The sequence below is a fragment of the Collinsella sp. Sow4_D11 genome (assembly GCF_052116465.1).
In the GTDB taxonomy this organism is placed as follows: domain Bacteria; phylum Actinomycetota; class Coriobacteriia; order Coriobacteriales; family Coriobacteriaceae; genus Collinsella.
Genome location: NZ_JBQKLA010000008.1, coordinates 1 through 90,020, shown reverse-complemented (window position 1 = coordinate 90,020; position 90,020 = coordinate 1). Strand labels below are relative to the sequence as shown.

Sequence of the window (90,020 nt, the reverse complement as noted above, 5' to 3'; positions counted from 1 at the left end):
CCCCCCGCCCCCCCCCCCCCCCCCCCCCCCCCCCCCCCCCCCCCCCCCCCCCCCCCCCCCCCCCCCCCCCCCCCCCCCCCCCCCCCCCCCCCCCCCCCCCCCCCCCCCCCCGGCCTGTGGTGACTTGGCTGCACCGTGTACTGTCGAAGGGGCTTTGCGCGATGACTGGGGCTGAATAAAAAGTGAGCGTGGGATCTGCCGTTCGAATGAACGGCAGATCCCACGTTAATATTTCAGCCAACGTACGTCATGGCAATATCCGGTAGGTCCCCGGGTGCCCCGCGGCGGGCTGGGTTATTTAGCTGAGCGACTTTGCGTAGCAACCGGAGTGAAGATGAAAACACCGGGCCGCCGCAGAGCACCAACAGACCGCAGGGACGGGAGCGGCTATACTACTCTCAGTAGTTAAGGGTCGCGGATTGGCCGCGTCACCGCTCTCAACAGGAGGTCTTTATTTATGGCAGATCAGAAGCCGGTTGTCGGGATCATCATGGGCTCCAAGTCCGATCTGGGCGTTATGGAAGGCTGCACCGCCGAGCTCGAGGCGCTGGGCGTGCCCTATGAGCTCGTGATCGCAAGCGCGCACCGCACGCCGGCGAAGGTTCACGAGTGGGCTTCGACTGCTGCCGATCGCGGTATCAAGGTGATTATCGCCGCCGCCGGCAAGGCCGCTCACTTGGGCGGTGTCGTGGCTGCCTTTACGCCGCTGCCGGTTATCGGTGTTCCTATGAAGACGAGTGACCTGGGCGGCATGGATTCGCTGTTGTCGATGGTGCAAATGCCTTCGGGCGTGCCCGTAGCCTGTGTTGCCATCAACGGCGCCAAGAACGCCGCTATCTACGCCACACAGATTCTGGGCGCTTGCGACCCCGAGTATCGTACGGTCATTGAGAAAATGAAACAGGAGATGGCTGACGCGTAAGATCGCCACCATTCCTTTTGTGCCATAAGGAGAGTTATGTCCGACTATCAGGGAAAACGTTTTAGGTCCTCTCAAATCCCCGACCCTTCAAAGCCCGCTGACAGCCGTGCGCCTCAGCAGGGTCGGGCATCCTCTCCCCAGCATGCCCGTGCCCCACGCCCCGTGGTGCCGACAGGGCAGCGCCGCCAGCGCCAGAATACGCCTGCCGCATACCGTCCTTCGGCGTATAGCACGGCGAAATCGCCGCAGCGTACTACGCCACCGGCCCATAAGGACTCGGCGGGACATGTCCAACAGCCGCGCAAAAAACGTCGGTCGATTTTCCCTATCTTGCTCATCATTGTCGGAATCGGATTGATTGTTGCCGCAGCGGCTATCTACATCAATGCGCAAATTGGCTACAAACAGGCAAGCGACTCGTATGCAAAGATCGAGAAACAATATGTGAGCGATAAGGATGGCAGCGGCATCCCCGTCGTTGATTTTGATGCCCTTGCGCAGACGAACCCCGAGATTGTCGGCTGGATTTACGTTCCGGATACTACTATCAATTATCCGGTGGTTCAGGCCAACAATAACTCCAAGTACCTCAACACGTTGTTTGACGGTACATCCAACGCTTCCGGTGCAATTTTCCTGGACTGCGACGATACGGCCCCCGGTATGGTGGACCAGCAGACCACGATCTATGGCCATCATATGAACGACGGCTCGATGTTCAACATTATTTCGGACACAACCGACCAGGCAAAGTTCGATAGCATCGAGTATGTGTACTACATTACGCGCGACGGTACGTATAAGCTGAGACCGCTGGCGACCAAGGTGGTTGAGGATACGTATGCCAAGGCGCGCGCGACCAACTTTGAGGGCGACGACGGGCTGACGAATTATCTGTCCGAGATGCTCGATGGCGCCTCGGCCGTGGCAAGCGATGCGACCGACCGTGCTGCCTCGGCAACTAAGGTTGTAACGCTTGTGACCTGCCGCTCACTGTCATTTAGCAATACGCGCGCCGTCATGGTGCTCACACCGGTCGAGGAATAAGTGGTTCGAGAGTAGCTAATTTGGGACGGGGCTCTTTTAGCTACCCCAGTCACCTAACCCAGCAAAATCATTCTGCATGCCCGCGGTAGCTAAAAGAGCCCCGTCCCAAATTAGCTACTCGACGACGGAAAAAAGGAGAAGCGATGCTTGAAAGTGGCAAATTGATGCCTTCGGTCGATGCGTGGCTGCGCGAAGCCAAGGCCGACGCTTCGGCGCCGGCGTGTGGCATGTACCTGACGCACAATGGCGTGGTGCGTGCGACGCCTAAGTCCGAGGCGCGCGGTGTCGAGACCGATGGCGTGGCGCCGGGCCACAAGGTAGGCGGCGTGGTGTTTGGCTACGACGCCAGCAAGGTACAGGCTGCCATCGAAGCGACGCGCGCGATGCCCGGCATCGGCTATGTGCGCGTATGGCTGGCGAGCGGCGAGCTTGCCGTGGGCGACGACATCATGCTCGTGCTCATTGGCGGAGACATTCGCCCGCATGTGGTCGATGCCCTGCAGGCGCTCGTCGGCACTATCAAGAACGAGTGCGTGAGCGAGGTCGAGCGCGAAGCGTAACGCCTAGCCGGCAACCCGTGTACGTCTACAGCGAAAGCCCGCTGGCAGTTCATGTAGATCTGCCAGCGGGCTTTGGTGTGTTGGGGCTGTTTTGTGACGGCGCTCGCTACACGCGTGTGGCGTCCTTGGGGCTCATGGTCATGCTCTGGAAGCGATTTTCCATATACTTGTTATCGAAGTACTTTCCGTAGAACTGCGCAACGGGAATATCGCTGGCCGTGCCGTTGACACGCTGGTACCAGTAGTCGAGCGATTGCAGCGTCATGACGCCGTCGACCAGCATGATGATGGTAAAGATGACGGTGGCTGAGTAGCGACTCTTCCAGGGAATCATGTTAATGAGCTTGAGCAATCTGGGCAGCAGCAGCTTGATCCAGATGAGTCCGCCCAGACCCCACAGGCAGGCGAAGCCCGTGCAGGTGCGACCGCCCGTAAGCACGGCGAGCGGATCGGGCATGCCAAAGAGCTTCATGTGCGAGTAGCTCCACGAGACCACACCGAACGAGGTCTGCATAAACCAGCCCACAAAGACCTCAAAGCTTGCGCCAAGCAGGGCGCTCACCAAAAAGATAATGATGGGGTTCTTTTTGTAGAAGCGGTTGAGCACCATGGTCATGAGTACGGCGCCAAATCCGTAGATGGGGCTGAAGGGGCCAAATAGCATGCCGGCGCGGTTCTGGTAGACGCCTGGATCGTCGACCGTCATGTGCCAGATGTCCTCCAGGATCAGACCGAGCACGCAGCAGACAAAGAATACCCAGAACAGGTTGAAGTAGTTGAGCTTGATGTAGCCCTCGCCGGTCTCATCGCGGCCGAGCATGCCCTCGGCGGCGGCGTCGCGATCGAGCATCTCCTGCAAGCGGCGCTGCAGTTCGCGCTCCTGACGAAGCGTTGGGTCAACAGTGGCCGAAAGCGCGACGAGGATGCCGAGCTGGATGGCGGGGCGCAGCAAGAACGGCCCGATACCCTGGAGCATCACGTCGACCAAAAGCTCAACGACGGTAAGTGCGATAAGGATATAGGACAGGCGCGCGGCGTTGCGGCGCTGGTTCTTGATGAGGTCCAGGCCAAAGATGATCAAGATGACCGCGCTCGCCGCCGAGAGCATGATGCCGGCGACGATAAGGCCGACCGCGACGAGCGTGTTGTCGCCGAGCTTGGCGGCGGCGTTGCCGTTGATGAGCGCGGTGATGACCTGCCACATAAAGGCGCCGACCGAAGGGAGCGTGCCTACGCCGGACAGGATGCACAGGACGGCGTACACCTTAATGATGAGGGGAATCTTCTTGACCTCCGTGGCGCTGGGGACGCTGGGGTCGAGTTCGTTTCGATCCATACGGAACCTTTCTCGTTTTGTTGTAGGTTACAAGGATACGCCGCCGACCTGCTTAAAGACAGGACGAATGGCCCAATTGCAGCAATGTAAGCCCTAACGGTGGGCGAGACGCGTCGCGACGGAAACATACGGGACCGTTGGCCCCGAGGGCGGGTTGCCCGATAAAATGTTTGGCCGCAAAACGGATTATAAGCTCGGTGGGCTTTTAAAAACCGCTGTTCATGCGCGGGAGTGCTTGTCTTGCCGTGCGTATAATAGGGCAGGTAACGCCAAATAACGAGGCTCTGAGGGGATGCCATGTCTCAAGAAACCATCCGCGCGGCCGAGCGTGCTACGGGACGGGTGACGACCATGTCGACGTATGATCCGGACTCCGACCAGCTGCATGAGGAATGCGGCATCTTTGGTGTGTGGGCACCCGATCGCGACGTGGCTCGACTGACGTACTTTGGTCTGCGTGCGCTGCAGCATCGCGGCCAGGAATCGGCGGGAATCGCCGTGGGCGATGGCGGCACGGTTATGGTTCGCAAAGACCTGGGACTGCTCGATCGCGTGTTCTCCAACGCCGACCTGTCGACGCTCTCCGGCCAGTTGGCTGTGGGCCACGTGCGCTATGGCACCGCCGGCGCCAAGAGCTGGGAAGCCTCGCAGCCGCATCTTTCCACCATCAACAGCGTCATCATCGCGCTTGCGCACAACGGCACCCTGGTTAACACTGACGAGCTGCGCCGCCAGCTGATCGAGCTCGGCGTGCCGTTCCTCTCCAATTCGGATTCCGAGGTCGCGACCAAGCTCATTGGCTACTTTACCCAGTGTACGGGCCACCTGCGCGAGGGCATTCGCAAGACCATGGAGCTCGTGCGCGGCGGCTACGCCATGACGCTCATCAACGAGCAGGCACTCTACGCTTTCCGTGACCCGCATGGCATTCGTCCGCTGGTGCTGGGCAAGCTCGTGGACGAGGGCCTGGACCAGGCCGACGCCGCATCCGTTTCGCAGCTACCGTCGCAAGACGACGCCGCGAGGGTCGACGCTGCCGCTCATGTCACGCGCGCTGGCGGCTGGGTCGTTGCCTCCGAGACATGTGCACTCGATATCGTGGGCGCCGAGTATGTCCGTGATGTCCGTCCCGGCGAGATCTTGCGCATCAGTGCCGAGGGCCTGGTATCCGAGCAGGGTGTGCCCGCTGCCAAAGAGCCCGCTAACTGCATCTTTGAGCAGGTCTACTTTGCCCGCCCCGACTCCATCATGAATGGCAAGAGCGTCTACGCCTGCCGTTACGACATGGGTCGTCAGCTGGCACACGAGGAGCCCGTCGATGCCGACCTGGTCATCGGCGTGCCCGACTCCGGTCTGCCGCCTGCGGAGGGTTATTCGCGCGAGAGCGGCATTCCCTTTGGCGAGGGCCTCATCAAGAATCGCTATGTGGGCCGTACGTTTATCGAGCCCACGCAGGAGCTGCGTGCCATGGGCGTGCGCATGAAGCTCAATCCACTGCGCGACAATATCGAGGGCAAGCGCCTGGTCGTCATCGACGACTCCATCGTTCGCGGCACCACCATGGTGCAGCTCGTCAAGATGCTGCGCAACGCCGGCGCCAAGGAGATTCACATCCGCATCAACTCGCCCGAGGTCATCTGGCCGTGCTTCTACGGCATCGATACCGACGTGCAGTCGCAGCTCATCAGCGCTAACAAGACGGTCGATGAGATCTGCGAGTACATTGGCGCCGATTCGCTGGCCTTCCTTTCGGTCGAGGGCCTGCTGAAGGTCATGCCCAAGGGCGGCTACTGCGATGCGTGCTTTACCGGCCGTTATCCCGTGGCGATTCCCGAGAGCTTTGGCCGCGACAAGTTTATGGAGGGCTTTAAGCCCCGCAACCTGGATAAGCCGCTGCACTTTGGCGACGACGCCGTGGTCGAGAAATACGATGACCGCAGCTGGGAAGAGAAGCACGGCGAGGCCTAGAACCTGCCATTTAGGGACAGGTTCATTTTGGTAGGTTTTACCTGCTGTTTTGTTGATTTGGCGGCGCGCGTTGTTACCGTGTGCGCCAACTTGAGGGCAACTATGAGCACTGTTTGGCGTCTGTGTGTCAAACGGTAGTGGGAGAGGAAGGCTCAGATGAGCGACAGCAAGCATGTGACGTATGAGGATGCCGGCGTCGATACCGCCGAGGGCGGCCGCGCCGTCGACGCTATTAAGCAAATGGTTAAGGATACCAACCGTCCCGAGGTTATCGGCGGCATCGGTGGCTTTGGCGGCCTGTTCTCGGCCGCCGCACTTAAGGATATGGAAGACCCGATCCTGATCAGCGGTACCGACGGCGTGGGCACCAAGCTCGTCCTCGCCCAGATCATGGACCGTCACGAGACGGTGGGCCAGGACCTGGTCGCCATGTGCGTCAACGACATTTTGGCTTCGGGCGCCGAGCCGCTCTTCTTTTTGGACTATGTTGCCATCGGCCACATCGAGGCCGAGCACATGGCAAAGATCATCAAGGGCGTGGCCGATGGCTGCAAGCTCGCGGGCTGCGCGCTCGTGGGCGGCGAGATGGCCGAGCACCCGGGCGTCATGGCTCCCGCCGACTACGACCTCGCCGGCTTTACCGTGGGTGTCGTCGACCGTCCCAAGATGCTCGACCCCGCCAACGTCCGCCCCGGCGACGTGATTCTGGGCCTTCCCTCCACCGGCGTGCACTCCAACGGCTACTCGCTCGTGCGTAAGGTCATCGGTGTTGACGGCATCAAGCCGGGTACGCCCGAGGCCGCCGCTAAGGCCGAGGAGCTGAGCCGTCCGCTCGAGGAGCTCGGCGGCGCATCACTGGCAGACGCTCTGCTGGCCCCCACGCGCATCTACGTCAAGCCGATTCTTGAGCTGCTCCGCGGCGGCGCTCCGGTGCACGCCATCGCCCATATCACCGGCGGCGGCATCACCGAGAATCTTAACCGTGCGCTGGCCGACGACGTCGACGCCGTGGTCACCCGCAATGGCGCCGAGATGGGCTGGGACATTCCGCCCGTCATCACCTATGTTTCGCACCAGGCCGAGCTTACGCCCAACGAGGCATGCAAGACCTTCAACATGGGCGTCGGCCTGTGCCTGATTGTCGCTCCCGAAGATGAGGCCGCGGTAACCGATGCCCTGGTCGCGCTGGGCGAGAAGCCGTTCCGCGTGGGCGAATGCGTCGAGGGCTCCGGTAAGGTCGTGTACTCCGATGAGCGCTAACGAGCAGACGGCTGCCGCCGAGGGCCTGGGTTTTGCGCCCTATACCCGTCCGACCGGCACCGATACCACCGAGCCGCTCAAGATCGGCGTGCTCATCAGCGGTTCGGGCACCAACCTACAGGCGTTGATCGACCTGATCGCCGCCGGCAAGCTCAATGCTTCGATCGAGCTCGTGGTGTCGAGCCGTCCTTCGGCCAAGGGCCTGCAGCGTGCAGAGCGTGCGGGTATCCAGACGCTGACGCTCTCCAAGGATGTCTACGCCGACCCTATTGCCGCCGACGAGATTATTGCGCACGAGCTTCTCGAGCGCGGCTGCGAGTATGTGGTCATGGCTGGCTACATGCGCATGGTGCATACGCCGCTGCTGGCGGCGTTCCCCAACCGCGTTGTCAATCTGCATCCGGCGCTGCTGCCGAGCTTTACCGGTGCGCATGCGATCGACGATGCCTTTACGCGCGGCGTCAAGGTGACCGGTGTGACTGTGCATTTTGCCAACGAGATCTACGACAACGGTCCCATCATCGCCCAGCGCGCGCTGGCTGTTGAGGAAGGCTGGGATGTCGACACACTCGAGGAGCACATTCACGCGATCGAGCACGTGCTGTATCCCGAAGTCGTGCAGATGCTCGCTGACGGCCGCGTCCACGTGCTGGAGAGCGGTAAGGTGGCAATTGATCCGGCGCGCCATCGTGCGTAAAAGGATTCGCCTGGTTTTCCTTGCGACGTAAACTATCAAAAAGCTGATTGGGGCATATGGAATCACATGTGCCCCAATCAGCTTAATACCTCTTTGATTTTGGGCTTTGGATAACGTGACGGGCACCATTCCCATTCCAAGAAATCCGATAGGGCCTCGTCCGTGTGTGGGCGGGGCCCTTTTGCGTGGCCTTTTATGTTTGCTATACTGCTAGCAAGTAGAGAGGAGCCGCTATGGGTGCAGCAACGGTGCAGCTCAACACACGAATCGATCCTATGCTCAAGGCTGGTGGCGATGCGGTCCTGACACGCAATGGATTGGGGCCGAGCGATGCCGTTCGTGCGCTTTGGGCCTATCTTGTCGAGCATCAAGCGTTGCCGGGATTTATGGTGACGGATAAGCGCGAGGCGCCCCGCGCGGAGAGCCTGGCTGAGCAGGGGTGTGGCCTAGCTTTTTCATCGCTGGGGCTAAATGCTTCGGATTTTGCGCCAGTTGGATCATCTGCGGAAGACTGGGGTGCCGTACGAGATGATATGTATGACACGATGATTGCCGATATTGAGGCGAATTGTCGATGATCGAGGCAAAGCATCTCTTGGTAGATACGAACGTTTGGCTCGATTATTACCTGCAAGAGGGGGCGTTCGACGAAGCGAAGAGATTAGTTGAACTGGCCGAAGCGGGAAAGATTGACCTTCTGTACACGCCCACGACGGCAAAGGATGTGTTCTATATCCTGCCTCGGCGTCTAGCCCGGCGGAATGCGAATGGGATTAACGTGCCGTTTGCCTCGGCGTCATGGGCCTGCATCGAGCACATGATGCAGGTGGCAACTGCCTCTCCGCTTTCGTTGGCAGAGTGCGAGATGGCGCGTATGCTTGGCAAGCGCATGCCGGATCTCGAAGACAACCTCATCATCGCTTCGGGCGAGACGGCGGATATTGACTACGTGGTCACGAGCGACCGGCGCATGCTGGAGGCGATGCCCGAGGTGTGCTTGACGCCTGCCCGCGCACTCGAGATGATTGGGATCCTCGGCTAACCTTGCCTGTCTGGTTTCGCTATCATATGGGGCATTGTGAACCTCATGCAACTTTGGAGGACGGTATGGCGGATAACGCCGAGATGCTATTCGCGCCTGAGCTGGTGTTTTTTGATTGGGAGTGCGCGACGCCGGATGAGGTGTTTGCGCGGCTCGAGGGCGAGCTCGCTCCGCGCGGCTACATTGCGTCCGGTTGGCTCGATGCCGTCCGTACGCGCGAGGACATCTATCCCACGGGCCTCGCCATGCCGGCGGCCAATATTGCCATTCCGCATACCGATCCGGGGTTTGTGGCTAAGCCCTATATCGCGGTGGTGAAGCCCTCCGCGCCCGTGACGTTCAATGCTATGGCGGGCATGGGTGCCCCCGTGCCGGCGCAGATCATCATCAATCTGGGTATTGCCGAGCCGGGCGGCCAGGTCGAGGCCCTGCAAGCGCTTATGAATATCTTTATGGATGCCGACGCCGCAGCCGACGTGCTCGGTCAGACTTCGTCCCAGGGCATGGTCGACGCCATCCGCCGCCACTTCTAGGGCCGGCATTTGGGGAGTGTCCCTAACTGCCGGCAGAAAAGGAACGTCCCTAGCTGTCGGAGCTGTCCCCTTTGCACCAAAATGGTGCAGATTAACCTGTCTCCCATGCACCAGGTGTGCCGCGGGGCTGCGTTGTGACACAATGACGTTTGTTCGATTCGTTATGCGAAAGGCCAACTATGGCAAATAAGAAAAAGAACCCCGAGGTCGCGCCGACGTCCGAGCAACGGTCCCGCGCCGCCTCCAGCTCTCGCAAGAAGCAGCGCAAGACGTACGTGTCCAAGACCGTCAAGATCGTTCTGGTGGTTATCGGCGTGCTGGCAATGCTGCTTTCCGTCTCGGCCATGGCGTGCTCCGGTTTGATGTCGCAGACCGAGAACAATAACTCGGGTTACAAACTGACCGGCGGCGTGGCTGCTACCGTCAACGGAACCAACCTCACCGAGGACACCGTAACCAAGCAGATCATGAGCATGCGCACGTCCTACGGATATACCAAGGACAAGGATTGGGCGCAGTATCTGGTCAATAACGACCTGACGCCCAAGAAGTACCGCAAACAGCTCATCGATTCCTATACGCAGCAGATTCTGCTCCAGCAGGCGCAGAAGGAGAACGGCGTGACGGTTTCGGACGAGGAAGTAGAGAAGGCTTGGAAGGACGCCTGCAAGAGCGCGGGGGGCGCCAAGACCTTTAAGGAGACCCTTAAGACCTACGGCTATACCGAGGACACCTACAAGGACTCGCTCAAGGAGAGCCTGGCGCAGCAGAAGCTTAAGAATGCCGTTGCTCCCACCAGCAAGCCCAAGGACAACGAGATTGTCGATTACATTAACGAGAACCTGTCTAACTACAACGATGCCCGCCGCTCGTCGAACATCCTGATCAAGGTTGATTCCGACGCTTCCGACGAGGACAAGGCCGCCGCCAAGGCCAAGGCGCAGGAGTGCCTGGATAAGATCAACTCCGGCGAGCTGAGCTTTGAGGATGCCGTGAAGCAGTATTCCGACGACACCGGTTCCAAGGAGAAGAAGGGTGACGTGGGCTGGGATAAGCTCACCACCTTTGTCGACAGCTACCAGACGGCGCTCGAGGGCCTTAACAAGGGCGATGTGAGCGACGTGGTCGAGTCGACGTATGGCTACCACATCATCAAGTGCACCGACTACTTCCATGTCGATGGCCAGGTCGATGACATCAATCAGGTGCCCAAGGCTATTAAGAAGTACGTTTCCAATGTGGTGAAGACCCAGGCATCGGGCACGGCATACAACGAGTGGCTGGAGAAGTACACGAAGGATGCCGACATTACCGTCAACCCCATGCCCAAGGACGTGCCCTATAACGTGAGCCTGAAGGGCGTCACCAAGAGCTCGACCGACGATTCGTCGACGACTGAGTAATCAAGGGGCGGTGCTCGTGCGAGTGCCGCCCATGTTATTGAGGAGGATTTGCAGATGACCAACGAAGAGCTGCAGCAGGAAATGATTGCCGCCATGAAGGCCAAGGACAAGGTTCGCCTGTCTATCATTCGCCAGGTCAAGGCCGAGGTTAAGAACATCGAGGTCAACGAGCGCCGCGACGTGACCGAGGAAGACGTCAACAGCATGATCAAGCGTCTGATTAAGCAGACAAGCGAGACGTTGGAGATGTCCATCAAGGCCGGTACCGATCAAGATCGTACCGACAACCTAACCGAGCAGGTCAAGATTCTGGAGAGCCTGCTGCCCGCCCAGGTTTCGGGCGAGGAGCTCGAGACGCTGATTGAGCAGGTCATCGCCGAGCTGGGCGCCACATCCAAGAAGCAGATGGGCCAGGTTATGGGGGCGCTCGGCAAGGCCACCGGCGGCAACTTCGATAAGCCTGCAGCCGCCAAGATTGTCGGCGGCAAACTCGTGTAGGGCCGAGCGGTACATAGTTGGTGTTGAGGGGCGTGACCATTGCGGTCGCGCCCCCTTTTTTGTTGGCCGATGAAGGGCGCCTCCCTTGGCTGGTCATTGGGCGCTCATTGGGGACAGGCTTAAATGAGTGCCCTCTCATTGGGTACTCATTTAAGTCTGTCCCCAATGAGTGGGTTAAAGGTTGCGGGTTCTTTACGGGAATGTAGTGTGGGCTGCGGAAACGTGGTTCTTTCCGTAAAATAGAGCAATTCGTGTAAGCGCAGGGAAGGGATATTCATGGCAGACATGATCGAGATCAAGCATCTCAACAAGTACTTTGGCGACCTGCATGTGCTCAAAGATATCAACCTCACCGTCAAGCGCGGCGAGAAGCTCGTAATGATCGGGCCTTCCGGCTCGGGCAAGTCCACGCTCATCCGTTGCGTCGATTATCTGGAGGAGCCCACGTCGGGCGAGGTCATCATCGACGGTACGCCGCTCACCAAGAAGAATCATCTGGAGATGGCTCGCAAGTACAGCTCCATGGTGTTTCAGCAGTTCAACCTATATCCCAACATGACGGTGCTGGGCAACCTGACGCTCGCGCCCATCAAGCTGCAAAAGAAGAGTAAGGAGGAGGCGACCGAGATCGCCATCGCCGCGCTCAAGCGCGTCGGCATGGCGCATAAGGCCGGCGAGTATCCGCAGAACCTCTCGGGCGGTCAGCAGCAGCGCATCGCCATTGCCCGTGCCCTGTGCACCAAGCAGCCCATCATCCTGTTTGACGAGCCGACCTCGGCGCTCGACCCCGAGATGGTCCAGGAAGTCCTGGACGTTATGATTGAGCTCGCGCAGGAGGATATCACCATGATCTGCGTGACGCACGAGATGGGCTTTGCGCGCCAGGTGGCCGACCGCGTCATCTTTATGGAGGACGGCCGCATCCTAGAGGAGGGCACACCCGAGCACTTCTTCGATAACCCCGAGAACCCGCGCTGCCGCGAGTTTTTGTCCAAGATTCTGCACTAGGCGCGGTGATGGACATGACGGATATGACGAGGGCGGCCGTGTCGCGCCGCCACTTTTTGCAGCTGGCGGGCGCCGGTATGCTCGCGCTGACGGGGACCGCGCTTACCGGTTGCGACAACTCCACCGGCGGCGAGGGCTCCGACAAGGGGTCTAAGCTTGCGGCCATCAAGTCGCGTGGCCATCTGAATGCCGGCGTTAAGAAGGACGTTCCCGGCTACGGCTATTACGACACCGCCAAGGGCCGCTTTGAGGGCATGGAGGTCGATTTGTGCTACCAGATCGCCGCTGCCGTCTTTGGCGTGAGCTACAAGGAGGCCCGTGCCCAGGAGCTTGTCGAGTTTACCGACGTAACGCCCAAGACGCGCGGCCCACTGATCGATAACGGCCAGCTCGACGTGGTCGCGGCGACCTACACCATCACCGACGAGCGCAAGAAGAGCTGGGATTTCTCGACGCCGTACCGCACCGACTACGTGGGACTCATGGTCAAGAAGCGTTCGGGCTTTACCTCGATTGAGGACCTGGACGGCAAGGTCATTGGCGTGAGCCAGGGTGCCACCACGCAGGGCCTGATCGAGCAGATGATCAAGGACAACGGCTTTAGCTGCGAGCCCGAGTTTAGGGCCTTTAGCGGCTACCCCATCATTAAGAGTTCGCTCGATGCCGGCAATATCGACGTCTTTGCCATGGACCGCTCCACGCTGGCCGGTTACATGAACGAGACCGTCGAGCTGCTGCAACCCGAGGTCAAGTTTGGCGAGCAGGGCTACGGCGTGGCGACCAAGAAGGGCTGCGATCTTTCGGCCGTGGTCGATCAGGTGATATGCGATCGCCTGGCCGACGGCTGGCTCGACCAAGAGGTCAAGACCTGGGGTCTTGTATAGGCGCATCATCCAAGGAAGGAATCAAATGCTCGAAGGATTGTTTGACGCCGACCGCTGGTCGACGACATTCCAAAACATGGGGCCCTTCTGGGAGGGCTTTGGCGTGACGATGCAGGTGGTCGTTGCCGGTCTGCTGCTGTCGCTGGTGCTGGGCACGCTGCTGGGCGTGTTCTCTACCACTCGTTCTCGCGTTCTGCGCGCCATAAGCCGCGTGTACGTGGAGTTTTACCAGAACACCCCGCTGCCCGTGCAGGTGCTCTTTATGTACATGGCCGGTCCGCAGTTTTTGCAGGCCATAACCGGTGCCGACCAGCCGGTGCGTATCGCGCCGTTTGTGCTGGGCTTCTTGGGCGTGGGCCTGTATCACGCTGCCTACATTTCGGAGGTCATCCGTACCGGTATCGAGGCCGTTCCGCGTGGCCAGATGGAGGCGACCCAGAGCCAGGGCTTCACCCGTGCGCAGGCATACTGGTACATCGTGCTGCCCCAGACGTTCGAGATCATTCTGCCGCCTCTGTGTAACCAGGCACTCAACCTGGTCAAAAACACGTCGGTGCTGGCGCTTGTGGCCGGCGGCGACCTTATGTACCGTTCCGACAACTTTGTGAGTCTGTACGGGTACCTGCAGGGATACATCGTCTGCTGCCTTATGTACTTCATCATCTGCTTTCCGCTCGCCATGCTGGTGCAATGGCTCGAGCGCCGCTCCAAGGAGCGCCCGCGCGGCGTGAGCCTGGCCGAGCTGGGGCTTGACAACGTAGAGGAGGCCTAGCGCATGGAAATCTTCAACGCGACCAACCTGCTCTACATTTGGGGCGGCTTTGTTAAGACGATCGAGATCTCGGCGCTGTCGATCTTTTTCTCGCTCATCTTTGGCACGGTGCTGGCGCTCGTTAAAAGCTACGCGCCCCGTCCATTCCGTATTTTGGTGAGCGCCTATATCGAGCTGTTCCGTTGCACGCCAAACTTGCTGTGGATCCTGTTTATCTACTTTACGGTGCAGGGTTTGGACATTGTGATTTCGACCATCGCCTTTACGCTGTTTACCAGCGCTGTTATGGCCGAGATTGTGCGTGGCGGCCTCAACTCGATTCCGCGCGGCCAGTTTGAGGCGGCGCAGAGCCAGGGCTTTGGCTTCTTTGCCACCATGCGCTATATCATTCTACCGCAGACGTTTAAGACGATCATTCCGGCGCTGTTTAGCCAGTGCACGACCGTCATCAAGGACAGCTCGTATCTTTCGGGCATTAACGTGGCCGAGCTCATGTACACGGCAAACGTCGTGATGGCCCACGCGATCGACCTGTCGCAGGTGCTTATGCTCTACGGCCTGGTGTTTGCGATGTACTTTGTGCTCAACTTTGGTATCTCGCTGCTGGTGAGGGCATATCAACGTCGCATTGTGGCCGCATAGTCCTGCTTCCCCAAGCACGGCACCTTGCCCCTCAATCGTCGCTTGCGTACATTTAGTACGCGGCGCTCCTCTTTCGGGGCAATCTGCCGCACTTGGGAAACCAGGACGAAGGTGGGGGCAAAATGAATGTGACAAAGGGACTGTCCCTTTGTTACATAGAGAAAGGAATCGCGATGAGCGATCTGGAGAACAAGAAGAATCCTGTGGTCATTACCATCGCGCGCGACTTTGGCGCCGAGGGCCACGAGATTGGCCGCATGCTTGCCAACGAGTTGGGAATTCCGCTGTACGACAACGAGCTGCTGGTGCGTGCGTCGATGCGCGCGGGTGAGTCGCTCGATAAGATGGCCGCCTATGACGAGCGTCTGGCCGTAGAGAACATGGCGTTTCTGCCCGACCGCTACGATGCACGTTCGTACTCGGACAAGTTGTTCCAAAAGATGAGTCAGGTGATTTTGGACCTGGGCGAGACCGAGAGCTGCATTATCGAAGGCCGCCTGTCCGATTACCTGCTGCGTAACAACCCTAATCACATTGCCGTGTTGGTGACCGCACCCTTTGAGGACCGCGTCGAGATCGTGCGCAAGAAGCGTGGGCTCAACAAAAAGAAGGGCGCCAAGCTGGTCAAGCAGCAGCAGAAGGCACGCGAGGCGTTCTATAAGCGCTACAGCGCCGGAAAGTGGAAGATGACGAGCGGCAAGGATATCGTCGTCAACCGCGCCAAGCTGGGCCGCGAGGGCTGCAAAGACGTCATAGCCGCTGCCTACCGCTACAAGGTGGCTCAGCTCGAAGGCTAGCCGACCAAAAGCCACCGCAAAGGTGCCCGTTCCCTTTATGGTGATCGGGCGGCCGGCATAGAAAAAGTCCCCGCCGGGCGTGTGCCCGACGGGGACTTTGCCGTTTGGTGGTTAGCGCTGCAGGTGATTACTCACCCAGCAGGCTCTTGGTGATGGAAGCGGCGGCCTTCTTGCCGGCGCCCATCGCCAGAATGACCGTAGCGGCACCGGTAACGATGTCGCCGCCGGCCCAGATGCGGGGATCGGTGGTCTGGCCGGTCTCCTCGTCGGCGACGATGTAGCCCCACTTGTTGAGCTCCATCTTGCCGCCAATCTTGGCAGCGAAGGGGTTGGCGTTGGTACCGATAGCCGAGATCGCGACGTCGCAGGGGATCTCCTCGATGGCGCCCTCGATGGGCACCGGGCGACGACGGCCGGACTCGTCGGGCTCGCCGAGCTCCATCTTCTGGACCTTGACGGCGCACACGGAGCCGTCCTCGCCAGCGACAAACTCGAGCGGGGAGACGAGCGGCAGAACCTCGACGCCCTCGGCCTTAGCATGGTGCAGCTCAGCGCGACGGCAGGGCATCTCGTCCTCGGTACGACGGTAGGCGATGATGGCGTGCTCGGCGCCCAGGCGCTTGGCGGTACGGACAGCGTCCATAGCCACGTTGCCGCCGCCAAAGACGACGACGTTCTTGCCGTGCTTGGTGGGGGTGTCGTACTCGGGGAACTTGTTGGCCTTCATCAGGTTCACGCGGGTGAGGTACTCGTTAGCGAAGAAGACGTTGGGCAGGTTCTCGCCGGGGACGTTGAGGAACTTGGGCAGGCCAGCGCCGGTCGCCACGTAGATGGCGTCGAAGCCCTGCTCGAACAGCTCATCGGCCGTGGCCATGTTGCCCACGACGGAGTTGTACTCAAACTTGACGCCCATGTCCTCCAGACCGTCAATCTCGCGCTTGACGACTGCCTTGGGCAGACGGAACTCGGGGATGCCATAGACCAGCACGCCGCCGCCGGTAAAGAAGGCCTCAAAGACGGTGACGTCAAAGCCGTTACGGGCGAGCTCGCCGGCGCAGGTGATGCCGGACGGGCCGGAGCCGACGACGGCGACCTTCTTGCCGTTCTTGGGAGCCATCTTGGGCGTGGAAGCGAGCTCGGGGCGGTCACCCAGGAAGCGCTCGAGCTGGCCGATGGCCACGGGCTCGGACTTCTTACCACGGATGCACTTGCCCTCACACTGGTTCTCCTGCGGGCAGACGCGGCCGCAGATGGCGGGAAGCATGGAGTCCTCGCGGATGGTATCGAGGGCGCCGCCAAAGTCCTTCTCGCGGATTTGCTCGATAAAGCGGGGAATGTTGATGTTGACGGGGCAGCCCTCGACGCAGAACGGCTTCTTGCAGTTGAGGCAGCGCTCGGCCTCGGCCAGCGCCATCTCCTCGGTGAAGCCCTTGTCGACGGGGCGGAAGTCGCAGGCGCGCTCGGCAGCCGGCTCCTCGTTATCGGGGGTGCGGGGCGACTTCATATCGGCAACGAAACGACCGTTAACTAGTGGCATGCGCAGCTCTTTTCCTCATAGGCCTTGAGGGACTCGCCCTCTTCGGAACGGTAAGCGGCCTGGCGGGCACGAAGGTCATCCCAGTCGACCAGGGTGGCATCGAAGTCGGGGCCGTCGACGCAAGCGAACTTGGTCACGCCGCCCACCTCGACGCGGCAGCAGCCGCACATACCGGTGCCGTCAACCATGATGGGGTTGAGCGACGCGGTGATGGGGGTGTCGTACTTCTGGGCGGTGAGGGTCGAGAACTTCATCATCGGAACGGGGCCGACGCAGAAGACCTGGCTCACGGCCTTGTCCTGCAGCAGGCGCTCCAGCGGAGCGGTGACAACGCCCTGCTCGCCGTAGGAACCGTCGTCGGTGGTGATGTGGATGTGGTCCTCGTCGAGGAGCTCGCGGAACTGGTCCTCCATGAGCAGGAGGTCCTTGGTGCGAGCGCCCATGATGGCGTGCACCTCGTGGCCGGTCTCGACCAGGTGCTTGGCGACCGGGAAGGCAATTGCCAGGCCGACGCCGCCGCCAATGACGGCGCAGGGGCCCTCGGCCATCTCGGTGGGAACGCCCAGCGGGCCCACGACGTCGCGCAGCGACTCGCCGGCCTCGTAGGTGGAAAGCATCTCGGTGGTCTTGCCGATCACCATGAAGATGAACTCGACCCAGCCCTCGTCACCGTTCCAGCCGGCCAGAGTAAACGGGACACGCTCGCCCGTCTCGTTGGCGCGGACCATGAGGAACTGTCCAGCGTGCGCATGCTTGGCGATTGCAGGCGCCTCGATGCGGAACTTGAACACCTTCTCCGAGAACTGCGTCTTCTCCAGGATCTTATACATAGAACCCCTCTCTTGTTAGGGCAACCGAACCGTGCCTCCACGGAAATGGACGGCAGCCCGAATAAAACCGTACGCGCACAGGCGTTGTGCAGACATACGGTGCAAATTATACCCTCATGGACATGTTGCTTGCGTGTATCTTTGGCAGGCGGGAAAAGTGATCTAGCACAAAGAGACAGGTTTATTTTGGCGGGTTTTATCAGATAAAACGACAAAAGGGGCCGGCCTTGCACATCGGTGAGGCCGACCCCTTTTAGGGCGTTGGGTATGTATGGCGGCACAGGGTTTATTGCGATGCGGCCGCTGCGGCGTTTTCGCATATAAAACCTGCCATAATAAACATCCCTTTTTGGTAGGTTTTAGTGCTTGCCGTTGGCAGAGGCGGAGCCGTTGACGTGGTCGCGGGCATAGATTACGCCGTGCACAATCGCCAGGCCGGCGGCGTCGGCGGCGCGGGCGCAGGTGTCCTGGAAGTCCTCGGCCTCGCGGGCGCGCAGCTGCTTGAGCACGTAGTCGGCGACAGCCATCTTGCCGGGAGGGTTGCCGATGCCGGTGCGGATGCGGCTAAAGTCGCGGCTGCCCATCTTGTCGATGATGGAACGCAGGCCGTTGTGGCCGGCGTGGCCGCCGCCCACCTTGACGCGCACGTCGCCGGCGGGAATGTCGAGCTCATCGTGGATTACGAGCAGCTCTTCGGCCTTGATTTTGTACTCGCGGCAAAGCTTGGAGATGGGGCCGCCCGAGGTGTTCATGTACGACTGCGGCTTGACCAGCACAATCTGGCGCTTGCCGCCCTCTTCCTCTGGATCGTTGATGTTGATGAGCGCGACCTCGGCGCCGGCCTGGTTTTTCCAGTACGTGACGCCGGCCTGACGCGCCAGCTCGTCGATCGCCTTAAAGCCTGCGTTGTGGCGGGTCTCGGCATACTCATCGCCAGGGTTGCCAAGTCCGGCAACCATGCGAATCTTAAGCGGCTGTGCAGCTGCCATGTGCTTCCTTTCATCGATTTGTCGCCTGCTATGGTGAGCGACCCCGTTGCTGCTGTCAAATGGAGGGTGATTGAGGCTGCATGAGGGCGTTTGGAAAGTCGTCAGAAGCCGGGATGGACAGTTAGTTCAGATTTGTATAAACCAAGAGATCTTTGACTGCCAAAATCGGGGCCACGGAATTGTCACGGCGCTTTGGGGAGCACAATTTGCGCTATTTCAGATCTTTTGAGTCTTCAAATGAGGTGATTGGCGCCGGGATGGCGGCAAACCACCTCGACATTAGCCGTCTGTTTATACAAATCTGAACTAACTGTCCAGCCATGCTCGGTAACACTGGGTAAAAGCCTTTTAGACCGGCGCGAGGCCGATTCCGGCCCGCAGGGTGTTGAGCCAGGCGGCCTGACGCTTGCGATAACCCTTGATGCGGTAGCGGAATCGAACTCCCGCAAGTCGATGCATCGTCTGGGCGAAGGCTTCGAGTGCAACAAGGTCCTTCATTTGGTCGCGATTGATAACCAGGACGTGGATACCCATGGCCTTAAGGCCATTGTTGCGATTGCCATCGTGGATGCGAGCGTTTTGAAGCTCATGTCCAATTCCGTTGTATTCGTTGTCGACTCCGGCGGCTGGACAATATAAGTCGCAGATGGCGTAAGGGATGCCCGAGGACATGTTGATCGCAAGGGTGTCGAAATCGACTCGATAGTTGAGCAGCAGGCCTCCCATGGGCAGGCTGCAACACCCGAATCCGCCAAAGCGCATGGGTGCGCCCAGGACGGCGAACATCAATGATTCCGCTGGGGATGCGGATCCGGCCCGGGCGAGTTTGATAGCTGTGCGAAACGAGGCGTAGGAACTACTTTTGGCAAACCGTGCGACCGCCTCGAGCTCTTCGATGGTTGTGGCGGGCTCGCATTTGTAGTGTGCCTGTTCGTAGCGGGTTTCGGATTGCTTTTCGGGTGTCGGTTGATCGCCCTGGCAATCGAGATCGTCCATCGTTTCGAAGCTGTTGGCCTCGGGCCACGTGTCGTCGTAGGCGATGGGGTAAGTTGCTTCGGGCGGAAGTGAGTAGGTTCCGAGCAGTTCCATGAGAAGCATCAAGGTTTTGGCAACCGATTCATTTTTGGAACAAAGCATGGCCGTCATGGCGGGAGACGTTGCGTAGATGTCGGCTTCGATGTGCATGATCGCGCCCTGGGGGAGAGGGGCGGTGATGGTGTGCTGGAGGAGCCGTCCGTCGGGCCGTCTGTTGCTGCCGCTCGCAACAAAGAGGTCTAGACGCTCGGAGTCGTCTTCGCTCCAGGCGTCAAGTATTGCAAGGGCCGCAAAGTCTATGGCGTCCTTGTTGGGAACGCAATCTACGAGGGCTTGTGTCTGTTGCTCGTCATCGATGGCGTCCCAGGGAAGGGCGGAGTACGCCCGTCGAGCGCGGCGAATTGCGCGAAGGGCGGAGAGGTGTGAAATTACGGTTGTCATAGCTATAAGGTACTAAGCCGTTGGCGAAATGATATGGCCGTGTCGTTCTTTTCACTCAAAGGGGCGTCGCGCGCCGCGGGCGGTAACGACATCATACGGAATGCCTTGGAAAAGTGGAGAATGGAGTGATGGGTTGGCCTTGGAGGCATCTACTGAGATGGGTGCTGGACAGTTAATTCAGATTTGTACAAGGCGACCGGGGTGTATTGCCGTTGTTGAGGGACTCGGTGGGCAAAATGGGGCCAATGGCATGGTGAAGAGATCCATAGGTGGAGGAATCGAGCGGAATTATGCCGGCAAGAGAGTTTTCGACGCATTAAATGGCCCAAACGAATGCCACATTAATACAAATCTGAACTAACTGTCCAAGGCGGGTTGTCGAGGGGCAGAAAAAAGGGTCGGAAGCGAGCCTCCGACCCTTTAAAAACACCAAAGATGATGCGCTGCGCGCTGGATTACAGCGCGAAGTCGCCGCCGACGAGCGTGGAGACGGGCTCCTCGTGGTAAACGGCAGAGATGGCCTCGGCGAACTCCTCGGCGACCGAGATAGTCTTGATCTTGCCGCCAACCTCGACGGGGATGGCATCGGTGACGAGGCACTCGACGATGGGGGCGTCGTTCAGGCGCTCGATGGCCGGGCCCGAGAAGATGCCGTGGGTGGCGCACACGTAGATGTCGCCGGCACCCATGGCCTTGAGCTCCTTGACGTTGGCGCACAGGGTGCCAGCGGTGTCGATCATGTCGTCATTGATGATGCAGGTCTTGCCCTTGATGTCACCGATGATGCCCATGACCTCGGCGGCGTTGTGGCGCGGACGGCCCTTGTGGGCGATGGCGAGGCTGCAGCCGAGCATGTCGGAGAGCTTCTTGGCAGCTTTGGCGCGACCCACGTCGGGGGAGACGACAACCAGGTTGTCGGTGTCGAAGTGCATGTCGTTGTAGTACTGGCCAAACAGCGGCAGTGCAGACAGGTGGTTAACCGGGATATCGAAGAAGCCCTGAATCTGGCCCTGATGCAGGTCGAGGGTGATGATGCGGTTGACGCCAGCGCGCTCGAGCAGGTTGGCGACGAGGCGGGCGGTGATGGGCTCGCGCGGGCCGGCCTTGCGGTCCTGGCGGGCATAGCCGTAGTGGGTGATGACGGCGGTGATGGAGCGGGCGGATGCGCGCTTGGCAGCGTCGGTGGCGATGAGCAGCTCCATGAGCATGTCGTTGACGTTGCCGCCGGCCACGGACTGAATCAGGAAGACGTCGGCGCCGCGGACGGTCTCGTCGTAGCGGGCGTAAATCTCACCGTTGGCGAACTGCTTTAGCGTAAGGCCCGAAAGCTCGACCCCAAGGTACTCAGCGATCTTCTGAGCGAGGGGACGGTTGGAGGAACCGGAATACACGCGGATGGACTTGCGCATATTCTCCGACTTCTCGGGATCATTAATCGGCATTACCCTTCTCCTTTATATATCGAATGCCATATAGATGCCTTGTTGCATTGTAACCGCGCGGCGGGGTTTATCGGGTCTTGATAACGTCTTTACCGTCAACGGACACGAACCGACCACTCATCCGGTCGCGCAGGTCAGCATAGAAAAAGGAGCCATCCCCATGGGAACAGCTCCTTAGATGTTTGGTAAAACGTTATACCTCGTCGTCCTCGTGCAGACGGCGGCGATAATCGGCGGCCCAGCCCTCAATATTTAGCTGACGGGCGCGGCCCAGGCCGAGTGCGTCAGCCGGGACCGGCTCGGTGATGACGGAGCCGGCGGCCACGAGCGCGCCGTCGCCGATCTGGGCGGGCGCGACCATCATGGTATCGGAACCGATGAAGGCATCCTTGCCGATGACGGTCTTGTGCTTGTGCACGCCGTCGTAGTTGCAGGTGATGGAGCCCGCGCCCACGTTGACGCCGGAACCCATGGTGGTGTCGCCGATGTAGGACAGGTGCGGTACCTTGGAGCCCTCGCCGATCGTGGACTTCTTGATCTCCACGTGTGTGCCGGCCTTGGAGCCATCGAGCATGTGGGTGCCCGGGCGCAGGTAGGCGCGCGGGCCGCAGTCGACGCCGTTCTCGATGACAGCCTCGATGGCGATGGTCTCATCGATGGTGCAGCCGCTGCCAACGGTGGTGTCGGTGAGGCGGCTGTTGGGGCCGAGCTGGCACTCCTCGCCCACGGTGACGTGGCCGATCAGGTGCGTCTGCGGCCACACGACGGTGTCGCGGCCGATGACGGCGTCGGGGCCGATCCAGGCCTGCGTGGGGTCGATGAAGGTAACGCCCTCGGCCATCCAGTGCTCGTTGATGCGGTCGCGCGCGATAGCGGTGAGTTGCGCGAGCTGGATGCGGCTGTTGACGCCCAGGCCGTCGCGGTAGTCGTCGCAGTGGAAGATGGAGACTGCCTGGTCGTGGCCCTTGAGAATCTCGAGCATGTCGGGCAGGTAGTACTCGGACTGCGCGTTGTCGTTGCCGATCTCGCTGATGTGGGCGGCGAGCTGCGCGCCGTCGAAGGCGTAGCAGCCGGCGTTGCACTCGAGCAGCGTGGCGGCCTGCTCGGGCGTGCAGTCCTTCTGCTCGATGATGCGCTCGATCTGGCCGTCGGCGCCCAGCTTGATGCGGCCGTAGCCAAAGGGATCGGGCGGGGTCATGGTCATGACGGTGCAGGCGAGCTCGCCGGTAGCGACGGTCTTCGCGAACTTGGCGACGGTGTCGGCGGTGATGAGCGGCAGGTCGCCGTTGAGCACGACGACGGGGCCTTGCATGATGCCGCATGCCTCGAGCGCGACCTTTACGGCGTGGCCGGTGCCCAGGCGCTCGGTCTGTTCGACGCACTCGACCTTGGTGGCGCTGTTGGCGTAGGCGCCGTCGATAAGGGCGCGCATCTCGTCGGCGTGGCTGCCGATGACGACCACGACGCGGCTGCAGCCGGCCTTGATGGTGGCGTCGACGATCCACTGGACCATGGGCTTGCCCAGGATCTTGTGCGAAACCTTGCAGTGGTTCGACTTCATGCGGGTGCCCTCGCCGGCGGCGAGGATAATTGCGGTTGCGTCCATGTGATCTCCTGTTACGTTATAGAGACGTGTGTTTGGAAACGATACACGGCGCAATATGATACCGCAGGCATATGATGAGCGCGTAACGATTGGCGCATGGCGGCTGATGTCGGTGCCGCCGGCGTGACGTTTGCGCTGGTTGTGCATGGCGGCGGCACTGCGGCGTTGGCGTTTGAGCGAGGGGATGGGGGTGTCCGTGGATATCATGCGAGAGGAATCGGGCAACGAGCCCGTCGCGGCATTCTCGATGTCGCATCCGGCGGTGCCGGCGCTCTACATGGTGCTGACGCTGGGGCTCACCATGTTCTCGATGCAACCGGTGCTGCTTGCGCTGTCGCTTGCGGGCGGGCTGGCGTATGGGTTTGCGACGCGCGGCGTCGCACGCACGTTGGGGGCGCTTCGCTGGCAGCTGCCGGTGATTTTGATTATCGCGGTGCTCAACCCGTTATTTAGCGCTTCGGGCTCGACGGAACTGTTCCGTATTGGCATGCGTGCGGTGTATCTGGAGAGCATGGTATACGGCCTGTGCATGGGCGGGCTGTTTGTGGCGAGCGTGCTGTGGTTTGAGGCCGCGGCGTCGATGCTTAGCTACGACAGGGTGCTTGCGCTTTTGGGTAACACCGCGCCGGTGATCGCGCTCATGATCTCGATGTGTATGCGGCTTATCCCGCAGTTTTTGCGTCGCGGTCGCACGGTGCTGGCGGTGCAGGATGCAATTGAAGTGCCGGGCCGCGCGCCGGCCGACCCCGTGCGTTCGCGCCTACGGGCATCGAGCGTGTTGATGGGCTGGGGCATGGAAGATTCGCTGGAGCGTGCGGACGCCATGCGCTCCCGTGGGTGGGGCGCCGCGGCGCGTCGCACGACGTTCGCGCGGTATCGGCTGGCGCGCGGCGACGTTGCCGCGCTGGTTGGGCTTGCGCTGTTTGGCGTGGCCACGGCGGCAGTGGCGTGGACCGCGACGATGCGGTATTCGTTTTACCCGCAGCTTTCGGTGCCAGCGCCGTGGCCTGGCTATGTTGTATACGCGACCTGGATGGCGCTGCCCTGCGTGCTGCATGCGATTGACGAGAAGAGGTTTGGCTGATGGCTCGGTTGGACGGGAGCATCATGGCGGACGCGGTGTGCGGCTCGGATATGCCGGCGATTGAAGTGCGGGGCCTGCGCTTTGCCTACCCCGGGGCCGAAGTGCCGGTGTTCGAGGGGCTCGATTGGCGTGTTCCCCAAGGGACGTTTGCGTTGCTTGTCGGTGGTACCGGGTCGGGCAAGTCGACATTACTCTCGTTGCTCAAGCCCGAGATTTCGCCGGCGGGCGAATGCTCCGGCGAGCTGCGCATGCTGGGCGAAAGCGTTGCCGACATGGACGTTCGCGCGTCCGCGGAGCGCGTGGGCTATGTGTTTCAGGACCCCGAGAACCAGATTGTGTGCGAAACCGTGTGGCACGAGATGGCGTTTGGCCTGGAAAACTTAGGCATGTCGCGCGACGAGATGCGTCGTCGCGTGGCCGAGACCAGTTATTTCTTTGGGGTGGAGGATTGGCTCCACCGCGATACCGATACGCTTTCGGGCGGACGCAAGCAGCTGCTGTCGCTGGCAGCCGTGCTGGCGTTGCGCCCTCGCGTGCTGCTGCTCGACGAGCCCACGTCCCAACTGGATCCCGTTGCCGAGAAAAATTTTCTGCATGCGCTGTTTCGCGTGAATCGCGAGCTGGGCTGCACGGTTGTTGTGGCAACGCACCAGCCGCGCCCGATGCTCGAATACGCGACGTGCGCGTATCGGATTGAGGGCGGGCGCGTATGCGAGGTCGCTGACATCGCCTCCTTGGGGCATCGCGAAGAGCTGTTTTCTGGCGAGGTGCCAGGGTGGGGTGGCTCGCGGCGTGCAAAAAACGGAGTTTTCAGCAGCGCCAGTGGCCGGCCGGGCTATTTGGACCCGCGCGTGGGCGCTCCGGGCGCAAAAAAAAGACCGAAATCGGACAAATCGGCTGAATTTGAGGCGCAAATCCTGTCGCAAGACGACTCGGGGGCGCCGTCGTGCGCCGGTGGATGCCGAATACTCCCAAAAATGCACGCTGGGTCGGCTACCACCCTGGCAGGGGGCTGGTTTCGCTACGATCGAGCGTCCGGCTGGGTGCTGCGCGGGCTCGATGCGTCGTTTTCGGCAGGCGCGGTGCATGCTGTTGTGGGCGGTAACGGCTGCGGTAAGTCGACAATGCTTTCGGTGCTGGCCAAGACGGTCAAGTTGCAGCGTGGGCATATGGAGCGCGGGGCGGCTTCGGCGGCACTGCTGCCTCAGAATCCCAAGGCGCTGCTGGTTGCCGAGACGGTGCGCGAGGAGCTGATGGAATGGGCTTCGACCTGCGGATATGACGAGGCTATGGCGCGAGAGCGCGCGACGAGTCTGGGATTGTCCGGCTTGGATGGGCGCCATCCGTACGATCTTTCGGGCGGGCAGCGCCAGCTGCTTGCGTTGGCAAAGCTGCTGTTGATCGGCCCCGAGCTGCTATTGCTCGATGAGCCCACCAAGGGTCTGGACCTGGCCAGCCGTCGCATCATCGCCCGCGCCCTGCGCGACCATGCGGAGGCTGGCGGTACCGTCATCATGGCAACGCACGATCTGGATTTTGCCGAGCAGGTTGCCGATGACATTGCCATGATGTTCGACGGCGAGATTGCCTGCATGGAGCCGCCCGCCGACTTTTTTGCCGACAATGTGTTTTATAGGGCGTGATGGGATGGCGGATTATCGCGTCCTGCGCATACTCGCAAAACTGGAAATCCCGCTGCTGCTGGCGGTGCCGGCTGTAATGGCCGCAGCATTGTTGGCGGGCATTGAGCAGGCAGCGCTTGCCATGCTTGTCGTGGTGGCGCTGGTGCTCGCGCTGTTCTTTGCGGGTTACGAGGCATCTCGTCCGGGTTTGCGCCAGATTATGCCCTCGCTGGTTCTGGCGGCGTTGGCCGCGGCGGGGCGTATCTTGTTTGGCCCCATTCCCGACTTTAAACCGGTGAGCGCCATCGCCATTATCGCCGGGACGACGCTTGGTCGCCGCAATGGTTTTATGGTTGGCGCGCTGGCGGCGCTGACCAGCAATTTCTTTTTTGGGCAGGGCATGTGGACACCGTGGCAGATGTATGCCTGGGGGCTCGTGGGATACGTTGGCGGTGCGCTGGCGCATGCGGGTGCGTTCGACCGTGCCGATGGAACCGTGCGCATGCCGGCGCTGATGGCGTACGGCTTTGCGTCGGGCCTGCTCTATGGCGCCGTGATTAACGCCTACGACATCATCGGTTTTGTGCAACCGCTCACGTGGGCGGGCGCCGTGGCGCGTCTTGCCACGGCGGTACCGTTCGATATCACACACGGCCTTGCGACCTGCGTGTTCTTGGCCGCTCTCTACAAACCTTGGTGTCGTCGCATTAACCGTGTCGTCGTGAAATACGGGCTGTAGTGGCGGTTGCGCCGGGGCGAGAATCAATACTGTCGAAGTGCCATTTTAAAACTATGCCGGTTTACGGGGCTAGATTGGCACAGGCAGACCATACCGGCTTTTTTCGAAAATAGACGAGCCGTCTACCTGCGGTTTTATTTTGCTTGAATTGCGTTTGGTTGGCGATTTGCGATTCAGCCCCGTAAACCGGCATAGTTTTAAAATGGCCGGCTGATATGATGGGCGTCGTGGTCCTCAGAGAGCCAAATCGATCCGTTTTCTTCCGCCCCCAGACGTCCCCAGGGAATCAGTTGACGGCGCTTGCCACGAAACTGGCCCATCTACTACGTTTAGCTTGATACCCCCGACCATGACCGCGCTTTATGAAAAACCGCAGGCTTTCTACCTGCGGTTTTCTTTTTGCGTTGTTCGCCGTGGTTGAGGGTAGTGGCTTAAACGTAGTAGATGGGGCAGTTTCGTGGCGGGTGTGCCGCGTGGATTCCCTCGCGAGGTGAACATGATCCGTTTTGCTTCGTCCCCGAGGGGTCGGCTGGTGCTAGAGCTCTAGGGTGAGGGTGACGGGGCAGTGGTCGCTGCCAAAGATGTCGCCGCGGATGCCGGTGTCGCGCACGTTGCCGGCGATGGCGTCGCTCACCAGGAAGTAATCGATGCGCCAGCCCGCGTTGTTCTTGCGGGCATTAAAGCGGTAGCTCCACCAGCTGTAGACGCCCTCGACGTCGGGATTTGCCGCGCGCCAGGTATCGGTAAACCCGGCGTCGAGCAGCTCGGTAAACTTGCCGCGCTCCTCGTCCGAAAAGCCTGCGTTGCCGCGGTTGGACTTGGGGTTCTTAAGGTCGATCTCCTCGTGCGCCACGTTAAAGTCGCCGCAGGTCACCACGGGCTTGCCGGTCTCGCGCTCAAGCGCGCTCAAAAAGCCGCGATAGGCATCGTCCCAGGCCATGCGCACATCGATGCGCGCGAGCTCATTTTGGGCGTTGGGCGTATAGACGTCCACAAACCAAAACTTGTCGAACTCGAGCGCGCAGACGCGGCCCTCGGTCGCGGCCTGCGCCACGAGCTCGGCTGCCGCGCCCTCGCCGGCGTAAGGCAGCAGCGCATCGGCGCGCAGCACGCGCAGCGGTTCCTGGCGGCTAAAGACCGCAGTGCCCGAATAGCCTTTACGCTCGGCGTAGCTCCAGGTTTGGTGATAACCGGGCAGGTCGATATCAGCCTGGCCCTCCTGCAGCTTGGTCTCTTGCAGCGCCAGGATATCGACATTGAGCTCCTGTGCGATCTGGATAAAGCTCGGGTCCTTTTTGAGCACGGCGCGCAGACCGTTGACGTTCCACGAGGCGAAAGTGTAAGTCTGAGGCATGGTGTCCTTTCGACGGGGTTTGCAGGCTTAAGATTAGCGCAAAAGGGGCGGTGGTGGGCTCCGCGCGTGCTGACTCAAAGGCCGCATGCTGGGATGTCGCCCGACGCTGCCCGACCAACAAGGACGGAGGACTCATATGACGCAGGCGATATCGGATCCCAAGCGGGCCTCCGCCGCACTGGCGGAGCTGTTTGGTACTCACAAGCGTGTGGTCTTCTTTGGCGGCGCCGGTGTTTCCACGGCGAGTGGCATTCCCGATTTCCGCAGCGTGGACGGCCTATATCACCAACAGTTTGCCTACCCGCCCGAGACCATGCTCTCGCATAGCTTTTACGAGGCGCATCCGGCCGAGTTCTTCGACTTCTACCGCACCAAGATGATCACGCTTGGCGCCAAGCCCAACCGCTGCCACACCAAGCTGGCCGAGCTGGAGCGTGCCGGCAAGCTTGGTGCCGTGGTGACGCAAAACATCGACGGCCTGCATCAGATGGCAGGCTCGCAGCGCGTGTTCGAGCTGCACGGATCGGTCCATCGCAACATTTGCCAGTCGTGCGGCGCGGTCTATAGCGCCGAGTGGATTTGCGCCCGCGGGCACGAGGACGCCGCGGGTGTGCCCGTGTGCCCCGCGTGCGGCGGGCGCATTAAGCCCGATGTGGTGCTCTACGAGGAGCCGCTCGACGAGCATGTGCTGACCGACGCCGTTGCCGCCATTGCCGCGGCCGATGCCCTCATTGTGGGCGGGACCTCGCTCGTGGTGTATCCGGCGGCGGGCCTTACGCGATACTTTACCGGCGATACGCTGGCCATATGCAATCTTGCTCCCACCGATCAGGATGCAAATGCCGACCTGCTGATTTCTTGCGACATCGCTGCCGCGTTTGCGTTCTAGCCCGCGCGCGCGGATACAATAGAAAGACTAATTGCAAAGCGACCCCGCCGCCTGCGCCCGAGCGTGGCGGCGCGGGCATTTTAGGAGGATGTTCATGGCGAACGACAGCAAGACATGGCGGTGCGGAAAGTACGAGCTCAGCTTTGACCGTCCGCGCATCATGGGCGTCCTCAACGTGACGCCCGATTCTTTTAGCGACGGCGGTGAGCACTTTGACCAGGATGCCGCTATCGAGTACGGCCTGGCGATGCTCGATGCCGGCGCCGACATCATCGACGTGGGCGGCGAGTCCACGCGCCCCGGTTTTACCCCGGTCAACCCCGACGAGGAGGCTCGCCGCGTGCTGCCTGTTGTGCGTGCGTTGGCCAAAGAGGGCGCCATCGTCTCGATCGACACACGTCACGTGGCGGTTGCCAAGGCGGCCGTGCGCTGCGGCGCCTCGATCGTCAACGACGTGACGGGCTTCACCGACCCCAAGATGGTCGAGTTTGTCGCGACGAGCACCTGCGGCGTCATCGTGATGCACGCCGGCGAGGTCGCCGCGCCTGCTCGCACGCATGCAACGGTGCAGCTCGATACCTCTGCCGCGGCGTTTGTTGCCGAGAAGGCGCGCGAGGCGGCTGCCGAGGCCGCGCGCGAGGCCGAGAAGCCCGCCCGCCGTCGTCGTGGCAAGCTGCTGGGCGAGCCCAAGACGGAGGCCAAACTGCCGGGTGGCGTGGTGCAGCCCTCGCTGCCGTTTGGCGATCCGGAGCCAGCGCCCGAGCCAACGGGCGAGCAGAAGCAGGAGACGCCGGCCGCCGAGCAGGCTACCCCTGCCGCCGAGGCCGCCGCGACCCCTGAGCCCGCGCCGGAGCCCAGCGATCACTTGGCCGCCATGATGCGCCGCAGCGCCCGCCGCGAGGAGGCTTATGTGCCCACCTCGCAGCTCCGCCGCTTTACCCTGCCCGATTCGGCGCCCATCATGCGCCGCGTCATGGGTTTTCTGTCCGATCAGGCCCGCGCGCTCATCCACGCCGGCGTGTCACGCGACCGTATCTGCATCGATCCGGGTCCGGGTTTTGGCAAGACGGCCAACGAAGATATCGTCATCCAGCGCGAGACCGCCAAGATGGCGTCGCTGGGCTATCCGCTCATGTGCGCCGTGTCGCGCAAGCGCTTTGTGGGCGCCGTCTCGGGCGTGACCGAGGCCGCCGAGCGCGATGCCGCCACCTTTGGCGTGTGCCTGGGCGCTATCCAGGCCGGTGCCAACATCGTGCGCGTGCACGATGTCACCGGCTTTGCGCAGTTCCTGAACGGCTACTGGGCTGTTGCCAAGCCGCAGCCGCGTCGCGCGTTTGTGGCCGTGGGCTCCAACCTGGGGCATCGTTGCGACAACATCCGCGCCGCGCGCGACATGATCGCCGAGATTCCGCTCACCTGTGTGTCCAACTGCTCGCGCATCTACGAGAGCGAGCCGGCCTACGAGACGCGCCAGGACGCGTTTGCCAACGCTGTCATCGAGATCAAGACCGAGCTGGCGCCGCTGGTTCTGCTCGACGAGCTTATGAAGATCGAGGCCGAGCTGGGGCGCGACCGATCCAAGAAGGCCAAGGTCAACGGCCCACGCACCATCGACCTGGACCTGCTGTGGATGGATGGCGAGACCCATGGCGGCAAAAAGCTGCGCCTGCCGCATCCGCTCATTGGCGAACGCGACTTTGTGCTGGTGCCGCTTGAGGACCTGATGCACGACCCGGCGCGGTTCTTCCGCTACAACGGCGTCGAGGTCAAGGAGCCCGAGGATCGCGTGGGCCATATCGTGGGCGAATTGGGGCGTATGTAGATGATTGAGATGAACACTGTAGCCGTCGGTGCCGAGCTTGACGCCGCGCGCGACGCGGGTCGCGAGGGTGCGCCCGCGGGCTGGTGCGCTTGGAGCGTGGGCGAGGCGTCGTTGACGTTTTCGCTGGTCGTGCGCCCGGATGTGAATATGCACGCCTTCCATGGCCTGCCGTTTGTGGCGGCGATGGGCATGATGGACGCGCTCGCGGGAACGGCATCGACGTCGGGGCTGGGTCTTGCCGGTAAGGTGGGCATTCAGTGGCCGAGCGATATTGTGTGCGGCGCGCCCGCGTTTGAGACGTCGTTTGCACGCGTCGCCGTCAACGGTGGCGCCGGTGCCGCGGGTATGTTCGGTGCCGTGACGGTGGATATTGAGCGCGCGGCGCTGGGCGAACTTGGCGTGGATGTGACCGATGAAGCGCTGGTCGAAGCGCTGGCTACCGCCGTGTTGACCCGCGTGGACGCCTGGGCGGTTGTCGCCAACACGCCGCAGGGCGCCGCCGGCCCGCTGGCTCCCGTGCTGGGCGAGTACTTCGACATGGTGCCGCTGCTGGGCCGCCAGGTTGCGGCGGTGTCGCCCAACGGCTTGCCGCTTGCGGTCGGTGTGTTTGCGGGCCTGGACATCTGGGGTCGCGCGACCATCAAGACCGATTCCGGCGAGCAGGAGTTTCCGCCCGAGGCCGTACGGATTCGCGGGCTGTAACGCGAGATGTCCGCGCTCAAAGATAATGATGACAACAAGACCCTCCCCGGCAGAGTGAACTGCCTCTGCCGGGGAGGGTCTTTGCGCGACTACAGGGTGGCATCGCGGCCCTATTCCTCGAAACTGAAAATTTTTCGTTTTTGAGGAATAGGATTAAGGCAGCTCGGCCTTTCGCGAGGTATATTCGCTATAGAGCCTATTCCTCAAAACTGAAAAATTTTCGTTTTTGAGGAATAGAGATAAAGGACCGCGAGGAGGCCCCGATGAAACTCATCAATAGAGCGTCATATATGGACACGTTGACGAGTCTTATTGGCGTGCCGGATATCAAGGTCATCACGGGCATCCGCCGCAGCGGTAAATCAAAATTGCTCGAGGCCCTCCGCGATTACGTGGAGGCAAATCTGCCTAATTCGAATGTCATCCATATCAACTACAACCTCGATGAGTTCGAGAACCTGCTCGAGTATCACGCGTTGCTCGCTTATGTAAAAGATCATCGGGTGCCCGGCAAACAAAACTTTCTGCTTATCGATGAGGTTCAGATGTGCGACGGTTTTGAGCGTGCGATCAACAGCCTTCACGCATCCGAGCATTATGACATCTTCATTACCGGATCGAATGCCTTTTTGCTGTCGAGCGATCTGTCGACGCTCTTTACGGGGCGCACGTTCGAGATCGAGGTTTTCCCATTCTCGTTTGAGGAGTATCGTCTCTATGGCGACGAGGGCGAGGTCGACCGTGACTTCGATGAGTACGCGAGAACCGGCGGTATGTCTGGCTCTTACCCTTATCCACTGCAGGAGCAGCGCTATCAATATCTCTCCAACGTCTTTAAGACGCTCATTGTGAGAGATATCGTGCAGCGGCATAACGTGAGAAACGAATCGGCGCTGCTGCGCATTGCCGATTACATGATGGACAACGTTTCCAACATTACGTCGGCACGCAACATTACCGATGCATTAAATGCGGATGGACTAAAGATTACGAACAAGACGGTCGGTGCGTACATGGGGTACCTGTGCGATGCGTTTGCCTTCTATAAAGTTCGTCGATATGACATTCGCGGCAAGAAATACCTTAAGAGCGGCGAGAAGTATTACCTGGCAGACCACGCGTTCAAATACGCGCTGCTCGGTACACGTGATATGGATTGGGGGCGCGTATACGAGAACATAGTGGTAATCGAGCTGCTGCGCCGCGGATACGAGGTATACGTCGGCGTACTCTATAAAAAGGAAATTGACTTTGTAGCAATCAAGCGAAGCGAGAAGCTCTACATTCAGGTGAGCGACGACATCAGCTCGGATAAGACATTTGAACGCGAGATTTCGCCACTGCTGAGCATTGGCGATGCGTACCCCAAGATGATTCTCGCCCGCACGCATCACGAGGCCACGGACCGCGACGGAGTGCAGATCGTGGACCTGGCGAGGTGGCTGTGCGGCGAGGCGTAGCGTGCATCGAGCCTATTCCTCAAAACTGAAAATTTTTCGTTTTTGAGGAATAGAAAGGCTTTGAGCCTCTTAGAAAGCCATTGGGCGGCCTTTCCGGTGCGAGATTTGTGTCCGCGCCGTGCGAAATAATAGTTTATGTCCTAACGATGGGAGCAGACTATGGCTGACAAAGCAAATTCGGCGTGTCCACAGGCATGGAGGGTTGCAAAATCCCTATCCGAGAAAATACTCTCTCAAGGCAAGAACGGGGTTTGGTCGCCTGCGTGCGTCGCGAGCTTGTTGACGATTGTACGAAAGGGTGCCTCGGGCGCCACATGTCGGGAGCTCGACATGCTCCTGGGCGATGGCGACATGTTTAGCGAGCGTGATCCCTTCGGCATCGAGCTGGAGCGGAACTGGGGCTATGACGGTTATGATGCGAGCACGGCAACGGCAGCTTGGCTTTCCAGGTCCGCGAGCCCATCGGAGGCGTTTCTGCACGAGTGCGACAAATGCAGCGTGCATGTTTCAATCGATGACTTGGCCGATCCGCGCGTTAGCCAACGGGTGACCGATTGGGTAGCTGAACAAACTCACGGCCTGTTGTCGCCAAGCATCGAGTTATCACCAGTGGCTCTTGCCTGTCTTGTGAGCGCGCTTTACATGAAGGATGCATGGGCGGATCCGTTTGACAGCGAATCGACCAAAGTTGAGACCTTCCATGCAAAGAACGGCGATGTTCAAGCAGCGTTTATGCGTGGCAAGCGCGATTGTGCGGTGATCGTCGAGAACGGCAGGGTTGCCTTCTCGTTGCCGCTCAGCTCCGATGCCGGCGTGTGTTTTGTTCTTCCGAGCGGCGAGGATGATCATGTTGATGACGCGCTTGGGCTATTCGAGCGTCTGTCCCAAGGCGAGGGAGAATGGGGGCCCGTCGACCTGGGGATTCCTCGCTTTGAATGCGAGTCGACGCTCTCGGACGTCTGCTCGCTGCTAAAGGCCGCCGGCGTCTCTACGGCAACTGCGATGGAGCTTACACCTATGGTGGGGGTAGAGGGGACTCCAACGCAGATTGTCCATGGCGCGAAGTTCGCTGTCGATGAGAACGGCGTAGAGGCCGGCGCGTACACGGTGATGGTCGCTGTCACGGGCCTTCCGCCGGAGAACCCGCCAGAGCCGCGCAAGATAACGCTTGACAGGCCTTTCTATGCAGCGCTCGTGTCTCGCACCGGCGTACCGCTCTTTGTGGCAAGCGTCGCGCTGCCGTCGGTGGACGTGCAAGAAAGGTGAGGTTGAGGTTTGCGAAGGGGGGGCTGCTATGCCAAGGGTTGCCAACGTACTCTTTCCAGCTGACTATTTTGAAAAGATAGTTCCAGATGGGTTGATGCGTATCGAATATGAGTCTGCGCGTGCTGAGGGGCGTCTTGACATGGGGCTTTTCGATCTGGAACTGTTCGAGGAGCGTGGAGAGCTCGCGCTCTGCTTTTCTAGGCCATCGGGCTGATGCGGTGGTAATCAACCGCATGTTCACGGAGTTTATGGTCAAGGACTATGTAAAGTCGGTCAAAGGGACGAGGTTTCCCGTTAGCTTTCACACTCCCGTGAGCCAGGAGCGCATGGACGGGATTGTTAAAGAGTTCGTCAAGCTCCGCGGGGACCTTTTCACGGTCGGTATTGTCTGCAAAGAGTACGTTGATCTGGCCCGCTACGGTGGTGCAACGAATGAATGGAGAGCTTTCTATCTCGACGGGAATCTCCTCAACGTATGCCGGAATTCAAATCAGCCGACCAATGTTGCGAAGCCGCCCGAGGAGCTTGTACTGGCGTGCTCAAATCTTGGGAGCCCCTACTACACCGTGGACTTTGCGGAGCGAGTGGATGGAACCTGGATTGTGGTGGAGACCGGCGACGGGCAGGTGTCGGGCCTCGCTGCGGCGCAGGATCCGGTTATCTACTATCAAGTGCTTGCGGATGCCCTCGAAAGGCGGGATGCGGACGGAGGCCGGGCTTGTGCGTCTGGCATTCGGACCTAGTGCAACACTACGCCGTGTTTGCCGAGGGGGCGGCGTCGCGAAACGAAAGCGACGCTGTCGCATTTGTGTCGGTCTTTCTGTTTTGATGAAACGTAGTCCCTTGATCTGGCTCACGGAGGGGTTGGAGAACTAGAGTCACCTAGCCCGTGCGTCAGAGAAACTGAGGGGATAAGACAGTGCTCACGCTTGGCTCCGGTCCCTGTCTTACCCCAGCTCCTGCATGCGGCGGTAGATTTCGCAGATACCCTTAATGGTGAGCTGTCCATCGACCACGTCGAAGGCATCGGTCGAATCGGCGACGATGCCGGCGAGGCCTCCCGTGGCGATAACGGTGGCATCCTCGCGGCCCAGCTCGCGCTTCATGCGCGCGACCAGGCCTTCGGCCATAGCGGCGGTGCCCACCACGGCGCCGACCTTGATGCACTCCTCGGTATCGCGGCCGATGGCGTGCTCGGGCGCCTCGAGCGGCACGCTGGCGAGCTTGGCGGCGCGGGCGGCAAGTGCATCCATGGAGATGCGGATGCCCGGCGCGATCGCTCCGCCAATGTAATAGCCGTCCTCATCGATGACGTCGATATTGGTTGCGGTGCCAAAGTCCACCACGATTGCCGGCGCGCCGTAGAAAGTCTCAGCCGCAACGGCGTTGGCGACGCGATCGGCACCTACGGCCCGGGGACGTGCCGCGCGCAGCTTGGTCACGGCGGCCGTCTGCGGCCCAATGACGATGACGTCTGCGGCAATGCGGTCGGCCACGGCATGCCATTCGCGCGAGAGCTGCGGCACCACGCCCGCAAAGGCGATAGCGTCGACCGCGGCGAGCGAAAGGCCGTACATCTTAAAAAAACCCATCAGGCGCACATGGATCTCATCTGCGGTATAGGAGCGGTCGGTGGGCATGCGCCACGACTGCACCAGCTCGTCTCCGTCAAACAGGCCCATGGCCGTCTGCGTGTTTCCCATATCGATAGCGAGCAGCATGTCTACTCCCGGTTTCGGCATAAAAGGACGCGCACCATTGTATACGTGCTGTCGACGGCGCTCGGCTGCGATTCGTTTACGGTGATATGGGCTGAGGGGTTTTAAATATGAAGGAATTATGCTCTACGAGAGTTTCCTTGCCGTCCACCGAACGTCCGAGTAATATTCTTTCTTGCGCACATGAGGCGCCCAGACATTGCGGGGTGGAGCAGTCTGGTAGCTCGCCGGGCTCATAACCCGGAGGTCGTAGGTTCAAATCCTGCCCCCGCGACCAAGAACTTTTAGCAGCTCAGAGGCCTTGTTCTCTGGGCTGTTTTTCTTTGGATAAATAGCACGGCGAGCTAGTTGCTGAGCGGGCATTTTGGATCCCCCGTGTCAATCTCTGCGCCTTGGAGGTCGTTGGTTCGAATCCGGCCTCCACGATCAAAACTCCGGGTCAGACGCAGGAAAGCCTGGCAGCGCGAATAAACGAAAAGTACCATCATGCCGAGATGATCGGCATGATGGTACATCTTGGAAGTGATCTCGAGCGTTATCTTTAGGGAGGGTTCGAGATCACTTCCGCTTTCTTTAAATGACGAGCTGAGCGTTACGCAAGATTACTGAATAATTACATTTTCAGTAGTATAAGATGCCTGTGCGTATCGCTGAGCATTGGCAAACTGCGAAGTAGCAAGGCCATACATAATCGCAGCCTGCTCCTTATCGCCTTTCGCATTGGCGCAATCAGCCATAGTGGTGTAATTGCATCCCGTGTGCACCGCCTCAGCAGCCTTATTGTAATACTCCATGGACTCGTCATCCACTGAGCCCTTCTTATACAATTCAGCTCCTGCATTTCTTACCGCAATACGCGCGTCGACTTCTGCGCTCTTATTAGTGGCCTGCATGTTCTTTCCGAGAGTAAGCCTGTAGTAATTAGCTGTACCATAGGGAACGTCTGAACGGAATTTCTCGTCATGACCTCTCAAGACATACATTTCCTGATCAGTTGCATCAAAAATTGTCCTGAAAATCGTCTTGAATTCTATGTCATCGCCTTCTGGAGAGTGGAACTGATAGAAACCACCGAAGTCCCAATTTTCCTCACTCCATTTGCCCTCGTCATAGTAACGAATGCTTCCGAGTCCGTTCGCGAGCGTGAGTGGGGTAACGCTGCCGCTCTCGTCTTGCATAACCTTTTCTAGAGTATTGGCTCTTGGCACGCTATCCGGATATGCCTCATATGAATCATTCATCCAGAGCTCATCCTTGAAATGATTCGCTGCAATTAGATAGTCCGTCTCACCGTAGTCACCGGCTTTGCGCACTACATATGCATTATCTTTTTGCTCGATGAGATACGCATTTCCCTTGTTGTCGGAAACGTTGATGTTACCCGTGTGAATCCACTCAGTTTTCGTAAGCATTTTGACTGCTTCGTCTGCCGTATCGCACTTTGTGGCTGTGTACCAATAAGCAAACAAAGTATCGAGGAAGGTGCCTTCCCTATCGATTGTCTTAGCATCATCGCTTGGCGATGCCGTAGGTCCTCCGGCATAGGTAATAATAAGGCCCTTAGAGTTCATGAACGCATTTCCCTGCAATCCACCTGATGCAATGACTGCATTGCCATGTTTCGGATAAGAAACCATGCTCGAGAACATTGCGGCGGGTGTTGTGCTGACTGCATCAAGATTAGCGGCTCCAAGATGATGACCATCCTGAGTCATACTTCCCCAAGCAGATACATTCATACATGTTTTTGAACGCTCTGGATCATTTGAGCTCTCTGGATCAAAATGCATCATGAGGTCATAGTTAAGAACAGATGAGCCCATAACTGCAACTACTGCATCTTCCTTTGAGACTCCTGCCCCCTCAGCTACTCCCGACAAGAAATTAAATACAGATGGATCATCCTCTTCATAATGTTTCAGAATCTTACCCATAGCTTCGTTATATGCGGCATCGTCTGCCTCTGCATAAATTGAAGCCATTACAGCTGTCCAGTTACTTTCTAACTGATCCTTTTGCTGTAAGCCATACTGCTTTCCCATGTCAAACCAGGAGCCATTTACATACACAACTTCTTGCGCATTTCCTGCGTTGACGGTTGCATCGAACTTCCCGTCAAACTCTTCGTTTTCAGAAGTTGATCCGGCATTTGCCAGCGTGCCGTCTGATGACCCACCTTGCGTATTGTTTGCAGAGCATCCTGGGCCTGCCACCATGCTTAAACATAAGCTGGCGCAACACAATACGCAGGCTATCTTTCTTCTCATAATCTTGTCACCTTCTCTTTCAGAGGTTCCGTGTTGCCGATAACTTGATGGCTAAAGCAAAGACCCCTCGTTGCCGACAACCTAATGACAAAATTATGTAATTTTCCGATCCGCTTTCACATGAACTGGTCTCGATAAATATGTTCAATCTTAGCCTATACCCTGGTTTAGCGCTTTATGAACCAGGGTTCATAAAGCGCTAAGCTGTATAAACAAAAGGAAGTGGGATTCATATTGATTAGCCCAACGTAATCAACGTTATGAACATCTGATTTTCTGCAGCAACTGCATCCTGTTGCTAACATCGGCCTTCTGGTAAATGTTATGTGTATGAGATTTGACGGTGCCAGTCGAAATAAACAACAGTTCGGATATCTCCTGTGTGCTTTTCTCCTTGAGCAAGAATCCCAGAATCTCTCGTTCTCTGAGACTAAGGCCAATAGATGTCGCATAGGCGTCTATGATTTCTTCCGAAAGCTCTCCTGTCAAGGCTTCATAGCTAATCGGTTTCACTGTGATCTTGTCAACAAAAAAACGCGCCGCAACAACAATAAGATATGCGGCAACAACTATCTGGGAGACGCTTTCGCCAAAATTGCGGCTTCGAATCGCGCCGCTAGTTACTAGGCTTGCAACATCATTATTTAGCCCATAATGTAACCCCGTAAGAACATCCTCAAAGACAGTCATTAATCCCAGGATTCCAACCAGTCGCAAGAACATATCTAACCTTAAAAACATGCTCTTATGCGCTGTTTTGCCAAAGGACCTGCTACCGATAAAGGCCAGTACGATAACCAGAAGTTGGAATGGCAACAAATAACAAATATACAAGAATCCTGTACGCACCTTTAACAAAGGGAACATAATGAGCCAGATGAACAATGGCGCTTCCACCAATGTCAATATCCACGTTTTTGACCCTCCAACAGCCCCCTTGAATAAATGACATATGAGAAAGGCGCAGGCGAAATATAATAGCGACTTGATTACTACGGGCACCGAAAAAAAATTATGAAAGTAATAATAAAGGGGCGAACTAATTTCGTATCCTCGAACTATTAGCTCAATCAAGTACTGGCTTAGCATAAACAGAGCGATATACAGATATTCCTTCTTTTGACCTCCGATATAGAGGATTAAATAAAGGGCTGCACAGATTACACAGCCAGATTTTATTAATAAACTTAAAACAGCAGACAGGACCAGCATCAGGACCCACCACCCTTTTCCTTCTATAGCGCGCAGTGCCCTATTTAATTCATATCATTTATCCGCAATCCGTCTTCTGGATCTCCTTGCTCTGCTTCTAGTAAGCAAGTCTTTTCCCGCAACCTCTTCAGCATCCTTTCAATAGTACGTCATATAATACCAGTTGCAGCGTCCGCATCATTCGCTATGAACATCGCCGCCGTGCCCAGTAGCCTTCAGGCGTCCCGAAGGCCGGTGCGTCGCCGCTGACGGGCACGATGCGCTTTTTCACGAGTCTAAAGATGCATAATCTACGGACTTTTCTTTCTCTTGTCATACTTTTGAAAGTGTTCGTAAGAGGCTGCCGATCCATTGGAGGCGTAGAGAGTCCAGGTGATGCGCGGACTCATCCCATCGAGCGGGCGGGTGGAGTCTGGCCTTCCAGGCAGGATGAGCGTCGTCGGGGTGATCTTGCCTAAAGATATTGGACTGTTTATAGGACTAAACATAAGAAAACTCGATTATCAGGGGCGGGTGCCATAAGGCACACCGCCCCCCTTTGTGCGTATGGCGCCAGGACCATGCGCTCGAAAGCGTTGCCCAAACGCATGGTTCATCCGCACAAAGCCCATGGTCGCTATGGGCAAACATCGGTGCGCCTGCACATGGTTTTGAGCCTGTTCTCGAGCGAAAGTATGGCTGTCGATACGTATGCAATTCGCATGAAACCCGGGCTCGTCCGAGAGCCCTATAAAGGAGGATTCGCATGAGATTGCGCTCGATCATCATCGCCCGGCCCAGACACGTGCCGTGAACCTTGATCGCACCGGTCATGGTGTTGAGGCAGAACATGTCGTTATAGCGTGTGAGCGGGCCTGTCGAGCGGGCAATCTTCTCGTCTAGATCGCGTTCGATGATGTAGCGCACGGCTTCGTCCTGCAGCATATCGCCTTCGGAGATCTCGGCGCGGGTGATGGCTGCAAGGGGGGGTCGTCGGCATCGTCGAGCTCAAAGCCACCGCGGGCGCCATAGCGGTAGACGGGATCGACGACGAGCACCGGGTTGCCCATAACGGTAGAGGCTGTTTGCGTGAGGTTCTTGAGCCCCGCGTCGCTCAAGAGCGCCTCGAGCAGCGCTTGCTTTGCGGTGGACCTATCGGTGGTACTCGGTTGCATGGGTGTCCCCTCTGCCGCGTCTTCGCCGTAGTCGACGCGTGACCAAATTATTATCGCAGGCTGCGCAGTATTAGGTTGTTTAAAAAGGTGAGTGTGGCGGTCGTTTCCACGAACGGGGACGGTGTTGTTGGGGCTGTCTCAATCTGTAACAGGTGGGTCCGATTTTGGTCTGTAGATGTTACAGATTGAGATTTCCGGCGAGCGGGGCTCCGTTTGTCTCGATCTGTAACACGAGGGACGGATTTTGCCGAGTTGTTGTTACAGATTGAGATATTCGGACGGACAGTTGCCGTTTGTCTTGATCTGTAACAGGTGGAGGTCAAAAGTCGGTCTAGATGTTACAGATTGAGATGTTTGGTTGGACCGAGTTTGTTCGTCTCGATCTGTAACATCTGGGGTCGTTTTTGGCCTGTAGGTGTTACAGATCGAGATTTTCCGACGGAACGCTTCCGTTTGTCTTGATCTGTAACAGGTAGGGGTCAAAAGTGGGTCTAGCTGTTACAGATTTATATTGTTGAGGATGGGTCGAGAGGAATATCTCGATCTGTAACAGTAAGACCCGGTTTTGCTGGGTAGCTGTTACAGATTGAGACAAACCGACGCCCCGCCCCGCCCCATCCGCCTGCCGCTGCCTGCTATCCGCCGATTTTCGTTGTGCCGCTGTACCCCCATGCCATATCCTCTAAACAACTACGCGGCACCATCGCCGCCGCGTCTACAAGAGAGGAATGTTCATGACCGCACCTGCGTCCAAGCTGCTCCAGCCCATTACGGTTGGCCCCCTTGAGCTCAAGAACCGCATTATGTTCCCGCCGCTGACCACCGGCTATGAGGAGCGCGACGGTTCCATCGGCGAGCGCAGCCTGGCTTTTTACGAGCGCCTGGCCCGTGGCGGCGTGGGCTATATCGTCATCGGCGACGTCGCTCCCGTCACGACCGCAAGCCCCACGCCCAAGCTGGCGACCGACGCCCAGATCCCCACGTTTAAGGCGCTGGCCGACGCCGTCCACAAGCACGGTGCCAAGGTCGCGCTGCAGCTGTTCCACCCCGAGTACGACGTGCCCGGTGTCGGCCGCATGGTCATGGGCTCCATGGCTGCAGCCAAAGCCGCGCAGGAGGCCAAGGCCGCCGGCGACGAGGAGACCTTTGCCGCCAAGATGGCCGAGTCCAACGAGATCCGCAAGCAGGCATACGCCAAGCTGCACCACGACATGCAGCACTTTGTGAACGAGGCGAGTGTAGAGCAGCTCACCCAGATCAAGGAGGCCATCGCTGCCTCGGCCGCTCGCGCGCAGCAGGCCGGCATCGACGCCATCGAGGTCCACGGCGACCGCCTGGTGGGTTCGCTGTGCTCCGCGATCCTCAACAAGCGAACCGACGAGTACGGTGGCTCGTTTGAGAACCGCGTTCGCTACGCGCTGGAGGTCGTCGCTGCCATCAAGGAAGCCGCGCCGCAGCTGATGGTGGAGTATAAGCTCCCCGTGATCATGGAGAACCCCGATGGCACGCCGCGTGGCAAGGGCGGCCTGCAGCCCGACGAGGCCTGCGAGTTCGCCAAGCTGCTCGAGGGCGCGGGCATCGATATGATCCAGGTTGCACAAGCCAACCACACCGGCAATATGGGCGACACCATTCCGTCCATGGGCGCCATGCCCTACAACTGGACGCTGCCCGTGGCCGAGCGCGTCAAGGCTCTGGTCTCCGTGCCGGTGGCAACTGTGGGCCGTGTTGTCTCGGTCGAGGCTGGCGAGAAGATCCTGGAAGACGGCGCGGCCGATATCATCGCCTATGGCCGCTCGCTCATGTGCGACCCCGACATTGCGCTGAAGGCCGCCACGGGCGAGCCCATCCGCGAGTGCCTCAACTGCAACAAGGGCTGCGTCGATGCGATTCAAAACCGCAAGTACATCTCGTGTGTGCTCAATGCCGAGAACGGCGACGAGGCTACCATCGCCATTAAGCCGGGCGAGGGCGACAAGAAGATCGCCGTTGTGGGCGGCGGTATTGCCGGTCTGGAGGCCGCGCGCGTGGCGGCCAAGCGCGGCTACGACGTGACCGTCTACGAGGCGAGCGATCATCTGGGCGGCCAGATTGTGCTGGCGGCCGCGCCTCCGCGCAAGGACGAGATCATGCGCTCGGTCGAGTATTACGAGAAGATTCTGCCCGGCCTGGGCGTGAAGGTTGAGCTCAACCATGCCGCTACCACTGAGGACCTCAACGCCGCCGACGCCGCGATTGTGGCTGTGGGCGCGCACGACGTGGTCATTCCTGTTCCGGGTGCCGATTCTAAGAAGGTCTTCTCGAGCTGGGACGTGCTGGCCGGCAAGGTGGAGCTTACGGGCCGCGTCGCCGTCATTGGCGGTGGCCTGGTGGGCACCGAGACTGCCGAGTACCTGCTGCAGCACGGCTGCGAAGTGGCGATCGTGGAGATGCTCGACAAGATTGCCGCGGGCGAGTCCGAGACCATTCTGCCGCTGATTATGAGCGAATTTGCAGAGCACAACGTGGAGCAGCATGTTAAGACCCGTCTGACCGCCATTACCGACGAGGGCGTGGAGGCCGTGCGCACTGCCGATGACGGCGCCGAGGAGCCGGTGAAGATCGCCTGCGATTACGTGGTGATGGCCGTCGGTTCCAAGGCCAACGCGTTTGACTTGGATGGCGTTACGGTGCCCGTGACCTGTGTGGGCGACTGCTCGGGCGAGCGCACCGCCGACATTGCGAACGCCATTCGCACGGCATATCACGCGGCCAACGAGCTGTAGTTGAACATCGCGGCCAGGCGGGGCGGTAGCACGGATCTGTCTCGCCCGGCCGCGTCCCATCGGGTGTCAATCGGGGCGGGGCCTGCAAGCGCAGCAGGTCCCGCCCTTTTTGTTTTGCCCCGGTGGACGGCAATGCGCGCTAATCATGGGGAGTGAGGTGTCTACTGCCTTGCAGGCTGCTCAAAATTATTGGAGGAGGGGTTAATAATCATACCCTCTATTCCAAAGGATATAAAGAGATGCCAATTTTGCTGGCAAGCGAATGACGATTAGCTGCGAGCTAGTTACCAGCGTAAATAATCAATAAAGAAATGTCGTAAATTGGTGTCAAATTCCCAGATAGCGCCGCGTCTATTTTAATTAACTGCTTTGAGCAAACAGTAAAATGCTACTATCTAACTTGCACGTAAGAAAGCAATTTAACGTTTAAGGCTAAGAAGTAGAAGTGGCAGGTATGTCAGAAACAACAAGGACTCGCACGCATGCGCCCGAGATTAGGCAGCGCGCTGTCGAGATCCTCCAAGAAGGGGTCGGCCATCGCGCGCTCGCCGCAGAGCTTGGCATCCCCCAGGCCACAGCCCGTCAGTGGGCCCGTGCGTATGCCGTGGGCGGCGCCGACGCCGTTCTCAATGCGGGCTCTCATCACCACACATATTCGTTTGACGTTAAGCTTGCCGTGGTTAAGGACCGCTTGGAACACGGTCTGACGGTGCGTGAGGTCATGGTCAAGCACAAGATCCCCAGCGAGTCTTCGGTTAAAGCTTGGTGCCGACAGTATCGCGACGGTGGCGAGGCCGCCTTGGTCGATAAGCCGCGGGGTCGTAAACCGCGCGTTAAAAAGGCGGAATAGCGAACGGGATGGTGCGTCCGCAGGGGCGCATTTTTCTTGCCGCGCCAACTTTTTGGATCGCCGCGAGTCTATCGGGACATCCTTCAAAGTGGTCAATAAACCGCGCGCAGTGGCCCGTGCGCCCGCCGCTACGAGAGGGGGAGCGTCGCCTCTCTACTCCAAAGCGGACATGCCCTTACCCCATACGCCTAAAACTTCCCAGTTGACCGAAAACCTGCCGCCTGAACTCCCAATTTGAGCTATAACGTTAAGCAATTGCAGCGTTTTTGCATGGGGGAGTGATGGTATGACGCTACTGTATTTCCTTACCCTGTTTCCGCTGGTACCGGCGATGGGCATGCTGCTCGCGCGCAGTGACCGAGCCCGCGATGCGGTAGGGCTTGTAGGCTCCGGCATTATTATGGCGGTGACCGTTGTAGTCGCCGTCTTATTTTTTGGCACGGGTCCGCAGGGCTTTGAGGTTGCCCCCGGCACCTCGCATGTGCTCTCGATCATCAGCTCCGTCGTCGACGTAATTCTGTGCGCCGTCATCCTGTACAACGCGTTCAAATATAGGAACGCGCTTACCGGTGTGCTCGGCGTGGTGCAGCTGGTGGGTTCGGTTGCCTTCGCTGCCATGACGCTGCCCACGGCCGAGGTCGTCACCGCCACGCCGCTCTACCTGGACTATATGAGCGTGATCATGGTGCTCGCCGTCGGCATTGTCGGCAGCCTGATCTGCGTGTATGCCCTGGGCTACATGAAGGACTTCCAGGCGCACGATGAGCACGAGGCCGCGCTGCGTGGGCAGACCGCGCCCGACCGACGCCCGCAGTTCCTGGCGCTTATGTTCCTGTTCCTTTCGGCCATGTTCGTCATCGTGACGAGCGACAACCTGGAGTGGCTGTTCTGCGGCTGGGAAATCACCACCGTGTGCTCGTTTCTTATGATTGGCTATACGCGCACGCCCGAGGCCATCAAAAACGCCTTTACCCAGATCATCCTCAACATGCTGGGCGGCATCGCGTTTTTGGCGGGCCTTATGTTCCTGCACGTCAACGGCGTGCCGCTGACCATTTCGGGCATGATCGAGCTTTCCGCCGCCGGAACCGCGCAATCCGCGCTGCTGGTGCTGCCGGTCGTCTTGCTGTCGATCGCCGCGCTTACCAAGGCCGCACAGATGCCGTTCCACACCTGGCTGCTCGGCGCCATGGTCGCCCCCACGCCCACGAGCGCCCTGCTGCACTCGTCCACCATGGTCAAGGCCGGCGTGTTTTTGATGGTCAAGCTGAGCCCGCTGTACGCCACCTATCCCGTGACCGGCTTTATGGTCACGAGCGTGGGCGCCATCACGTTTTTGCTCGCCGCCCTCATGGCCATCTCGCAGAGCAATGCCAAGCGTGTGCTCGCGTACTCCACCATTTCCAACCTGGGCCTCATCAGTGCCTGCCTGGGTGTCGGCGCGCCCGAGGCCGTGTGGGCCGCCATCTTCTTGATCTTGTTCCATACGGTGGCAAAGTCGCTGCTGTTCCTGTGCGTGGGCACCGCCGAGCATCATATCGGCAGCCGCGATATCGAGGACATGGACGGTATGTTCAGCCGCATGCCGCACCTGACGCGTCTGATGATGCTGGGCATCATGGGCATGTTTGTGGCGCCGTTTGGCATGCTCGTGTCCAAGTGGGGCGCCCTGGTGGCGTTTGCGCAGACCGGCAATGTGCTCATGATCATGGTGCTGGCCTTTGGCTCGGCCGCGACGTTCTTCTTCTGGGGCAAGTGGCTCGCCAAGCTCTCGGGCGTGGATTCTACGGCCGAAAACGTGGAGGGCAATGTCCATAAGACCGAATGGATAGCGCTCGACACTATCGCCGCGCTGCTGATTCTGTGCTGTGTAGCGTTCCCGATTATCTCGAGCGGTCTGGTGTCGCCTTACTTGGCCATGGTGTTTGGCCGCGTTCCGTATGTTATTGGCAAGGATGCCATGTATCTAATGGTGGTTATCGTGGCTTTTATCGCCGTGGTGCTGCTGACTTCATTCCGCGTGAGCAACAAACCGCACGTAAACGTATATCTTTCGGGCGTGGGAACCGACAATTACCGTCATTTCCGCGGCTCGATGGGACACGAGGTGAAGGCCGAAAAGCGCAATTGGTACCTGGAGGACGCCTTTGGCGAGAAGCGTATTGGCCCCGCGGGCAGCATCGTGTGCTGTAGCATCATTCTGTTCGCGCTGCTATGCTGCGCATGGATTGGTCCCGATACGCTCGCCATGGGCGAGCCCTCGGTGCTGCGCGGCAAGTATTTCGAAGGCTCGGGTGTCGTAGGCATCTTTATAGGCACCGTGGCGTTTGCCCTGCTGGCGCCTTTGGTTGGTGGCCTGATCGACGGCATCGACCGCAAGCTGTCCGCCCGCATGCAGGGCCGCTTGGGACCGCGTCTGCTGCAACCGTTCTACGATGTAGCCAAGCTCCTGCGCAAAGCCCCTGCCAGCGTAAACACCGTGGACGATACCTACATGGCGTGCGCGCTCGTCTTTACCGTGGTGGGCGGCGGCATCTTTGTGTCGGGTTCCAACACACTGTTATGCGCCTTTATGGTTACCCTCGCTGCGATCTTTGTGGTGCTGGCGTCCGCCTCGACGCAAAGCCCGTTTGCCCAGGTCGGCGCCGACCGCGAGCTGCTGCAGGTCATGAGTTACGAGCCCGCCGTTTTGCTGATGAGTGTGGGCCTGTACCTTGCCACCGATAGCTTCGATTCCATCGCCGTGACGGGGCAGTCGGCCCCCATCATCGTGTACAGCGCGCCCATCTTCCTCGCACTGCTCGCGGTGCTTACCATCAAACTGCGCAAGTCGCCGTTCGATCTTTCGTACTCGCATCACGCGCATCAGGAGATCGTCCAGGGCGTCGCCACCGAGATGAGCGGCGGCACGCTGGCCAAGATGACCCTTATGCACTGGTGCGAGACCGTGCTGTTTTTGATGTGGGTGGGCATGTTCTTTGTTTGGGACAACCCGGTGAGCTGGTTGGTCGCCCTGGTCGTTATGGTCATGACGTATTTTGTCGAGGTGCTGATTGACAATACCTTCGCGCGCAGCACCTGGCGCAGCTGCTTTAAGCTCGGCTGGGGCGTGGCGCTGGTGTTTGGCCTGCTCAACCTTATGCCCATCCTCGTCGACGTGTTTATTTAGGAGGCGGCATCCATGGATCATAAAATGTCGCGCTCGCCGTGGGTTATTCATTACGACGGCTCGAGCTGCAACGGATGCGATATCGAGGTGCTGGCCTCGCTCACGCCGCTGTTCGATGCGGAGCGCTTTGGCGTGGTCAACACCGGCAACCCCAAACATGCGGACATCTTTTTGGTGACGGGGTCGGTCAACGCCCAGAACTTGCCCGTCGTGCGCCAGATCTACAACCAGATGCTCGAGCCCAAGTGCGTGGTGGCGTGCGGCATCTGCGCGTGCTCGGGCGGCGTGTTCCGCGATGCGTACAACGTGATCGGTGGCGTGGATCGCGCAATTCCCGTGGACGTGTACGCGCCCGGATGCGCCATTCGCCCCGAGACGGTGATCGACGCCATCGTGGAGGCGTGCGGCATCCTGGACCAGAAGGAGGCCGTGATGCGCGCCGGCGGCGACCCGCTTACCGTGGGCGGTGCCGCTACCTGGGATGGTGGTGTTGAGCTGGGCGAGGACGGATTTGTGGCCCCGGCTGAGGCCGGCGACGCGCCCGCCGCTGGCGACGCACCTGATGGGACGCCCGCCGCGTCCGCCGCTGCAAGGGGGGCCGAGTAATGCAAAAGGCAATCTATACCACCGTCGAGCTCGATGCGCTGCTGTCGCATGTCCAGGCGCTCAAGGGTGCCGGTGCCCGCTTTGTACAGATGCACGCCGAGCGCAATGTGGACGACGGCACGTATCGCCTGGTCTATACGTTCATCAACGTTCGTGCTGCCCAGGAGCAGATCGCGCAGGACGGCAGTTATGCGATTGAGAACCTGGTAGTCGATGGTATCGACCAGTACCAGGAGATTCCATCCATCAGCTCGTACTACCCTGCGGTGTTCCCGTTTGAAAATGAGGCACACGACCTGTTTGGGCTTGCCATTACCGACATGCAGATTGACTTTAAGGGCTTTTTCTACCAGGTCTCGACTGCCGAGCCCATGAGCGTCATCACGCCCGAGGTTAAGGCTGCGCGCGAGAAGGCCATGAAGGTCCGTGCCGCTGCCGAGGCCAAGGTGCGCAAAGCCGCGGCCGAGAAGGCCGCCGCTGCCGCGGCCGCTGCGGGGGAGGGCGCTGGCGATGCTGCGGGCGCTGCCGTCGCTCAGCCCACTGCGGCTGCCGGCTCCGATGCTCAGCATGACGAGGCTGCCGCCAAGGCCGCGCTCAAGGCTGCCGAGATGGAGGCAAAGCTCGCCGCCATGGATCCCGAGAAAGCGGCCAAGGTTCGCGCGGCGCTTGCCGCCAAAGCCGCCCGCGATAAGCAGAAAAAGGAGGCGTAAGGTCCATGGCACATCGCTCCGTTATTCCGTTTGGCCCGCAGCACCCGGTGCTGCCCGAGCCGCTTCACCTGGACCTGGTGCTTGAGGACGACCGCGTTATCGAGGCAATTCCGCAGATCGGCTTTGTGCACCGCGGACTCGAGAAGCTCACTGAAAAGCGTGACATGCACCAGTTTGGCTACATCGCCGAGCGCATCTGCGGTATTTGCGCCGTGGGTCACAGCTGCGGCTATGCCAGCGCCTGCGAGCGCATGCTCGACATCGAAGTGCCCGGCCGCGTGCGGTATATCCGTACCATTTTGCACGAGCTTTCGCGCATTCACTCGCACCTGCTGTGGCTGGGCCTGCTCGCCGATGCCTTTGGCTTCGAGGCGCTGTTCTATCGGTCGTGGACCCTGCGCGAGCAGATTCTCAAGATCTTTGAGAGCACGTGTGGCGGTCGCGTGATTCTGTCGATTAACGAGATCGGCGGCCTTAAGCATGACATTGAGAACTCCGAGCTGGCGGGCATTGTCCAGACGCTCGATGCCATGCGCCCCGACTACGAGGCCCTGGTGCATACCTTTTTGGACGACGACAGCTGCGGCGAGCGCCTGCATGGCGTGGGCGTGATCAGCAAGAAGGACGCGCTGGAGCTTTCGATGGTCGGTCCGTTTGGGCGCGCCTCGGGCGTGGATTACGACGTGCGCATGTTTGGCGACGGTGCCTATGCGGACCTGGCTGCGTTTGAGCCCATCGTTGCTACCGATGGCGACTGCTATGCCCGCTGCCAGGTGCGCTGTGCCGAGGTCACGCAGGCCATGGACATCATTAAGGAGCTTGTGGGCAAGATTCCGCACGACGGCATCGGCGGGCGTACCAAGCTTACGCCAGCCGATGGCGCGCGCGGCGAGGTTGTGATTGAGCAGCCGCGCGGCGAGGCGTACTACTATGTGCGCGGTAACGGCACCAAGAATTTGGACCGTTTCCGTGTGCGCACGCCGACGTCGCAAAACCTGGCGGGCCTGACGCATGCGCTGCAGGGCGTGCTCATTGCCAACGTGCCCATGATTATCTTGACCATCGACCCCTGCATTAGTTGCACGGAAAGGTAGGCGCGGCATGAGTTTGCTGACATTTGCCAAGACGGCCTTGGGCTCTATGGTCAAGCAGCCGGTCACGGTGTGCTATCCGCAGGAGGAGCTGACGGCGCCCGAGCGCCTGCGCGGGCATATCGTCAACGATATGGACGTGTGCATCTGCTGCGGTATGTGCGCGCGTCGCTGCCCGGCGGGCGCGCTTGCGGTCGATCGCAAGGGTGGTACCTGGTCCATCGACCCGTACGCTTGCGTGGTGTGTGGCGAGTGCATCGAGAGCTGCCCCAAGCACTGCCTGACTATGGACACCGCGCGCACTCCAGTCGCGGCGGACAAGACTCCCACGGTAGAAACCAAGCCGGAATAGCGCTGGAATAGGGGCCGGTGGGGCAAAAATGCCCCACCGGCCCCGCGCTTAAACGCGCGGTTAGGCTGCCGTTAACAAAACTATGCCGGTTTACGGGGCTGGATAGCGAACCTCCGACCGTACTGAAAACCGCAAAACCAAAACCGCAGGTAGAACGCCTGCGATTTTGCATGAAAAGCGGGTATGGTCGGGGGTATCGAGTCAAACGTAGTAGATGGGCCAATTTCGTGGCGAGCGCCATCGGTCACTCCCTCGGGGGTGGAAGAAAACGGGCGATTTTGGCCGTCGATCTTGAGTCGCACCTGTTTTCCTGCGAAAACCCTCGTGTCTCAACTTTGGTGAGACATTTGTCTCACGTTCAAAACCGAATCTGGAACGTGTGTCACCTGCTCAAATTGTGTCTCATTCCGTAACTTTAGGCTAATGCAAGGTTTGAGACCGCGAGAAGGGAGACGCGATGAGTAGGTACACGAGGGGTCTCTTGGCGGTGATACTGGCCGTAGTGTTGGTGTTGCCGGCTGCAGCATTTGCCATGCTGCCCGAGGCCAACGCCAGGTCCAGCACCGGAATGGACGGACCGATAATGACCGGAAAGGTCGTCGACCCTGACACCAGCAACTACTGGAAGTTCTGGGCCGGTGGCTATGAAGGCAAGAAAGTGACAACTCAAAACGTCGGCCGAATCTGGACCGACAAGACGGTCAAGGCAATCGAGAACGGAGATTCAGATTTCCTGACCACGCTGTCTGCTATTTCCTCGACATCCGATACGACGGTTTCCGGCAAGCCGCTCGACATCGTGATGGTGCTGGACGCTTCAGGCTCGATGGATGATGAGATGAGTACAAACGACCATACCAAGCGTATTGACGCGCTGAAGACGGCCGCCAATCGCTTTATTGACACCATCGCCACGCAAAACCAAAGCATCACAGATGAATCCAAGCAGCATCAGGTTGCCATCGTAAAGTTTGCGGGAACAAAGAGGTCTACCACGGTCGGCAACGACAGGGATGAAAACGGCTATAACTACTCGCAGACCATGAAGAAGCTGACGCTCTGCAAGGGCGAGGACGCGGAGAGCCTTAAGAGTACGATCGACTCCATCAGTCCCGCTGGCGCCACGCGAGCCGATTATGGCTTACAGCTGGCCGAGGGCATTTCGTCTGGGCGTGCTGATGCCAAGAAGGTCGTTGTCTTCTTCACCGATGGCTCGCCCACGAGTTGGGACGGATTCGAGAACAAGGTTGCCAATGACGCTATCAACAGCGCCAAGAAGATCAAGGATAAAGGTGCCGACATTTATACGATCGGTATCTTTAGCGGCGTAAACCCCAGTGCCGACCCCACGGTTGATGGCACAAGCAAAGAGAATAAGTTCATGCATGCCGTGTCGAGCAACTATCCTGCCGCCTCATCCAGCATTTCTATCTGGCGCGGATGGACCATCAACTTTGGTGCGCGCGCAGAAAACGCCAATTACTACAAGTCGGCAACCAGCGCCGCTGAACTCGAGAAGATCTTTGAAGAGATCTCGGGAAGCATTATCAAGACTGGTTCCCCGACAGAAGTCCATGACGGTTATGGCGAGCATGAGTCCGGCTACATCACGTTTACCGATAGGCTGGGCGACTTTATGCAGGTCGACGACTTTACGTCTGTCGTGTATAACGGTACGACGTTTGACAAGCCGACAAAGAAGACCGAAGGCAATGTCGACACCTACACATTTTCTGGTGCCGCTGCGAACCTGGTCATCACTGTTCAGCATGCCGAAGAGGGCAAGCCTCAGACCGGCGATATCGTAACGGTTAAGATTCCTGCGTCGCTGATTCCGCTGCGCCACTTTAAGATCACCGACGGCGTGCTTACGGTCGACAATACTGAGCCCATTCAGGTGAACTACACCTCAAGCGTTAAGAAAGAAGCGCTCGATAACCTGTTTACGCCCAAGAACGTAAAGGGGCTCGAGGACTACATCAAGAGCAATACGACCACCGCGGAGAACGGTTCCAAGACCGTTAACTTCTACGCGAACAAGTGGAATGCTGGCGCGCTGGGCGATACGATCGCAAACTTTGAGCCTGCCGACACCAACCGCTATTACTATTTCCAGAAGCAGACTCCCATTTATGTGGACGAGGATTGCACGCAGCCTGCGAAGGATTCGCTGGCTGCCGACGACATCTATTACTACAAGGACGAGTTTGAGGCAAAGGGCGAAAACGGCGAGGCCAAGCCCGCCTTTGCCGTCATCGAGTTTATCGGCGGCGACGCTGCGAAGCTTGACGGCGCCATAGTTCACGACGAGGACGACAACCTTTCGTTTAGCGTGGGAACCGCGCGTCTGGCCTTTATCGACGAGCTCCATACCACCAAGAAGAGCAACAGCACCGGTACCGCGACTGACGTTCTCAATCCCAAGTGGAACAACGTGTCCGCCAAGGCGACCGCGACGCATGTCAATTCCTACCTGGGCAACAACGGCAAGATCAGCTTTAACGTGACGCCGACAACGGTGGATACCAAGGCCAGCTTTGGCCTGACCAAGGTGTTCGATGGCCGCAGCTGGACGGATACCGATGAGTTTAAGTTTGAACTCGCTGCGACGTCCGATAACGACGCTCCGATGCCCGCGTCCGCGACTGCGAACGTGCGCAAGGCTGACCTAGACAAGGGCAAGGCAGCAATCGACTTCGGCGAGATTACCTGCAACAAGCCGGGCGAGTACACCTATGAGGTCCGCGAGGTCAAGGGCGGCGCCGGTGGCATCACCTACAGCGAGAACGTTGCCACGTTCAAGGTGACCGTGGCGGTTAAGGCCACGGGTGGGCTTAAGGCTGACGTTAAAAAGATCTCGGGCGAGACCGAGTTCAAGAACACCTATAGTGCCAAGACGGAAACCCCGCTGACTCTTGAGGCAACCAAGACGCTCACGGGGCGCCCGATGGCCGACGACGAATTTAAGTTTGCGTTGAGCTATGCGGGGCACGATGAGGTTCTGCTGAATGCAACCAACAAGGGTGGCAAGGTTGAGTTCGGTCCGCTGACGTACACGATCAAATCGCTCGCCAAGCTGGTCGAGGAAGGCAAGGCATCGCTTGATGCTAGCTCAGACAAACCCACGTGGACCATTCATTACATCGCTGCCGAGCAGACCGGCGAGCTGCCCGCGGGCGTGAGCGCTACCGTGTCGGCAATTGACGCGTATGTGACCGTTGTCGACAACGGCGATGGTACCCTGACGGCGACGGCTGGCTACGGCGACGCCGGCAACGAGTTTGTGAACGCCTACACTGCCGCACCTGTCGAGGCATCGCTTGTGGGCAAGAAGAATCTGCAGGTTCCTGATGGCTTGACCCCGGCTGACATTGCCGGCAAGTTCACCTTTACCGTGACCGGTGAAGAGGGCGCACCCATGCCCGCGAACGCGAGCGTGACCAATGATGCCAAGGGCAAGGTCGACTTTGGCAAGATCACCTTTACGCTCGACGACCTTAACAAGGCTCTGGGCGAGAAGCCCGAGAAGCGCGAGCACACCTTTACCTACACCGTGACCGAGTCCGGCGAGGTCGCTGGCGTGACCAACGACGCCGAGACTTCGCGTACGGTTTCCTTCACCGTGACTGATGACGGCGAGGGTAATCTGAGGGTGTCCCGCAAGTCGGACGGCAACGCGGCCTTTACGTTCACCAATACCTATAGCGTGACGCCTGTCGAGACGCGCGTCACCGACCAGATCACCGCGACCAAGGTTCTGGACGGCCGCGACCTCAAGGCCGGCGAGTTTAGCTTCGAGCTCGTCGAGGGCGACAAGGTCGTCGCCACTGGCAAGAACGCCGCCGACGGCACGATTACGATGAGCCCCGTGAAGTACTACAAGGCCGGAGCACACACCTACACGCTGCGCGAGGTCAACGGCGGAACCACCAGCAAGGGCGTCACTTACAGCGACGCCAAGTTCACCATCGAGACCACCATCACGGACAACGGCGACGGTACGCTCAAGGCCGAGCACGTCCTGAAGGACGACGAGCCCGTCGAGTTCAAGAACACCTACAGCGTGACCCCGCTCGACGAAGAGCTCGACTTTGACCTGAGCAAGGCCATCGACGGTCGCGACTGGACGGATGCAGACAAGTTCAGCTTTACCATCACGGCCCCCGAGGGCACCCCACTGCCCGACCCGGCAACCGTAACCGTGACCAAGCAGGATGCGGACAACGAAGGCATCGCCGCCATCAAGTTCGGCAAGATCCACTACACGGCTGCCGGAACCTACAAGTACGAGATCCGCGAGAACGCGGGCAGCGCGGCCGGTATGACGTATGACGCGCATGTCGCAACCGCCGAAGTGACCGTGACCGAGAACGGCGACGGCACCCTGACCGCCAACGTCACCACGGAAAACGGAAGCTTTACCAACACGTACCGCACTGAGCTCAACTACACCGCGGCCGGCGGCCTCAAGCTCAGCAAGAGCCTCTACGGACGTCCCATGACCGAGGGTCAGTTCACCTTTACCGTGACGCCCGCCGACGAGGCTTCGGCCATCGCGCTCGGCCTGCACGAGGGCGCCAACGTGTACAAGTCCCCTGCAACGGCAGAGGCAACGGTTGGTCTGATCGACATCCTGGCTGGCCATGAGGTCAAGTTTACGCAGGCTGACGCGGGCAAGACCTTTACGTACACCGTTGCCGAGAAGAACGATGGCCAGCCCGGTTACACCTACGACGAGGCCGTGCGCACCGTGACGATCGCTATCGCCGACGATGGCGCTGGTACGCTCACCGCTACGACGACCGTTTCTGGCGGACCCAATGGCACACCTGTGGCGGTCCACAAGAGCGGCGAGAATAAGGTCGAGAGCGCCTTGGTCTCGTTCACCAACAGCTACCACGCCTCGACCGATAACCCGGGCGGCGAGCTTGCGCAGATTGTCGCCACCAAGACCCTGACCGGTCGTCCGTTGGCCAACGGCGAGTTCTACTTTGGCATCGCCTATGCGGGCGAGACGGAAGCCATTGACGGCACTGTGGCGACCAACATCAACGGCCAGGTGAGCTTTGGCACGCTGCATTACACGACTGAGATGCTCGCCGATTTGGTGAGCGCCGGACGCGCCATCCGTACCGACACGGACGCCAAGCTTGCGTGGACTATCAACTACACGGCGTTTGAGTACACGTCCCCGCTCGCAGCAAAGGGTATTACTGCCGCGAAGTCGAGCTTTAGCTTTAAGGTCATCGTCGTCGACAACGGCGACGGCACTCTGACGGCGAATCCTGACTACGGTGGCGTCGAGCCCGTGTTCGAGAACGTCTACGGCGCCGATGCCGTTGACGCCGCGCTCGCCGGCGCCAAGAAGCTCCAGGCTGCCGAGGGCCTGACCCCGGCCGATATCACGGGTAAGTTCACCTTTACCGTGACCGCCGATGAGGCGGGCGCCCCGATGCCCGAGCACACGACCGCAACCAACGACGCGGCCGGCAACGTGGACTTTGGCAAGATCCACTTTACGCTCGAGGACCTCAACCGCGCCTTGGGCGTGACGGATGATGCGACCGATAAGGCTGAGGCAGACGAAGCTGATGAAGCCGAGGCCGACGAGGCAGAGGCTGAAGAGGCCGACGTCGACGCTGATGCCAATGACGACGAGTCCGGCGGCGAGTCCGAGCCCGCAGCCCCCACCGCCCCGCGCTCGCACATCTTTACCTACACGGTGACCGAGTCCGGTAGCGCCCCTGGCGTGACCAACGACGCCAACGCCACGCGTAAGGTTTCCTACACCGTGACTGACGACGGTGCCGGACATCTGAAGGTCGTGCGCGAGGGTGACGACGGCGCTGCCTTCACGTTCACCAACACCTACAGCGTGACGCCTACCGATTCTGTGGTGACCGATCAGGTCAAGACGGTCAAGCGCCTGACCGGACGCGACCTTGCAGCAGGCGAGTTCACGTTTGAGCTGCTCGAGGACGGCGTGGTTGTCGCGACCGGCACCAACGACGCCAATGGCACCGTCGCGCTGAGCCCGATCCGCTACGAGGCACCTGGCGCGCACACGTACATGCTGCGCGAGGCTTGCCCCAACGCGCTCGGCCTGTACAAGGGCGTCACCTATGACGGCACGACCTACACCGTCGTGACTACTGTCTCCGACAACGGCGACGGCACGCTGACCGCGACGCACAAGCTCGAGGGAACTACTGAGTCGGCTGGCTTTACCAACAAGTATCATGCCATGCCCACGCAGGTCTCCATCGGTGCCATCAAGGTGCTCGAGGGACGCGAGCTCAAGAAGGACGAGTTTAGCTTTAAGCTCGTTGGCGAGGACATTGAGTCTACGGTCACCAACGATGCCGACGGCAAGATCAACTTCGACAAGTTCGAGTACGACGAGCCCGGTACGTACGTCTACACCATCAGCGAGGTCAAGGGCGACGAGGCCGGTATGACCTATGACAAGTCCGTCTTTACCGCGACCGTCAACGTGGCCGATGACGGCGAGGGCAACCTCAAGGCGAATGTCGCCTTTACCAAGGGCGACAAGAGCGTCGAGGGTATCGTGTTCAACAACACGTACAAGAAGCCCGAGACGCCCGTGCCGACGCCCGATCCCGGCACGCCCAAGACCGTGACGAACATCGTCAAGACGGTCAAGGGTTTCCTGCCCACCACGGGTGACCAGCAGGCCGCCGCACTGCTCATGGCGTTTGTTATCGCCATGACCGGCGTCGGAGCCCTGGTCTGGGGTATCCGTAAACGCTAGGCACGCTGGCGGCGCCCGGGGCCAAAAGGCCCCGGGCGGCCGGCGGGGAGCCAGAACATAGCCCCACCCCCCCCACCCCCAGCCGCCACGGAGGCATCTCCCTCCTCCGTGGCGGCGCTTTTGTGCGTAGGCGAGGAGGGCTTGCCACGAAACCGGCCCATCTACTACGTTTAGTCCCTTACCCCCAACCATATCAAAAAACGCGAAAACAAAACCGCAGGTAGAACGCCTGCGGTTTTGCTCAAAACGAAGGTATGGTCAGGGGTATCGAGTTAAACGTAGTAGATGGGCCGATTTCGTGGAGCTGTTCCGGCTGATCCCTTGGGGACGGAGGAAAACGGATCGTTTTTGGCTTGAAGCGGCTTGCGGAGACACTTGACGTGGCCGCTCGGACAAAACTAGGCCGGTTTACGGGGCTGAGTCACGAGTCCCCAACCATGCTGATGTTCGTGAAAATAAAACCGCAGGTAGACGAGCCGTCATTTTACAGAAAACGCGGGTATGGATGGGGGTCCTGAGTTTAGCCCCGTAAACCGGCATAGTTTTGAAATGGCATTAAACAGGTAGCAGACATTTTGTTATGCCGGGGCGGTCGGTCTTCGGGCAACTACCCTCGCAGGTAGGCGATGGCGATCTGCGTGCGGTTGCGCAGGCCCATTTTGGCCAGGATTGAGCTGATGTGGTTTCGCACGGTGCCTTCGCCCATATAGGCGGTGGCGGCAATCTCCTTGTTATCGAGGCCGCGGGCAATGAGCTCGGCGACCTCGAACTCGCGGTCGGTCAGGCTGACGAAGGCCGCGGGCCGGCGGGTCGTGCCCGCCTCGACGCCCGCCCCATCAAAGTCGACATCCTCGATTGCCTTGCCCTCGAGCACGCGTTTACCGTCCATGACCTGCGCCAACGCCGGCGGGATGGCGGCGACATCGGTTTTGATCAGGTAGCCGCGGGCACCCAGTTTGAGCGCCGACACAATGTACTCGTCATCCGAGAATGTCGTCAGAAATACCACGCGCGCCGCAGGGTCGCGCTCAAGGATCTCGCGGGCCGCCGAAAGTCCGTCGCGCCCCGGCATCTGAATGTCGAGCAGCGCGATATCGGGTGCGTGTTCGGCATAAAGAGCCACTGCGTCGTTGCCGTCGGCGCCGGTACCCACCACCTCGATCTGCGGCTGGGCGCCCAGGATTATCTTGAGCGAATCGACCACCAAGCGGTCGTCGTCGACAACGATGAGCCTCATCGGCCCTCATCTCCTTGCTGTTTAGGAACGGTGGCAAACACACGCCAGCCGCCGGCGCCGGCGCGTGGGCCGGCGGTGAAGGTGCCGCCAAGCGCCTCGACGCGCTCGCGCATGGAGCCGAGCCCCATGCCTCCTGTGACGTTGCGGCCGCTTACTTGAGCCCCGCCTGCGCCATCGTCGGTAACGATGAGCTGGTAAAACGACGGATGCTCCATGCATCGTACGGTGACAGTATGGGCGCAAGCATGGCGTATGGCGTTGGAAAGCGCCTCGCGCAGGACCGCCGCAAAGCAGTTGGCGACATTTGCGGGCGCATGCTCGGCCAAAACCTCAAGTTCAATCTGCGGCCCGCCATCTGAGCGCGCGCCCTCCACGATGCGCTCGAGCTGTACGGAGAGATTCGCCGCGTTGTCGTTGAGCGCGTGGACGCTCGAGCGCACGAGCTGAAGCGCTTCGTCCACGGTGCGCTTGACGTCAGCGAAGTCGGCGGCGACGCCGGGCTCGTTGGCGTGGACCACGCGTAGGGCCTCGGTTTGCAGCGAGGCGCGCGTGAGCTGGTGCCCCACGTTATCGTGGATCTCGCGTGCGATGCGGGCGCGCTCGGCGAGCGTTGCGAGCTCGACCTCGTAGTCCTGGCGGTCGGCAAGGTCGCGGTTGCGCGCCTCGAGCGCGAGGGCTCGCTCCTGCAGCTCGTCGCGGGTGCGATGCATGCGCTCCTGCTCGCGCTCCAGCTGAGCGGTGCGCAGAGACAGCAAGGTGGCGGCGACTGAAAGGATGGCGGTCAACAGCAGCGCACGGGTGGGAAGCGCGCCGGCGTGGGCATATGCGACGAGTGCGCAGACAAAGATGGCGCCGGCGCCCAGCGCGACCCAAACGTGTTCGCGGCGCACGTATCGCGCGATGTCATAGAGGGCGAGGGGCGCAAACGGCACAAACGACGGCACAAAGACGGTCACCATAATGTAAGCGTAGCTCGCGGCCTCACCGGCGCGGCGGGCACGTTCGCCTTGCGCAATTTCCGTAAGCGAGGCGACTGCGACGCCAAGACAAAACGCCGCGACCAAGCAAGCATCCACAGCAAGGCCCAGAGCGGCCGCGATACAGCACGCCAGCATGATCGATTTGTCGAATAGCCTGTTCATACGGGTATTGTACGCGATGGTGCGCGCGACGATTGCTCAGGTGCCGCAACCGTGACATTCCTCCCGCCCGCCCCCGCCGCACTCGTGACAAAGCTCACTGGTGCGCGCCGGCGGCTCCTGCGATGATGCAATCGTACCGGGCCGAAATCAACAGAAGGGCCGCCTCATGACAGACATCGTCCACGTCGAAAACCTCGTCAAGCGCTACGACGATCTTATCGCGCTCGACCACTTTAACCTGAGCATCGCCCCCGGCGAGATCTTTGGCCTGCTGGGCCCTAACGGCTCGGGCAAGACTACGTCCATCAACTGCATTCTGCAGCTGCTCGCCTACGACAAAGGCACCATCGAGTTGTTCGGCGAGCCCATGACGCCCGCCCGCTACGACCTCAAGCGCCGCATCGGCGTGGTGCCGCAGCAGGTGGCGGTGTTCGACGAGCTCACGGTGCGCGAGAACATCGACTATTTCTGCAGCCTCTACGTCAACGACCGCAAGCGCCGTCGCGAGCTGGTCGACGAGGCCATCGACTTTGTCGGGCTGGGCGACTTTGCCAAGTTTCGCCCCGGCAAGCTCTCGGGCGGTCTGGCGCGTCGCCTCAACATCGCCTGCGGCATCGCGCACAAGCCCGAGCTCATCTTCTTCGACGAACCCACGGTGGCCGTCGACCCGCAGAGCCGAAACGCCATCCTGGAGGGCATCTGCCGCCTGCGCGACGAAGGCGCCACGGTGGTGTATACCAGCCATTACATGGAGGAAGTCGAGCAGATCTGCAGCCGCATCATGATCATGGACAGCGGGCGCGTGCTGGCGCAGGGCACCAACGACGAGCTCAAGCGCATGATTCAGATGGGCGAGCGCGTGACCGTCGAGGTCGGCGCCGTCGAGCTCGCCACGGTCGAGCGACTGCGCGCCCTCGAGCATGTGCTTTCGGTTGAGCTTTCCGGCGGCGAGCTCATCTGCACCTGCGAAGCGAGCCCGCACAACCTGGTTGACATCCTCGACACGCTGCGCACTGCCGATGTGGCGCTCGGCCGCGTGTGGAGCGAGCCGCCGACCCTCAACGACGTGTTCCTCGAGATCACCGGCCGCAAGCTGCGCGACTAGGGGGCGGCCATGTTCAACACCATTATCATTACGGTCAAGACGCTGTTGCGCCGGCCGAGCACGTGGGTTTGGGGCGCGATCTTTCCCGTCGCGCTTTCCACGATGTTCATGTTTATGTTTGCGAATCTGAGCTCCGACGGCACGGTCGACCCGGTGCCGGTGGCCGTCGTGGCGGATGAGGCCTGGGGCGCCTCGACCTTTAAGGACGTGGCGACGTCGCTTGCCAAGGAAGGCGACGACCAACTGCTCGAGATCCACGAGTGCGACGATGCAGTCGATGCGAACCGTGCTCTTAAGGCCGGCGAGGTCGCGGGCATCTATGCGGTCGATGCTGCGGGCACGCCCAAACTCACGTTGCTTTCGAGCTGTGACAGCTCGCGTGCGACGTCGGTGCTCACCGACCGCAGCATCCTGGAGACGGTGGCAAGCTCGTATACGCAAAATGCCGAGCTCATGCGCCAGATTGCCCAGGACAACCCGGCGGCGCTCGCCGACCCGGAGGCAGTTGCGCGCGCCCTGTCGCTCGAGGGCGGAATCCGCCGTGTGAGCCTGACGCGTGCCACGCCCGATGGCACGGTCATCTACTACTACGCGCTCTTTGGCCTGGTTGCGATGATGTCTGCCGAGTTTGCCGCCTTGAGCGTCGTCGACCTGCAGCCCAATCTGTCGGGCCTTGGCGCGCGTCGCTGCGTGGGCGGTCTTTCCAAGACGGCATCGCTGGCCGGCATCTTTGTGGGCGCGTGGTTGGTCTCCTTTGCCTCGATGGCGATCGCGATCGGCTACGTGCGCCTGGTCGTGGGGGTCGACTTTGGCGGGCGCGAGGGGCTCTGCCTGGTGGGCGGCGCCGTGTCCGCGCTTGCCGCCACGGGTCTGGGCCTTTTTGTGGGCACGCTTCCCGTTAAGGGCGGCAAGGCGTCCAAGTCGGGCATCCTCACAGGCTTTGCCACCACGTGTGCCCTGTTCGCCGGGCTTTATGGCGAGCCGGCGATGGCGCTTGCCGACGACGTCGCCCGCGCCTGCCCGGCCGAGAGTTGGCTCAATCCCGTCAAGCTTATCTGCGACATGTTCAACCGCTTGTATTTCTTTGAGGACCTGGGTCCCTTTGCCGTTCGCGCTGGCGCGCTGGCCCTTATGGCGTTGCTGTTCGTTGCCGTCGCCACGCTGATCTTTGGAAGGAGCCGCTATGAGCACCTTTAAGACTGCGCTTCGCATGGCGCTGGCGCACCCGTTCTACCTGCTCATCTATACGGTGTTCATCTCGCTCATGGGCGTATTCATCGCGGCATCGGTGAGCTGGAACTCGTCGCAGCTCACCGAGTACGAGCCCTACGACACCAACGTGATCGTGGTCGACCGCGACGACAGCGACCTTTCGCGTGCGCTTACCAAGCACCTGGGCTCGCGCTTTGATCTGGTCACGGGTATCGGCGAGGACACCTACGACCTTGCGGACGCGCTCTCCAAGAGCAACAGCGCCAAGGGCAGCGCCGACTGCGTGTTCTTTATCCCGGAGGGGTTTGAGGACGACCTCGTTGCAGCCGCCAGAGCGGGGGAGTCCCTGCCCAAGCTCGATGTGACCTACGGTGCCGGCACCATGGCGGCGGCGCTTTCGTCTGCCGAGGCCTCACGCTGGATCTCGCTCGCGGGCGCCGCGGCCGCACTTGATCCTACTGCCTCCGACGGTGACGTCGCCAAGGCCGCCGAGCGTGCCGCCGCCAAGCGCGCGGAGGTCGAGATCGAGCAGGTCAAGGTCGACTCGACAGCCGCCGCCACGCTTGAGTCGTACTTCAACTTTGGCACGTACGCGATTATCTCGTCGGTCATCGTATCGGTGGGGCTGGTGTTCTCGGGCATGAACGAGCCCGAGCGCGTGCGCCGCATGGAGGCCAGTCCGGTCTCCGAGCGTCAGCGCTCGCTTGCCGTGTTTGCGGCCGCCGCCGTGCTCGCCGTCTGCATCTGGTTTGTGTCGAGCATGATGGGCGTCGTGGGCTTTGCCGGCGCGGTCGCCGAGGTCGGCGCGAGTCGTGTGTGCCTAGCGCTGGCGGCAACGTTTGCCCTGGCGTGCACGCCGCTGGCCGTTGGCTTTGCGTTGTCGAGCCTGGGCGCGCGCGAGGAGCTGCTCAACGGTGTGGGTAACCTGCTCGGCATGCTCATGACGTTTTTGGGCGGCGCCTGGATGCCGCTGTCGCTGATGGGCCCGGCCGTGCAGACCGTAGCGCACTTTGTGCCGACATATTGGGTGAACGACGCGATCGGCAAGGCGCTCTCGTCGGACCTGACGTCCGCCGTGCTGGGAGACATCGCCTGCGATCTGGGCGTCACGGTGCTCTTTGCCGCGGCCATCGCTGCCGTAGGCCTAGCCCTCGCACGCGCCAAATCCCACGCCTAGCTACCTAGTCATTGGGTGCTCATTGGGGACAGACTTAAACGACCAAGAGTGGTCATTGGGGACAGACTTAAACGACTAGTCATCGGGGACAGTCTTTGCCGATTCGCCGGCTCGCCGGCAGGGTTGCCAAGGACTGTCCCCAACTGCCGGCAGGAAAGGAACGTCCCTAACTGCCGGGTGTCGAGGCACTCATTTAAGTCCGTCCCCAATGAGTGGTTTCAGTCATTTAAGTCTGTCCCCAATGACTAGGCGCCGTACTTGACATTGACCCCGCTTTAACGGGTACCATCCTCTATGTCTGTAACGCCATATAGACCGAGGGGATATATATGACCGCAACTTCACCCGCAGCACCCGCTAAGGTGTACTTCACCAACTTGCGTACGCATGCTCGCGAGAGCCAGCTCGACAAGCTCAAGCGCCTCATCCGCCGTGCCGGTATTGAGCAGATCGACTTTGAGAACAAGTTCGTCGCTATCAAGATTCACTTTGGCGAGCTGGGCAACCTGAGCTTTTTGCGCCCCAACTACGCCCGCGCCGTCGCGGATGTCGTGAAGGAGCTGGGTGGCAAGCCCTTCCTCACCGACTGCAACACGCTCTATGTGGGTAGCCGCAAAAACGCGCTCGAGCACATCGATACCGCCTACCAGAACGGCTTTACCCCGTATGCCACGGGTTGCCAGATCATCATCGCCGACGGCCTCAAGGGTACCGACGAGGCGCTCGTCCCGGTCGAGGGCGGAGAGTACGTGCGCGAGGCCAAGATCGGCCAGGCGCTCATGGATGCCGATATCGTGATTAGCCTCACCCACTTTAAGGGCCATGAGCAGGCCGGTTTTGGCGGCGCCATGAAGAACCTGGGCATGGGAGGCGGCAGCCGTGCCGGCAAGATGGAGCAGCATGCCGCCGGCAAGCCGAACGTCGCGACCGAGCACTGCATTGGCTGCCGTGCCTGCGAAAAGATCTGCGCGCACAACGCTATCTCGTTCGACGACACCCGCGAGCGCGAGCTTGCCAGCGGCGCTACTCGCACGGTGCACGTGGCTGCCATCGACCACGATCGCTGCGTGGGCTGCGGACGCTGCATCGGCGTGTGCAACCAGGACGCCATCAAGCCCGTCTATGACGCCGCGGCCGACGTGCTCAACTGCAAGATCGCCGAGTACACCAAGGCCGTCGTCGACGGCCGCCCGAGCTTCCACATCTCGCTTGCCATGGATATCAGCCCCAACTGTGATTGCCATCCCGAAAACGATACGCCTATCGTCAACGATATCGGCATGTTCGCGAGCTTCGACCCGGTCGCCATCGACCAGGCCTGTGCCGATGCCGTCATGGCGTCCGAGCCGCTGCCCAACACCGAGCTCACCGATAGCGCGGCCAAGATGGAGCATAACCACGAGCATCTGGAGGGCGAGCAGGCGCGTGACCCCTTCTGCATCACGCATCCCGACACCGACTGGCGCGCGTGCATCGCGCACGCCGAGAAGATCGGCCTGGGCACGAGCAAGTACGAGCTTATCGAGGTCAAATAGCGCCTAGCTATTGGACAATATAAGCGCCTTTGTGGCGTAATTCGAGCAAAAGCCGCTCGCGAGCACAGCGCTCACGGGCGGCTTTTCGGAAGTGCGGGGAAAAGTCGAACACCGCCGACCACAAGGCGTTTTTGGCAACAAAACCCAGACGTTGCTTGTTGCCTAAAAATACTCGTCGAGGAAGTTGTTGACTGTGTTCCAGTAGAGCTCGGGGTCAACTTGCGCACTCTTGGCGTGGGCGGCGCCGTGGATAAACAACATGAGATCCGTCGCGTGTTTGAGTTGCTCCACACTGCTTGCCTTATGAAAGTCGTAGCCTGCGCGCACGTTGCACACCAAGTTTGCTACATCGAGCAAGGGAAAGCTGGGCAGGCGCGAGCAGGTTCATGCCGCGGTCATGGAATCGTTTGGCGTATCGGGCCATACCGATGGGCTCATTGGTGTATCCGTGTAGGCAGATGGCGTAATTGTGAGTGGTCTCTGGGGCGGCAAAACACCAAGCGGCGAGCTCGGTTCCGTCGCCCGCGGTGAGGCTGCTGCTCTCGCGATTCTCTTTAAACCACGCCCGCGCCTCGGTTTCCACGGCATCCGGCTGCTCGCCTTTTTGTCGTCTTTGCCATCCTGCATTATTTTCATGGTGTACGGCGCTTGGGGGTTCAGGGCAAAGTCAAACAAAAAGTTGCCGGCAAATCCGAGCAACGTGACAACGAGCGCCAGCGCAACAACGACGGTCATCTTAAGCTTTCGATGGGGGTGTGCGCTTTGAGACATTTACGGTTCTTCTTAAAGATGTTGATACGTCAACACTTAAAACAAGCGCATTATGGATGTTCGCCGTTGATGCGTCAACAAGAAAAGAATGGGTAAACAAGGGGTCACGTATGGTGCAAATTTCGCACGTACCCAGACGCTTTGATATAGTGTTGAGAACTATTTACTTGGAGGATGTAACCGGCATGTCCGATTCGAGCGACAGTTCCAAGCCGCGACCCAAGGCCGCGGCCGTTCCACACTACACGGTGGGCGAGGAGATCATGAACTCCGTCACCCATGGTGTCGGTTGCCTGCTGGGTATCGCGGGCTTGGTGCTCCTGATCGTATTTGCCGCTCTTCGCGGCGGAGGCCCGGCTCACATGGCCGCGGCGATTGTCTATGGCGTCAGCATTATCCTCGAATACCTAGCCTCTACGCTCTACCACGCGATTCAGCCCGCACGCGCCAAGCGCGTGTTTCGCATCATCGACCACAGCTGCATCTACCTGCTCATAGCCGGCAGCTATACGCCGTTTTGCCTCATCACGCTCGCAAACGACGGCGGCCCTATGCTGTTCTTTGCCGTATGGGCCATCGCCATTATCGGCATCGCCCTCGAGTGCTTTATGCGCGAGCGTCAACCGCACTGGGTAAGCGGCCTGGTCTACCTGCTGATGGGCTGGCTCGTCGTCTTTAAGCTGCCCGAGCTCGTGTCGCTGCTCAACCCCGTGGCACTTGCCCTGCTCGCTGTCGGCGGCGTGTGCTACACCGTGGGCGTGCCGTTCTACATCGCTAAAAACGTGCGCTACCTGCACAGTGTGTTTCACTTGTGGGTGCTCGCCGGCAGTATCTTCCAGTTCATGGCGGTGATCCTCTTCGTAATCTAGCGATCACGTCTGTGCCTGTGGACCCATCCAAGCGGCCGCCGGACGCAACTGCCCTATCCGTTATCTACGCTTACTACCTAACGTCCCGAATCTTGGAGGTTCGAGAAACTCCCGATGGACATAACCATCTCCCTTATCACCACCCTCGTTTTGACCCTCATCAACGGCTACTTCTCTATGTCCGAGATGGCGCTCACCACGGCAAAGCGCGCCGTGCTGGAGCACGAGGCCGAGGAAGGCGACAAACGCGCCGAGCGCGCCGTTAAGCTGGCTGCCGACTCCGACCAGCTGCTCGCCACCATCCAGGTCGCCATCACGCTTGTGGGCTTTGCCTCGTCCGCGGTCGCCTCGACGAGCTTGTCCGACCCGCTCGCCACGTGGCTCATGAGCTTTGGCATCGCGCCGCTCTCTGCCATCGCGCGCGGACTGGCGCCGGTCATCATCACCGTTGCGGTCGCCTTCGTGTCCATCGTGATTGGCGAGCTTGTGCCCAAGCGCATTGGTCTGGCCAATGCCGAAGGCGTGTCCAAGCAGGTCGTGGGGCCGCTGTCGTTTTTCCAAAAGATCGCCCGTCCGCTCGTGTGGCTGACTGGTGCTTGCTCCGATGGTCTGGCCCGCATCCTGCGCATCAAGAGCGCCGACGATCGCCAAAACGTCTCGGAGGAAGAGATTAAGTACATGGTCTCGGAGCAGGACGACCTGCTCGACGAGGAAAAGCGTATGATCCACGAGATCTTCGACCTGGGCGATACCGTTGCCCGCGAGGTCATGGTGCCGCGCGTGGACACCACTATGTGCGAGGACGACGAGACGGTCGCCGACGTGCTGTCCACTATGCGCCAGACCGGCTTTAGCCGCATCCCCGTCTATCACGAAGATCCCGACAACGTGGCGGGCATCGCGCACATCAAGGACCTGATTCAGCCCTCGCTCGACGGCGAGGGCGACCAGCCCATCGCCGGTTATTTGCGCGACGCCACCTTTGTGCCCGACACCAAGGACATCCTGCCGCTGCTGTCCGAGATGCAGACTTCGCACGACCAGATCGTGGTGGTCGTGGACGAGTACGGCGGCACGGCTGGCATCATTACCATCGAGGACATCGTCGAGGAGATCGTGGGCGAGATCGAGGACGAGTTCGACCCCGACAACAAGTACCTCACGCGTCTTTCGCGCCGTGAGTGGCTCGTCGATGGGCGTTTTTCGTGCGATGATGCGATTGAGCTTGGTTGGCCGCTCGAGGAAAGCGATGATTATGAGACCATCGCCGGCTGGATTTTGGAACTTTGCGACTCGGTGCCCGACATCGGAGAGGTGTTTGAGGTTGCAGGGTACAAGTTCAAGGTGCAGTCGATGCGTGGCCAGCGCATCTCGCTTATTCGCGTGATCGCTCCGGCCGAAACCGATAAGAAGGATTCCGAGTCCTCGGCAGATAAGCCGGCGACGCCGGGCGCGGGCTCTGCGGGCCCGCACGACGGCGACGAGTAGGGCAAGGAAGAGTAGGGGAGAGTTATGGCAGGCCTGTTCAACATCCTTAAGGTCACCGTCAGCGAGGACAAGATCTGCGCGCATGTGCTGGTGAACCCCGGCATGCCGCTCATGACCTCGGAGGACATCGAGGCCACGGCGCGCGTGTACTACCTGGTGCCCGCGATTGCCAAGCACCTGTGCCTAGGCGATTCCGGTCGTGAATTCCAGGACTGCATGGGCCAGACCGAGCTTTGCCATCTGCTGGAGCACGTGACAGTGGAGCTCATGAACGAGACCGGTCTCGCCGGCAGCATTTCGTGCGGCCGTACCCGCGTAAGCGAGCACGATGAGCGTGTCTTTGAGGTTGAGCTTTCATGCCCCGATGACGCGCTGGCCATCGGCGCGCTGTCTTCGGCGACCTTTATGATGGACTGGGCCTATCTACACGCCGACCAGCCTGCCCCTGACGTGGAGGGCACGGTCGCGGGCCTGCGCAACCTGGTGCTGGGTATGCGCGCCGAGGCCGAGGGCAAGGATCCGCACGAGGCCATCGCCGCCGCAAACGCCGAGGACGGGGCCGAAGGCGAGGCTCCTGCCGATTCCGAACCCGGCGTCGAGGCAGCTGCTGAGGAAGTTGTCGAGTCCGAGCCCGCGGAGCCCCAGGGTGTCCCGAGCTTTGACGATGAGCTGCAGGAGGCAATCGATACCGAGGGCGCGACCGCCGAGAGCCACGAGGCCCCCGCTGCCGTCTACGGTGGCGCGGCGACGGTTCCGGCAGGCCCCGCACAGGAAGGTGCGCTTCCGCTCGTTGATGGCGCCGGCGAGGACCCGGCCGCCACGGTGGCCATGCCTGCCATACCGCAGGAGTAGGCTCACTCGCTTATCACCATCATGCACCTGCGCTTTTACCGTACGCAGATGAGCGCGACGGCAAGTGTTGCGCTGCGGGTATAATGGACAGCATTCAAACGGTGGGCATCGAGGTGCCCGCAGGAGAGGAATGATCATGGGAAAGACTTTCAGCTTTGTTTCCGGTGCGCTCTTTGGCGCTGCCGCCGGCGCTATCATCGGCGTTGCTCTGGCCCCGCGCTCGGGTGCCGAGACCCGTGCCATGGCCGCCGATATCGCCAACGATGCCTGGGACAACATGCGCGACACCTACGAGCACGGTGCCGAGGAGGCTCGTGCCGCGGTCAACGACTTTGGTCCGATGGTCGACGCCAAGACCGATGACCTGCGCGCCAAGGTCGACCTGGCCCGCGAGCGCATGGACCAGCTTCGCGAGCAGCTCAACGACGCCATCTCGGGCGGCAACGTGACGCCCGCTGCCGACGTCGTGGTCGAGAACGTCACTGAGGCCGACACCGAGGCCACGGAGCCCTCGACCGAGGCATAATGCGCGCAGGGGATTTTGTCGGCGTCAAGGTTTATCGTAAGCCTGCCGAAGACAAGCGCACCAAAAAGGACGGCACGCCGCGCAGCCCCAAAAAGCTCGGCAAGATTCATTTTCCGGTCTTTACCCCGGGCGGTACGCGCGTGGTGGGCTTTATGGTTCGCCAGTCCGATATCGCGGGCATGATCGAGCGCCCCGATCGATTTGTGGCGCTCGATGCCATCGGCGTCTATGAGGGTGCTGTTGCGGTCGACGACGTCAAGGGCACCTACGATGCCGCCGCGGCCAAGCGCCTCGATATCAACCTGGACGATTGCATCATCTGGGTTGGCATGGACGTGCGCACGGAATCGGGCGACGTCGTGGGCTACTGCTCGGACGTTGAGTTCAAGCCGCGTTCGGGTATCGTGCAGACGTTCTACGTGACCGCCGGCACTGCCTCGAGTGTGCTGGTGGGCGACACACAGATGCCGCCGACGATGCTGCGCGGCTACGAGAACGGCGCGATGATTGTCTCGGACGAGGTCAAGTCGCTCGGGTATTCGGGTGGCGCGGCCGCCAAGGCTGCCGAGGCCAGTGTCGTGGTGGGCGATAAGGTCAAGAAGGGCGCCAAGGTGCTCGATGACAAGGGGTCGGCCGCCGTGGACAAGGGCAGTCGCGCACTGGGCAAGCAGCTCGGCAAGACGCGCGGTATGTTCAAGGCCTTTAAGGACGAATATCAAAAGGCGAGCGGGGGCTCGTCAAAAGCTAGCAAATAGCGACGTACCAAATGACGGGGGGCGAGCCGGAGACATGTTGCTCCGGCTCGCTGTGTTTATGGGGGAGGGCACATGCGCCAAAACGGATCTAACTTAAACGGGCGCTCGGGTGCGCGTCCGACGGCGCGACGCGACCTGGGGCAGCTGCCCAGCGGTCAGCGTCGACGTCGCCGTAAACCCGGCGCGATGTACCTCAACCATAGCCGTGGGTTTAGCGATCGCAGCGCGCGCATCGGCAACGGGCGCTCACCGCGCCGACCGTCCCGCCTGCCCTATGCGCTCATCGCTGTCGGCTGTGCGCTCGTGCTGTTTATCGCTGCCGTCGTGGGCTATGTCAATCGCAGCGTGGACATTGTGCTCAATGGGGAGCAGGCTTCGGTGCGCGTGGGCTCCACGTTGCAGAACCTTATCGATGATCAAGGCCTGACCGACACCTACGATGCCGGCGACTTGTTGGCTGTCGACGATAGCGTGCTTACCCGCCGTGGCGGCGAAAAGCTGTCGGTGAAGGTGGACGGCAAACGGGTGAAGCAGGGCAAGTGGAATAGCCGCGAGCTAACGGGCGGCGAGAAAGTGACGGTCAAAGACGGCCGCGACACGTACGAGAAGCACGAGGTCCAGGTCACGACCATTGAGCCCAAGTTGAAGGTCGAGGGCACGGGCGCTATCGAATACGTTAAAACCTGGGGCGTTCAGGGCCGCTCCGAGGTATGGGTCGGCGAGCAGTCGGGCAAGACGCAGGACCGCGGCGAGGTCGTGCCTGCCACCGACTGTGTAGTCGAGTGCGCGAGCGTAGCGCCCAAGGGCAACGAAAAGTACGTGGCCCTGACATTTGACGAGGGTTTGAGCGGCGCGACCAAGCAGGTCTTGCAGGTGCTCAAGGAAAAGGGCGTCACGGCGACGTTCTTCCTTTCGGGCGATGCTGCGGAAGCCTCGCCCGCTACTGCCAAAGCGATTGTCGATGCCGGATGCGAGATCGGCTCCAACAGCTACAGCGATGATTCGCTCAAGGGCAAGGATCGCGAGGCGGTGCGCAAGCAGATCACGAAGGGCACCGAGGCGATTAAGTCGGCGACCGGCGTCGAGACGATGTTGCTGCGTGCTCCCTACGCCGCGTTTGACGAGCAAAACTGGATCGATGCGATGGACCTGGTGTCTGCCGTGGTCTCGTGGAATATCGATTCGGGCGACTGGCTGCTCAACGGCGCCGACGAACAGGTTTCGACAGTGCTCGAATCGGTGACTCCGGGCAACATTGTTTTGTTCACCGATAGCGACGAGTGCTCCGAACAGACGCTCGAAGCGCTGCCGCAGATCATCGATGGCCTTGTCGCCAAGGGCTACAAGATCGTGACGCTGAGCGATTTGGTTAAGACGGATACGTCGCTGAGCAAAAAACTCACCTCGCTAACGAAGACTTCCATGCCCAAGAACGCCGTGTTTCCCCAGCTCGCAGGAGATAACGACACCACAGACTAGTCACGGGGGACGTTTTTAAACGACTATGTCACGGATGCGTCAGCGTTTGATATGCCTGCGATGTTTGGAGCATAAATTTGGCGTCACGGCGCGATGCTGATGCTATAGTTACTGCGGATAACAAGGGTCAAGAGAAAGGTTGCAGGTGAAATCCAAACCTCGACCATACAGTCGATGACCCCTTGCAGGTGCTTCTTGCGCATGCACGGGGTGTGAGCGCCGAGCGGTGTGCCGCCCGCGCATGCGTATACATATCTAAAAGTCCACGGATGGCGTGCCGGCATGGCCACGGTCCGAAGGAATAATGATGGGGAGCACCAGTGAATTATCTGAGTGAGATGCTCAAGCTGCCGGTCTTGGACGTCGATGGCGAAAAGCTCGGCGTTGTGAACGATTTTGGCATTGCTACCGGCGAAGTTTTTCCGCACGTGACGTCGCTCGCGTTCCGCGGTCCCGGCAAGACGCCGTTTATGATCAGCTGGCGAAAATGGGTCGACCGTATCGACGAGACGGGCGTATACCTTAAGACGTCGGCTACCGAAATCCGTTTTTCGTACCTGCAGCCGACCGAACTCCTGCTCGCGCGCGACGTGCTCAACAAACAAATCGTCGACACGCAGGGCATGAAGGTCGTGCGCGTAAACGACATCAAGTTTTCCATGTCAGGCGAAAATCAGCTGCGCCTGCTGGGTGCCGAAGTCGGTGCCCGCGGTCTGCTGCGCGCAATCAGCCCCGCTCTTGAACACGTCGTCGAGGGCTTTATGAAGCACCTGGGCAAACCGCTCGGCGAGGACATCATCGCCTGGTCCTACATGGACCTGCTCGATCGATCGACTAAGAACATCCAGCTGTCGGTGTCGCATAAGACGCTCGGCGAGCTGCATCCTGCCGACATTGCCGACATTATCGAGCAGCTCGATCCTCGCCTGCGCGCGCAGGTGTTCGCGCAGCTCGACACCGCCCAGGCCGCCGAGGCCATCTCGGAGTTCGATGACGACGAGCTCATGACCGAGATGCTCGAGGGCCTGTCCGACACGGATGCGTCGTCGATGCTGGCCATGATGGACCCGGACGACGCCGCCGACCTGATCGACGAGCTCGATTACGAGAAGGCCGAGAAGCTCCTGCGCCTGATGGGCGTTCAGGAGGAGAAGGCGATTCGTAACCTGCTGGGCTATGAGGAAAACACTGCCGGCCGCATTATGACCTCGGAGTTTGTCTCCCTGCCTGCCACGGCGACGGTCGGTGACGCTATCGAGGCGATCCGCAAGCTCGACGAGGATTTCGAAAGCGTCTACTACGTCTATACCGAGGATCCGAGCGGTATGCTGACCGGCGTGCTCTCGCTGCGCACGTTGATCGTGGCCGACCGCGACGCCACGCTGGGCCAGCTGGCCTACCGCGACCTGGTTTATGTGTCGCCCGACGAGGACCAGGAAGACGTAACGGACGAGATGACCAAGTACGACCTGGTCGCCATCCCCGTCTGCGATGAGAACCGCCACATCTTGGGCATTGTGACCTTCGACGACGCCATGGACGTTATCGCCGAGGAGCACCAGGAGGACCTGCAGATCGCAGGCGTCGGCTCGGGCGACAGCGCGTCCGACGACTCGACGAATGTGCTCAGCTGGTTTGTGCATCGCCAGTACTGGGTTGTCGTGTGGGGCATTGCCTCGTGCATCATGGCGGCAGTGCTGGGGACGGCGCTGGGCTCCGCACATCTGGTGGTGTTCCCCATGTGCGCCATGCCGCTCGTGCTGCTGGCTGCCTCGCGTATGGTGTCGTTCGTCAAGAACTACTTCCTGGAGTACGACGGCCATGACGATGAACCCAAGCCGTATCTGGGATTCTTCTTCCAGAGCACGGGCATGGGCCTGATCCTGTCGCTCGTGACCTACCTGTGCGCTCAGCTGGTGCGCACCACGGCGTTCCCCGACGCGCCCATGCTTGAGGAACAGCTCTTTACCGGCTGCTTTAACATCGCGGCCATCGTCTGCCTGATTGGCAACATGAGCGCTGTGATTTACCTGATGGTGCTGTTCTGGCGCGACGAGCACGACCTCAATACGTCGGGTACCGCCATGAACGTCATTGCCGTCATGATCTCGTGCGTGGCGTACTGTGCCGCTGCGGTGCTGCACACCATGTCGGTCATGGGTTAGGTGGTCGCGTGCAAAATAGCAAGCAAAAGCAGGGCACCAAGCAAAAGCTGACCATCGCGGCCATCTTTGGTGCCATGGGCCCTGGCCTTCTGGCGGCGCTTTCGGGCAATGACGCCGGCGGCATCGCCACGTATTCCAGCGCCGGTGCCAGCTATGGTTACAAGATGCTCTGGATGCTTCCCGTCATGACCGTGCTGCTCATCGTGACGCAGGAGACCGCGGCGCGTTGCGGCTGCGTGACGGGCAAGGGCCTGGCCTCGCTCATTCGCGAGCGCTTTGGCGTGCGCAAGAGCGTGCTGGCCATGGCGGCGCTGCTGATTGCCAACACAGCCGTGACCATTTCGGAGTTTGCGGGTATCGCGAGCGGCCTTGCCCTCTTTGGCGTGCCGGCGAGCATCTCGGTGCCGCTTGTGGCGCTGATGGTTTGGATGCTTACCATGTCGGGTAGCTTCCAGCGCATCGAGAAGATTCTGTTGCTGGTGAGCTGCGTGTTTGTGACCTACATTGTCGCTGCAATTATGGCTGGTCCCAGTTGGGGCGAGGTAGCGGTCGATCTGGTTGTACCCAACATTCAAAATGACCCCAGCTACGTGTCGCTTGTGGTCGCGACGATCGGTACCACCATCGCGCCCTGGATGATTTTCCTGGCACAGAACAACGTGGTCGATAAGAATGCGGGCGAGGACGATATCGTGTTGCAGCGCATCGATACCGTGAGCGGCTCGATTGCCGCCGATGTCATTGCCGGTTTTATTATCATCACGACCGGTACGGTATTGTTCCCCGCGGGCATTCAGATTAGCGATGCTGCAGACGCTGCCCGCGCGCTGGAGCCCATTGCGGGCCAGTGGTCCACGGTGCTGTTTGCCTCGGGCCTGGTCGCGGCGAGCTTCTTGGCCGCCTGCGTGCTGCCGGGCGTTACATCCAGCGCTATCTGCGAGGCGTTTGGCTGGGAGCGCGGTGCCGATCGCAGCTGGGACGAGGCCCCGGTCTATCGCGGCATCATTACGGCAATCATTGGCATTTCTGCCGTGCTGGTGCTCATGCCCGGCGTCGACCTGTTCCAGATTATGATGACCTCGCAAGTCATCAACGGCGTGTTGCTGCCCGTGGTTCTGGTGTTCCAGGTGGTTATTGCCGCCGATCGACACATTATGGGCGCCAACCGCAACGGCCGTGTGTGGAATGTGCTCACTTGGGCGACTATCGGCGTTATTACGGTGCTGACGGTCGTCATGTTTGTTCTGCAAGCGATGGGTTACAGCGCGTAGCACCTCTCTTGGACTCTAAACAGGCCGCTGCCATGGGCTGCGGCCTGTTTTTGTCTGCTATAGGGTGCTAGTTATATACCGATGTGCAGCTATAAAGCCGCCTCTGGGGTGAATTAACAGCCCAGAGGCGGCTTTGTAAGTCGCGGAAGTGGTCCCAAGTGCCGGATTGTAAGCAGATTTGGCTGTGCGTTACTTGTCGGTGCCTAGCTTGTGCGGTTTGTAGGCGAGGGCGTTGACGAGTGCCTCGGCAGCGGATTTGACAGCCGCCGGCTGCGGATCGTTAACGTGGTCCTCGGGGTGCACGGGTAGGTCCTTCTTGACGGCATCGTGGATGAGCTTAAGGTACTCGGTCACGCCGGTAGTCGACAGGTGCGTGCCGTCGCCATCGAACAGGTCGTTGCGATTTGTGCTGTATCCGTACCAGTCGATAACACGCACGTTTTTATAGCGCTTGGCGGCGTTGGCAATGGCTTGGTTCGTGGACCCGACCCACGGCTGCGGGCTGCGCGTGTTTACAAACACGACAATACGCTGATCACCGGCGTCGGCCATGATCGCGTCGACCTGGGCGTCCGTTACCAAACCGTTGGTGCCCAGGGCAAAGACCACGATCTTGCCGGCAAGGTTCTGCTGGATATAGCCCTCAAATGTCGCGCGGCCCGCATCAAACTGGCGGCCCTTTTCGGCATCGATGTGGCTGTGCGGGAACACGCCGTCAAAGGCATCGACGGCGCGCAGGGACACGGAGTCGCCAATCATTAGCAGGTCGTAGGCTCCGTCGGGGAAGCCGTCGTCGTCTTTGTCGGAGTCGTCGGCCGCCTGTTGATCTTGAGGCTTTGCATTTTTGGCCTCCTTGTTTAGGATTTCGGCGCCCTCGCCGCTCAGCGCGGATGTGTCGGGCACAAAGACCAGGCCGCCCAGCGCCACAACAAGCACGACGGCGCAAACGGCGCAGGTGGGGACATGTGCGCGCATCCAGCCGGCGGGCGTGGTGGTGCCGTCGCGGAGCTCGGAAACGGTGCGCCCAAAAGCGCCCTTCCTAAACGGCGTTTCGATAAAGCGATAGGAGCACTCGGCCACGGCGACCACCAACAACACCTGCAAAATGTAGTGCCACCAGGGCGTGTCGTTAATGTTGGCGACCGGGTTCATAAGCAGCAGCAGCGGATAATGCCACAGGTAGATGCTGTAGGAGCGCTTGCCGATCCATACGAGCGGCTCGGCGGCCAAGGCCCGTGCGACCATGCCCTGGGGCTGCACGCATGCCGCGATAACCATCAGTGTGAGGATGGAGCACAGCAGCGTGCCTCCGCGATACTGAAACGCGGTATAGCCGTTGGTGAGCGCGACCATGGCGGCGAGTCTGACCAGGCCAACGACGCCCATCAAATCGATGGATGCGGGGGAGGACCAAAAGCGTGCGAGCTCACTTGGCTTTGTCGTGGCGGCCTCGGCGGTGTCGCTCTTTGACTTGCCGTGCTTGGCGGCGCCGGCCAGTCGGTCGAGCCCCAGATGGCGGACAAGGCGCGCAGGCGCCAGGTCGCGGTCGGGGATAAAGGCCATCCAGGCGCCCAGCAGCAACGAGAACACGCGGGTGTCGGTGCCGTAGTACACGCGGCTGGGGTCGGTGGCGGGGTTGTAGAGCACCATCATGGCGACGGCGGATACCGCGGCGAGGCCCAGGACCACGCGGCGCGTGTTGGGCTTGCTCATGTGCACCGACACCATGGCGAGCAGCAGCGGCGGCCAAATAAGATAGAACTGTTCCTCGATGGCAAGCGACCAAAAGTGCGTGAGCGGAGAGGGGTCGCCCAGGGCGTTAAAGTACGAAACGTCCTGCATAATCTGCCACCAGTTATTAAAGAACAGCAGCGACGGCAGGATGTCGGGGCGCATCTTGGTGAGCATCACATGGTTAAAGACAGTGCACAGTGCGCAGGTCACCACCACGACGGTTACCACGGCGGGGAACAGGCGACGGATGCGGCGGATCCAGAAGCTCTTGAGATCGATACGACCGGTCTTTGCGATTTCGTTGAGGAGCAGGCGCGTGATCAAGTATCCCGAGAGCACAAAGAAGATCGTGACGCCGAGCAGGCCGCCCTGAGCCCACGTGAGGTTGAGGTGATAGAGCACCACCGCGACAACGGCGAGCGTGCGAAGGCCGTCGAGGGCGGGGATGTAGCGAGATTTGGGACGCGTGGGCGCCTGTTCTTTTGCGGCGCTGTCGGTGCGGGCGCCCTTGTTGGCGGGCGAGCGATGGGAGCCTGCAGCGCGGCGCGGCTCGGTGGTTTGGCGGTTAGTGCGCGAACGTTCGTGCGGCGCTTGTTGATCGCTCGCATGGCGTGAGCTGCGCGAGCTCGATCGCGGGAATTGTTCCATAAAACATCATCCAATGACGAGAATAATCAGCACGCTTTCATTGTAGCCGCCTACTCCTGTGAATGCTTGCTGCTGGCGTAAGCTCAAGCGCGCGTCCACATCAAAGTGAACTAAAGTTATAGAGGTGCGAGAGTGCACGATTGACGGCCGATAGCGGGTGCAGAGCCCGCGGACGAGGAGGTTTCCATGGCAGATTGCGGCATCGTTGCGGTGTTCGGCAGCATGAACATGGACCTTTCGGTGGCGTGCGAGCGCATGCCGCGTGCGGGCGAGACCGTCGGCGGCAGCGGGTTTATCACCAACGCCGGCGGCAAAGGCGCCAACCAGGCCGTAGCAGCTGCGCGCATGGGTGCGCGCACGTGCATGATCGGCGCGGTCGGCCGCGACGCGTTTGGCTCGTCGCTCGTGGCGGGGCTCCAAGATGCTGGCGTGGACTGTGACTTTGTGGCGCGCCGCGACGACGTGGAGACGGGAACGGCGACCATCATTCGCTGTGAGGGCGATAACCGCATCGTGCTGTCGCCGGGCGCCAACCATGCACTTGCGGGCGAGGACGTTGCCCGCGCGCTGAGGCGTCTGGTGACCGATGAGCTCGATGGCAACGCCAGCGAGATTGCCCCGGCTGCCGGAAGCGTCTTTATCGCCCAGGGCGAATGTGACCTTGCAGCGACGGCCGAGGCGCTTGTTTGCGCTCGCGAGCTGGGGTTCTATACGGTCTTTAATCCAGCGCCTGCCTGCGATTTGCCTGCGGAGGTCTGGCCTGCGGTCGACCTGGTCTGTCCCAACGAGACTGAGTGCCAGGTACTGACGGGCATCTTGCCTGCAGACGATGCGAGCTGCGTCGCGGCGCTCAATGCCTTGCTCGCCAAGGGTGCCGGCGCCGCGGTCATCACGCTGGGCGGCGCCGGCTCGGTTACGCTCGGCGACGACGGCGAGCTGCTGCGCATGCCGGCGCTTTCGAGCGCGGTGGTCGATACGACGGCCGCGGGCGATACATTTATCGGTGCGCTTGCCGCGGCTCGTTTGGAGGGCTTGCCACTCTTTGAGTGCATGGCCGCGGGTGCTCGCGCCTCGGCAGTGACGGTGTCGCGCCTGGGCGCGCAGCAGTCGATTCCCACGCGCGCCGAAGTTGAGCGCGTGTTTGATTTAGACGATTTAGTACAAGACGGAGAAGCGGAGTAGAACAATGGCAACCAAGAAGCTGATCCTTGATCTGGATATGGGTGTGGACGATGCGATGGCGCTTGCCTATGCCATCGCGAGCCCCGAGGTTGAGCTCGTGGGCATTACCACGTGTTTTGGCAACGTGCGCGTCGACCAGTCGGCGCGCAACTGCCTGGCGGTGCTCGACTTGTTGGGCCGTCCCGAGGTGCCGGTGTACCTGGGTGCCGACCGTCCTCTGCAGGCGACTGAGCCCTATACGCCGCCGGCGTCCACCGCGCTCATCCACGGCAAGAACGGCATCGGCGGCGCGAGCGTGCCCGCGTCGCCCTACGAGCCGGTGGGGGCGACGTCGGTCGATGGCAACGCTGCGGTCGATTATCTAATCGATGCCGCGCGCACTTATGGTCCCGATCTGGTCTACGTAGCGACCGGCCCGCTCTCCAACCTGGCGCTTGCCCTGGAGCGCGATGCGACGGCGGTGATGTCTATCGGCCGCGTGGTGGTGATGGGCGGCGCCCTGACCGTGCCCGGCAACGTGAGCGCGGGCGCCGAGGCCAACATGGCAAGCGATTCCGAAGCGGCCGATGCCGTGCTGCGCTCGGGCCGCAAGCTCACCATGGTGGGTCTGGATGTGACGCATCGCGTGGTGCTTACACGCCGCGACATTGCCGGCTGGACGGGCTCGGGCACCATGGCGGGCTGCGCATTTGCGAGCATGGTCGAGCACTACATTGGCTCGTACGAGATGAACGCACCCTACCTGGGTGGTTGTGCGCTGCACGATCCGCTGGCCGTCGCCGTGGCGATCGACCCCACGCTCGTGGGTGCGCTCGGCTGCAACCTGCGTGTTGATCTGCTGGGCGAGTATCGCGGCCGCACCATTTGCGACGAGCATCGCCTGTCCGATCCGGACAAGAGCGCGCTTGTGGCGCTGACCGTGGATGCCCCGCGCTTCCTGTCCGAGTTCAAGACGCGCATGGCCCGTGTTCTTGGCTAAATGATTTCCGTGCCCCGCCCCATGTAGTCAATTTGGGACGGGGCTTTTTTAGCTACCGACTAAATGCGCCCGTTGGGGGAATAGTCGTGCCACTTCGCTTGACAACAGGCTAAACTAGCTCATAAACATTTACTATTCTGTTTAGATTGAATTTGCGGTCGTTTAGTTGTCGAGTCATCAAGTTGCGATGCTCCGCCACGGCCGTTGCTAGGGGGAACAATGGCCAAAGCAAGTGTTCGCGAGATCAGCCGCATCACCGGTTTTTCGCCTGCGACCGTGTCCAACGCGCTCAACCGCAAGCGCAGCGTGAGTGAAGAGACCGCCAAGGTCATCCTGGAGTGCGCGCAATCGCTTGGCTATCAGCAGTCGACGCAGCTCGAGAGCATTCAGTTTGTGCTCGCGCGCAAGACGGGCGCCATTCTGGACGAGAGCACCTTCCATCCCGCGGTCATCGAGGGCGTGGAGCGCCAGGCGCGTCGTCACGGCATGAGCACGAGCTTTGTCTCGCTCGACTTTAGCGACTTGGACGCCGTGCGTCCGCAGGTCGAGGGCCTGATCGCCGATCCGTCCGCCGCTATCGTGCTGATGGGTACCGAGCTGGGCGAGGAAGACTACGCCCTGTTTGCCAACGCTGCCGCCCACCTGATCGTGCTCGATGGCTGGAGCGATCGTCAGTACTTCGATGCCGTGGTCATTGCCAACACCGACTCGGTGCTGCGCGCCGTGGATCACCTCATCGAGAAAGGTCACAGGCAGATCGGCTATCTGGCAGGCGACCTTCGCATCCGCAACTTTAAGGATCGCGAGCGCGGCTATCGCCAAGCGCTTGAGGACGCAGACCTTGAGGCCAACCCGACATGGCGCGTTACGCTGGGCACCACGCTCGAGGGCGCCTATCGCGACATGGGCGCATGGCTCGACAGCGTCTCGCGCGACGACCTGCCGACGGCTTTCTTTGCCGAAAACGACGTGCTCGCCGTTGGTGCCATGCGCGCGCTCAACGAGCACGGTATTCGCGTGCCCGAGGATGTCTCGATTATCGGCTTTGACGATCTGTCTTTGGGCGCCTTCTCCAACCCGCCGCTCACCACGGTGCACGTTCCCAAGCACGAGGTGGGCGAGATCGCGGTGCGCCGCCTGGTGGGCAACATTCGCAATCCCAAGAGCTATACCTGCAAGACAGCCGTATCGACCTATTTTGTCGAGCGTCAGAGCGTGCGTGAGATCTAGGCAAAGGCAACGCCGGGCCGCAGGGCGGCAAAGCTCGCTAAGGCAGAAAAATAACGTCATCCATAAGGGGTCCTTCGGGGCCCTCTTTTTGTTGCCCTTGTATGTTCAGTTTGTTTACATACCGTTTAGGCTGATTTCTCTACCGTCCACGGGTATTTCGCGTTAAACTTCTAAACACTGGAGTAAAACATTTAGTAAACAGAACAAAACGAAACATGCGTCTGTTTACTGAACATGTGATTAGGGGAGGACGTACATGGACAAGATCAAGCTCGGTTTTGTGCCCACGCGCCGCAGTATCTTTAGCGCGCCGGACGCAATTAAGTATCGCGGCCTGACGGCTGATCGCCTGCGCGAGATCGGCGTCGACATCGTGGATATCGACGACATCAATGACGAGGGCCTGCTGTTCGACGACAGCCACATTGAGCCTATCGTCAAGAAGTTCCGCGCCGAGGGCGTCGATGGCATTATGCTGTGCCACGCCAACTTTGGCACCGAGTACGTTTGCGCTCGCCTTGCCCGCGAGCTCGGCCTACCCGTGCTGCTGTGGGGCCCGCGCGACGAGCGCCCCGAGCCCGACGGCACCCGCCTGCGCGATAGCCAGTGCGGCCTGTTCGCCACCGGCAAGGTCCTGCGCCGCTTCCAGGTTCCCTTCACCTACATGACCAACTGCCGCCTGACCGATCCCGAGTTCGAGCGCGGCGTTTGGGACTTCTTGGCCGTGTGCAACGTGGTCAAGACCTTCAAGCACACCCGCATCCTGCAGATGGCCACCCGTCCGTTCGACTTCTGGTCGACCATGTGCAACGAGGGCGAGCTGCTCGAGAAGATCAACATCCAACTTTCGCCCATTCCCATGACCGAGCTTGTCCAGGCCGTGCGCGACGCCCAGGCCGACGAGCAGGCCATGGCTACCATGCTTGCCCACATCAACGACAGCTTTGAGATCTGCATCCCCGAGGATAAGGTTCCCGCGGTCGCCGGTCTTGCCATCGCCATGAAGCGCCTGGTCGAGAAGTACGGTTGCAACGCCGGCGCCATTCAGTGCTGGAACGCTCTGCAGGACGAGCTGGGCATTATGCCCTGCGCCGCCAACGCCATCCTCAACGAGATGGGCATTCCTATCGTATGCGAGACCGATATCCACGGCGCCATCACCGCACTGATGGTCGAGGCCGCCGACCTGGGCCGTCACCGCGGCATGTTCGCCGACTGGACTGTGCGCCATCCCGATAACGAGAACGGCGAGCTGCTGCAGCACTGCGGCCCCTGGCCCTGCAGCTGCGCGGCCGTCAAGCCCAAGCTCACCTATCCGCTGGCTTTCGATCACCCCGGCGCGCTGACGGCCGAGGCCAAGCACGGCGATCTCACCCTTGCCCGCTTTGACGGCGACAACGGCGAGTACTCGCTGCTGCTGGGCAACGCTCGCGGCATCGACGGCCCGGCTGGCATGGGCACCTACCTATGGGTCGAGGTCGACAACCTCAAGCGCCTCGAGGCCAAAATCGTCGAGGGTCCCTACATCCACCACTGCGTCGCTATTCACGCCAACGTGGTGCCGGTGCTCTACGAGGCGTGCAAGTACCTCGGCATTGCCCCCGACCTGTACGACCCCATCGAAGAAGACGTTAAAGCCTACCTGCGAGGAGAGTAGAAATGGCAACTATCGAAGAGCTTGAGTCCCTGCGTTGGGACCTTCGCCGCGATTGCGTCGATATCATCATGGCTGGCGCTGGCGGCCACATCGGCGGTGACATGTCGGTGATCGACGCCCTCATGACCCTCTATGCCAACCACCTCAACATTTCACCCGAGACCGTCGACGATCCCAACCGCGACCGCTTCGTGCTCTCCAAGGGCCACGCCATGGAAGCCTACTACGCGGTGCTCTGCCACGAGGGCTATCTTGACCTCGATGACGTCAAGGCCCGCTTCTCCAAGTTCGGCAGCCCCTACATCGGCCACCCCAACAACAAGCTCAAGGGCATCGAGATGAACTCGGGCTCGCTGGGTCACGGCCTGCCGGTGGCCGTGGGCATGGCGCTCGCCGGCAAGATGGACGGCCGCGACTACCGCGTCTACACCATCATGGGCGACGGGGAACTTGCCGAGGGATCGGTCTGGGAGGGCGCCATGAGCGGCGGCAACTACCAGCTCGATAACCTGTGCGCACTCGTGGACCGCAACCGCCTGCAGATCAGCGGCAGTACCGAGGATGTTATGAAGCAGGACTCGCAGGAGGAGCGCTGGGCCGCCTTCGGTTGGAACGTGCTCTCCATTCCGGGCAACGACGTCCGGGCCATCGACGCCGCGCTGACGCTTGCGGCCGAGACCTGCGGCAAGCCCACGGTCATCATCCTCAATACGGTGAAGGGCTATGGCTCGCCTGTTATGGAGGACAAGGCCGCCTGGCACCATCACCTGCCCAACGATGAGGAATATGCCCAGATCATCGCCGATTTCGCTGCCCATAAGGAGGCCGTCAATGGCTAACAAGATCGCCAATCGCAAGGTTATCTGCGACACGCTGCTCGAGGCCGCGAAGACCGATAAGGACATCGTCGTCCTATGCTCCGACTCCCGCGGCTCCGCATCGCTCACGCCGTTCTTTGATCAGTATCCCCAACAGTCCGTCGAGGTCGGCATTGCCGAGCAGGACCTGGTGAGCATCGCCGCCGGCATGGCTTCGTGCGGAAAGAAGGCCTGGGCCGCCTCGCCGGCGTCCTTTGTGACCACGCGCTCGTATGAGCAGTGCAAGGTTGATGTCTCGTACTCCAACACCAACGTCAAGCTCATCGGCATCTCGGGCGGCGTGTCCTACGGCGCCCTGGGTATGAGCCACCACTCCGCGCAGGATATCGCCGCTATGAGTGCGATTCCCAACATGCGCGTGTATCTGCCGAGCGACCGCTTCCAGACCGCCGAGCTCGTGCGGGCCCTGGTCGCCGACAACAAGCCGGCCTACATTCGCGTGGGCCGCAACCCGGTCGAGGACGTGTATACAGAGGACGAGTGCCCGTTCCAGATGGATCGCGCCACCTGGGTGCGTCGCGGCACCGATGTGACGCTCGTCGCCACCGGCGAGATGGTCCGCCATGCCGTGGACGCTGCCGACCTGCTGGCCGAGCAGGGCATCTCGGCAACGGTGCTCGACATGTATTGCGTCAAGCCGCTTGACGCCGAGGCCGTGATTGAGGCTGCCGGTGCCACGCGCGCCGTCGTGACGGTCGAGGAGCACAGCCCCTTCGGCGGCCTGGGTTCTATGGTCGCGCAGGTGGTGGGCGAGCATTGCCCGCGTCCGGTCAAGTGCCTCTCCCTGCCCGACGCACCGGTCATCACCGGCACGAGCCCCGAGGTCTTCGCACACTACGGCCTGACGGGTGCCGGAATTGCGCAGACCGTCGCCGAGTTCCTCGGCAACTAGTAGATACAGACGCTGCGCGGCCGCCAAGCACCGCACCTTGCCGTTCAAACCGTCGCTTGCGTACGCAAAGTACGCGGCGCTCCTCTTTCACGGCAATCTGCGGCACTTGACGGCCGCTCGCTCCTTGTCCGCCAGTCGTCTTTGATTTGGCGGAAGGAATGGGAGAGTACATGAGCAAATACATCATCGGAATCGATCAATCCACGCAGGGCACCAAGGCACTGCTGGTGGACGAGGGCGGCCATTTGATTCATCGTGCCGATCGCTCGCATCGCCAGATTGTCAACGAGGCCGGTTGGGTGAGCCATGATCCGGCCGAGATTGCCGCCAACGTGTTGGCCGTGGCGCGTGCCGTGGTGGAGGAGACCGGGGTCGACCCTGCCGACATCGCCGGCATCGGCATCTCCAACCAGCGCGAGACCACCGTTGCCTGGAACCGCGCGACGGGCGAGCCGCTGTGCGACGCCGTAGTGTGGCAGTGCGCCCGCGCCCGCGAGCTTTGCGACAAGCTGGCCGCGCGCGAGGGTGTGGCCGAGCTGGTGCGCGACACGACGGGCCTGGTGCTCTCGCCCTACTACCCGGCGGGCAAGATGGCTTGGATCCTCGCGAACGTTCCCGCTGCTGTCGAGGCTGCCGCGGCAGGCGAGCTGTGTCTGGGCACCATCGATGCCTGGGTGGTCTGGACGCTCACGGGCGGCGCGGAGTTTCGCTGCGACTGGTCCAACGCCAGCCGCACGCAGCTCTTTGACCTGCGCCGTGGCTGCTGGAGCGAGCCGGTGTGCGAGGCCTTTGGCGTCGACGTGGCCTGCCTGCCGCAGGTGACCGATTCCGATGGCCTGTTCGGCATGACGGACCTGGGCGGCTTTTTGCCGGCACCCGTGCCCATTCACGGCGTGCTGGGCGACAGCCATGCCGCCTTGTTCGCGCAGGGCTGCCATAGCCGCGGCATGGCCAAAGCGACCTATGGCACCGGCAGCTCGGTCATGCCGAACGTCGGCGACGAGTTTGTCGCCAGCTCGCACGGGCTTTCGAGCTCGCTCGCATGGCGTATGGACGGCGTGACCGAGTACGTGCTCGAGGGCAACGTGAGCTACGCCGGCGCCGTCAAGACGTGGCTGCGCGACGATCTGGAACTCATCAATAACCCCGAGGAAGTTACCGACCTGTGTTACGCCGCCAATCCGGCGAGCCGCGTCTACTTTGTGCCGGCGTTTACCGGTTTGGGCGCGCCGCACTGGGCGAGTGACGCCGAGGGCTGCGTCTTTGGCATGACGCGCACCACGGGTCGCGCGGAGTTCGTGAAGGCCGCCGACGAGTCGATCGCCTATCAGATCTTTGACGTGATCGATGCGATGGTCGAGGATTCGGGTGCAACGTTGGCCGAGCTTCGTGTTGACGGCGGTCCCACGCGCGACGCGTACCTGATGCAGTTTGAGAGCGACTTGGTTGGCTCGCCCATCCGCATCGCGAGCAACGACGAGATGAGCGGCCTGGGTGCGGCCTGGGCCTGCGGCATCGCGCTGGGCATGTACACGCGCGATGTCGTCGATGTCTACGGCGCCCGCGGCATCGTGGAGCCGTCGATGCCCGCTGACGAACGCGCCAAAAAGATCGCCGGCTGGCGCCACGCCGTCGAGGCGACGATTGCGTACGAGTGACGCCTTGGGGCGATGTTACGGAGCGCTATTCGTGCCGATAGGTGAAGATGCGAACGAGAGAGTGATGTGATGCGGTAGAGTCCAACGCGTCGAATGATGGTCTACGTATGTGGGATTCTATTCCTGAGCTGCGGCGTTGTAATGAATGCACGCACGGGGCTTGGTGTAGCGCCCATGAGTACGGTGCCGTACCTGATGTATATCATCGAGGGTTTGAGCCTCGGTACGGCATCGTTTATCGTGTATTGCGTATTCGTGGTTGCCCAGCTTCTCCTGGTGCGCTACCCGGATGTCAAGATTCTCTTGCAGATACCCGTCAGTCTGCTGTTTAGCGTTTTCATCGACGTGCTGGATATCTGGCTGTTTCCATTTACCGCAACGGGACTCATCGATGGCTTGGTCATGCTGATCATCGCCGTATCGTTCACAGCGCTCGGCGTGACGCCGATCGTCTCCGCGCGGCTCGTTCCCGTTGCGCCCGACGGCATGGTGCAGACGCTCTCCCAGGTGTTTCACTGTGAATTTGGTAAGGCGAAGTATTTCTTTGACGGGAGCTGTGTGGGCATCTCACTGGTCTACGGGCTTGTGCGTACGGGTGCTGCGGTGGGCATCGGTATCGGCACCGTAGCCGCCGCGCTCCTGGCGGGCGGTATCTGCACGTTTTGGGGTCGTCTGCTCAACCGCAGGCTCATGGCCTTTATGGAAGAGCCTGCGAGCATGTAGACGCATTGAGCGAGAGGGGAGCGGCCATGAGGCAGCTGTTTGGAATTGATATCGGCGGAACGAGCGTCAAATGGGCGATTGTGAATGAGAACTACGAGTTTGGTGACCGTGGTTCGATTCCGACGGCGTTCATCTCGGCCGATCAGCTGGTCGACGCGCTCGCGGCACTCGTAGGGCCGTATCGCGGACAGGTTGTAGGCGTGGGCATCTCGGCCCCAGGTGGCATCTTCGGTTACGAGGTCGATCCAGACGGGACGATCCATCGCGGTGGTGCGCTGCCGTACATGGACGGGTTTCCGCTTGGCCGAGCGCTGCGCGAACGGCTGGGGCTGCCCGTGACCGTTGTCAACGACGGCAAAAGCTGTGCGCTTGGCGAGTACGCTGCCGGCGCGTTGCGCGGCGTGGACGTGGGTTGCGTGGCGGTAATCGGTACGGGCATCGGCGGAGGCATCGTGGTTGACGGCCGGGTGCTGACAGGTGCGGGCGGCTTCGCGGGCGAGTTCAGCTTCCTGTCCAACAACGTAAGCGAACCGCTTGATCATCGTGATACGTTCGCGACTTCGAGCGGATGGCACGGCCTGCAGAATCTCGTGGCAGTCGAACTTGGCATTTCGGATGAAGCTGAACTGGAGGCCCTCGATGGCCGACGGATCTTCGAGCTACTGGAGCATGGGAGCGCGTCCGAAGTCGCCGCCGTGCAGCGCGGATTGGATACCTATGCTGAGCTGTTTGATCGTGTGCTTGTGAATCTGCAGTGCGTCATCGACCCGGCAGTCTTCGCGATTGGTGGTGGCATCAGCTGCCATCCCGCGCTGTTCGAGGCGCTCGACCGTAAGATGGATGACGTCATGGCGCACTACACTGGTTTTCTGAAAGATATGCCTCGTCCGCACGTGGTCCCGGCGCAGCTGGGTAACGACGCCAATATCTACGGTGCCGTCGCAACTTGTTTGCAGGTGCTGTAAGTGCAGGCCATCTATTGGTCTGGTGGCGATTACAGTTGCTGCCGGGTTTTTGGCTGTTGAGCTGCTCGCACGCTCTGCATTGCGGACGACGCAGCATCAATAGGTGAGGGGTCAGAAAACTAGATGCTGAACGGTCGATATTATCGGCTGCGCGGCGCCCCGTCCCAAAGTAGTCATTTGGGACGGGGCTTTTTTGACTGCTATCATGGGTGGGATTGTTGCGACCAGCTAAAAGAGCCCTGTCCCAAATTGACTACCGAGAGGATCTGCCATGGAGCGCATCGCGAGCTTTTCCGTTGACCATTTGCTGCTTGAGCCCGGCGTGTATGTGAGCCGCATCGACCGCGATCCGGCGACCGCCGCTGTCGTTACCACCTTTGACCTGCGCCTGACCACGCCCAACAAGGAGCCGGTCATGAACACGGCAGAGTGCCACACCATCGAGCACCTAGGCGCGACATTCCTTCGCAACCATGCCGAGTGGTCGAGCCGCATTGTCTACTTTGGCCCCATGGGCTGCCGCACGGGCTTTTATCTGGTCGTTTTTGGTGAGGTGACGAGCGAGGATATCCTGCCGCTCGTGCGTGAGTTGTTTGAGTTTGTCGCCGACTTTGAGGGCGATGTCCCCGGAGCCGCTCCCGAGGAGTGCGGCAACTACCTGGACCAGAACCTTCCCATGGCAAACTGGCTCGCGCGCCGCTACCTCGACCGCGACCTGGCCGATATCGACGAGAAGCACCTGCACTATCAGCAGGCGTAAGGGTTTTATCGCCCAAAACGCGCGCATTGGGCGCCTTCGCTTATGCGGGGGCGCCTTTTTGTTGAGTGGTCTGGACGAGCGTTCAAAATCGCTCATGTTTGTTCTAGAATGTTCGTATAGTCACATTTACGAACAGGAGTGAACATGCATATCTACTCTGTCAACGATCCCGAGTTCAAGTCCTATGGCCGCGTGTGGGATGACGTCCCGTCCAGCCTGACCGCCCCGCTCGTCGAGGCGCTCTCCGCAACGCCCATCCCCGAGGGCAGCAAGTACGTGGCCTCCGCGCCTGAGCTGGAGCAGGTCGAGGGCGCCGATGCGCTCGGCCTGCTCATGTATGGCGGCCGTCCGTTCCAGCTGGGCTGGTGCAACGGCCACAACACGAAGCTCAACTGCTTGGAGTATCACCGCGCGAGCGAGTTCAACCTGGGTGCTCGCGACTTTATTCTGCTGCTCGCCAAGCGTGAGCAGATTGTCGACGGCAAGCTCGACACCGCGCAGGTCAAGGCGTTCCGCGCGCCCGCCGGCACGCTCGTCGAGGTCTACGCCACCACGTTGCACTACACGCCGTGCATGGTCGACGACGGTGGCTTCCAGGTGATGGTTGCGCTGCCCGCCGGCACCAACGGTCCGCGCCCCGAGGCTGCGGCCGACATGCCCGCGGCCGGTGATAGCTACTGCTACTGGAAGGCCGACAAGTGGGTTCTCTGCCACGCAGATAGTCCCAAGGCTGCCGAGGGCGGCTACGTAGGTCTCGTCGGCAAGAACCTCGACATCACCGTGGACTAGGGTCTTCCGTCTCAATCTGTAACAGTTGGCGCGCTAAATCGTCTCTATCTGTTACAGATCAAGACGAACCACGGGGGCCGCCCGAACAATCTCAATCTGTAACGCCAAGCCCGGTTTTGACGGCCTAACTGTTACAGATCGAGACAAGCGGGCCCAACCCACCACAAAGGTGCCTGTCCCCTTTGCGGTGGTTGCCTAGAGCTGGCTGCGCAGGTAATCGGCCATATAGGGGACGGCGAAGCGCACGTAGCCGCGGCGCGCCTGCTCGATAACGCCGGCGTCGATGAGGCGCCGGCGATACTTTTGCGCATAGTCGGGTGTGACTGACATGCGCTTCGCAACATCAGAAATGCGAGACACAGCGTCTTCGTCATCAGTCATTGCGGAGAGAAACGCGACGTCTTGGTCTGACAGCGCGGCGAGCGTCGTTTCGCACACATCGTTTTCGAAATCGACTTTCGACGCCTCGATGGCTCCGTCGATTAACCCTTGCGTCGCACGTTCGCCTGTCCTGCAGCGATTGGCGATGTTATAGCCGATGAGTTGTAGCATATAGGGCGAGCCTTGGGTTGCGCGAGCGGCACGGAGGCGAAGATCGCTTGGAATATCAAGGCCGAGCTCATCGAAAGCCCGCTGGTAATAGGTATCGACATCTCCGACCGAAAGTGGCTCGAGCGTGACCTTTCGAGCGCGGTTGAGAAATGTCAGCACACGGTCATTGAGTGTTGCGCAGACGGCTCCCGGAAGGCCCGCCATGACGAGCGCGACGTTGAGTCGTTCGCCGACCAGCTCTTGATAGGCGGTGACGAGCTGTCTGATCTCGGGTGAATTTGCTTGGAGCTCGTCGATGAGGATGAGGATGCCGTGCCCCTGCTCGGTCAGTTTGCGCGCGAGCTGCGTGAGCTTGAACTGAAAGCTCTTGGTCTCCTGCACGTCTCGTGTGAACTCGAGGCCTGCCGAGAGCCCGAAAACACTTAGGCTGCCGCTCGCGAGTTTGGGAAGGCGGCGTTTGTTGACGTAAGGTTTGCCTGCTTCTTGGATTTTCTCGACAATGCGCTCGAGCATATCCTCGGAGGCTACGGTAGGCGTGGCGACAACAAAGCCGAGCTTGCGTGCGCGGTCGGCAAGTTCCCACAGAAGAACTGTCTTGCCGCTGCCTCGCTGTCCAAGCATGAGCATGGCTCGGTCACGATTGCCCGGTTCCTGCTCAAGGCCGGATATGAATGTCGAAATTACAGTTTCGCGCCCGACGAGATAGGATGGGCGATTTCCAAATGAGGGGGAGAAGATGGTTTCAGTCATAAGTCTCCTTTCCTTTCTTTCCTATTTTTTCCTTTCTTTCCTATTCAGTCAAATGGTCTGCCACCCGAGGGCGCCTTCGCTCATATGACCCAATCCGCTGTCAAGAGCCACAATGGCCCCGCCGACCGCTTGCAATCGGTCGGCGGGGCCTGCCGTTGAACCCGTCCCGGTCCGCCCCCGGCATGT

At 60.4% G+C, this 90,020-nt stretch carries 73 protein-coding genes and 1 tRNA gene; 57 read left to right on the top strand and 17 right to left on the bottom strand.

Going from position 1 to position 90,020, the window contains the following annotated elements; genetic code table 11:
- The first annotated feature begins 457 nt into the window (after positions 1–457).
- The 3 genes from purE to ACTQ40_RS05270 all read left to right on the top strand — a co-directional run bounded on the left by purE (position 458) and on the right by ACTQ40_RS05270 (position 2,529).
- The gene (gene purE, locus ACTQ40_RS05280) at positions 458–922 is read left to right on the top strand and encodes a 5-(carboxyamino)imidazole ribonucleotide mutase (protein WP_373575402.1); all 465 of its coding nucleotides are present in this window, start codon (positions 458–460) and stop codon (positions 920–922) included.
- A 330-nt stretch (positions 923–1,252) separates the two neighbouring features.
- Positions 1,253–1,969, top strand: coding sequence for a class B sortase (locus ACTQ40_RS05275; protein WP_441563522.1), 717 nt, complete (start codon positions 1,253–1,255; stop codon positions 1,967–1,969).
- A gap of 143 nt (positions 1,970–2,112) precedes the next feature.
- A complete protein-coding gene (locus tag ACTQ40_RS05270) occupies positions 2,113–2,529 on the top strand; it encodes a molybdenum cofactor biosynthesis protein MoaE (RefSeq protein ID WP_154516726.1) in 417 nt (138 codons plus the stop codon).
- Between the two features lie 106 nt (positions 2,530–2,635).
- Here ACTQ40_RS05270 and ACTQ40_RS05265 read toward each other — a convergent pair whose 3' ends face one another.
- Complete coding sequence (locus ACTQ40_RS05265) at positions 2,636–3,865, bottom strand: putative ABC transporter permease (protein ID WP_441563521.1); 1,230 nt, start codon at positions 3,863–3,865, stop codon at positions 2,636–2,638.
- 297 nt (positions 3,866–4,162) lie between these two features.
- Between ACTQ40_RS05265 and ACTQ40_RS05260 the strand changes: the two genes are divergently transcribed.
- The 13 genes from ACTQ40_RS05260 (at position 4,163) to ACTQ40_RS05200 (ending at position 15,369) form a co-directional block, all read left to right on the top strand.
- Positions 4,163–5,833, top strand: coding sequence for an amidophosphoribosyltransferase (locus ACTQ40_RS05260; protein WP_441563520.1), 1,671 nt, complete (start codon positions 4,163–4,165; stop codon positions 5,831–5,833).
- A gap of 156 nt (positions 5,834–5,989) precedes the next feature.
- Positions 5,990–7,093, top strand: a complete 1,104-nt coding sequence (gene purM, locus ACTQ40_RS05255) for a phosphoribosylformylglycinamidine cyclo-ligase (RefSeq protein ID WP_427717964.1) — start codon at positions 5,990–5,992, stop codon at positions 7,091–7,093.
- Positions 7,083–7,790 carry a phosphoribosylglycinamide formyltransferase gene (purN, locus tag ACTQ40_RS05250; protein ID WP_427795605.1) on the top strand — a complete coding sequence of 236 codons (708 nt, stop codon included), beginning with the start codon at positions 7,083–7,085 and terminating at the stop codon, positions 7,788–7,790. The genes purM and purN overlap by 11 nt, the downstream gene beginning before the upstream one ends.
- Positions 7,791–8,023: 233 nt before the next feature.
- Complete coding sequence (locus tag ACTQ40_RS05245) at positions 8,024–8,368, top strand: type II toxin-antitoxin system RelB/DinJ family antitoxin (protein WP_441563519.1); 345 nt, start codon at positions 8,024–8,026, stop codon at positions 8,366–8,368.
- Positions 8,365–8,832 carry a PIN domain-containing protein gene (locus tag ACTQ40_RS05240; protein WP_441563518.1) on the top strand — a complete coding sequence of 156 codons (468 nt, stop codon included), beginning with the start codon at positions 8,365–8,367 and terminating at the stop codon, positions 8,830–8,832. Before ACTQ40_RS05245 ends, ACTQ40_RS05240 begins: the two co-directional genes overlap by 4 nt.
- A gap of 65 nt (positions 8,833–8,897) precedes the next feature.
- On the top strand, positions 8,898–9,365 hold the full coding sequence (locus ACTQ40_RS05235; protein WP_441538480.1) for a PTS sugar transporter subunit IIA: 468 nt from the start codon (positions 8,898–8,900) through the stop codon (positions 9,363–9,365).
- A 179-nt stretch (positions 9,366–9,544) separates the two neighbouring features.
- Positions 9,545–10,768, top strand: coding sequence for a peptidylprolyl isomerase (locus ACTQ40_RS05230; RefSeq protein WP_441563517.1), 1,224 nt, complete (start codon positions 9,545–9,547; stop codon positions 10,766–10,768).
- Positions 10,769–10,822: 54 nt separating this feature from the next.
- Positions 10,823–11,266, top strand: coding sequence for a GatB/YqeY domain-containing protein (locus ACTQ40_RS05225; protein WP_427747592.1), 444 nt, complete (start codon positions 10,823–10,825; stop codon positions 11,264–11,266).
- A gap of 276 nt (positions 11,267–11,542) precedes the next feature.
- Complete coding sequence (locus ACTQ40_RS05220) at positions 11,543–12,274, top strand: amino acid ABC transporter ATP-binding protein (RefSeq protein ID WP_055251548.1); 732 nt, start codon at positions 11,543–11,545, stop codon at positions 12,272–12,274.
- A gap of 8 nt (positions 12,275–12,282) precedes the next feature.
- Positions 12,283–13,158: a transporter substrate-binding domain-containing protein gene (locus tag ACTQ40_RS05215; RefSeq protein ID WP_427795601.1), complete on the top strand. Its 876-nt coding sequence runs from the start codon at positions 12,283–12,285 to the stop codon at positions 13,156–13,158.
- A gap of 25 nt (positions 13,159–13,183) precedes the next feature.
- Positions 13,184–13,930 (top strand): amino acid ABC transporter permease, encoded by a 747-nt coding sequence (locus ACTQ40_RS05210; RefSeq protein WP_441563516.1) that lies wholly within the window; start codon positions 13,184–13,186, stop codon positions 13,928–13,930.
- A 3-nt stretch (positions 13,931–13,933) separates the two neighbouring features.
- Positions 13,934–14,572, top strand: coding sequence for an amino acid ABC transporter permease (locus ACTQ40_RS05205; protein WP_055285379.1), 639 nt, complete (start codon positions 13,934–13,936; stop codon positions 14,570–14,572).
- Between the two features lie 173 nt (positions 14,573–14,745).
- Entirely contained in the window at positions 14,746–15,369 is a 624-nt protein-coding gene (locus ACTQ40_RS05200; protein ID WP_427717988.1) for an AAA family ATPase, read from the top strand.
- Positions 15,370–15,496: 127 nt separating this feature from the next.
- Here ACTQ40_RS05200 and gltA read toward each other — a convergent pair whose 3' ends face one another.
- The 6 genes from gltA to glmU all read right to left on the bottom strand — a co-directional run bounded on the left by gltA (position 15,497) and on the right by glmU (position 23,249).
- Positions 15,497–16,906 (bottom strand): NADPH-dependent glutamate synthase, encoded by a 1,410-nt coding sequence (gene gltA, locus ACTQ40_RS05195; RefSeq protein ID WP_427728860.1) that lies wholly within the window; start codon positions 16,904–16,906, stop codon positions 15,497–15,499.
- Entirely contained in the window at positions 16,897–17,736 is an 840-nt protein-coding gene (locus tag ACTQ40_RS05190; protein WP_006235793.1) for a sulfide/dihydroorotate dehydrogenase-like FAD/NAD-binding protein, read from the bottom strand. Before ACTQ40_RS05190 ends, gltA begins: the two co-directional genes overlap by 10 nt.
- 359 nt (positions 17,737–18,095) lie before the next feature.
- Positions 18,096–18,725 carry an aminoacyl-tRNA hydrolase gene (gene pth, locus ACTQ40_RS05185; protein WP_427717993.1) on the bottom strand — a complete coding sequence of 210 codons (630 nt, stop codon included), beginning with the start codon at positions 18,723–18,725 and terminating at the stop codon, positions 18,096–18,098.
- Between the two features lie 348 nt (positions 18,726–19,073).
- Positions 19,074–20,201, bottom strand: a complete 1,128-nt coding sequence (locus ACTQ40_RS05180) for a hypothetical protein (RefSeq protein ID WP_441563515.1) — start codon at positions 20,199–20,201, stop codon at positions 19,074–19,076.
- A gap of 455 nt (positions 20,202–20,656) precedes the next feature.
- Positions 20,657–21,643: a ribose-phosphate diphosphokinase gene (locus ACTQ40_RS05175; RefSeq protein WP_154516678.1), complete on the bottom strand. Its 987-nt coding sequence runs from the start codon at positions 21,641–21,643 to the stop codon at positions 20,657–20,659.
- Positions 21,644–21,836: 193 nt separating this feature from the next.
- Positions 21,837–23,249, bottom strand: coding sequence for a bifunctional UDP-N-acetylglucosamine diphosphorylase/glucosamine-1-phosphate N-acetyltransferase GlmU (gene glmU, locus ACTQ40_RS05170; RefSeq protein WP_441563514.1), 1,413 nt, complete (start codon positions 23,247–23,249; stop codon positions 21,837–21,839).
- 205 nt (positions 23,250–23,454) lie between these two features.
- Between glmU and ACTQ40_RS05165 the strand changes: the two genes are divergently transcribed.
- Genes ACTQ40_RS05165 through ACTQ40_RS05155 form a run of 3 tightly spaced genes read left to right on the top strand, consistent with a single transcriptional unit; the run spans position 23,455 to position 26,694 of the window.
- Positions 23,455–24,333, top strand: coding sequence for an energy-coupling factor transporter transmembrane component T family protein (locus tag ACTQ40_RS05165; RefSeq protein ID WP_441563523.1), 879 nt, complete (start codon positions 23,455–23,457; stop codon positions 24,331–24,333).
- Entirely contained in the window at positions 24,333–25,976 is a 1,644-nt protein-coding gene (locus ACTQ40_RS05160) for an ABC transporter ATP-binding protein (protein WP_441563513.1), read from the top strand. Before ACTQ40_RS05165 ends, ACTQ40_RS05160 begins: the two co-directional genes overlap by 1 nt.
- A 4-nt stretch (positions 25,977–25,980) precedes the next feature.
- Entirely contained in the window at positions 25,981–26,694 is a 714-nt protein-coding gene (locus ACTQ40_RS05155) for a DUF6580 family putative transport protein (RefSeq protein ID WP_441033151.1), read from the top strand.
- Positions 26,695–27,229: 535 nt separating this feature from the next.
- On the opposite strand, the gene ACTQ40_RS05150 is transcribed toward ACTQ40_RS05155, so the two are convergent.
- Positions 27,230–28,048, bottom strand: coding sequence for an exodeoxyribonuclease III (locus tag ACTQ40_RS05150; protein WP_441563512.1), 819 nt, complete (start codon positions 28,046–28,048; stop codon positions 27,230–27,232).
- Between the two features lie 136 nt (positions 28,049–28,184).
- Between ACTQ40_RS05150 and ACTQ40_RS05145 the strand changes: the two genes are divergently transcribed.
- The 6 genes from ACTQ40_RS05145 to ACTQ40_RS05120 all read left to right on the top strand — a co-directional run bounded on the left by ACTQ40_RS05145 (position 28,185) and on the right by ACTQ40_RS05120 (position 34,930).
- Positions 28,185–28,937, top strand: a complete 753-nt coding sequence (locus ACTQ40_RS05145) for an NAD-dependent protein deacylase (RefSeq protein WP_441563511.1) — start codon at positions 28,185–28,187, stop codon at positions 28,935–28,937.
- Between the two features lie 94 nt (positions 28,938–29,031).
- On the top strand, positions 29,032–30,759 hold the full coding sequence (gene folP / locus ACTQ40_RS05140; RefSeq protein WP_441563510.1) for a dihydropteroate synthase: 1,728 nt from the start codon (positions 29,032–29,034) through the stop codon (positions 30,757–30,759).
- Positions 30,760–31,461 (top strand): hypothetical protein, encoded by a 702-nt coding sequence (locus ACTQ40_RS05135; RefSeq protein WP_441563509.1) that lies wholly within the window; start codon positions 30,760–30,762, stop codon positions 31,459–31,461.
- 263 nt (positions 31,462–31,724) lie between these two features.
- Positions 31,725–32,921 (top strand): ATP-binding protein, encoded by a 1,197-nt coding sequence (locus ACTQ40_RS05130; RefSeq protein WP_441563508.1) that lies wholly within the window; start codon positions 31,725–31,727, stop codon positions 32,919–32,921.
- Positions 32,922–33,080: 159 nt separating this feature from the next.
- Positions 33,081–34,187 (top strand): serpin family protein, encoded by a 1,107-nt coding sequence (locus ACTQ40_RS05125; RefSeq protein ID WP_441563507.1) that lies wholly within the window; start codon positions 33,081–33,083, stop codon positions 34,185–34,187.
- 233 nt (positions 34,188–34,420) lie between these two features.
- Positions 34,421–34,930 carry an ATP-grasp domain-containing protein gene (locus ACTQ40_RS05120; RefSeq protein ID WP_441563506.1) on the top strand — a complete coding sequence of 170 codons (510 nt, stop codon included), beginning with the start codon at positions 34,421–34,423 and terminating at the stop codon, positions 34,928–34,930.
- Between the two features lie 204 nt (positions 34,931–35,134).
- Here ACTQ40_RS05120 and ACTQ40_RS05115 read toward each other — a convergent pair whose 3' ends face one another.
- Complete coding sequence (locus ACTQ40_RS05115) at positions 35,135–35,908, bottom strand: type III pantothenate kinase (RefSeq protein WP_441563505.1); 774 nt, start codon at positions 35,906–35,908, stop codon at positions 35,135–35,137.
- Positions 35,909–36,105: 197 nt separating this feature from the next.
- Here ACTQ40_RS05115 and ACTQ40_RS05110 point away from each other — a divergent pair.
- Positions 36,106–36,182: transfer RNA gene (locus ACTQ40_RS05110), tRNA-Met, on the top strand.
- Positions 36,183–36,507: 325 nt separating this feature from the next.
- Here ACTQ40_RS05110 and ACTQ40_RS05105 read toward each other — a convergent pair.
- The 3 genes from ACTQ40_RS05105 to ACTQ40_RS05095 form a co-directional block, all read right to left on the bottom strand.
- Positions 36,508–38,172 (bottom strand): C45 family autoproteolytic acyltransferase/hydolase, encoded by a 1,665-nt coding sequence (locus ACTQ40_RS05105; protein ID WP_427795109.1) that lies wholly within the window; start codon positions 38,170–38,172, stop codon positions 36,508–36,510.
- A gap of 258 nt (positions 38,173–38,430) precedes the next feature.
- On the bottom strand, positions 38,431–39,384 hold the full coding sequence (locus ACTQ40_RS05100) for a helix-turn-helix domain-containing protein (protein ID WP_441554208.1): 954 nt from the start codon (positions 39,382–39,384) through the stop codon (positions 38,431–38,433).
- An 878-nt stretch (positions 39,385–40,262) separates the two neighbouring features.
- A complete protein-coding gene (locus ACTQ40_RS05095) occupies positions 40,263–40,538 on the bottom strand; it encodes a hypothetical protein (RefSeq protein ID WP_441563504.1) in 276 nt (91 codons plus the stop codon).
- Between the two features lie 734 nt (positions 40,539–41,272).
- On the opposite strand from ACTQ40_RS05095, the gene bilR reads away from it, so the two are divergent.
- The 8 genes from bilR to ACTQ40_RS05055 all read left to right on the top strand — a co-directional run bounded on the left by bilR (position 41,273) and on the right by ACTQ40_RS05055 (position 56,853).
- Positions 41,273–43,303, top strand: coding sequence for a bilirubin reductase, long form (gene bilR / locus ACTQ40_RS05090; protein WP_441563503.1), 2,031 nt, complete (start codon positions 41,273–41,275; stop codon positions 43,301–43,303).
- A gap of 454 nt (positions 43,304–43,757) precedes the next feature.
- Positions 43,758–44,153, top strand: a complete 396-nt coding sequence (locus ACTQ40_RS05085) for a helix-turn-helix domain-containing protein (protein WP_229770663.1) — start codon at positions 43,758–43,760, stop codon at positions 44,151–44,153.
- 286 nt (positions 44,154–44,439) lie between these two features.
- Positions 44,440–47,322: a proton-conducting transporter transmembrane domain-containing protein gene (locus ACTQ40_RS05080; RefSeq protein WP_441563502.1), complete on the top strand. Its 2,883-nt coding sequence runs from the start codon at positions 44,440–44,442 to the stop codon at positions 47,320–47,322.
- 12 nt (positions 47,323–47,334) lie between these two features.
- Entirely contained in the window at positions 47,335–47,928 is a 594-nt protein-coding gene (locus ACTQ40_RS05075; protein ID WP_441554213.1) for an NADH-quinone oxidoreductase subunit B family protein, read from the top strand.
- A complete protein-coding gene (locus ACTQ40_RS05070; protein WP_441563501.1) occupies positions 47,928–48,638 on the top strand; it encodes an NADH-quinone oxidoreductase subunit C in 711 nt (236 codons plus the stop codon). The genes ACTQ40_RS05075 and ACTQ40_RS05070 overlap by 1 nt, the downstream gene beginning before the upstream one ends.
- A gap of 5 nt (positions 48,639–48,643) precedes the next feature.
- Positions 48,644–49,732: a hydrogenase large subunit gene (locus tag ACTQ40_RS05065; protein ID WP_441563500.1), complete on the top strand. Its 1,089-nt coding sequence runs from the start codon at positions 48,644–48,646 to the stop codon at positions 49,730–49,732.
- Positions 49,733–49,739: 7 nt separating this feature from the next.
- Entirely contained in the window at positions 49,740–50,081 is a 342-nt protein-coding gene (locus ACTQ40_RS05060) for a 4Fe-4S dicluster domain-containing protein (RefSeq protein ID WP_117759792.1), read from the top strand.
- 457 nt (positions 50,082–50,538) lie between these two features.
- A complete protein-coding gene (locus ACTQ40_RS05055) occupies positions 50,539–56,853 on the top strand; it encodes a Spy0128 family protein (protein ID WP_441563499.1) in 6,315 nt (2,104 codons plus the stop codon).
- Positions 56,854–57,460: 607 nt separating this feature from the next.
- Here the strand turns inward: ACTQ40_RS05055 and ACTQ40_RS05050 are convergent.
- Both ACTQ40_RS05050 and ACTQ40_RS05045 read right to left on the bottom strand, forming a co-directional pair.
- Complete coding sequence (locus ACTQ40_RS05050; RefSeq protein ID WP_441563498.1) at positions 57,461–58,090, bottom strand: response regulator; 630 nt, start codon at positions 58,088–58,090, stop codon at positions 57,461–57,463.
- Positions 58,087–59,232: a sensor histidine kinase gene (locus tag ACTQ40_RS05045; protein ID WP_441563497.1), complete on the bottom strand. Its 1,146-nt coding sequence runs from the start codon at positions 59,230–59,232 to the stop codon at positions 58,087–58,089. The genes ACTQ40_RS05050 and ACTQ40_RS05045 overlap by 4 nt, the downstream gene beginning before the upstream one ends.
- A gap of 166 nt (positions 59,233–59,398) precedes the next feature.
- Here ACTQ40_RS05045 and ACTQ40_RS05040 point away from each other — a divergent pair, with 166 nt between their 5' ends.
- The 4 genes from ACTQ40_RS05040 (at position 59,399) to ACTQ40_RS05025 (ending at position 64,261) form a co-directional block, all read left to right on the top strand.
- Entirely contained in the window at positions 59,399–60,337 is a 939-nt protein-coding gene (locus ACTQ40_RS05040; protein WP_441563496.1) for an ATP-binding cassette domain-containing protein, read from the top strand.
- Positions 60,338–60,346: 9 nt separating this feature from the next.
- The gene (locus ACTQ40_RS05035) at positions 60,347–61,534 is read left to right on the top strand and encodes an ABC transporter permease (protein ID WP_441563495.1); all 1,188 of its coding nucleotides are present in this window, start codon (positions 60,347–60,349) and stop codon (positions 61,532–61,534) included.
- A complete protein-coding gene (locus tag ACTQ40_RS05030; protein ID WP_441563494.1) occupies positions 61,521–62,726 on the top strand; it encodes an ABC transporter permease in 1,206 nt (401 codons plus the stop codon). Before ACTQ40_RS05035 ends, ACTQ40_RS05030 begins: the two co-directional genes overlap by 14 nt.
- Before the next feature lie 329 nt (positions 62,727–63,055).
- Entirely contained in the window at positions 63,056–64,261 is a 1,206-nt protein-coding gene (locus ACTQ40_RS05025) for a DUF362 domain-containing protein (protein WP_427727237.1), read from the top strand.
- A 162-nt stretch (positions 64,262–64,423) separates the two neighbouring features.
- Here the strand turns inward: ACTQ40_RS05025 and ACTQ40_RS05020 are convergent, their stop codons facing one another.
- Entirely contained in the window at positions 64,424–64,618 is a 195-nt protein-coding gene (locus ACTQ40_RS05020) for a hypothetical protein (RefSeq protein ID WP_441563493.1), read from the bottom strand.
- A 599-nt stretch (positions 64,619–65,217) separates the two neighbouring features.
- On the opposite strand from ACTQ40_RS05020, the gene trhA reads away from it, so the two are divergent.
- The 8 genes from trhA to ACTQ40_RS04980 all read left to right on the top strand — a co-directional run bounded on the left by trhA (position 65,218) and on the right by ACTQ40_RS04980 (position 74,437).
- Entirely contained in the window at positions 65,218–65,901 is a 684-nt protein-coding gene (gene trhA / locus ACTQ40_RS05015; protein WP_441015314.1) for a PAQR family membrane homeostasis protein TrhA, read from the top strand.
- A gap of 114 nt (positions 65,902–66,015) precedes the next feature.
- Entirely contained in the window at positions 66,016–67,389 is a 1,374-nt protein-coding gene (locus ACTQ40_RS05010) for a hemolysin family protein (RefSeq protein WP_154516597.1), read from the top strand.
- Between the two features lie 24 nt (positions 67,390–67,413).
- Positions 67,414–68,241, top strand: a complete 828-nt coding sequence (locus tag ACTQ40_RS05005; RefSeq protein WP_441563492.1) for a cyanophycin synthetase family protein — start codon at positions 67,414–67,416, stop codon at positions 68,239–68,241.
- 136 nt (positions 68,242–68,377) lie between these two features.
- The gene (locus tag ACTQ40_RS05000; RefSeq protein ID WP_154516595.1) at positions 68,378–68,767 is read left to right on the top strand and encodes a YtxH domain-containing protein; all 390 of its coding nucleotides are present in this window, start codon (positions 68,378–68,380) and stop codon (positions 68,765–68,767) included.
- On the top strand, positions 68,767–69,522 hold the full coding sequence (locus tag ACTQ40_RS04995) for a PRC-barrel domain containing protein (RefSeq protein WP_154516592.1): 756 nt from the start codon (positions 68,767–68,769) through the stop codon (positions 69,520–69,522). Before ACTQ40_RS05000 ends, ACTQ40_RS04995 begins: the two co-directional genes overlap by 1 nt.
- Before the next feature lie 72 nt (positions 69,523–69,594).
- A complete protein-coding gene (locus ACTQ40_RS04990; protein ID WP_441563491.1) occupies positions 69,595–71,001 on the top strand; it encodes a polysaccharide deacetylase family protein in 1,407 nt (468 codons plus the stop codon).
- 320 nt (positions 71,002–71,321) lie between these two features.
- Positions 71,322–73,166, top strand: coding sequence for a magnesium transporter (locus ACTQ40_RS04985; RefSeq protein ID WP_427795580.1), 1,845 nt, complete (start codon positions 71,322–71,324; stop codon positions 73,164–73,166).
- A 74-nt stretch (positions 73,167–73,240) separates the two neighbouring features.
- On the top strand, positions 73,241–74,437 hold the full coding sequence (locus ACTQ40_RS04980) for an Nramp family divalent metal transporter (protein ID WP_427747655.1): 1,197 nt from the start codon (positions 73,241–73,243) through the stop codon (positions 74,435–74,437).
- A 189-nt stretch (positions 74,438–74,626) separates the two neighbouring features.
- Here ACTQ40_RS04980 and ACTQ40_RS04975 read toward each other — a convergent pair whose 3' ends face one another.
- Complete coding sequence (locus tag ACTQ40_RS04975; protein ID WP_441563490.1) at positions 74,627–76,819, bottom strand: acyltransferase family protein; 2,193 nt, start codon at positions 76,817–76,819, stop codon at positions 74,627–74,629.
- A gap of 186 nt (positions 76,820–77,005) precedes the next feature.
- Here ACTQ40_RS04975 and ACTQ40_RS04970 point away from each other — a divergent pair, with 186 nt between their 5' ends.
- The 11 genes from ACTQ40_RS04970 to ACTQ40_RS04920 all read left to right on the top strand — a co-directional run bounded on the left by ACTQ40_RS04970 (position 77,006) and on the right by ACTQ40_RS04920 (position 88,532).
- Positions 77,006–78,001: a ribokinase gene (locus ACTQ40_RS04970; RefSeq protein ID WP_441563489.1), complete on the top strand. Its 996-nt coding sequence runs from the start codon at positions 77,006–77,008 to the stop codon at positions 77,999–78,001.
- 4 nt (positions 78,002–78,005) lie between these two features.
- Positions 78,006–78,980: a nucleoside hydrolase gene (locus tag ACTQ40_RS04965; RefSeq protein ID WP_441563488.1), complete on the top strand. Its 975-nt coding sequence runs from the start codon at positions 78,006–78,008 to the stop codon at positions 78,978–78,980.
- Positions 78,981–79,199: 219 nt separating this feature from the next.
- Positions 79,200–80,210 (top strand): LacI family DNA-binding transcriptional regulator, encoded by a 1,011-nt coding sequence (locus ACTQ40_RS04960; protein WP_427793677.1) that lies wholly within the window; start codon positions 79,200–79,202, stop codon positions 80,208–80,210.
- A 256-nt stretch (positions 80,211–80,466) separates the two neighbouring features.
- A complete protein-coding gene (locus ACTQ40_RS04955; protein ID WP_441563487.1) occupies positions 80,467–81,867 on the top strand; it encodes an L-fucose/L-arabinose isomerase family protein in 1,401 nt (466 codons plus the stop codon).
- 2 nt (positions 81,868–81,869) lie between these two features.
- Complete coding sequence (locus ACTQ40_RS04950) at positions 81,870–82,706, top strand: transketolase (protein WP_427718096.1); 837 nt, start codon at positions 81,870–81,872, stop codon at positions 82,704–82,706.
- A complete protein-coding gene (locus ACTQ40_RS04945; RefSeq protein ID WP_427718099.1) occupies positions 82,699–83,637 on the top strand; it encodes a transketolase family protein in 939 nt (312 codons plus the stop codon). Before ACTQ40_RS04950 ends, ACTQ40_RS04945 begins: the two co-directional genes overlap by 8 nt.
- A 170-nt stretch (positions 83,638–83,807) precedes the next feature.
- On the top strand, positions 83,808–85,295 hold the full coding sequence (locus ACTQ40_RS04940; protein ID WP_441563486.1) for an FGGY family carbohydrate kinase: 1,488 nt from the start codon (positions 83,808–83,810) through the stop codon (positions 85,293–85,295).
- Between the two features lie 93 nt (positions 85,296–85,388).
- Positions 85,389–86,018 (top strand): YczE/YyaS/YitT family protein, encoded by a 630-nt coding sequence (locus ACTQ40_RS04935; protein ID WP_441563485.1) that lies wholly within the window; start codon positions 85,389–85,391, stop codon positions 86,016–86,018.
- Between the two features lie 26 nt (positions 86,019–86,044).
- On the top strand, positions 86,045–86,983 hold the full coding sequence (locus ACTQ40_RS04930; protein WP_441563484.1) for an ROK family protein: 939 nt from the start codon (positions 86,045–86,047) through the stop codon (positions 86,981–86,983).
- A gap of 271 nt (positions 86,984–87,254) precedes the next feature.
- Positions 87,255–87,743, top strand: a complete 489-nt coding sequence (locus tag ACTQ40_RS04925; protein ID WP_441563483.1) for an S-ribosylhomocysteine lyase — start codon at positions 87,255–87,257, stop codon at positions 87,741–87,743.
- Between the two features lie 144 nt (positions 87,744–87,887).
- Positions 87,888–88,532, top strand: a complete 645-nt coding sequence (locus tag ACTQ40_RS04920) for a DUF4867 family protein (protein ID WP_441563482.1) — start codon at positions 87,888–87,890, stop codon at positions 88,530–88,532.
- A gap of 195 nt (positions 88,533–88,727) precedes the next feature.
- Here the strand turns inward: ACTQ40_RS04920 and ACTQ40_RS04915 are convergent, their stop codons facing one another.
- Positions 88,728–89,834, bottom strand: coding sequence for an ATP-binding protein (locus tag ACTQ40_RS04915; RefSeq protein ID WP_117747030.1), 1,107 nt, complete (start codon positions 89,832–89,834; stop codon positions 88,728–88,730).
- Between the last annotated feature and the right edge of the window lie 186 nt (positions 89,835–90,020).

Coding starts and splice junctions, on each gene's coding strand:
- purE (WP_373575402.1), top strand. CDS start 458: ATGGCAGATCAGAAGCCGGTTGTCGGGATCATCATGGGCTCCAAGTCC.
- ACTQ40_RS05270 (WP_154516726.1), top strand. CDS start 2,113: ATGCTTGAAAGTGGCAAATTGATGCCTTCGGTCGATGCGTGGCTGCGC.
- ACTQ40_RS05265 (WP_441563521.1), bottom strand. CDS start 3,865: ATGGATCGAAACGAACTCGACCCCAGCGTCCCCAGCGCCACGGAGGTC.
- ACTQ40_RS05260 (WP_441563520.1), top strand. CDS start 4,163: ATGTCTCAAGAAACCATCCGCGCGGCCGAGCGTGCTACGGGACGGGTG.
- purM (WP_427717964.1), top strand. CDS start 5,990: ATGAGCGACAGCAAGCATGTGACGTATGAGGATGCCGGCGTCGATACC.
- purN (WP_427795605.1), top strand. CDS start 7,083: ATGAGCGCTAACGAGCAGACGGCTGCCGCCGAGGGCCTGGGTTTTGCG.
- ACTQ40_RS05245 (WP_441563519.1), top strand. CDS start 8,024: ATGGGTGCAGCAACGGTGCAGCTCAACACACGAATCGATCCTATGCTC.
- ACTQ40_RS05240 (WP_441563518.1), top strand. CDS start 8,365: ATGATCGAGGCAAAGCATCTCTTGGTAGATACGAACGTTTGGCTCGAT.
- ACTQ40_RS05235 (WP_441538480.1), top strand. CDS start 8,898: ATGGCGGATAACGCCGAGATGCTATTCGCGCCTGAGCTGGTGTTTTTT.
- ACTQ40_RS05230 (WP_441563517.1), top strand. CDS start 9,545: ATGGCAAATAAGAAAAAGAACCCCGAGGTCGCGCCGACGTCCGAGCAA.
- ACTQ40_RS05225 (WP_427747592.1), top strand. CDS start 10,823: ATGACCAACGAAGAGCTGCAGCAGGAAATGATTGCCGCCATGAAGGCC.
- ACTQ40_RS05220 (WP_055251548.1), top strand. CDS start 11,543: ATGGCAGACATGATCGAGATCAAGCATCTCAACAAGTACTTTGGCGAC.
- ACTQ40_RS05215 (WP_427795601.1), top strand. CDS start 12,283: ATGGACATGACGGATATGACGAGGGCGGCCGTGTCGCGCCGCCACTTT.
- ACTQ40_RS05210 (WP_441563516.1), top strand. CDS start 13,184: ATGCTCGAAGGATTGTTTGACGCCGACCGCTGGTCGACGACATTCCAA.
- ACTQ40_RS05205 (WP_055285379.1), top strand. CDS start 13,934: ATGGAAATCTTCAACGCGACCAACCTGCTCTACATTTGGGGCGGCTTT.
- ACTQ40_RS05200 (WP_427717988.1), top strand. CDS start 14,746: ATGAGCGATCTGGAGAACAAGAAGAATCCTGTGGTCATTACCATCGCG.
- gltA (WP_427728860.1), bottom strand. CDS start 16,906: ATGCCACTAGTTAACGGTCGTTTCGTTGCCGATATGAAGTCGCCCCGC.
- ACTQ40_RS05190 (WP_006235793.1), bottom strand. CDS start 17,736: ATGTATAAGATCCTGGAGAAGACGCAGTTCTCGGAGAAGGTGTTCAAG.
- pth (WP_427717993.1), bottom strand. CDS start 18,725: ATGGCAGCTGCACAGCCGCTTAAGATTCGCATGGTTGCCGGACTTGGC.
- ACTQ40_RS05180 (WP_441563515.1), bottom strand. CDS start 20,201: ATGACAACCGTAATTTCACACCTCTCCGCCCTTCGCGCAATTCGCCGC.
- ACTQ40_RS05175 (WP_154516678.1), bottom strand. CDS start 21,643: ATGCCGATTAATGATCCCGAGAAGTCGGAGAATATGCGCAAGTCCATC.
- glmU (WP_441563514.1), bottom strand. CDS start 23,249: ATGGACGCAACCGCAATTATCCTCGCCGCCGGCGAGGGCACCCGCATG.
- ACTQ40_RS05165 (WP_441563523.1), top strand. CDS start 23,455: ATGCGAGAGGAATCGGGCAACGAGCCCGTCGCGGCATTCTCGATGTCG.
- ACTQ40_RS05160 (WP_441563513.1), top strand. CDS start 24,333: ATGGCTCGGTTGGACGGGAGCATCATGGCGGACGCGGTGTGCGGCTCG.
- ACTQ40_RS05155 (WP_441033151.1), top strand. CDS start 25,981: ATGGCGGATTATCGCGTCCTGCGCATACTCGCAAAACTGGAAATCCCG.
- ACTQ40_RS05150 (WP_441563512.1), bottom strand. CDS start 28,048: ATGCCTCAGACTTACACTTTCGCCTCGTGGAACGTCAACGGTCTGCGC.
- ACTQ40_RS05145 (WP_441563511.1), top strand. CDS start 28,185: ATGACGCAGGCGATATCGGATCCCAAGCGGGCCTCCGCCGCACTGGCG.
- folP (WP_441563510.1), top strand. CDS start 29,032: ATGGCGAACGACAGCAAGACATGGCGGTGCGGAAAGTACGAGCTCAGC.
- ACTQ40_RS05135 (WP_441563509.1), top strand. CDS start 30,760: ATGATTGAGATGAACACTGTAGCCGTCGGTGCCGAGCTTGACGCCGCG.
- ACTQ40_RS05130 (WP_441563508.1), top strand. CDS start 31,725: ATGAAACTCATCAATAGAGCGTCATATATGGACACGTTGACGAGTCTT.
- ACTQ40_RS05125 (WP_441563507.1), top strand. CDS start 33,081: ATGGCTGACAAAGCAAATTCGGCGTGTCCACAGGCATGGAGGGTTGCA.
- ACTQ40_RS05120 (WP_441563506.1), top strand. CDS start 34,421: ATGTTCACGGAGTTTATGGTCAAGGACTATGTAAAGTCGGTCAAAGGG.
- ACTQ40_RS05115 (WP_441563505.1), bottom strand. CDS start 35,908: ATGCTGCTCGCTATCGATATGGGAAACACGCAGACGGCCATGGGCCTG.
- ACTQ40_RS05105 (WP_427795109.1), bottom strand. CDS start 38,172: ATGAGAAGAAAGATAGCCTGCGTATTGTGTTGCGCCAGCTTATGTTTA.
- ACTQ40_RS05100 (WP_441554208.1), bottom strand. CDS start 39,384: ATGCTGGTCCTGTCTGCTGTTTTAAGTTTATTAATAAAATCTGGCTGT.
- ACTQ40_RS05095 (WP_441563504.1), bottom strand. CDS start 40,538: ATGCAACCGAGTACCACCGATAGGTCCACCGCAAAGCAAGCGCTGCTC.
- bilR (WP_441563503.1), top strand. CDS start 41,273: ATGACCGCACCTGCGTCCAAGCTGCTCCAGCCCATTACGGTTGGCCCC.
- ACTQ40_RS05085 (WP_229770663.1), top strand. CDS start 43,758: ATGTCAGAAACAACAAGGACTCGCACGCATGCGCCCGAGATTAGGCAG.
- ACTQ40_RS05080 (WP_441563502.1), top strand. CDS start 44,440: ATGACGCTACTGTATTTCCTTACCCTGTTTCCGCTGGTACCGGCGATG.
- ACTQ40_RS05075 (WP_441554213.1), top strand. CDS start 47,335: ATGGATCATAAAATGTCGCGCTCGCCGTGGGTTATTCATTACGACGGC.
- ACTQ40_RS05070 (WP_441563501.1), top strand. CDS start 47,928: ATGCAAAAGGCAATCTATACCACCGTCGAGCTCGATGCGCTGCTGTCG.
- ACTQ40_RS05065 (WP_441563500.1), top strand. CDS start 48,644: ATGGCACATCGCTCCGTTATTCCGTTTGGCCCGCAGCACCCGGTGCTG.
- ACTQ40_RS05060 (WP_117759792.1), top strand. CDS start 49,740: ATGAGTTTGCTGACATTTGCCAAGACGGCCTTGGGCTCTATGGTCAAG.
- ACTQ40_RS05055 (WP_441563499.1), top strand. CDS start 50,539: ATGAGTAGGTACACGAGGGGTCTCTTGGCGGTGATACTGGCCGTAGTG.
- ACTQ40_RS05050 (WP_441563498.1), bottom strand. CDS start 58,090: ATGAGGCTCATCGTTGTCGACGACGACCGCTTGGTGGTCGATTCGCTC.
- ACTQ40_RS05045 (WP_441563497.1), bottom strand. CDS start 59,232: ATGAACAGGCTATTCGACAAATCGATCATGCTGGCGTGCTGTATCGCG.
- ACTQ40_RS05040 (WP_441563496.1), top strand. CDS start 59,399: ATGACAGACATCGTCCACGTCGAAAACCTCGTCAAGCGCTACGACGAT.
- ACTQ40_RS05035 (WP_441563495.1), top strand. CDS start 60,347: ATGTTCAACACCATTATCATTACGGTCAAGACGCTGTTGCGCCGGCCG.
- ACTQ40_RS05030 (WP_441563494.1), top strand. CDS start 61,521: ATGAGCACCTTTAAGACTGCGCTTCGCATGGCGCTGGCGCACCCGTTC.
- ACTQ40_RS05025 (WP_427727237.1), top strand. CDS start 63,056: ATGACCGCAACTTCACCCGCAGCACCCGCTAAGGTGTACTTCACCAAC.
- trhA (WP_441015314.1), top strand. CDS start 65,218: ATGTCCGATTCGAGCGACAGTTCCAAGCCGCGACCCAAGGCCGCGGCC.
- ACTQ40_RS05010 (WP_154516597.1), top strand. CDS start 66,016: ATGGACATAACCATCTCCCTTATCACCACCCTCGTTTTGACCCTCATC.
- ACTQ40_RS05005 (WP_441563492.1), top strand. CDS start 67,414: ATGGCAGGCCTGTTCAACATCCTTAAGGTCACCGTCAGCGAGGACAAG.
- ACTQ40_RS05000 (WP_154516595.1), top strand. CDS start 68,378: ATGGGAAAGACTTTCAGCTTTGTTTCCGGTGCGCTCTTTGGCGCTGCC.
- ACTQ40_RS04995 (WP_154516592.1), top strand. CDS start 68,767: ATGCGCGCAGGGGATTTTGTCGGCGTCAAGGTTTATCGTAAGCCTGCC.
- ACTQ40_RS04990 (WP_441563491.1), top strand. CDS start 69,595: ATGCGCCAAAACGGATCTAACTTAAACGGGCGCTCGGGTGCGCGTCCG.
- ACTQ40_RS04980 (WP_427747655.1), top strand. CDS start 73,241: ATGGGCCCTGGCCTTCTGGCGGCGCTTTCGGGCAATGACGCCGGCGGC.
- ACTQ40_RS04975 (WP_441563490.1), bottom strand. CDS start 76,819: ATGGAACAATTCCCGCGATCGAGCTCGCGCAGCTCACGCCATGCGAGC.
- ACTQ40_RS04970 (WP_441563489.1), top strand. CDS start 77,006: ATGGCAGATTGCGGCATCGTTGCGGTGTTCGGCAGCATGAACATGGAC.
- ACTQ40_RS04965 (WP_441563488.1), top strand. CDS start 78,006: ATGGCAACCAAGAAGCTGATCCTTGATCTGGATATGGGTGTGGACGAT.
- ACTQ40_RS04960 (WP_427793677.1), top strand. CDS start 79,200: ATGGCCAAAGCAAGTGTTCGCGAGATCAGCCGCATCACCGGTTTTTCG.
- ACTQ40_RS04955 (WP_441563487.1), top strand. CDS start 80,467: ATGGACAAGATCAAGCTCGGTTTTGTGCCCACGCGCCGCAGTATCTTT.
- ACTQ40_RS04950 (WP_427718096.1), top strand. CDS start 81,870: ATGGCAACTATCGAAGAGCTTGAGTCCCTGCGTTGGGACCTTCGCCGC.
- ACTQ40_RS04945 (WP_427718099.1), top strand. CDS start 82,699: ATGGCTAACAAGATCGCCAATCGCAAGGTTATCTGCGACACGCTGCTC.
- ACTQ40_RS04940 (WP_441563486.1), top strand. CDS start 83,808: ATGAGCAAATACATCATCGGAATCGATCAATCCACGCAGGGCACCAAG.
- ACTQ40_RS04935 (WP_441563485.1), top strand. CDS start 85,389: ATGATGGTCTACGTATGTGGGATTCTATTCCTGAGCTGCGGCGTTGTA.
- ACTQ40_RS04930 (WP_441563484.1), top strand. CDS start 86,045: ATGAGGCAGCTGTTTGGAATTGATATCGGCGGAACGAGCGTCAAATGG.
- ACTQ40_RS04925 (WP_441563483.1), top strand. CDS start 87,255: ATGGAGCGCATCGCGAGCTTTTCCGTTGACCATTTGCTGCTTGAGCCC.
- ACTQ40_RS04920 (WP_441563482.1), top strand. CDS start 87,888: ATGCATATCTACTCTGTCAACGATCCCGAGTTCAAGTCCTATGGCCGC.
- ACTQ40_RS04915 (WP_117747030.1), bottom strand. CDS start 89,834: ATGACTGAAACCATCTTCTCCCCCTCATTTGGAAATCGCCCATCCTAT.